This is a genomic window from Kitasatospora xanthocidica (genome assembly GCF_014656195.1).
Lineage (GTDB): Bacteria > Actinomycetota > Actinomycetes > Streptomycetales > Streptomycetaceae > Kitasatospora > Kitasatospora xanthocidica.
The window spans coordinates 1-91,669 of the sequence record NZ_BNBY01000030.1 but is presented as its reverse complement, the minus strand read 5'-3'; the positions used below and the strand labels follow the sequence as shown (position 1 = coordinate 91,669).

Annotated in this window: 77 protein-coding genes and 1 pseudogene; 40 read left to right on the top strand and 38 right to left on the bottom strand. The window is 74.1% G+C overall.

Going from position 1 to position 91,669, the window contains the following annotated elements; genetic code table 11:
- Positions 1-465 precede the first annotated feature (465 nt).
- Both IE332_RS33970 and ptsP read left to right on the top strand, forming a co-directional pair.
- Positions 466-915 (top strand): PTS sugar transporter subunit IIA, encoded by a 450-nt coding sequence (locus IE332_RS33970; RefSeq protein ID WP_189924093.1) that lies wholly within the window; start codon positions 466-468, stop codon positions 913-915.
- 43 nt (positions 916-958) lie between these two features.
- Positions 959-2,629, top strand: a complete 1,671-nt coding sequence (ptsP, locus tag IE332_RS33965; RefSeq protein WP_189924091.1) for a phosphoenolpyruvate--protein phosphotransferase — start codon at positions 959-961, stop codon at positions 2,627-2,629.
- Between the two features lie 90 nt (positions 2,630-2,719).
- On the opposite strand, the gene IE332_RS33960 is transcribed toward ptsP, so the two are convergent.
- The 3 genes from IE332_RS33960 to IE332_RS33950 are packed head-to-tail and all read right to left on the bottom strand — an operon-like array spanning position 2,720 to position 6,416.
- Complete coding sequence (locus IE332_RS33960; protein WP_189924089.1) at positions 2,720-4,822, bottom strand: acetoacetate--CoA ligase; 2,103 nt, start codon at positions 4,820-4,822, stop codon at positions 2,720-2,722.
- Positions 4,823-4,867: 45 nt separating this feature from the next.
- Complete coding sequence (locus tag IE332_RS33955; protein ID WP_189924087.1) at positions 4,868-5,416, bottom strand: NUDIX domain-containing protein; 549 nt, start codon at positions 5,414-5,416, stop codon at positions 4,868-4,870.
- 49 nt (positions 5,417-5,465) lie between these two features.
- Positions 5,466-6,416 (bottom strand): NUDIX hydrolase, encoded by a 951-nt coding sequence (locus IE332_RS33950; RefSeq protein ID WP_189924085.1) that lies wholly within the window; start codon positions 6,414-6,416, stop codon positions 5,466-5,468.
- Positions 6,417-6,630: 214 nt separating this feature from the next.
- Here IE332_RS33950 and mmuM point away from each other — a divergent pair, with 214 nt between their 5' ends.
- The 5 genes from mmuM (at position 6,631) to IE332_RS33925 (ending at position 12,904) form a co-directional block, all read left to right on the top strand.
- The gene (gene mmuM / locus IE332_RS33945; RefSeq protein WP_189924083.1) at positions 6,631-7,575 is read left to right on the top strand and encodes a homocysteine S-methyltransferase; all 945 of its coding nucleotides are present in this window, start codon (positions 6,631-6,633) and stop codon (positions 7,573-7,575) included.
- 148 nt (positions 7,576-7,723) lie between these two features.
- Positions 7,724-8,488, top strand: a complete 765-nt coding sequence (locus tag IE332_RS33940; protein ID WP_189924081.1) for an IclR family transcriptional regulator — start codon at positions 7,724-7,726, stop codon at positions 8,486-8,488.
- A 304-nt stretch (positions 8,489-8,792) separates the two neighbouring features.
- A complete protein-coding gene (locus tag IE332_RS33935; RefSeq protein WP_229929127.1) occupies positions 8,793-9,512 on the top strand; it encodes an MIP/aquaporin family protein in 720 nt (239 codons plus the stop codon).
- Between the two features lie 102 nt (positions 9,513-9,614).
- On the top strand, positions 9,615-11,135 hold the full coding sequence (glpK, locus tag IE332_RS33930; protein WP_189924077.1) for a glycerol kinase GlpK: 1,521 nt from the start codon (positions 9,615-9,617) through the stop codon (positions 11,133-11,135).
- A gap of 173 nt (positions 11,136-11,308) precedes the next feature.
- Positions 11,309-12,904 carry a glycerol-3-phosphate dehydrogenase/oxidase gene (locus IE332_RS33925; protein ID WP_189924075.1) on the top strand — a complete coding sequence of 532 codons (1,596 nt, stop codon included), beginning with the start codon at positions 11,309-11,311 and terminating at the stop codon, positions 12,902-12,904.
- Between the two features lie 94 nt (positions 12,905-12,998).
- On the opposite strand, the gene IE332_RS33920 is transcribed toward IE332_RS33925, so the two are convergent.
- Entirely contained in the window at positions 12,999-14,219 is a 1,221-nt protein-coding gene (locus IE332_RS33920) for a metal-dependent hydrolase family protein (protein ID WP_189924073.1), read from the bottom strand.
- A 137-nt stretch (positions 14,220-14,356) separates the two neighbouring features.
- Here IE332_RS33920 and IE332_RS33915 point away from each other — a divergent pair, with 137 nt between their 5' ends.
- On the top strand, positions 14,357-14,986 hold the full coding sequence (locus IE332_RS33915) for a TetR/AcrR family transcriptional regulator (RefSeq protein WP_189924071.1): 630 nt from the start codon (positions 14,357-14,359) through the stop codon (positions 14,984-14,986).
- 106 nt (positions 14,987-15,092) lie between these two features.
- On the opposite strand, the gene IE332_RS33910 is transcribed toward IE332_RS33915, so the two are convergent.
- Together IE332_RS33910 and IE332_RS33905 are read right to left on the bottom strand one after the other, a co-directional pair.
- On the bottom strand, positions 15,093-16,487 hold the full coding sequence (locus IE332_RS33910; RefSeq protein WP_229929126.1) for a GntT/GntP/DsdX family permease: 1,395 nt from the start codon (positions 16,485-16,487) through the stop codon (positions 15,093-15,095).
- Complete coding sequence (locus IE332_RS33905) at positions 16,484-17,038, bottom strand: gluconokinase (protein ID WP_189924069.1); 555 nt, start codon at positions 17,036-17,038, stop codon at positions 16,484-16,486. The genes IE332_RS33910 and IE332_RS33905 overlap by 4 nt, the downstream gene beginning before the upstream one ends.
- 266 nt (positions 17,039-17,304) lie before the next feature.
- On the opposite strand from IE332_RS33905, the gene IE332_RS33900 reads away from it, so the two are divergent.
- The 3 genes from IE332_RS33900 (at position 17,305) to IE332_RS33890 (ending at position 19,634) form a co-directional block, all read left to right on the top strand.
- The gene (locus IE332_RS33900) at positions 17,305-18,000 is read left to right on the top strand and encodes a FadR/GntR family transcriptional regulator (protein ID WP_189924067.1); all 696 of its coding nucleotides are present in this window, start codon (positions 17,305-17,307) and stop codon (positions 17,998-18,000) included.
- A 158-nt stretch (positions 18,001-18,158) separates the two neighbouring features.
- The gene (locus tag IE332_RS33895; RefSeq protein WP_189924065.1) at positions 18,159-18,659 is read left to right on the top strand and encodes a hypothetical protein; all 501 of its coding nucleotides are present in this window, start codon (positions 18,159-18,161) and stop codon (positions 18,657-18,659) included.
- A gap of 63 nt (positions 18,660-18,722) precedes the next feature.
- Positions 18,723-19,634 carry a hypothetical protein gene (locus IE332_RS33890; protein WP_189924063.1) on the top strand — a complete coding sequence of 304 codons (912 nt, stop codon included), beginning with the start codon at positions 18,723-18,725 and terminating at the stop codon, positions 19,632-19,634.
- A gap of 8 nt (positions 19,635-19,642) precedes the next feature.
- Here the strand turns inward: IE332_RS33890 and IE332_RS33885 are convergent, their stop codons facing one another.
- From IE332_RS33885 to IE332_RS33870, 4 genes are all read right to left on the bottom strand, one after another.
- Positions 19,643-20,407, bottom strand: coding sequence for a metallophosphoesterase (locus tag IE332_RS33885; RefSeq protein WP_189924061.1), 765 nt, complete (start codon positions 20,405-20,407; stop codon positions 19,643-19,645).
- 19 nt (positions 20,408-20,426) lie between these two features.
- Positions 20,427-24,989, bottom strand: coding sequence for a hypothetical protein (locus IE332_RS33880; protein WP_189924059.1), 4,563 nt, complete (start codon positions 24,987-24,989; stop codon positions 20,427-20,429).
- Between the two features lie 31 nt (positions 24,990-25,020).
- Positions 25,021-25,896, bottom strand: a complete 876-nt coding sequence (locus IE332_RS33875) for a hypothetical protein (protein ID WP_189924057.1) — start codon at positions 25,894-25,896, stop codon at positions 25,021-25,023.
- Between the two features lie 142 nt (positions 25,897-26,038).
- Entirely contained in the window at positions 26,039-27,514 is a 1,476-nt protein-coding gene (locus IE332_RS33870) for a hypothetical protein (RefSeq protein ID WP_189924121.1), read from the bottom strand.
- 272 nt (positions 27,515-27,786) lie between these two features.
- Between IE332_RS33870 and IE332_RS33865 the strand changes: the two genes are divergently transcribed.
- The 5 genes from IE332_RS33865 to IE332_RS33845 all read left to right on the top strand — a co-directional run bounded on the left by IE332_RS33865 (position 27,787) and on the right by IE332_RS33845 (position 31,968).
- Positions 27,787-28,926 carry an IPT/TIG domain-containing protein gene (locus IE332_RS33865; protein ID WP_189924055.1) on the top strand — a complete coding sequence of 380 codons (1,140 nt, stop codon included), beginning with the start codon at positions 27,787-27,789 and terminating at the stop codon, positions 28,924-28,926.
- Between the two features lie 252 nt (positions 28,927-29,178).
- Complete coding sequence (locus IE332_RS33860; RefSeq protein ID WP_189924118.1) at positions 29,179-29,703, top strand: hypothetical protein; 525 nt, start codon at positions 29,179-29,181, stop codon at positions 29,701-29,703.
- 166 nt (positions 29,704-29,869) lie between these two features.
- On the top strand, positions 29,870-30,634 hold the full coding sequence (locus IE332_RS33855) for a LamB/YcsF family protein (protein ID WP_189924053.1): 765 nt from the start codon (positions 29,870-29,872) through the stop codon (positions 30,632-30,634).
- 56 nt (positions 30,635-30,690) lie between these two features.
- Complete coding sequence (gene pxpB / locus IE332_RS33850) at positions 30,691-31,341, top strand: 5-oxoprolinase subunit PxpB (protein WP_229929125.1); 651 nt, start codon at positions 30,691-30,693, stop codon at positions 31,339-31,341.
- A gap of 96 nt (positions 31,342-31,437) precedes the next feature.
- Positions 31,438-31,968, top strand: coding sequence for a hypothetical protein (locus IE332_RS33845; RefSeq protein WP_189924051.1), 531 nt, complete (start codon positions 31,438-31,440; stop codon positions 31,966-31,968).
- A gap of 196 nt (positions 31,969-32,164) precedes the next feature.
- Here the strand turns inward: IE332_RS33845 and IE332_RS33840 are convergent, their stop codons facing one another.
- Together IE332_RS33840 and IE332_RS33835 are read right to left on the bottom strand one after the other, a co-directional pair.
- Entirely contained in the window at positions 32,165-33,088 is a 924-nt protein-coding gene (locus tag IE332_RS33840) for an aminoglycoside phosphotransferase family protein (protein WP_189924049.1), read from the bottom strand.
- Positions 33,089-33,172: 84 nt separating this feature from the next.
- Positions 33,173-33,943 (bottom strand): alpha/beta fold hydrolase, encoded by a 771-nt coding sequence (locus IE332_RS33835; RefSeq protein ID WP_189924047.1) that lies wholly within the window; start codon positions 33,941-33,943, stop codon positions 33,173-33,175.
- Between the two features lie 136 nt (positions 33,944-34,079).
- On the opposite strand from IE332_RS33835, the gene IE332_RS33830 reads away from it, so the two are divergent.
- Complete coding sequence (locus IE332_RS33830; RefSeq protein WP_189924045.1) at positions 34,080-34,613, top strand: PadR family transcriptional regulator; 534 nt, start codon at positions 34,080-34,082, stop codon at positions 34,611-34,613.
- Positions 34,614-34,709: 96 nt separating this feature from the next.
- Here IE332_RS33830 and IE332_RS33825 read toward each other — a convergent pair whose 3' ends face one another.
- Entirely contained in the window at positions 34,710-35,294 is a 585-nt protein-coding gene (locus IE332_RS33825; protein ID WP_189924043.1) for a DUF4396 domain-containing protein, read from the bottom strand.
- Between the two features lie 144 nt (positions 35,295-35,438).
- On the opposite strand from IE332_RS33825, the gene IE332_RS33820 reads away from it, so the two are divergent.
- Complete coding sequence (locus IE332_RS33820) at positions 35,439-36,134, top strand: class I SAM-dependent methyltransferase (RefSeq protein WP_189924041.1); 696 nt, start codon at positions 35,439-35,441, stop codon at positions 36,132-36,134.
- 252 nt (positions 36,135-36,386) lie between these two features.
- Entirely contained in the window at positions 36,387-37,229 is an 843-nt protein-coding gene (locus IE332_RS33815; protein ID WP_189924106.1) for an undecaprenyl-diphosphate phosphatase, read from the top strand.
- Between the two features lie 110 nt (positions 37,230-37,339).
- Here IE332_RS33815 and IE332_RS33810 read toward each other — a convergent pair whose 3' ends face one another.
- On the bottom strand, positions 37,340-38,851 hold the full coding sequence (locus tag IE332_RS33810; RefSeq protein WP_189924039.1) for a HEAT repeat domain-containing protein: 1,512 nt from the start codon (positions 38,849-38,851) through the stop codon (positions 37,340-37,342).
- Positions 38,852-39,138: 287 nt separating this feature from the next.
- Between IE332_RS33810 and IE332_RS33805 the strand changes: the two genes are divergently transcribed.
- Positions 39,139-39,762 carry a hypothetical protein gene (locus IE332_RS33805; protein ID WP_189924036.1) on the top strand — a complete coding sequence of 208 codons (624 nt, stop codon included), beginning with the start codon at positions 39,139-39,141 and terminating at the stop codon, positions 39,760-39,762.
- A 132-nt stretch (positions 39,763-39,894) separates the two neighbouring features.
- Here the strand turns inward: IE332_RS33805 and IE332_RS33800 are convergent, their stop codons facing one another.
- Positions 39,895-41,376: a DNA-binding protein NsdB gene (locus IE332_RS33800; RefSeq protein WP_189924035.1), complete on the bottom strand. Its 1,482-nt coding sequence runs from the start codon at positions 41,374-41,376 to the stop codon at positions 39,895-39,897.
- Positions 41,377-42,126: 750 nt separating this feature from the next.
- Here IE332_RS33800 and IE332_RS33795 point away from each other — a divergent pair.
- Positions 42,127-43,216 (top strand): annotated as a pseudogene (locus IE332_RS33795) (aminoglycoside phosphotransferase family protein); the annotation flags it as partial.
- Between the two features lie 40 nt (positions 43,217-43,256).
- Here IE332_RS33795 and IE332_RS33790 read toward each other — a convergent pair.
- The 4 genes from IE332_RS33790 to IE332_RS33780 all read right to left on the bottom strand — a co-directional run bounded on the left by IE332_RS33790 (position 43,257) and on the right by IE332_RS33780 (position 46,618).
- The gene (locus tag IE332_RS33790) at positions 43,257-44,387 is read right to left on the bottom strand and encodes an acyl-CoA dehydrogenase family protein (RefSeq protein ID WP_229929123.1); all 1,131 of its coding nucleotides are present in this window, start codon (positions 44,385-44,387) and stop codon (positions 43,257-43,259) included.
- A gap of 538 nt (positions 44,388-44,925) precedes the next feature.
- A complete protein-coding gene (locus tag IE332_RS42505; protein WP_373313917.1) occupies positions 44,926-45,009 on the bottom strand; it encodes a putative leader peptide in 84 nt (27 codons plus the stop codon).
- A gap of 111 nt (positions 45,010-45,120) precedes the next feature.
- Positions 45,121-45,615 (bottom strand): hypothetical protein, encoded by a 495-nt coding sequence (locus tag IE332_RS33785; protein ID WP_189924029.1) that lies wholly within the window; start codon positions 45,613-45,615, stop codon positions 45,121-45,123.
- A gap of 790 nt (positions 45,616-46,405) precedes the next feature.
- A complete protein-coding gene (locus tag IE332_RS33780) occupies positions 46,406-46,618 on the bottom strand; it encodes a DUF397 domain-containing protein (RefSeq protein ID WP_097239819.1) in 213 nt (70 codons plus the stop codon).
- A 390-nt stretch (positions 46,619-47,008) separates the two neighbouring features.
- Here IE332_RS33780 and IE332_RS33775 point away from each other — a divergent pair, with 390 nt between their 5' ends.
- Positions 47,009-47,548 (top strand): PTS-dependent dihydroxyacetone kinase phosphotransferase subunit DhaM, encoded by a 540-nt coding sequence (locus tag IE332_RS33775; RefSeq protein WP_189924026.1) that lies wholly within the window; start codon positions 47,009-47,011, stop codon positions 47,546-47,548.
- Between the two features lie 34 nt (positions 47,549-47,582).
- On the opposite strand, the gene IE332_RS33770 is transcribed toward IE332_RS33775, so the two are convergent.
- The 3 genes from IE332_RS33770 to IE332_RS33760 form a co-directional block, all read right to left on the bottom strand.
- Entirely contained in the window at positions 47,583-48,071 is a 489-nt protein-coding gene (locus IE332_RS33770) for an NUDIX hydrolase (RefSeq protein WP_189924024.1), read from the bottom strand.
- 77 nt (positions 48,072-48,148) lie between these two features.
- On the bottom strand, positions 48,149-48,658 hold the full coding sequence (locus IE332_RS33765) for a sugar transferase (RefSeq protein ID WP_189924022.1): 510 nt from the start codon (positions 48,656-48,658) through the stop codon (positions 48,149-48,151).
- Between the two features lie 309 nt (positions 48,659-48,967).
- Positions 48,968-49,210 carry a hypothetical protein gene (locus IE332_RS33760; RefSeq protein ID WP_189924021.1) on the bottom strand — a complete coding sequence of 81 codons (243 nt, stop codon included), beginning with the start codon at positions 49,208-49,210 and terminating at the stop codon, positions 48,968-48,970.
- A gap of 483 nt (positions 49,211-49,693) precedes the next feature.
- Between IE332_RS33760 and IE332_RS33755 the strand changes: the two genes are divergently transcribed.
- Positions 49,694-50,764, top strand: a complete 1,071-nt coding sequence (locus IE332_RS33755) for a polysaccharide deacetylase family protein (protein ID WP_229929122.1) — start codon at positions 49,694-49,696, stop codon at positions 50,762-50,764.
- Positions 50,765-51,895: 1,131 nt separating this feature from the next.
- Here IE332_RS33755 and IE332_RS33750 read toward each other — a convergent pair.
- Positions 51,896-52,666, bottom strand: a complete 771-nt coding sequence (locus tag IE332_RS33750; protein WP_189924020.1) for a glutamate racemase — start codon at positions 52,664-52,666, stop codon at positions 51,896-51,898.
- A 57-nt stretch (positions 52,667-52,723) separates the two neighbouring features.
- On the opposite strand from IE332_RS33750, the gene IE332_RS33745 reads away from it, so the two are divergent.
- Together IE332_RS33745 and IE332_RS33740 are read left to right on the top strand one after the other, a co-directional pair.
- A complete protein-coding gene (locus IE332_RS33745) occupies positions 52,724-53,872 on the top strand; it encodes a glycosyltransferase (protein ID WP_189924018.1) in 1,149 nt (382 codons plus the stop codon).
- A gap of 89 nt (positions 53,873-53,961) precedes the next feature.
- Positions 53,962-54,708: an SAM-dependent methyltransferase gene (locus tag IE332_RS33740; protein ID WP_189924016.1), complete on the top strand. Its 747-nt coding sequence runs from the start codon at positions 53,962-53,964 to the stop codon at positions 54,706-54,708.
- Positions 54,709-54,766: 58 nt separating this feature from the next.
- Here the strand turns inward: IE332_RS33740 and IE332_RS33735 are convergent, their stop codons facing one another.
- The 3 genes from IE332_RS33735 to IE332_RS33725 all read right to left on the bottom strand — a co-directional run bounded on the left by IE332_RS33735 (position 54,767) and on the right by IE332_RS33725 (position 57,721).
- Positions 54,767-55,642, bottom strand: coding sequence for an alpha/beta fold hydrolase (locus IE332_RS33735; RefSeq protein WP_229929121.1), 876 nt, complete (start codon positions 55,640-55,642; stop codon positions 54,767-54,769).
- A gap of 128 nt (positions 55,643-55,770) precedes the next feature.
- Entirely contained in the window at positions 55,771-56,445 is a 675-nt protein-coding gene (locus IE332_RS33730; protein WP_189924012.1) for a thiol:disulfide interchange protein DsbA/DsbL, read from the bottom strand.
- 94 nt (positions 56,446-56,539) lie between these two features.
- Positions 56,540-57,721 carry a glycosyltransferase family 4 protein gene (locus IE332_RS33725; protein ID WP_189924010.1) on the bottom strand — a complete coding sequence of 394 codons (1,182 nt, stop codon included), beginning with the start codon at positions 57,719-57,721 and terminating at the stop codon, positions 56,540-56,542.
- Positions 57,722-58,215: 494 nt separating this feature from the next.
- On the opposite strand from IE332_RS33725, the gene mscL reads away from it, so the two are divergent.
- The 5 genes from mscL (at position 58,216) to IE332_RS33700 (ending at position 64,328) form a co-directional block, all read left to right on the top strand.
- Positions 58,216-58,662 carry a large conductance mechanosensitive channel protein MscL gene (gene mscL / locus IE332_RS33720; protein ID WP_189924008.1) on the top strand — a complete coding sequence of 149 codons (447 nt, stop codon included), beginning with the start codon at positions 58,216-58,218 and terminating at the stop codon, positions 58,660-58,662.
- A 512-nt stretch (positions 58,663-59,174) separates the two neighbouring features.
- Positions 59,175-59,954: a DUF6643 family protein gene (locus tag IE332_RS42285; protein WP_189924005.1), complete on the top strand. Its 780-nt coding sequence runs from the start codon at positions 59,175-59,177 to the stop codon at positions 59,952-59,954.
- Between the two features lie 254 nt (positions 59,955-60,208).
- Positions 60,209-61,084: an MOSC domain-containing protein gene (locus tag IE332_RS33710; protein ID WP_189924003.1), complete on the top strand. Its 876-nt coding sequence runs from the start codon at positions 60,209-60,211 to the stop codon at positions 61,082-61,084.
- Between the two features lie 343 nt (positions 61,085-61,427).
- Positions 61,428-63,926 carry a right-handed parallel beta-helix repeat-containing protein gene (locus IE332_RS33705; RefSeq protein ID WP_189924002.1) on the top strand — a complete coding sequence of 833 codons (2,499 nt, stop codon included), beginning with the start codon at positions 61,428-61,430 and terminating at the stop codon, positions 63,924-63,926.
- A gap of 87 nt (positions 63,927-64,013) precedes the next feature.
- Positions 64,014-64,328, top strand: coding sequence for a DUF6191 domain-containing protein (locus IE332_RS33700; RefSeq protein ID WP_189924001.1), 315 nt, complete (start codon positions 64,014-64,016; stop codon positions 64,326-64,328).
- A 109-nt stretch (positions 64,329-64,437) separates the two neighbouring features.
- Here the strand turns inward: IE332_RS33700 and IE332_RS33695 are convergent, their stop codons facing one another.
- Positions 64,438-65,592: a PLP-dependent cysteine synthase family protein gene (locus tag IE332_RS33695; protein WP_189924000.1), complete on the bottom strand. Its 1,155-nt coding sequence runs from the start codon at positions 65,590-65,592 to the stop codon at positions 64,438-64,440.
- A 198-nt stretch (positions 65,593-65,790) separates the two neighbouring features.
- Positions 65,791-67,074 carry an ROK family protein gene (locus IE332_RS33690; RefSeq protein ID WP_189923999.1) on the bottom strand — a complete coding sequence of 428 codons (1,284 nt, stop codon included), beginning with the start codon at positions 67,072-67,074 and terminating at the stop codon, positions 65,791-65,793.
- Between the two features lie 17 nt (positions 67,075-67,091).
- Between IE332_RS33690 and IE332_RS33685 the strand changes: the two genes are divergently transcribed.
- Both IE332_RS33685 and IE332_RS33680 read left to right on the top strand, forming a co-directional pair.
- Entirely contained in the window at positions 67,092-68,405 is a 1,314-nt protein-coding gene (locus tag IE332_RS33685; protein WP_373313916.1) for an MFS transporter, read from the top strand.
- Positions 68,406-68,616: 211 nt separating this feature from the next.
- Positions 68,617-69,198 carry a HutD/Ves family protein gene (locus tag IE332_RS33680; protein WP_189923997.1) on the top strand — a complete coding sequence of 194 codons (582 nt, stop codon included), beginning with the start codon at positions 68,617-68,619 and terminating at the stop codon, positions 69,196-69,198.
- A gap of 137 nt (positions 69,199-69,335) precedes the next feature.
- Here IE332_RS33680 and IE332_RS33675 read toward each other — a convergent pair whose 3' ends face one another.
- A complete protein-coding gene (locus tag IE332_RS33675; protein WP_229929119.1) occupies positions 69,336-70,286 on the bottom strand; it encodes an esterase/lipase family protein in 951 nt (316 codons plus the stop codon).
- Positions 70,287-70,436: 150 nt separating this feature from the next.
- Here IE332_RS33675 and IE332_RS33670 point away from each other — a divergent pair, with 150 nt between their 5' ends.
- On the top strand, positions 70,437-71,768 hold the full coding sequence (locus IE332_RS33670) for a PucR family transcriptional regulator (protein WP_229929118.1): 1,332 nt from the start codon (positions 70,437-70,439) through the stop codon (positions 71,766-71,768).
- An 80-nt stretch (positions 71,769-71,848) separates the two neighbouring features.
- On the opposite strand, the gene IE332_RS33665 is transcribed toward IE332_RS33670, so the two are convergent.
- Positions 71,849-72,604, bottom strand: coding sequence for an acyltransferase (locus tag IE332_RS33665; protein WP_189923996.1), 756 nt, complete (start codon positions 72,602-72,604; stop codon positions 71,849-71,851).
- Between the two features lie 247 nt (positions 72,605-72,851).
- On the opposite strand from IE332_RS33665, the gene IE332_RS33660 reads away from it, so the two are divergent.
- Positions 72,852-73,616 carry a maleylpyruvate isomerase family mycothiol-dependent enzyme gene (locus IE332_RS33660; protein ID WP_189923995.1) on the top strand — a complete coding sequence of 255 codons (765 nt, stop codon included), beginning with the start codon at positions 72,852-72,854 and terminating at the stop codon, positions 73,614-73,616.
- An 83-nt stretch (positions 73,617-73,699) separates the two neighbouring features.
- On the opposite strand, the gene IE332_RS33655 is transcribed toward IE332_RS33660, so the two are convergent.
- Positions 73,700-74,473: an enoyl-CoA hydratase family protein gene (locus tag IE332_RS33655; RefSeq protein ID WP_189923994.1), complete on the bottom strand. Its 774-nt coding sequence runs from the start codon at positions 74,471-74,473 to the stop codon at positions 73,700-73,702.
- A 267-nt stretch (positions 74,474-74,740) separates the two neighbouring features.
- Here IE332_RS33655 and IE332_RS33650 point away from each other — a divergent pair, with 267 nt between their 5' ends.
- Entirely contained in the window at positions 74,741-75,577 is an 837-nt protein-coding gene (locus IE332_RS33650) for an ATP-grasp domain-containing protein (RefSeq protein WP_189923993.1), read from the top strand.
- 63 nt (positions 75,578-75,640) lie between these two features.
- Complete coding sequence (locus IE332_RS33645; RefSeq protein ID WP_189923992.1) at positions 75,641-76,045, top strand: RidA family protein; 405 nt, start codon at positions 75,641-75,643, stop codon at positions 76,043-76,045.
- Between the two features lie 7 nt (positions 76,046-76,052).
- Here the strand turns inward: IE332_RS33645 and IE332_RS33640 are convergent, their stop codons facing one another.
- Complete coding sequence (locus tag IE332_RS33640; protein ID WP_189923991.1) at positions 76,053-77,504, bottom strand: MFS transporter; 1,452 nt, start codon at positions 77,502-77,504, stop codon at positions 76,053-76,055.
- A gap of 153 nt (positions 77,505-77,657) precedes the next feature.
- Between IE332_RS33640 and IE332_RS33635 the strand changes: the two genes are divergently transcribed.
- Complete coding sequence (locus IE332_RS33635) at positions 77,658-78,644, top strand: ArsR/SmtB family transcription factor (RefSeq protein WP_229929117.1); 987 nt, start codon at positions 77,658-77,660, stop codon at positions 78,642-78,644.
- Positions 78,645-78,859: 215 nt separating this feature from the next.
- On the top strand, positions 78,860-81,148 hold the full coding sequence (locus IE332_RS33630; RefSeq protein WP_229929116.1) for a glycosyl hydrolase family 18 protein: 2,289 nt from the start codon (positions 78,860-78,862) through the stop codon (positions 81,146-81,148).
- An 88-nt stretch (positions 81,149-81,236) separates the two neighbouring features.
- Here IE332_RS33630 and IE332_RS33625 read toward each other — a convergent pair whose 3' ends face one another.
- Entirely contained in the window at positions 81,237-82,499 is a 1,263-nt protein-coding gene (locus IE332_RS33625) for a geranylgeranyl reductase family protein (protein ID WP_373313912.1), read from the bottom strand.
- 265 nt (positions 82,500-82,764) lie between these two features.
- Between IE332_RS33625 and IE332_RS33620 the strand changes: the two genes are divergently transcribed.
- Positions 82,765-84,129 (top strand): dipeptidase, encoded by a 1,365-nt coding sequence (locus tag IE332_RS33620; RefSeq protein ID WP_189923988.1) that lies wholly within the window; start codon positions 82,765-82,767, stop codon positions 84,127-84,129.
- Here IE332_RS33620 and IE332_RS33615 read toward each other — a convergent pair.
- Entirely contained in the window at positions 84,105-84,998 is an 894-nt protein-coding gene (locus IE332_RS33615) for a DUF4184 family protein (protein ID WP_189923987.1), read from the bottom strand. The genes IE332_RS33620 and IE332_RS33615 overlap by 25 nt on opposite strands.
- Before the next feature lie 132 nt (positions 84,999-85,130).
- Positions 85,131-86,198 (bottom strand): NUDIX hydrolase, encoded by a 1,068-nt coding sequence (locus IE332_RS33610; RefSeq protein WP_189923986.1) that lies wholly within the window; start codon positions 86,196-86,198, stop codon positions 85,131-85,133.
- A gap of 401 nt (positions 86,199-86,599) precedes the next feature.
- Here IE332_RS33610 and IE332_RS33605 point away from each other — a divergent pair, with 401 nt between their 5' ends.
- Positions 86,600-87,514, top strand: a complete 915-nt coding sequence (locus tag IE332_RS33605) for a PfkB family carbohydrate kinase (protein ID WP_189923985.1) — start codon at positions 86,600-86,602, stop codon at positions 87,512-87,514.
- A gap of 139 nt (positions 87,515-87,653) precedes the next feature.
- Here the strand turns inward: IE332_RS33605 and IE332_RS33600 are convergent, their stop codons facing one another.
- The 3 genes from IE332_RS33600 to IE332_RS33590 form a co-directional block, all read right to left on the bottom strand.
- Complete coding sequence (locus IE332_RS33600) at positions 87,654-88,526, bottom strand: C40 family peptidase (protein WP_189923984.1); 873 nt, start codon at positions 88,524-88,526, stop codon at positions 87,654-87,656.
- A 287-nt stretch (positions 88,527-88,813) separates the two neighbouring features.
- The gene (locus IE332_RS33595) at positions 88,814-90,235 is read right to left on the bottom strand and encodes an acyl-CoA synthetase (protein ID WP_189924095.1); all 1,422 of its coding nucleotides are present in this window, start codon (positions 90,233-90,235) and stop codon (positions 88,814-88,816) included.
- Between the two features lie 362 nt (positions 90,236-90,597).
- Positions 90,598-91,560 (bottom strand): electron transfer flavoprotein subunit alpha/FixB family protein, encoded by a 963-nt coding sequence (locus IE332_RS33590; RefSeq protein ID WP_189923982.1) that lies wholly within the window; start codon positions 91,558-91,560, stop codon positions 90,598-90,600.
- Positions 91,561-91,669 lie beyond the last annotated feature (109 nt).

The following is a 91,669-nucleotide window of genomic DNA, read 5'->3' as shown; positions in this document are numbered from 1 at the left end:
GGACGCTTCCTTCGGACTGCCTTCCAGCAGGCCCTCCGGGCTTCGTTCTTTCGTGTTTCCAGCTTACCAGATGTTTTCCGCTCCGTTTACCGGAGCTTTTCGCATCTGAAATCTGGTGTTAACCGCCAAGTTGTGGCGACTCGACCAACCATAGCGGGTCGCCGACCGGAGTGCGAATCGGGGCGCGCCCGGTGTCACCCGGTCGGCGGCATGATTTGTTGCTCTCGCGAGCATATACAGCAATGGTCCCGATTCGCCAAGATGCCTGTAGAGTGCGGCGCATCGGGCCGAGAGGACTAGACCAGTCGCGGGCCGGTGGGGACGCCGGCCGGCAGGGGGGCGCGGGCGGGGGGTTCGCCCGGGAATGTCGACAGATGTCCTTAGTTGACATGATTTAGGCTTCAGCTGATCGTCGTGCCGCTCCTCGCGGCCGCTCGCTGTACTGCGCTCTTGGGAGGCACAACCATGACCACTGTGACGTCGCCGCTGACCGGCAAGGTCGTCGGGCTCGCCGGCGTGCCGGACCCGGTGTTCTCCGGCGCGATGGTGGGCCCCGGCACCGCGATCGACCCGGTCCGTCGGCCCACCGAGGCGGTCGCTCCGGTGGACGGCGTCGTCGTCTCCATGCACCCGCACGCCTTCGTGGTCGTGGACGACGAGGGCCACGGTGTGCTGACCCACCTCGGGATCGACACCGTCCAGCTCAACGGCGAGGGCTTCGAGCTGCTCGTCAACAAGGGCGACACGGTGACCCGCGGCCAGGCCGTCATCAAGTGGGACCCGGCCGCCGTCGCGGCCGCCGGCAAGTCGCCGATCTCGCCGATCGTCGCGCTCGAGGCCGCCCCGGACTCGCTCGGCGCCCTGCGGGAGGACGGCGAGGCCGTCTCCGGCGAGCCGCTGTTCAGCTGGAGCTGACCCCTCTCTATCCCCCACACACAGACTCAGCGGAGACAGGTACATGGAGAAGACACTGCACGGCGTGGGTGTCAGCCACGGGGTCGCGATCGGCCAGGTCCGTCACATGGGGACGGCGGTGCTGGAGCCCCCGGCCACCCAGATCCCGACCGAGGACGCCCCGCGGGAGCAGGCGCGCGCCCAGGCCGCCGTGGAGGCGGTCGCCGCCGACCTGATCGCGCGCGGCAACCTCGCGGGTGGCGAGGCGCAGGCCGTTCTGGAGGCCCAGGCGCTGATGGCGCAGGACCCGGAGCTGATGGCCGACGTGTCCCGCCGGATCGCCGTCGGCAGCAGTGCCGAACGCGGTGTCTACGACGCCTTCGCGGCCTTCCGTGCCCTGCTGGCCTCCGCCGGGGAGTACCTGGCCGGGCGGGTCGCCGACCTGGACGACGTGCGGAACCGCATCGTGGCCCGGCTGCTCGGGGTGCCGATGCCGGGGGTGCCGGACAGCGACGAGCCGTACGTGCTGTTCGCCCGTGACCTGGCGCCGGCCGACACCGCGCTGCTCGACCCGACGCTGGTGCTCGGCTTCGTGACCGAGGAGGGCGGGCCGACCAGCCACAGCGCCATCCTGGCGCGGGCGCTGGGCGTGCCGGCCGTCGTGGCGCTGCCCGGGGCGACCGACGTGGCCGAGGGCACTGTCGTCGCCGTGGACGGCAGTTCGGGCGACGTGCTGCTGGAGCCCTCGCAGGAGAAGCAGGACGAGCTGCGGGCGGTCGCCGCCGAGCGCAAGGCCGCGCTGGCCGCCTCCTCCGGCCCGGGGCAGACCTCTGACGGGCACCGCGTCCCGCTGCTGGCGAATGTGGGCGGCCCGGCGGACGTGCCGGCCGCGCTGGAGAACGGCGCCGAGGGCGTCGGCCTGTTCCGCACCGAGTTCCTGTTCCTGGACGACTCGGCGAAGGCTCCGAGCGAGGAGAAGCAGGTCGAGGCGTACCGCAAGGTGCTGGAGGCGTTCCCGGAGGGCCGGGTCGTCGTCCGGGTGCTCGACGCGGGCGCGGACAAGCCGCTGGACTTCCTGACCCCGGCCGACGAGCCGAACCCGGCGCTGGGCGTGCGCGGTCTGCGCACCCTGCTGGAGCACCCCGAGGTGCTGCGCACCCAGCTGCGGGCGCTGGCCACGGCCGCCGCGGGACTGCCGGTGCACCTCGAGGTGATGGCCCCGATGGTGGCCGACCGCAAGGACGCCAAGGACTTCGCGACCGCCTGCCGGGAGGCCGGGCTGGACGCCAAGTTCGGTGCGATGGTGGAGATCCCCTCGGCCGCGCTGCGGGCCAGGTCGATCCTGCAGGAGGTCGAGTTCCTGTCGCTGGGGACCAACGACCTCGCCCAGTACGCGTTCGCGGCGGACCGCCAGGTCGGTGCGCTGGCGCGGCTGCAGGACCCGTGGCAGCCGGCGCTGCTGGACCTGATCGCCGCGGCGGCCGACGCCGCGCGGGTGGCCGGCAAGAGCTGCGGCGTCTGCGGCGAGGCCGCGTCCGACCCGCTGCTGGCCGTGGTGCTGACCGGTCTGGGCGTCACCAGCCTGTCGATGGGCTCCGCGTCGATCCCGTACGTGCGGTCCACCCTGGCCAAGTACACGCTGGCGCAGTGCCGCCGGGCGGCCGAGGCGGCCCGGGCCGCGGACAGCGCCGAGGAGGCGCGCGTCGCGGCGCAGCAGGTGCTGTCCGGCGAGTAGGGACGGCACGAGTAGGGACAACAGCGGGAACCGGAAGGGGCGCCCCCACCATCGCGGTGGGGGCGCCCCTTCCGTGTCGTACCGGGCCGGTCAGGCCTGGCGGTCGACGCGCAGCTGCTCGAAGAAGCGCAGGTACTCGATGTTGTCGACGGAGCCGGGGTTGACGGCCTGCTCCAGCGGGGTGCCGGAGAGGATGCGCTTGACCGGGACCTCGATCCGCTTGCCGGTGAGGGTGTGCGGCAGGCCGCGGACGACGACGACCTCGTCGGGGACGTGGCGCGGGGAGAGCTCGGTGCGCAGCGAGGTGCGGATGCGGCCGATGAGCCCGTCGTTCAGCTCGGCGCCGGGGGCGAGGACGACGAACAGCGGCATCCAGTAGCCGCCGTCGGGCTCCTCCAGGCCGATGACCAGGGACTCGGCGATCTCGGGGAGGCGCTCGACCACCTCGTAGATGTCCGAGGAGCCCATCCGGACGCCCTGGCGGTTGAGGGTGGAGTCGGAGCGGCCGTGGATGACGACGGTGCCCCGGGAGGTGACGGTGATCCAGTCGCCGTGGCGCCAGATGCCGGGGTACATGTCGAAGTAGCTGTCGTGGTACCGGGTGCCCTCGGGGTCGTTCCAGAAGCCGGTGGGCATGGACGGGATGGGCTTGGTGACGACGAGCTCGCCGACGGCGTCGGTGAGCGGCTTGCCCTGGACGTCCCAGGACTCGACGGCGGCGCCGAGGCAGGGGGCCTGGATCTCGCCCAGGTACACCGGGAGGGTGGGGACGCCGCCGACGAAGCAGGAGCAGACGTCGGTGCCGCCGCTGACGGAGGCGAGCCAGACGTCCGACTTGACCTCGTCGTAGATCCAGCGGAAGCCGTCCGGCGGCAGCGGCGAGCCGGTGGTGCCGATGCAGCGCACGGCGGAGAGGTCGAGGTCCCGGCCGGGGTGGAGCTCGGCCTTGCGGCTGGCGATCACGTAGGCGGCGGAGGTGCCGAGGACGGTGGCGCCGGTGCGGGCGGCGACCGACCAGAGGGCGCCGGTGTCGGGGTGGCCGGGGCTGCCGTCGTAGGTGACGATCGTGGCCCCGACGAGGAGGCCGGCCAGCAGGAAGTTCCACATCATCCAGCCGGTGGAGGTGTACCAGAGGAAGCGGTCCTGCGGGCCGAGGTCGAGGTGGAGGCCGGCCTGCTTCAGGTGTTCGAGCAGGATGCCGCCCTGGCTCTGGACGATGGCCTTGGGCAGACCGGTGGTGCCGGAGGAGTAGAGGACCCAGAGCGGGTGGTCGAAGGGGACCGGCTCGAAGACCGGCTCGACCTCGTCGGCGACCAGGTCGTCCCAGTCGAGGGCGCCTTCCGGGGCCGGGCCACCGAGCAGTGGGACGTGGACGACGGTGCGCAGGCTGGGCAGCTCGCGCCGCAGCTCGGCGACGACCTCGGTGCGGTCGTGGTCCTTGCCGCCGTAGTGGTAGCCGTCGATGGCGAAGAGGACGGCCGGTTCGATCTGTTGGAGGCGGTCGAGGACGCTGCGGGCGCCGAAGTCGGGGGCGCAGCTGGTCCAGACCGCTCCGACGGCGGCGGTGGCGAGGAGGGCGACGGCGGCCTGCGGGACGTTCGGCAGGTAGGCGCTGACCCGGTCGCCGGGGCCGATGCCCCGGGCGCGGAGCGCGGCGGCCAGCGAGCCGACCTGGCGGCGCAGCTCGGCCCAGGTGAGGGCGACGGGCTGCTCGGTGGTCTCGTCCAGGTGGAGGATGGCCGGGCGGTCGGCGTTGGCGGGGTCGTCGGCGGCGCGCAGGGCGTGCTCGGCGTAGTTGAGGCGGGCGCCGGGGAACCAACGGGCGCCGGGCATCGCCGGGTCGGCGAGGACGGCGTCGGGGGCCTCGGTGAAGCGGACGTCGAACCACTGGGTGACGGCGGTCCAGAACCGGTCGAGGTCGTCGGTGGACCAGGCGTGCAGGTCGGCGTAGCGCTGGGCGGCCTGCTCATCGCCTGCGGCCGGGGCGAGCGGGGCGGCCGGGGCGCCGTGGTGCTCGGCGGCCCAGGCCTGGAAGGCCACCAGGCTGGTGGCGGCGGCGCGAGCGGGGTTGGGGCGCCAGAGCGGCTGGTCCTGGGATGGGGTGCTCACGGTGGTGGTCTCCCGGCCGGTGGTGGGGACGGGAGAGCTTGTGGCAGGCCCGTCCGGTTGGGCTGTCGGTGCAGACCATGCCATGTGCGCGGCCGTCGCGCCAGGGTCCGCCGGCGAGTGGTCCGCTGGTCAGCGGGGGGTGAACTCTCCGCCGAACCAGCGGCGCAGGACGCTGTTGTGGAAGTCCCAGACGAGTGCGGTGTCGGTGTCGGCGAGGAACCAGCCGTCGGTCTCGTCGGTGGGGCGCGAGGGCGGGAGCGCGGCGAGCGGGCGGGCGGGCAGCAGGCCGCAGAGGAACACGAACCGGCCGTTGGGGTCGGAGGCGGTGTGGATCAGGGTGACCTCGGCGGCGTCGGCCGTGATGCCGGTCTCCTCGTGCAGTTCGCGGACGCAGGCCTGCTGCCAGCTCTCGCCGTAGTCCATGTAGCCGCCGGGGAAGGCGAGTTCGCCGTATCCGGGCTCGATGGTGCGGCGGATGACGACCAGGGCGGGGTCGGCGTCGGGCCGGGTGACGGGGAGGACGGTGACCGCGACGGGCAGCGGGTTGCGGTAGCTGATCTCGGCGCAGCCGGGGCAGGTGCGGGGCCAGGCCCGGGTGTCGGGCGGGTAGGGCGTGCCGCAGAAGTGGCAGTGCGAGAACGGCCGGTGGGTGGTCTGGGTCGCTTCGTCGGTGGTCATGGCCGGATGGTAGCCCGGTGGGCCGGCGGTGGACCCGGGGGTCCGGCGATCAGTGCTGTTCGCCCTGCGGGCCGTCGACCGGTCGGCCTTCGCCCGGCCGGCCCTCGCCCGGCCGGTCCTCGCCCGGCCGGTCCTCACGGGTGGGGCGGAGCAGGGCGGGGTGCAGGAGGGAGGCGTCGCCGGCGTGGTAGGTGCGGGCGCGGGGGCCGCCGCGGGCTCCGGCGCGCTGGGTGGTGGTGCCGGTGCTCTCGACGAAGCCGGGGACGGAGAGGACCTTGCGGTGGAAGTTGCCCGGGTGGAGCTTCTCGTCCCAGACGGCCTCGTAGACGGCGCGCAGATCGGGGATGGTGAAGTCGTGGGGCAGGAAGGCGGTGGCCAGCGGGCTGTACTCCAGCTTGGCGCGCACCCGGTCGAGCCCGTCGGCGAGGATCCGGGCGTGGTCGAAGGCCAGGGCGAGCGGAGTGGGGCCGGTGCGCCCGTCGACGCCACCCCCGTGGGTGTCGGCGGGCGCACCGGCGGCTCGGGACCGGCCGCGGGGCCGGAGGTCCAGGTCGCGGACGGGGTGCCAGGCGGCGGCCGCGGCGTCCGTCCCGGCCTGGGGGTCGGGGAGGTCCGGTGCGAAGGCGAGGTAGGCGACGGAGACGACGTGCATCCGCGGGTCCCGCTCGGGGGCCCCGTAGGTGCCGAGCTGCTCCAGGTGGAGTCGGCAGAGCGTGGCCTCGGCCGCGCCCTGGAGGCCCGTCTCCTCCGCGAGTTCGCGGGCGGCGGCCTCGTCCAGGCCCTCCTCGCCGGCCCGCAGGAAGCCGCCGGGCAGTGCCCAGCAGCCCTGGTAGGGCGGGGCGCCGCGCTCGACGAGCAGCACGTGCAGGCTGCCCTGGCGCAGGGTCAGGGCGACCACGTCGACCGTGACGGCGATCGGGGCGTAGGCGCGCGGGTCGTACGCGGCGAGCCATTCCCGCTCGGCCGCGGGCCCGGTGCCGGGCTGGTCGTCCGCCGCCATCGCCGGTCCTTCCGCGCTCACTCGTGTCTCGTCTTGTTCTTCTTGATTGTCCGGCTTGCCGTCTCGGGCTGTCAGCTGTTGTCAGGTGCTGTCGTTCTCGTCCTGAGCACAACGTAGGCGATCGCGTTCCTGAGCGGCAAATGCTTTTCCCGGTCGGCGGAGGCCTCCTCCTTCTAGGCTGTGACCAGCACCGACCGCACCAGAGGAGGCCGCCATGCCCACTGCTCCCCCGCCGGACTTCGCCGCGGCGCTGGCCGCCGGTCCGCTGGTGCTGGACGGCGGGATGTCGAACCAGTTGGCGGCGGCGGGGCACGACCTGTCGGACGAGCTGTGGTCGGCCCGGCTGCTGGCCGACGACCCGGAGGCGGTGGTGGCGGTGCACCGGGCGTACTTCGAGGCCGGCGCGGACGTCGCCATCACGGCGAGCTACCAGGCGAGCTTCGAGGGCTTCGCCCGGCGCGGCATCGGCCGGGCGCAGGCCGCGCGGCTGCTGGCGAGCAGCGTGGAGCTGGCCCGGGAGGCGGCGTGGGCCGAGCCGGGCGGGCGGCGGCGCTGGGTGGCCGCGTCGGTGGGCCCGTACGGGGCGGTGCTGGCGGACGGTTCGGAGTACCGGGGCCGGTACGGGCTGAGCGTCGGGGAGCTGGTGGCCTTCCACCGGCCGCGGCTGGAGGTGCTCGCGGCGGCCCGGCCGGACGTGCTGGCGCTGGAGACGGTGCCGGACGCGGACGAGGCGCGGGCGCTGCTGGAGCTGGTGCGCGGGCTGGGGGTGCCGGCCTGGCTGTCGTACAGCGTCGAGGGCGACCGGACCCGGGCCGGGCAGCCGCTGGCGGAGGCGTTCGCGCTCGCCGCGGAGGTGGACGAGGTACTGGCGGTGGGCGTCAACTGCTGCACTCCGCAGGACGCGGACCGGGCGGTGGCGGTGGCCGCCGAGGTGACCGGGAAGCCGGTGGTGGTCTACCCGAACAGCGGGGAGCACTGGGACGCCGAGCGCCGGGGCTGGCGCGGGGAGCCGACCTTCCGCTCGGCCCGGGTGGGCGGCTGGCTCGCGGCCGGGGCCCGGCTGGTGGGCGGCTGCTGCCGGGTCGGGCCGGACGGGATCGCGGCGCTCGCGGCGGAGGTGGCGGTCCGCCGGGTGCCGTCGAACGGCGCGGTGGGTTAGAGCCCGTGCGCCCGGCCGGGGCGGGCTCCGGCGCCCGGCCGGGGGCGGGTAACCGAGGGGGAAGGTGCACGGAGTCTGTGTGGCCTGGCAGACTCGTCCCGTCACCACTGCGGTCGACAATGTCGACCGCCTGTCAGCGGAGGTATCCATGCCCGGCCCGATCCAGTCGCTTTCCCGGGCCGCCGCGATCATGCGCCTGCTGGCCGGCGGCGAGCGCCGCCTCGGCCTGTCCGAGGTCTCGACGGCGCTGGGCCTGGCCAAGGGCACCGCGCACGGCATCCTGCGCACGCTGCAGCAGGAGGGGTTCGTCGAGCAGGATCCGGAGAGCGGCAAGTACCAGCTGGGCGCGGAGCTGCTGCGGCTGGGACAGAGCTACCTGGACGTGCACGAGCTGCGGGCGCGGGCCCTGGTGTGGGCGGACGACCTGGCCCGGGCGGCCGGGGAGACGGTCTACCTGGGGGTGCTGCACCAGCAGGGCGTGCTGATCGTGCACCACGTGTTCCGGCCGGACGACACCCGGCAAGTGCTGGAGGTCGGCTCGATGCAGCCGCTGCACAGCACCGCCCTCGGCAAGGTGCTGGTGGCCTACGACCCGGTCGCGCGCGGGGAGTTGGGCGACGGGCCGTACGAGTCGTACACCGTGCACACGCTCACCGAGGCGGTCGACGTGGACGCCGAGTGCGCGCTGATCCGCGAGCGCGGCTGGTCGGACTCGATCGAGGAGACCTGGGAGGGCGTGGCCTCGATCGGCGCGCTGATCCAGGACCGGCGGCGCAACCCGGTCGGTTCGGTGTGCATCAGCGGGCCGGTGGAGCGGGTCTGCGAGGACGGCTTCGTGAAGCCCTCGCTGGTGGCCTCGGTGCGCAGCGCGGCGCGGGCGATCTCCCGTGACCTGGGCGCCGGGCGGTTCTGAGAACAGCGGTCATTTCGTCACGCTGAGGCGCGGACAGGCGGGGAGCCTGTCCGCGCCTTGGCGTTTTGTCCTGTTTCGGAGCGCTCCGCTCGGTAACTTCGGAGGACCTGCCGAGGCGAGGGTCACAGCTGCGTAACCCTGCCTTGACGCGGGGGCGACCTGGGGAGGAAGCTTCCGCATGACGGTCGACATTGTCGAACGCTGGCCGGGGAGATCAGTCCCCCAGTGCGCTCACCCGCACCGCGATCGACCGGCCGCCCGCCCCCACCCGCACCTCCGGGCCATATGGACAAGGGAGTCTTTTGTGTCCGCGTTCTCCAACGGCGACGTTTTCGTCGGCGAAACCCTCGGCACCGCCGCGCTGATACTCCTCGGCGGTGGCGTCTGCGCCGCCGTGACCCTCAAGAAGTCGAAGGCCGTCAACGCCGGCTGGCTGGCGATCACCTTCGGCTGGGGTTTCGCGGTCCTCATCGCCGCCTACATGTCGGCTCCGAAGTCCGGCGCGCACCTCAACCCGGCAGTCACCCTCGCCCTGGCGGTCAAGAGCGGCGACTGGAGCCAGGTGCCGCTCTACCTCGGCTCGCAGCTGCTCGGCGCGATCATCGGCGCCGTGCTGGTCTGGGCGACCTACCTCGGCCAGTTCAACGCCAACGAGGAGCCCACCCTCGGCATCTTCTCGACCGGGCCCGAGATCCGGAACCCGTTCCAGAACGTCCTCACCGAGGTCATCGGCACCTTCGTGCTCTGCTTCGCGATCCTGACCATCGGCACCAACACCGGCCTCTCGCAGACCGGCACCGGCACCCTGATGGTGGCCTTCACCGTCGTCGGCATCGGCCTCTCGCTGGGCGGCCCGACCGGCTACGCGATCAACCCGGCCCGTGACCTCGGCCCGCGCATCGCGCACGCCCTGCTGCCGATCCCGAACAAGGGCGGCTCCGACTGGTCGTACGCCTGGATCCCGGTCGTCGGCCCGGTCCTCGGCGGCCTCGCGGCCGGCGGCGTCTACAACGCCCTCTTCTAAGCCGGGTTCGAACCCACCGAGCACGGGGACTGACCGGACGTCCGTACGCGAGCGTCAGACCCACCCACCCCGTATCCCCCGAACTGAGCCGAGGACCTCCCCATGACCTCCACCGGTAACTACATCGCCGCGATCGACCAGGGCACCACCTCCAGCCGCTGCATCATCTTCGGCGCCGACGGCCGGATCGTCTCCGTCGACCAGCAGGAGCACCGGCAGATCTTCCCCCAGCCCGGCTACGTCGAGCACGACGCCGCCGAGATCTGGACCCGGGTGCAGTCGGTCGTCCGCGGTGCGCTGGAGAAGGCCGGCCTGACCAAGGACGACATCCGCGCCATCGGCATCACCAACCAGCGCGAGACCACCGTCCTGTGGGACAAGAACACCGGTGAGCCGGTGCACAACGCCCTGGTGTGGCAGGACACCCGCACCGAGGCGCTCTGCCGCGAGCTCGGCCGCAACGTCGGCCAGGACCGCTTCCGCCGCGAGACCGGCCTCCCGCTGGCCAGCTACTTCGCCGGCCCGAAGATCCGCTGGCTGCTGGACAACGTCGAGGGCCTGCGCGAGCGCGCCGAGGCCGGCGACATCCTGTTCGGCACCATGGACACCTGGGTCATCTGGAACCTCACCGGCGGTGTCGACGGCGGCAAGCACGTCACCGACGTGACCAACGCCAGCCGCACCATGCTGATGAACCTCAACACGCTGGCGTGGGACGAGAAGATCGCCGAGTCGATGGGCGTGCCGCTGGCCGTCCTGCCGGAGATCCGCTCCTCCGCCGAGGTCTACGGCGAGGCCGTCGGCGACCTGGCGGGCGTCCCGGTCGCCGCCGCGCTCGGCGACCAGCAGGCCGCGCTGTTCGGCCAGACCTGCTTCAACGAGGGCGAGGCCAAGTCCACCTACGGCACCGGCACCTTCCTGCTGCTCAACACCGGCGAGAAGATCGTCAACTCGTACCACGGCCTGCTGACCACCGTCGGCTACCGGATCGGCGACCAGAAGCCGGTCTACGCGCTGGAAGGCTCGATCGCCGTCACCGGCTCGCTCGTCCAGTGGCTGCGCGACCAGCTCGGCATCATCTCCACCGCCGCCGAGATCGAGACCCTCGCCAACACGGTCGAGGACAACGGCGGTGCCTACTTCGTCCCGGCCTTCTCCGGCCTGTTCGCCCCGTACTGGCGCTCCGACGCCCGCGGTGTGATCGCCGGTCTGACCCGGTACGTCACCAAGGGCCACCTGGCCCGGGCCGTCCTGGAGGCCACCGCCTGGCAGACCCGCGAGGTCGTCGACGCCATGCAGAAGGACTCCGGGGTCGAGCTCACCGCCCTCAAGGTCGACGGCGGCATGACCAGCAACAACCTGCTCATGCAGAACATCGCCGACGTCCTGGACGCCCCGGTCGAGCGCCCGTACGTGGCCGAGACCACCGCCCTCGGCGCCGCCTACGCGGCCGGTCTCGCCGTCGGCTTCTGGAACGACCTCGACACCCTGCGGGCCAACTGGCACCGCGCCGCCGAGTGGACCCCGCGCATGGACGAGGCCACCCGGGAGCGCGAGTACAAGAAGTGGCTCAAGGCCGTGGAGCGCACCATGGGCTGGGTGGAGGAAGAAGAGAACAACTGACCGACAAGCCGGTCGGGGCCCCGTGCCCCGGCCGGCCGCCCGCTGTTCAGGCAGCGGGTGTCACCGCGTTTCACCGGCCCGCCGCACCGGGCCGACCGGCCTCTCCGGAGGGGCCGCACCGCACACGAGAGGAGTAACGGCGCCGCCTGACCCGCGCGCCGTACACAACCACCATGGCAACCATCCCGACCCTGGGCGCCGAGCGCACCGCCGGCCGCACCGCCTCCCGCGCCGAGACCCGCGAGCTGCTCGGCAAGGCCACCTACGACCTGCTGGTGATCGGGGGCGGCATCCTCGGCACGGCCGTCGCCTGGACCGCGTCCCAGGCCGGCCTGAAGGTCGCCATGGTCGACGCCGGCGACTTCGCCGGCGCCACCTCCAGCGCCTCCTCCAAGCTCGTCCACGGCGGTCTGCGCTACCTGCAGACCGGCGCGGTCAAGCTGGTCGCGGAGAACCACAAGGAGCGCCGCGCGCTCTCCACCGACGTGGCCCCGCACCTGGTCAACCCGCTGACCTTCTTCGTCCCGGTCTACAAGGGCGGCCCGCACGGCGCCGCCAAGCTCGGCGCCGGCGTGTTCCTCTACTCGGCGCTGTCCGCCTTCCGCGACGGCATGGGCCGGGTCTCCACCGCCGCCCACGCCGCCCAGCAGGTGCCCGCGCTGCGCACCGAGGGCCTGCGCTCGGTGGCCGTCTACGGCGACCACCAGATGAACGACTCGCGCGTCGCCGTGATGACCGTGCGCGCCGCCGTCGACGCCGGCGCCGTGGTGCTCAACCACGCCGAGGTCACCGGCCTGCGCTTCACCGGCAGCCGGGTCACCGGCGCCGAGCTCCGCGACCGCCTCGACGGCAGCGAGTTCGGCATCGACGCCCGCCTGGTGCTCAACGCCACCGGCCCGTGGGTCGACCACCTGCGCAAGATGGAGGACGCCGGCGCCGCGCCGTCGATCCGCCTCTCCAAGGGCGCCCACGTGGTCGTCAAGCGCCGCTCGCCGTGGCGCGCCGCGCTGACCATCCCGATCGACAAGTACCGCGTCTCCTTCGCCATCCCGTGGGAGGACCACGTCCTCCTCGGCACCACCGACGAGGAGTACACCGGCGACCCGAAGGACGTCCGGGCCACCGACGCGGACATCGACCAGATCATGGGCGAGGCCGCGCACGCGATCCGCGACGAGCACCTCGACCGTGACCTGATCACCTACTCCTTCGCCGGCCTGCGCGTACTGCCGGGCGGCCCGGGCGACACCGCCGCCGCCAAGCGCGAGACGGTCGTCACCGAGGGCAAGGGCGGCATGCTGTCGGTCTCCGGCGGCAAGTGGACCACCTACCGCCACATCGGCCGCGCCGTGCTGGAGAAGCTGGCCCACGTGCCCGGCACCAGCCTCGGCGAGGACATGTCCCCGATCGCCCCGACCGTCCCGCTGCCGGGCGTCGGCGCGCCGAACGCGGTGGCGCACCGCCTGCTGATCGACCGTGAGCCGGGCTCGCGGATGGAGCCGCTGGTCGCCAAGCACCTGGCCAGCCACTACGGCACCCTCTCCTTCGAGATCGCCCGCATGATCGACGAGAACCCGGAGCTCGGCCGGCCGATCCACGCCGACGGCCCGGACGTCTGGGCGCAGGTCGCCTACGCGGCCGACAACGAGTGGGCGTACACGACGGACGACGTGCTGCGCCGCCGCACCACCATGACGGTGCGCGGGCTCGACACGCCGGAGATCCGGGACGAGGTCGAGGCCTTCCTCGCGAAGCGTGGAACCAAGTAGGCACAGCCTCGCGAAGCGTGGAACCAAGTAGGCAACAACGGCTGTACGGCGGGCGGGCGTTCGGGATTCTCCCGGGCGCCCGCCCGCTGCTTTGTCAGACCGGTAGCCCGGCCTTCACCACGTGGCGCAGGTGCCGCTCCGGGCGGGTGAGGACGGTGAGGTCGGCCAGCGGGTCGCAGTCGACGACGAGCAGGTCGGCGTGGGCGCCCGGGGCGAGGGTGCCGATCTCCCCCGCCATGCCGAGCAGCCGGGCCGCCGTGGTGGTCGCCGAGCGGAGCACGTCCGCGGCCGGCTGGACCTGGGCGCGCAGCGTGAACTCCTCCAGCTGGGCCGGGTGCAGCGGGCCGAGCAGGTCGCTGCCGTAGACCAGGTTGACGCCCGCGCGGTGGGCGCGCTCCAGGGCGTCCAGGCCGCGGTCGCGGACCTCGGCGAGCTTGCCGACGGACGCGGGCGGCAGGCCCGAGGCGGCGCCGAGCTTCGCGGTCTGCTCGTACGCGACGAGGGTGGGGACCAGGAAGGCGTCCTTCTCCAGCAGCAGGGCCACCGTGCCGTCGTCCAGCAGGTTGCCGTGCTCCACGCAGCGGACCCCGGCCCGCAGGGCGCGGTCGATCGCGCGCGGGTGGTAGGCGTGCACGGTGACGTAGCGGTTGTGGTTCTCCGCCTCCTCGACCGCCGCGCGGATCTCCTCCTCGCTGTACTGGACGGCGGCGATCTCGTCGTGCGGGGAGGCGACCCCGCCGGAGAGCAGCACCTTGAGGTGGCGGGCGCCCTTGCGGAACTCGTCCCGGGCGGCGGCCCGTACGGCGTCCACGCCGTCGGCGATCCGGCCGAAGTTCGGCCGGGACTCGCAGCAGGGCAGGGCGTCGTCGCCGAGCGGGCGCAGGTCGCCGTGGCCGCCGGTCTGGGACAGCGCCTTGCCGCCGTGCAGCAGCCGGGGGCCGAGCACCAGGCCCTCGGCGAGGGCGCGGGCCATGCCGTGGTCGGCGCCGCCGACGTCGCGGACGGTGGTGAAGCCGCGGCGCAGCATCCGCTCGGCCTCGGCGAGGGCGCGGACGGTCGCGTACCCGGGGGTCCAGTCGGCGACGTCGTGCAGGTCGAGGGTGGTGACCAGTAGGTGGACGTGGGCGTCGATCAGCCCGGGCAGGACGGTGCCGCCCGCCGCGTCGACCACCCGGACGCCGTCGGACCCGGCGGGCGGGCGGCCGGTGCCGGTGGCGGCGATCCGGCCGTCGGCGGCCTCCAGCCAGCCGAGGTCGGTGCGGGTGCCGTCCTCGGGGTGGAGCAGGTGGGCGTTGGTGATCAGCAGTCGGCTCATGGTGGTGGTCCCCCTCGGGTACGGGCACGGCGGTTCGCCACGGCACGTACGGCAGGTTCCGTACGGCTCGCGGGGCCGGTTCAGTACGACTCGTATTGAATACGACTCGTACTGAATACACCATGTACCGTTCTCCTGTGAACCCGCCCCCCGCTGATGCCGCCGCTCCCCGACCGCCCCGACGCCGCGTCCACACCCGGGCCCGGCTGCTGGCCGCGGCGAGCGAACTGTTCCTCACCGTCGGCTTCGCGCGGACCAGCATCGAGGACGTCTGCGCAGCCGCCGGCTACACCCGCGGCGCCTTCTACTCGAACTTCGGCAGCAAGGAGGACCTGCTGCTGGCGCTCTTCGACGACCAGGCGGCCCGGCGGATGGCCGAGCTGGAGGAACTGGCCTCCGCCTGCGAGGCGCTGGCACCGCGGGAACGGGCCCGGCTGCTGGTCGAGGCGCTGCTGCGGGTCGAGCCCGCGGAGACCGGGTGGATCCTGCTGTTCCTGGAGTTCCGGCTGGTCGCCGCCCGGACGGAGGCGCTGGCCGCGCAGCTCGCCGTGCACGACCGGACCGTCGCGCGGGCGCTGGCCGACGTCCTGGAACGGGTGCTGCCGGAGCTGGTGCCCGCGGGCGCGAGCGCCGGGCAGGCCGCGGCGGTGATCCTCGCGGCGCGGGAGGGCCTGCTGGCCCGTACGGCGGCGGGCGGCGTGGTCGCGGAGGAGCTGCTGGCGTCGACGGCCGCCGTGCTGTCGGGGCTGCTGGGGCGGACGGACTGAGCGGGCGGCCTCGGCGGGCGGAGGGACCGACCGAACGCCGAGGGGCGGCACCCGTACGGTTCACGGGTGCCGCCCCTCGGCGGTGCTGCGGCTTCCGCCGCGGCGCCTAGATGATCAGGCTCAGCGGCAGGATCAGGGCGATCGCGACGACCGAGATCACCGTCTCCATCACCGACCAGGACTTCAGCGTCTGCCCGACGCTCATCCCGAAGTACTCCTTCACCAGCCAGAAGCCGGCGTCGTTGACGTGCGAGAAGAACAGCGAGCCGGCACCGATCGCGAGCACCAGCAGGGCCGCGTGGGTCGAGGACATGGTCGCGGCCAGCGGGGAGACGATGCCCGCCGCGGTGATCGTGGCGACCGTCGCCGAGCCCGTGGCCAGCCGGATCAGCACGGCGATCAGCCAGCCCAGCAGCAGCGCGGAGATGTGCCACTTGCCGGACCACTCGCTCACCGCGCTGCCGACGCCCACGTCGATCAGGGTCTGCTTGAAGCCGCCGCCCGCGCCGACGATGAACACGATGCCCGCGATCGGGCCGAGCGACTTGCCGACGGTGTCGGAGATCCGCGCCCGGTCGAAGCCGGCCGCCCGGCCGAGGGTCACCATCGCGAGCAGGGTCGCGGCGAGCAGGGCGATCAGCGGGGAGCCGACGAAGTCGAAGACCCGCTGGGCGACCGCCTTCGGGTCGTCGATCACCACGTCGGCCAGCGCCTTGCCGAGCATCAGCACGACCGGCAGCAGGATGGTGGCCAGCACCGCGCCGAAGGACGGCGTGCGGTCGTTCCTGACCGTCTCCTCGGGGGCGGTGGTCGCCGGGATCTCCAGCGGGCCGACCCAGCGCTCGGCGACCCGCGCGAACAGCGGACCGGCGATGACCAGGGTCGGGACGGCGATCAGCAGGCCGAGCGCCAGGGTGATGCCGAGGTCGGCCTTCAGGGCGTCGACGGCGACCAGCGGGCCCGGGTGCGGGGGCACCAGGCCGTGCAGCACCGACAGGCCGGCCAGGGCCGGGATGCCCACCCGGATCAGCGGCACGTTGCCACGGCGGGCGACCAGCAGCACGATCGGGATCAGCAGGACGACACCGACCTCGAAGAACAGCGGCAGGCCGAGCACCGCCGCGATCAGCGCCATGGCCCAGGGCAGCGCCTTGTTGCCGGTCCGGGACAGCACGGTGTCCGCGATGATGTTCGCGCCGCCGGAGTCGGCGAGCAGCTTGCCGAGCATCGCGCCGAGGCCGATCAGCAGGCCGACGCTCGCCACGGTGGAGCCGAAGCCGGTGGAGAAGCTGCTCAGCAGCTTGTCGAAGGGGGCGCCCGCGACGGCGGCCAGCAGACCGGAGCCGAGCGTGAGGGCGAGGAACGGGTGCAGCTTCAGCTTGGTGATCAGTACGACGATCGCGCCGATGCTGAGCAGCACCGCGACCAGCAGCTGGGAGTTGCTACCGGTGTGCGGCAGGACCGGTGGGGCGGCCGCCAGCAGGGTGGGGGCAGTGCTCACGCGAGGTCTCCATTGACGGGCCGCAGCAGCGCCACGGCCATCTCGACGAGTTGTTCGGGGGACGGGCCCACGTCCAGGACGGCGCCGCGCTCGTCCACCGCCAGGGGTTCCAGGGCGGCGTACTGCGAGTCGAGCAGCGACGACGGCATGAAGTGGCCGGTGCGGTGGCTGAGCCGGTCCTCGACCAGCTCGTGGCCACCGCTGAGGTGCAGGAAGAAGGCGCCCGGGCAGGCCGCGCGCAGGGTGTCGCGGTAGCGGCGCTTCAGCGCCGAGCAGGTGACCACACCGCCGCTGCCGTCCTCGGTCCGCTCGCCCAGCCAGGCGCCGATGGCGCGCAGCCAGGGGGCGCGGTCCTCGTCGTCCAGCGGGACGCCGGCCGACATCTTGGCGATGTTGGCCGCCGGGTGGAAGTCGTCCGCCTCGGCGAAGGGGAGGCCGAGGCGGTCCGCCAGCAGGCGGGCCAGGGTGGTCTTGCCGACGCCCGAGACGCCCATCACCACGATCGTGGGAGGGGTCTGCGGGAGGTCGTGGTTCTCGACGCTGAGAGCCATGGGTCGTGCTCCTTCGTTGCCTGGCCGCCACTATCGCTTCAAAGATATGACGTATTCAAGTGGCGGAAACCAAATCGTCATACTTTTACTTCCCCGGGGGCGAGGGGCTGACGGCGGGGTGGGGGTTGGGGGCGGAGGTGCCCTGCGGGGCCGGGCGGCGGGGCGGGCAGCACGGCGGGGCCGGGACGAGCGGGGCGAGGGTCGGAGGCGGGCCCGGATGGAGGGTGGCGCCGGGGGTCGGGGGCGGGGACGTCTAGGCTGGGCGGATGGAGATCCAGGGGCTGACCGGGCGACTGCTTGACGAGCTCGGGCCGGCGATCGCGTCCGGGGAGCTTCCCGAGGGTTCGGTGCTGCGCGGGGAGGAGCTGGAGGAGCGGTTCGGGGTGTCCCGGACGGTGGTCCGGGAGGCGGTGCGGATCCTGGAGGGGATGCGCATGGTGGCGTCCCGGCGGCGGGTCGGGATCACCGTGCTGCCGAAGTCGCTCTGGGACGTCTTCGACCCGATGGTGATCCGCTGGCGCCTGGCCGGGGCCGACCGGCCCGCCCAGCTGCGCTCGCTCGGCTCGCTGCGGGTGGCCGTCGAGCCGGCCGCGGCGGCGCTCGCCGCGGTCCACGCCACCGACGACGACCGGCGCGAACTCAGCGCACTGGCCGTGGAGTTGACGGTCGCGGCGCGCGAGGCCGACCTGAACACCTTCCTCGGGCACGACATCGCCTTCCACGCCCTGGTGCTGCGCGCCTCCGGCAACGAGATGTTCGCCCACCTCGGCGACACCGTGGGCGCGGTGCTCACCGGCCGGACCGAGTACCATCTGATGCCCCATCAGCCCGAGCCCTACGCGATCCGGCTGCACCGCGAGGTCGCCGACGCGATCTGCTCGGGGCACGGCGAGGAGGCCGAGCGCGCGATGCGGACGATCGTCACGGGCGCGCTGGCGGAGCTCAACCAGCAGCTGGGCTGACCGCCGGGCCCACCGGCTGCCCGGATGGCACGTTTTGACGGCAGTTCGGTGGATTCGGACGCATACTCCTGATTCGGTGGGGCAGAGTGTGCGAAGGGGGCGCGCACCGCGAGCGCCCGTCCCGCGTCCGTCGCCGAATCCGCGCCTGGGGGTCGCCCGTGTCCGCGCCACGCCGCCGTCGCCGCCTGCCCGACGAGGTGCGCGCCGCCGCAGTCCGGGCGGTGCTCTCGCTCGCCTTCACCCTGGTGGGCGTGGTCGTCGCGACGCTGGCCTCGTACGCGGGCAGTTGGATGCTGACGCCCGCGCTGATGGCCATGGGGCTGGGGGTGTTCGCCACCATGTGGTGCCTGCTGGAGATCCTGATCTCCCGCCAGGTCGCCGCCCAGCGGATGCGGGCGCCGGGCTCCGCCACCCACCCGATGGCGGGCAGCCGGGCGCCCGCCGAGCCGCTGGCGGCCCGGCCGTTCCCCCGCCCGGGCTCCTCGGTGTACCAGCAGCCGTACCCGCAGCAGTCGGTGTACCAGCAGCCCCGCCAACAGCCCCACCCACAGGCGCACCCGCAGCCGTACCCACAGTCGTATCCGCAGCCGCACCCGCCGTCCCAGCAGCGGCCGCAGCAGCCGCCGCCGCAGCCGCGGGTGTCCACGCCGCGCCCCTGACCTCCCATGACGTGACCCGACGGCGCGGACGGGGTGTCAGCGCGCACCCGTAGAGTCGGGTGCATGAAGCTCTTCCGTTCCAAGTCCGCACCCCAGTACGACCCCGACCTCACCGCCCTGACGACCGACCAGGCGGAGCACCTGCGCGAGCTGGTGCGCCGCTACCACGCGGGCATCGGCGTGCGGGTGACGGTCTCGGGCCGGACGGTGCAGCGGGCCGAGGGCAGCAGCAACCTGTACAACCTGGCCGAGTTCTGCCGCCGCGCCGACCGGGGCGAGTGGCCCGCGCTGGTGGAGCGCCACTACGCCGCCCTCGCCGGCGCGGCCGACAGCACCCCCGGGCAGGACGCCGAGGTCCTGCGCTGCGCCTACCTGCGGCTGATCGCCGACGACGCGATCCCGGCCGAACTGGCCCCGGAGTTCGGCTACCTCCGTCCGGTGGCGACCGGGCTGCAGGAGGCGCTCTGCCTGGACCTGCCCGACACCGTACGGACCCTGGACGACCGCTTCGTCGCCGAGGTGGGCCTGGAGCGGCTGCGGGCCGCCGGGCGCGCCAACCTGATCGCCGATCCGGTCGAGTACGACGTCCTCCAGGGCCCGACCGAGGGCTCGACCCTGTACGCGGTGCACGGCGAGTCGATGTTCGTCGCCAGCAAGGCGCTGGTGCTGGACGAGCTGGCCCGCGCGGTGACCGGGCGCGAACTCCCGCAGGATGGCGCCCTGTTCACTGCTCCCAGCCGGGACTACCTGTTCTTCCACCCGCTGGTGGAGCCGCAGGTCGCCGGTGCGGTCAACGACCTGGCCGACATCGCCCTGCGCGTCCACTCGGAGAACCCGGGCCCGCTGTCGCCCCGGCTCTACTGGTGGCACCGCGGCACGGTGACCAACCTGACCCACATCGACGAGGCCGAGCGCTCGTTCTCGATCCAGCCGCCCGCCGAACTCATGGCGATCCTGCGCCGGTTGAGCGGCTGAGTGGCCACCTAGTCGACCGGGACGACCCGGTAGTGGGTGGTCACCCGGCCGTCCCCGTCCAGGACGTGGAAGGCCAGCATCGGCGGGTGGTCGAAGGAGATGCCGCGCCCGCCCTCGCAGGGCAGGGTGACGGTGGAGACCACGCCGGGCGCGACCAGCACCGGCAGGCCCGCGAAGGTGGTCGCGGCGGGTGTGTGGGAGTGGCCGCAGAGCAGGGCGGCGACCCGGGGGTGGCCGCTCAGCACCCGCGCGAGCCGCTCCTCGCCGAACTGGCGGATCGGGTCGACCGTCGGCAGGTGCAGCTCGACCGGCGGGTGGTGGAAGGCCACCAGGGCGGGCAACTCGGTACGGCCGGAGGCGAGTTGCCCGTCCAGCCAGTCCAGCGTCCGGTCGTCCAGCAGGCCGTCGTGCTGCCCGGGTATGGACGAGTCGAGCATCAGCACGTCGGCGCCGGGGAGCCGGTGCGCCCGGTTGACCGGCTCCTCCCCCGGCGCCTCGCCGAGCAGCACCTCCCGGTACGGCGCCCGGGAGTCGTGGTTGCCGGGGCAGGTGAGCACCGGGTGCCGGGAGGCCAGCACCCCGGCGACCTGCCGGTACTCCTCGGCCAGGCCGTGGTCGGCGAGGTCGCCGGTGACCAGCACCCCGTCCAGCGGTCCCGGCAGGGCCTCCAGGTACGCCATCACCCGCTCGGCCCGCCGCCGGGCGCGCTTGCCGCCGTCCCGACGGTGGACCTGGCCGAGGTGGATGTCACTGAGGTGCGCGATCGTCAGCATGCCGATCACGCTAACCAGTTCACGGCTGCGCGGGAACCTCCGCGGGGCGCTTGAACATCCGGGTGGCGGTGATCTCGCCGTGGATGGCCGGGCCGTCCGGGTCCTGCGCGGCCGGCAGGCCGGGGCGCAGGTGCTCCTCGACCGAGATGTACTTGAGGCCGGCCCGCAGGTCGGCGTCGTTGCGCAGCCGGATCACCAGCGGGAACTCGGCGAGCGCGGTGGTGTCGAACAGGCCGGTGGTGTAGATCAGCTGGACGCCGAGCGCGTCGGCGACGGCGCGCTGGAGCTCCAGCAGGTAGGTGGCGTTGGCCCGGCCGATCGGGTTGTCCAGGAACAGCGTGCCGGCGTGCCGCAGCTGGGACTGGCCGCGGTCGTTGGCGCGCAGCGCGGCCATCGTGCAGTAGAGGGCGATGGCCGCGGTGAGCAGCTGGCCGCCGGAGAACACGTCCGACATCTGGCCGACGCTGACCCGCTCGGCGCGCAGCACCGCGTCCGGCTTGAGGATCTCGACGCTGACGCCCTTCGGGCCGATCGCGGCCGCGACGCCGCGCAGCAGCAGGGACATGCCGTCGCGACGCAGGTCGCTGTTCTTCTTGACGGCCGCGCGGGTGGCCTCGTCGATGACCTCGCCGAGGCGCTCGACCAGGGTGGCGTGGTCCGGGTCCTCGAAGCGGATCCGGAGGAACTCCTGGCCGGACCACTCCCCCAGGCCCTCGGGCAGCCGGGACAGCCGCTGGGCGGCGCGCAGGGTGGTGAGCGAGGACTCCACCAGGCCGCGCAGGCGGTCCACGATCGAGCCGCGGTTCTTCTCCAGCTGGACGAGCTCGTCGGTGAGCACCCGCAGCCGGGGCGCGAAGGCGGCGGCCCAGCTCGCGGCGTGCTCGGGCAGCGCCGAGGCCGGCAGCTCCCGGATCTGCTGGCGGGCGGGGGTGCGGACGGCCTCGTAGCGGGCGGCGTTGGCGTGCCGGACGAGGGCGTCGGCGGTGTCGCGGACGGCGAGTTCGGCGCTGGACAGCTCGCCGGCGGCGGTGCGCAGGCCGCGGCGGGCGTCGGTGGCGCCGGTGCGGGCCTCGGCGAGCGAGCCGAGGTACGGCTCGACCGGGTCGTCCGGGTCCTCCTGGTGGTCGCGCAGGCCGTCGCGCAGCTGGCCGGCCAGCTCGTCGAAGTCGGCGGCGGCGGCCTGGGCGCTGTCGAAGGTGCGCTGCAGGTCGGCGTGCGCGGTGCGGGCGTCGTCCAGGGCCTCGCGGCGTTCGGCGAGGCGGCTGGTGGCGGTGCGCAGCAGGGTCTGGGCGTGCTCCGGGTCGGTGGGGACGAGGTCCTCGGGCAGCTCGGTGTGCGCCTCGCCGTCGGTGGGGGCGGAGCGCTCGGCGTCGCCGCGCAGGCGGCCGAGCTGCTCGCTGGCGGCGGCGGAGCGGGCCTCGATGGTGGCGACCAGCTCCTCGGCGCGGGCGGCGGCGGCCTGGCGGGCCGGGCCGTCGGCGCCGTCGGGGCTGCCGAGCAGCTCCTCGGCGCGGGTGCGCACCTTGTTGGTGAGCCGGTCGAGTTCGGTCGCGGCGGCGGCCTCGTCGCCCTCGGCGCGGGCCTGTTCGGCGCGCAGGTCGGCGCCGACGCCGACCTTCTCGTACAGCTGGGAGGCGGCGCGGTAGGCCTCGCGCAGGGTGGGCAGCGCGACGGGGGCGGTGTCGGCGGGCTCGTCGGTCTGCTCGGCGGCGGGGATCTCGGCGCGTTCGGCGCGCAGCGCGCGGGCGGTGCGGCGGGCGTCGTCGGCGGCGCGCTGGGCGGCGCGGCGGTCCTCGTCGCAGGTGCGGGCGCGGTCGGCGCACAGGGCCTGGCGGCGGTCGCACTCGGCGGCGTCCTCGGCGAGTTCGCGCTGGCGGCGGGCCCAGGTGGCGCGCTCGCGCAGGCGGAAGGCGAGGCCGGAGAGGGCGTCGGCGCGGCGGCGGGCGCGCTGGGCGGCCTCGCGGTGCTCCTCGTGGGCGGAGGCCGCGGCGGCGTGGTCGGTCTCGGCCTCGTCGTGGTCGGCGCGCAGGGTGGCGAGGGCGGCGGCGGACTGCTCGGCGTGTTCGCGGGCGGCTTCGGCGGCGGCGGCGAGTTCGGCGAGGGTGCCGGGCGGGCAGCTGGCGTGCCAGGAGGCGAGGCGAGCGGCGAGGGCGCGGTCGGCGCCGAGGCGGCCGGCGAGTTCGCGGATGTGCTCCTCGCGGGCGCTCGCCCGGGCGCGCAGGTCGCGGCGCTCGTCGTCGGCGGCGGACTCGTCGTGCATGGCCGGGTTCGGCGGCACGAGGAAGAAGGCGGGCTCGTCGGTGATCGGGGCGATCAGCGAGGCGGCGGCGCCGACGGCCACGGTGGAGCGCGGCAGCAGGGCGGCGGACTGCAGGGCCTCGCGGGCGCGCTCCAGCGAGGACGGGTCGGTGACGACGACGCCGTCGACCAGTTCGGGGCGGGCGGCGAGGATCGCGTCGTGGTCGGCCGGGTCGACGGACTGGGCGAGGTAGCGCCAGCCGGGCAGGGCGGGGATGCCGTGCTCGGCGAGGTACTCGACGGTGGCGAGGACGTCCGGTCCGGGCGGCAGCAGGCCGCCGTCGCCGAGGGCGGCGAGGATCCGGGAGTCGTCGGCGGCGGCCGTGCGCAGGTCGAACAGGGTGCGCTCGGCGGTGGCGATGGCCTCGTCGAGGAGTTCGCGCAGGTACTCGGCGTTGCGGTCGAGGACGGCGGGGGTGAGGAAGCCGGCGTCCTCCTCGGCGTCTTCCTGGTACGGGGTGAGGGAGAGCAGGTCGGCGAGGCGCTGCTCGGTGGCGAGCAGGGCGGCGGTGCGCTGTTCGCCGGCCAGGGACCGGGCGGCGGCCTTGCGGGCGTCGCCGGCGCGTTCGGCGGCGAGTTCGGCGCGCGAGGTCGCGGCGGCGGCCTCGCGCAGCCGGGCGGCGGAGGCCTCGGCGGCGGCGCGGGCCTGGGCGAGCCCGGCGGCGGCGGCCTTCTCGACGTCGGCGGCGTGCAGCGCGGCGCGGGCCGGGTCCACGTCGCCGTCGGCGTCGATGAAGCCGGCTTCGACGGCGGCCTCGGTCTCCTGCTCGACCTCGGCGAGGCGCTGGCGCAGGTGCTCGGCCTCGCTGCGGGCCTTCTGGGCGGCGGTGGCGGCCTCGGTGGCGCCGGTCTGCGCCGTGGCACCGTCCTCCTGGAGCTCGCCGGCGCGCTGCTCCTCGGTGTCGGCGCGGGACTCGGCGGCCGCGGCGGCGGCCTCCAGGGCGCGGGCGAGGGCGGTCGCGGCGCGGGCCCGGGCGGCGAGCGCGGGGGCGGCGTCCAGCTCGGCCTCGCGGATGGCGGCGGCGACCCGGGTGACCCGGTCGGCGGCGGCGCGCTGGCGCAGCACCGCCTCGGCGGCCTGCCAGGCGGAGTGCAGGGTGCGGGCGTCGATGAGTTCGCGGCGCAGCGCGGCGGCTTCGGTGGTGGCGGCGGCGAGGCTCAGGGTGGCGTGCCGGTGGGTGAGTTCGTCGGCGATCAGGCTGTGCCGGGTGCGGTCGGCCTCGGCGGCGGTGACGGCGCTCGCGGCGGCGGAGACCTCGATGGCGAGGTCCTGGGCGCGGTCGCGTTCGGCGGTGGCCCGGGAGGCGAGGGCGTGGGCGAGCCGGCGGGTGCGGCGCTCGGCGGTGCGGTGGGCCTCGCGGACGGTCTCGCGGGCGGTGGTGGCCTCGGCGATGCGCTCCAGGAGGTCCAGCGAGCCGGCGGTGAAGTCGCGTTCGGCGGTGAGTTCGGCGCGGCGGCCGAGCTTGGCGGCGAAGCCGTGGACGAGGTCGGCGAGGCCGTCGGTGTCCCGGGTGTCGGTGACGGCGCGCAGCAGGAGGTCGGTGAAGTCGCTGTCGTGCTTGACCGCGAAGAGGCCGGCCGCCTCGCCCTCGTCGGCGTTCATCTCGCGCTGGTAGCGGAAGAGTTCGGGGTCGAGGCCGAGCTCGCCGAGGTGTTCGGTCCAGCGGTCGTGGCCGTCCTCGAAGACCAGGTCGAGGTGCGGGTGGGCCTTGCCGGCCTCGGTGAGGGCGTCGCGGAAGCCCTTCATGGTGCGGCGGCGGCCGCGGGCCTTCTGGTCGCCGGCCAGGCTGATCCGCTCGGCGACCGGCAGGGAGTCGAGGGTGAGGCCGGGGCCGGGGCGGAAGGAGTACCAGGTCTCCGCGAACTTGCGGGGGTCGGAGGAGACCTGGCGGCCGCGCCACTCGCTGACCTTGCCGACGACGATCGGCTCGCCGGTGACGGTGTGCTGCCACTCCAGGGCGACGTGGCCGCAGTCGTCGGCGAGCAGGAACTTGCGGAGCACGCCGGAGCTGGCGCCGCCGAGGGTGTTGCGGTGGCCGGGGAGCATGACCGAGAAGATCAGCTTGAGCAGGACGGACTTGCCGCCGCCGTTCTCCAGGAAGAGCACGCCGGCCGGGGCGGGGCGGCGGACCGGGCCCTCGGTGTCCTCGCCGAACAGGCCGATCTGCTGCGGGGCCGGATCGGAGACGGGCTCGCCGACGCCGCGCAGGTCGAGCACCGTGTCGGCGTAGCGGGCGCCGGCCGGTCCGATCGAGTAGAGGCGGACCCGGTTGAGCTCGTACATGTGCGGCGGTTCTCCGTGGCTGAGGGTGTGGTCAGAGCGAGTGGAACGGCAGGCCGGCGTCGGCGACCAGCTCGTCCGAGGTGTCCGGCGGCAGCAGGCTGGCGGTGCCGTCGGAGACCGGGACGACGCCCAGGTCGAGCAGTTCGGCCATGGCCGCGCTGCCGGCCAGGTCGCGGACCTGGAGCTGGTAGCGGGCGGTGGTGCGGTAGGTGCCGCCGGAGTCGTCGGAGACCTTCTGCAGGAAGCCGGAGTCGACCAGGAACAGCACGGCCTTGGCGACGATGCCGATGGTGGAGCCGGAGAGCCGGCGGGCGTCCTTGGTGGCGCCGGTGGCGGTGCGCCGGGCCCAGACCCGCCAGGCGGCCTCCAGGCCGGGGGCGTCGGACTGCGGGTCGGTGTTGGCGCCCTCGGCGTCGGCCTGCTCCTCCAGGCGGCGGCAGGCCTGGCGGACGAAGGCGTCGACGCCGTTGACGGTGATCCGGCCGAGGTAGGTGTCGTCGGCCAGGTCCTCGGGGCGGGGGAAGGCCATCGCGGCGACGGCCAGGTGGGCCAGGCCGTGCAGGAAGCGGTCGGTGGACTCGGAGGCGGCGCGGCGCGAGTAGTCGCCCATCCGGACGGCGAACAGCGAGTCCTCGGCGGCGGCCACGGCCATGCCGGCGCGCGGCGAGACCTCCAGGACGACCAGGCCCATGCCGGTGGCGATGGCGTCGGCGAGCCGGGCGAACGGCGGGTCCTCGCGGTGGCGGCGCACGAGCTCGGCGTACTCGACGTCCCGGGCGGGCAGCAGCTTGGCCTGGAGGCCGAAGGAGACCAGCCGGGCGGCGTCGGCGACGTCGGCCGGGGTGATCGGCGCGGGGGCCGCCGGTTCGGTCTCGGTCGCCCAGGACGCGTCGTGGTGGGTCGTCACGGGCGGTGCTCCTCGGGGGTGGCGCGGTGCTTGCGGTCGGTCGGGGTGGTGGTCTGGGTGGTGGTGTGGGTGCTGGGCGGTGTGCTGGTCACGGTGGGTGTCACGGTGGAGGTCTGTCCGGGCCGGTGGCCGGCGCGGCCGGTCAGCCGGCGTCCTTGCGGTCGGCGGCCATGCCGACCGCGTCGAGCAGGGCGCTGCCGACGATCAGGTCGGCGCCGCCGAACTCCCGGTCGCGCAGCGGGGTGCCGTCGTCCACGGCGAACAGCAGCCGCTCCTCGCCCTGGCGGTAGGCGGTGCCGACCGGCGGGCTGGCGGCGTGCACGGCGAGCAGGGCGACCAGGTACGGCAGGTCCGGGTCCTGCTTGCGGGCGTCGGCGAGCAGGCCGGAGAGCCGGCGGGGGGCGTCCGGCGGCAGGTCGAGCAGGACCAGCGCGGCCTCCAGCTGGGCCTCGGAGAACCGGCTGTCGTCCGGGGTGGCGACGAGGTCCGGGTCCGGCAGCTCGGCGCCGAGGTGCTCGCGCTCGACCGGCGGGGTGAGCAGCAGGTCGACCAGGTCGGCGACCCGGACCGAGGCCGGGGTGCGCAGGCCGGCGCCGCGGGCGAAGAAGGCGTCGGTGGGGCGGACGGCCTGCTCCACCGGCAGCCGCAGTACGGGGGCGAGCAGTTGCCCGTACAGGTCGATGCCGCTGCGGGCGCCGGGGGTGGCGAAGGCCTGTCGGTCCTGCTCGGCGCGGAACAGCGGGCCGGCCTCCAGCAGGCGGGTCTGCAGCTGGGTGTGGCGGCGGATGCAGTCCTTGACGATGTCGACCAGCTCGGCGGCGCGGCGCTTGTGCTCGGGGTCCTCGGCCTCGTCGCGGGCCTTGCGGATGTTGGTGAGAATCGCGTTCTCGTGCCGGTAGCGGTCGGCGATGTGGTCCAGCGCCTCTTCGATGAGGTCCGGGATCGCGCGCATCCAGTCGACGGCCCGGACGTTGCGGCGGGTGGCGTCGAGGGCGCGGCGCAGCGTCTCGGCGAACTGGACGGTGCGGTAGCGGGCCTGCTCGGCGGCGAGCTGGGCGTCGGCCAGGCGGCCGCGGCGGATCAGCACCTCCAGCTTGACCTCGGCGGCGATCTGGGCCGAGGTGACGTCGGTGTCGAGCGCGCCGACCAGGACGTTGACCGCCTCGTCGGTGGTGCGCAGGTAGACGCCGCCGTCGGGGCCGGGGACCTCCTCGATCAGCTTGAAGTCGTAGTCGCGGCGGACGTACTCGCCGTCCGCGCCGAAGGTGCCGTAGACGGCGCGGAAGCCGCGGTCCACGCTGCCGACGTTGATCAGCGACTCCAGCACCCAGCGGGCGACCCGCTCGTGCTCGGCCGCGGGGCGGCCCGCGGCCTGGGCGGCGACCCGGGGCAGCAGCCGGGCGAGGACTATCTCGCGGTCGGCCCCGGTGTCGAAGTCCATGTTCAGGGTGACCAGGTCGATCGCGGCGAGGCCGACCTCGGCCATCGCGTAGCCGCCGTACTCGCCGGCCAGGTTGACCTTGCGGTTGTCCAGGTCGTGCAGCGGGGCGGTGCAGGCCAGCGCCTTGAGCCGGCGGGCCAGGCCCTCGTCGGCGGCGGGGCCGGGCGCGGGGCGCACGACGGCCGGGCCGGCGGACGGGACGGCGGCCGGACCGACGGACGGCCGGAGGCCGGGCTCGGTGGGCGGGTCTGCGATGGCGGTCACGGAGGACAAGATTAGAGGTTCGCACCGACATCGACCGAAACGGACCTTGCGGACCGGCACAACGGCAGGTGAGCGGCCCTCCGGAGATCATTTTCGGAACGTGGTTTCGACGGAATCCCGCCATTCTCGAACCAGCATTCGAAAAACCGGTGAGGGCGGCGCAATGGTTCGGTGATGATCGACCTATGATCACCCGACTGGCCAAAGCGGGCGTTGCCGCCGCGCTGTCCGTGACCACCCTCACCACCGGTGCCGTCCTCACCGCCGGCACCGCCGCGGCCGCGACCCCCAAGGGCTCGACGCCCAAGGTCTCGGCACCTGCGATCCCGGCCCCCAAGGCCTCGACGCCCAAGGTCCCGACACCCAAGGTCTCGACGCCCGCGGTTTCGACTTCCGCGCAGCACGTGACCGTCTCGCAGAGCGGGAACTACCCCGGCGGCTTCTTCACCACCGGCAACATGTCGGCGAGCTGGGTGTCCGCCGGCAGCGCGGACCTGACCGGCCCGACCCACTTCACCGTCGACCTGCCGCCCGGCGTCACCACCGACGGCGCCATGTTCTACTCCACGCCGTACGACTACACCTTCACCGAGACCCTCTCGCCCGACGGCCGCCACCTGGAGGCCGTCCTCACCGGCACCCGGGTGGTCGGCAAGAGCGAGTTCATGAAGCTCAACCTGCGCACCACGCCCGGCGTGCCGATCACCGGCGTGATCACGGTGACGGCCGCCAACCCGAACGACACCGACCCGACCGGCCACGTCTCCCGCTACGACCTCGGCACCGGCGGCTACCTGCCGGCGACCGTCCAGGCCGCCCCGGCCGTCACCGGCCTCGGCACCACCACCGGCCCCGGCACCGGCGGCACCGCGGTGACCGTCAGCGGCAGCAACCTGGCCCACGGCATGGTGCTGGTCGGCGGCGTCCCCTCGGGCGGCAGCTGCACCGACACCGCCTGCACGGTGACCACGCCGGGCGGCTCGGGCAGCGTCCCGGTCAGCGTGGTGACGCCCGGCGGCACCGCCACCGCGACGGCCACCTTCGACTACACCGGCGCCACTCCCCCGGCCCCGCCCGCGCCCTCGGTCAGCAGCCTGTCCCCGGCGAGCGGCCCGGTCGCCGGCGGGACCCGGGTGAACGTGATCGGCAGCAACCTGACCTACGGGACGGTCGCGTTCGGCGGCGTGCCGGCCACCCACGTCTCCTGCGGCCCGTCCTTCTGCACGGCCACCGCTCCGGCGGGCGCCCAGCCCGGCCCGGTGAACGTCACGGTCACCACGGCGGGCGGCACCAGCGCGTCGGCGACGTACACCTACACGGCGTAACACCAGCACGGTCGGTGCCCGGGTGCTTCGGCACCCGGGCACCTTCGCGTTTCCGGGCGCCTTCGCGTCCCCGGGCGGCGCCAGGGGGTTCCGGGGATCACCTGGAGGCAAGTTGAACATGTTCAAAAGAAGGGTCTAGAGTCGGTTCCGCGCAGGCGGGACAAGGATCCGCCCGCAGTTCGGCACGCCGGTCCGCCCGGGGTGCCCGGCACGGAGGTGTACGCGGTGGACAGAGTGGACGAGGTTCGCGACATGGACGGCGACCCCGCGGTCGTCCTGCGCAGGGTCCGGCGCTGGCTGTGGTTCTTCCTGGTCTGCCTGGTGCTCAGCGGCCTGACCGCCTTCCCCCTGGAGACCGAGACCCGCCTGCTGGTCGACTTCGTCACCGGCCCGGCCGCCCCGCTGACCGACCACTTCCCCGCCGTGACGGCCTGGTTCGAACGGGTCCACACGGGCATCGCCGAGACCGACGAGCGCTACCCCTTCCTGGCCTACGGCACCGACTGGCTGGCCTTCGCCCACCTGGTGATCGCCGCCGCCTTCTGGGGGCCGCTCAAGGACCCGGTCCGCAACATCTGGGTGCTCCGCTGGGCCGTGCTCGCCTGCGGGGCGGTGATCCCGCTGGCGCTGATCTGCGGGCCGCTGCGGGGGATCCCGGTGGTGTGGCGATTCATCGACATGTCGTTCGGCGTCTTCGGTGTCATCCCGCTGCTGATCGTGCTGCGGGCCCTCCGTCCGCTGGAACGTTCCTTCCCGGAACCGGCGCCCACCCGCTGAGCCGGTCCGGCCCGTACGCCCCCTGTGGCGCCGCCCCGGGGCGTACGGGCCGGGTCACACGCCGTGGGGCTCCCCGGGGGCCCGGGCCACGGACAACGGCCTTCATCCGCAGGCCCTACCATCTGGCTCAACAGCTGCTGGGAGGCGGACGGACGTGGCCGATGCGGTGATCGATCTCAATGCGGACCTCGGCGAGGGGTTCGGGCGCTGGACGCTGACCGACGACGAGGCACTGCTGTCCGTGGTGACCAGCGCCAACGTCGCCTGCGGCTTCCACGCCGGGGACCCGTCGACGATGCGCCGGGTCTGCGCACTGGCCGCCGAGCGCGGCGTCCGGATCGGCGCCCAGGTCTCCTACCGCGACCTGGCCGGCTTCGGCCGCCGCGCGATGGACGTCCCGCCGGAGGAACTCGCCGACGAGATCGCGTACCAGATCGGCGCCCTCCAGGTGTTCGCCCGCGCCGCCGGCTCCAAGGTCTCCTACGTCAAACCGCACGGCGCGCTCTACAACCGGGTGGTCACCGACTCCGACCAGGCCGAGGCCGTGGTGGCCGGCGTGCTGCGGGCCGGCGCGGTCTGTGACGGCCCGCTGCCCGTCCTCGGCCTGCCGGGCTCCCGGTTCCTCGAGGTCGCCGAGGGAGTCGGACTGCCGGTGGTCACCGAGGCCTTCGCCGACCGGGCCTACACCCGCACCGGCACCCTCGTCCCGCGCCGGGAGCCCGGGGCGGTGGTGCACGACCCCGAGTCGGTGATCACCCGCGCCGTCGACATCGCCCGGGACGGCTCGGTGGAGTGCGTCACCGGCGAGCGGATCGCCGTCGAGGCCCGCTCGCTCTGCGTTCACGGCGACACCCCCGGCGCCGCCCAGCTCGCCTGGCGGGTGCGCGGCGGCCTGGCCTCGGCCGGGGTCCGGGTGGAGGCGTTCACGTGACGAGTGGAGGCGTTCACGTGACGGCGGGAGGCGGCGTGATGGGGTCGGGAGGCGGCGTGACGGGGTCGGACGAGTCGGTGCGACCGGTCGGCGAGGTGCGGCGGGTCGGCGAGGGAGCGCTGCTGGTCGAGCTGCCCGGGACGGCCGAGGTCGCGGCGCTGTACGGGTGGCTGCGCGAGCAGCGGGAGGCCGGGGTGCTCGGCGAGGTCGAGGAACTGGTGCCGGCCGCCCGCACGGTGCTGCTGGACGGCGTAGCGGACGTCGACGCGGTGGCCCGGCTGCTGCGCACGGCCCGTCCGGCCACCGCCGAGACGGCACGCGGACCGCTGCTGGAGGTCCCGACCGTGTACGACGGCGCCGACCTTGCCGAGGTCGCCGCGCTGTGGGGGGTGTCCGCGGAGGCGGCCGTCCGGATCCACACCGAGCCCGAGTACACGGTCGCCTTCTGCGGCTTCGCCCCCGGCTTCGGCTACCTCACCGGCCTGCCCGCACGCTACGACGTCCCGCGCCGGGCCACCCCGCGCAGCTCCGTCCCGGCCGGCTCGGTCGCCCTGGCCGGCCCGTACACCGGCGTCTACCCGCGCTCCTCCCCCGGCGGCTGGCAGCTCATCGGCCGCACCGCGCTCCCCCTGTGGGACACCGACCGGGAACCGCCCGCCCTGCTGGCCCCGGGCGTCCGGGTCCGGTTCACCGCTCGGCGGGCGTGAGCGGGTGGCGGGCGCGAGCGGATGGCGGGCCGCCGGGTCCGGTGCCGGGTGCAGGGCCGCCGCTGCTCTGTCAGAGGCGCTCACTAGACTTCGAGGGTGATCGAACTCCTCGACAACCTGGACCTGTTGACGCGCCGGGACCTCGACCTGACGACCCTGACGATGGGCGGCGTGGCCTTCGGAGCCCCGGCGGCCGACGTCCCGCGCGGACTGATCGTCGACGCCACGGCTCCCGTCGTCGCCCGGCGCAGGAGCGGGGACGACATCGAGCCCGAGTTCGAGGACCGCGGCGGCCGGGTGCTGACCCTGGCCCAGGTGGTGGACGACGCCGTCCGCTCGAAGGGCTTCCTGTACACCGCGGACGACCTCACCTACCGGATCCGATCCGGGAGGGTCGTCGGCTTCGCGATCTACGGCCCGCGGCTGGCGCACTTCTCCGGGCTGTCCTCGTACCAGGAGTTCCGCGCCGCGTTCGGCACGCCCGACCGCGTCGAGACGGACGAGGAGCCCGGAGGCGGCGAGCACACGGCCTACTGGCACCACTACTCGGACCCGCGCAGGTGCGCACGGTGGGACGCCGGGTCCCACCGGGTGAGCCTGGTCAACCTGGGCGAGTTCGACGACTAGAGGCTGCCTTGCCGGTGCACATAGCCAGGCCGCGCCGACGATCAACAGATGCTCTGTGGCTCCGCGAGCCAGGCGATTCCGTCCGTCATGCAGCTGATCCTGCCGCACCACACCGACACCCCCACCCCGAGCCGCCTGACTGTCCCGGACCGCTGCGGGAGCTGCGGAAGGCCGTGGGAGCGCCGGGGCTTCAGCTTCAGCGCCCCAGGAGCACCTCGGCGACGGCCTGTTGGGCGGGGTCCAGCTCCGTCCGGCCCTCCTCGGCCGTCCAGGCCGCGTTCTGCAGCACCCGGGCGAGCGTCCAGGCCGTCGCGACCCCGCGGTCCAGCTCCAGCGCCTCCGTCAGGAGGTCGAAGCGCCGGTGCACCGCCCGGGCGAGGTCGCCGGTGGCCACCACGTCCTCCCAGCGGTTGCGCAGCGCCGGGAGCAGCTCGAAGCCGGGGTGCCCGGCGAGCGGCTTGGGGTCGATGGCCAGCCAGCCGCCGCGGCCGCTCTCCGGGAGCGGGGCGAGGACGTTGCCGTAGTGCAGGTCCCAGTGGAGCAGCCGGTCGCCGGGGTCGCCGCACACCTCGCGGAGGGCGGCGGTGCAGTCGGCGAGCAGCCTCCGCTCGTCAGGGTCGCCGAACGCCGCGACGGCGGCCGGGGCGCGCTCCAGCAGCCCTCCGGAGATGTCCGCCAACATCCTGATGCCCGAGGGCGCTTGACGCTTCGTCAATTCGGCCAGCAGCTCGGCGATCACGCGCAGTGCCACGAGGTCGTCGGGTACGGCGAGGAGCGAGCGCGCCGAGTCAAGCCGCTCCAACAGCAGGGCGCCCGAGGCGGGTTCGTGGTCCAGCAGCCGGACGGCCCCGCGGCCGCGCCAGGCGCGCAGGGCGAGCGGTTCGCCCGCCGTCTCCTCGTCCACGGGCTGCAGCTTGAGCGCGGCAGGCCTCCCGTCGGCGCGCAGCACGGGCAGCACCAGCCCGACGACGCCGTGTGCGGTCGGGCCGTCCGGGCGCAGCTCCCAGCGGTCGAGCAACTCGTCCGCCAGAGCGGGCAGTCGAGCCGCCCAGGCGAGACCGTCCGCGCCGCGGAACTCCTCCAGGGACGCGGCCAGCGCGGGCGGGACGTCGACGGGCATCGGGCGGGCTCCTCTCGGGCACTCCGCCCAGCCTAGGCCCTCCGGCTCCTGGGGACCGGAGGTGGCCGGGCAGGCGCCCCGGGTTCAGCCCAGGCCGAGCGCCTCCGCCGCGGCGGCCGCGAAACCGTCCGGGTTGTCGAGCATGATGTTGTGCCCGCAGTCCGGGACGGCGACGACCCGGACCCCGGCCGCGCGGAGCCCGTCCGCGCCGGCCAACTCGCCGTCCTCCGCCGGGTGGAGGAAGGTGCGCGGGAGGTCGAGGCCGAGCAGCAGCTCGCGCATGGTCGGCCGGGTGGCCCGGGCGAGGTAGCAGGCGCTGCGGTACAACGCCTCCGGGCCGGCCAGCCGCATGGTGGCCCACCAGAACGGGCCGATCCGCTCGGCGACCTCCGCCCGGCCGCCGGCCAGGAACTCCGCCTCGGTGTAGCCCGCGATGCCGCTGCTGCCGGGGCGTCGCCGGTCGGGGTCGACCGGGTCCAGATTGGCGTCCACCATGACCAGCCGCGACACCAGTCCGGGGTGCCGGTCGGCGAGGACGATCGCGATCGCGCCGCCCATGCTGTGGCCGACCACCTCGACCCGGTCCAGCCCGGCCGCCCGCACCGCGGTGGCGACCGCGTCGGCGTGCTCCTCGACGGTGTACCCGAAGTCCGTCGGCCGGTCGCTGATGCCGAAGCCGAGCAGGTCCATCAGCAGTGAACGGCGGCCGGCGAGCAGCGGATGGGTGGCGGCGGCCGCGAAGTAGACCGGCGAGGTGGCACCCAGTCCGTGCAGGTAGAGCCGGGCGGGCTCGGCGCCGGGCAGTTCGACCCAGCGGATCAGGTCGCCGTTGGGGGTGACGGGGGCGTGACGCATCGCGAGGACTCCTCTGACAGGAACGCAGGAACACGGGGCACTGAGGCCCGGGCACATCGGAACCATACCTCGATGCCGAGGTATCTCACATGCGAGTTACCCTCGCCCCGAGGGATCGCCATGAGAAGGTGGCCCCATGCTCAAGCTCGCCATCCTCGGGTTCCTGTACGACCGGCCGCTGCACGGCTACGAGCTGCGCCGCCACCTCTCCGCACTCGCCGGGCACGTCCAGCCGATCAGCGACGGCACGCTCTACCCCGCGATCAAGCGCCTGGAGACCGCCGGACTGCTGGTCCGCCGGACCGAGCCCGGCAGCGCCGCCGCCCCCCGGCACACCCTGCACCTCACCGAGGCCGGCCGCGCCGCACTGCTCGACCGGCTGCGCGAGCCGGAGGCGCTGGACATCAGCGACGAGAACCGCTGGTTCACCCTGCTCGCCTTCCTCCGCCACCTGGCGGACCCCGCCGCCCAGGCCACCGTGCTCCGCCGCCGCCTGGCCTTCCTCTCCGAGCCGGCGAGCTTCTACTACGACGGCGACCGCCCGATGGGCGCCGAGGAGTTCACGGACCCGTTCCGACGCGGCCAGCTGCTGATCGCCCGCGCCACCACCGAGGCCGAACTCGGCTGGCTGCACGCGACCTTGGCCGAACTGGAGGGCGGCGCGCGGTAGCGGGCGAACGGACGAGCGGGCCGGAACGCGCCGCGGCCCGTACCGACCGTCGAACGGTCGGCACGGGCCGCAGGCGAGAGGTTCCGGCGCCTCGGATCAGTGCTGGTGGTGGGCGTGCACCAAGGCGTGGCCGCGCCCTCGGCCGATCATCCACTTGTTGACCGGGACGGTGAGGGCGAAGGCCAGGGCCAGCGAGCCCGCCAGCGCCACCCAGAACAGCAGGTCGCCGAGGCCCGCGTCCATCGCCCCCGGGACGGTGACCATCACGGTGTTGTCGATCAGCTCCATGACCAGGATCGACACGGTGTCGGCGGCCAGCGCGACCTTCACCGCGGCGCCGACCTCCAGTCCGGCCTTCAGCACGCCGCGCATGGTCAGCGCGTAGCCGAAGACGAAGGCCAGGACGATCGAGATCACCACGGTCGCACCGTTGTGCAGACCGAAGGCGGTGCCGAGCACCATGCCGAGGATCTCGCCGATGGCGCAGCCGGTGAGGCAGTGCAGGGTCGCCTGCGCGGCCGTCCGCCAGCTCGTTCCGCCGCTGTGAGCCTGGTGGTGGCCGTGCGCGCCGTGCTGCTCGTGCCCGTGCTGCCCGTGGTCGTGGTGCTCGTGCCCGTCGTGGCCCTCGTGCCCCTGGTGCCCGTCGTGCTGGTGGTGCTCGTGCTGTGCGGGGTGTGCCATGTCGTCCTCCGCGTGCTCCGACGCCCGTCCGGCGCCGTCTCCCTCACTCCGTCGATGATCGAAGTTATACCCCCATGGGGTATCCGGCAAGCCCTTTCCGACGCCCTCTTTCCCCCCGGGCCCATCCGTGCTCGGATGACGGGCATGGCAGACGACCGACGCAAGGGCTACGACGGAACCGGCGAGGGCGCGATCACCCCGGACGGCTGCGCCGTCGAGGTGTGGAGCCGCCTCCCCGTGGGCGACGCCCCGGACGTCATCGAGGCGGCGGTGCCGCCCGGCGCCCGTATCCTCGAACTGGGCTGCGGCGTCGGCCGGATGACGCACCCACTGACCGACCGCGGCTTCACCGTGACGGCCGTGGACGAGTCCGCCGAGATGCTGGCCCGGGTCCGCGAGGAGGTCCGCACGGTGCGCAGCCCGATCGAGGCGCTGGACCTCGGCGAGCGCTTCGACGTCGTCATGCTCGCCTCCTTCCTGGTGCACGCGGGCGATGTGACGGTCCGTCAGCGACTGCTGGAGACCTGCCGCCGCCACGTCGCCGAGGACGGCTGCGTACTGGTGCAGCGCGAGGGCGAGGACTGGCACCTCAGCCTGCCGCGCGAGACCGCGATCGGCCCCGGCGCGTGGTCCCGCCTGGTCTCCGCCACACCGGTCGGCGACGGTGTGAACTCCGTCCGCTGCGAGTACACGTTCCCGGACGGCGTCTGGACCCAGACCTTCCTGTCCCGCCCGCTCAGCACCGCGGCGTTCGAGCGGGCGCTGTCCGAGGCCGGCCTGACGGTCGAGCAGTACCTGACGGAGGACCGCACCTGGGTCCGGGCCCGGCCCTCGTCCTGACCGGGCTCCGGCCCTGCCCCCGGTGGGGAGGGCGCGCGTCCCGCCCCGGGGAGGGCCCGCGCGCAAAGGCCGAACAAAGGGTGAACAAAGAGCTGTCACTTTCACCCCGTACCATCAGCCGCGCGCCGGTCCCGCGCGCGGCCCGCGGGCCGGGCGGGTCGCGGTCGTCCGCACGCCCGTTCCGACCCGCAAGGACCCGCCCATGCCGCCCCTGCCCTCTGCCCGACGGATACCCCCGGTGGGTGCCCGGTGATCGAATGGTTCCACGGGGCCGTCCTCGGCCTGATCCAGGGGCTCACCGAGTTCCTCCCGGTCTCCTCCAGCGCCCACCTGCGGGTCTTCTCCGCGCTGCTGGGCTGGGACGACCCGGGCGCCGCCTTCACGGCCGTGACCCAGCTCGGCACCGAGACGGCGGTGCTGATCTACTTCCGCCGGGACATCGCCTCGATCGTGAAGACCTGGGCGCGGTCACTGGTCCGTCGTGAGCTGCGCTCGGACCCGGACGCCCGGATGGGCTGGTTCGTGATCATCGGCACCCTGCCGATCGGCATCCTCGGCAAACTGTTCCAGGACACCATCGAGACCCACCTGCGCGACCTGCGGATCATCGGCACCACGCTGATCGTCTTCGGCCTGGTCCTGGCCTTCGCCGACCGCACCCGGGCCGTCCGCAACGCCCGTCCGATCAGTGACCTCACCCTGCCGCACGCGGGCATCTACGGCTTCGCCCAGGCGCTGGCGCTGATCCCGGGCGTCTCCCGCTCCGGCGGCACGATCAGCGCGGGCCTGCTGCTCGGCTACAGCCGGGAGGCGGCGGCCCGCTACTCGTTCCTGCTGGCGATCCCGGCGGTGCTGGCCTCGGGGACGCTGGAGCTGTTCAAGATCGGTGAGGGTCCGGCGCCGGCCTGGGGGCCGACCATCCTGGCGACGCTGATCGCCTTCGCGGTCGGCTACGCGGCGATCGCCTGGTTCCTCAAGTACATCTCGAGCCACAGCTTCATGCCGTTCGTGATCTACCGGGTCCTGCTCGGCGTCCTGATCATCGGACTGGTGGCTGGCGGCGTCCTGCTCCCGGACGCGGGCTCGGTGAAGTAGAACCACGTTTCAGAACCATTTCGGATCCACCCCCCGAACGGCGGCGGAGCCACACAACGCAGTGGGCCGGGACACCGTGTCGGTGTCCCGGCCCACTCAGCGTTGAGGACCTACCTCCCGGGCTCCCGGGCGGCGGTCAGGCGGCCGCGTACGGCGGCGTGGACCTCGGCCTCCTCGGCCGGGTCGGCGGCGAGCCTGCGCAACCGCTCCAGCACACGCGCGTCGCCCGTGGTGGCGACATGGCGCGCGGCGAGCTCACGCGTGGACTCCTCGCAGTCCCAGAGGCACTCGACGGCGGGCCCCTCGGGAAAGTGCACGTCGGTGGCGGCGAGCGCCTTGGCGGCGCGACCGCGCAGCTCGGAGGAGGCGGCCTCCCCGTAGATGTGGCGCAGGACCGGTACGGCGTCGGCGGCGGCCAGCCGCCCCGCACCGTCCACCAGCGACCCGAGCCCGGTACCGCCGACCCCCCGCACGGAGACCCAGCGGCGCAGCCCGGCGACCACCAGCGGCCCGTCCTGCGGCTCGCCGGCGTCGGCGAGCAGCTGGACCGCGGCCTCGCCGAGGGCGCTGTCCGCTCCCCCGCTGGCCGGATCGGCCCAGCGGCGGGCCTGCGCCAGCACCTCGGGGCCGCGCATCCGGCCCAGCAGTTCCAGGGCGGACCGGACGATCCGGTCGTCCACGTCGGCGGCGGCGGCCTCGATCAGCTCGACGGCGGCCGGATCCCGCTGCTCGACGAGGTGGCGCAGGGCCGCGCGGCGGGCGCCGGGCAGGCCGTCGCGGGCGGCTTCCAGCAGCAGCGGACGGTCCTCGGGCCGGACGACGGCGGTGAGGCAGCGGGCGGCCGCGGCGGCGCGGCGGTCCACCGCGTCGGGGCCGCTCGGGGAGTCGGTGTCGCGCGCGGGCTCCGGGCGGGCGTCGGGCCGGCCGAGGAAGGCGCCCACGCCGAGGCCGCCCAGTTCGCCCTGGTCGGCCCAGGCCAGCACGTCCGCGGTGGACCAGCCGGGGGTGACGCCGCTGCGGTTGATCTGGCGTTGCCACAGGTCGAAGGGGGACTGCTCGCTGGCCGCCGCCACTCTCGGGTGGTAGGCCGCCCACAGCCGCCAGGGCCGGGGCTCGTACGCGTTGCGGATGAACTCGCGCAGCTCGGCGTCGCCCTCGGGGCCCGGCGGGAAGTGGTCGAGCACGGCGGTGCCGAGCAGCAGCAGGCCGCGGTCGTCGTCGCGCAGGGCGAGCTCGTCGAGGGCCCAGGACCAGTTGGCGCCGGTGGCGGCGTACTCGCGCAGCATCAGCAGCGCGTCGCGCCGGCCGTACGCGGCGAGGTGGCCCAGGACGGAGAGGGCGAGGCCGGTGCGGGCCTCGTCGTCGCTGACGAGGTCCTCGGCGGAGTGGAGGTGGTCCTCGATGCCGTCGAGGGGGGCCTCGAGCTCCATGTAGAGGCGGGCGTAGTAGAGGGAGCGGCTCTCGACCTGCCAGTCGGCTCGCGGATCCCTGGTGACACATTCCTCCAGCGCGGCGATGGCCTCGGCACGGTCGGCGGCCAGCGCATGGAGCTGCCCGTCACCACGGCCTCGCTGAAGGAGGCCCAGGAGGCTGGCGCTTGGTGCTATCACTGGCTCGAACATGAGGTCAGCATCCGTTGCGGCGGTCGGAGTGGCAACGGGATTTCCGTCGCCGGGGTCTCTGGTCGGTACTGCGGTGGGCGCCCGGGCGCCGGAATCACCGAAGGTTACCGCCTCGCGCACCCGTCCGCACACAGGGCGACGAGGCCCACTGCCACAGTGGCATATGCCAGGGGAATTTTGCCTGCGATCTGTCCAAATCGCCCACAGGGGTGAGGACGCTGTGCGACAGTCTTCTCACAACCCGACGACCCGCACAAAGCGGGCCGAACCCGAGCGATGGACCCGCCATGAACATGCCCTTAGGCGCCGCCCGCCCGCCGGGCACCGCCACGGTGGACGGCGCCCCGGCGGGCGCGACCGGCTCCGGCACGACCGGCTGCGGCACGAACGCCGGCGGAGCCGCCGGTGCCGCGGGCACGGCGGGCCGCGCCGGCGGCGGAACAGGCAGCGGCAGAACGGGCGACGACGGCACCGGCGGCGACGCCGACGGCGGAACGGACGGCAGAGTGGACGGCACGGCGCGGGAGCCGTCCGGCCCCTACCTCGGCGACGGCGGCGAGCACGGCGGTGCCCCCGGCGGCGAGGTCGTCCTCGGCTCCGCCGAGTGGGACCTGCAGACCGACGGCATCAAGTGGAACGCGGAGACCTACGTCCTCCTCGGCTGCGACCCGGAGCGCGGGCCGCTCAGCCTCGACCGGCTGCCCGACCGCCTTCCCGAGGCGGACCGGCCGCTCCTGCGCCGGATGATGACCGACGCCCTGGTGCACGGCCGCGTCGCCGCCGGCACCCTGCGGATCCGCCGGCCCTGCGGACGGCACGACAGCATCGAGTGCGCGGGCGAACCCGTCCTCGGCGCGGACGGCACCGTCACCGCGCTGCGCATGCTGCTCCGGCCGGCACCGCCGGACTGAGCCCTCGCGCCACCGGGCCGAAGCGCGGCACCGACCCACGGCACCGACCCACGGCGCCGAACCGCGCTGCCGGACCGCACCGCGCCACCGGACCGAGGGCCACGCCGGGCGCCCGCGCGCCGGTCCCGCTCCTCAGGTCAGCCGCGGCCGGTTCTTGGCGTCCGCCGCCCGCAGCTCCCGCCCCAGCTCGGCCCGCAGCTCGTCCACCACCGGCAGCCCCCGGTAGGCCGCGGTCAGCCGGTACATCTCGCGCAGCCGGTCCCAGGTCCGGTGCGAGGAGTTCTGGCCGATCAGGTTCATCACCATCTTGGCCTGCAGCTCCGCCGCGTCCGGCTCGCCCGTGATCAGGTGCACCGAGGCGAGGGTGATCCGGTCGAACAGCGCCGAGCGCAGCTGTCCGGTGCCCTCCCGCAGCGTGATCACCCGTTCCGCCTGCTTGCGGGCGTCGGCGGCCGCCCCCGGGTCGTGCTCGGCCAGCGTGCGCAGCACCAGGGCCTGCATGCCGCGCAGTTCGGCCTCGTCGAACACCTGCATCCAGGACGGCGGCGGCTCCGGCGAGTCCTCGGCGAACAGGTCCTCGGCCTCGCCGAGCAGCCGGTAGGTGTCCTGGGAGTGCCCGATCGAGGCGTGCGCCCAGGCCTCGACGGTGTTCAGCATGGCGCGCGTTCTGGGCACCAGCTGCCCGCCGGCCGCCTTGGCCGCCGACATCAGGTCGAGCGCGTCGTCGGCCCGGCCCAGGTGGACCATCTGGCGCGCGGCCCGGGAGATCGCCTCCCCGGCCCGCGGCCGGTCCCCGGCCTCCTTGGCGGCCTCGGCCGCGATCATGAAGTACCGCTGGGCGGTGGGCTCCAGGCCCACGTCGTGCGACATCCAGCCCGCCAGCACCGCCAGGTTGGCCGCGACCAGCCACAGCCGCTGCTCGACGGCGGCCGGGTGGCGGTGCGTCAACAGGCCGCCGACCTCGTTGAGCTGACCGACCACCGCCTTGCGCTGCAGCCCGCCGCCGCGGGCCGCGTCCCAGGCCCGGAAGACCTGCACCGAGTGCTCCAGCGACTCCACCTCGTCGAGCCCGACCGGGCCCGCGTCGTACACGTCCACCACCGGGCGCGCGCCGCTCCCGGCGACCACCTGGCGCGGCCCGGGCGCCGAGGCCGCGTACGCGACCGCGTCCCCGCCCAGCCAGCCCTTCAGCGAGTCGGCGATGACCGCCCCGGCCGTGAGCGCGGCTCCGGCGCCCACCAATCCACGTCGGTTCAGCATGAGGTCCATTCCCGTGAACTCGGTGAGGACCGCGGCTGTTCGATCCGGCGACCATGGCACTGCTGCGGACGGCTCCGCTCCGGACCTGGTGGGCCGGTGTCGTTCCAGACCGAGGTCCTCAGTGGTGACGACACGGCCGAGCCGCTCCGTGAACACGGCCGCCAGCACCCTCGGCACCGGATCGCGCGGGATCTCCCCCTGCTCGATCCAACGCCGTACCCTCGACGTGTCGGTGGACAGGTGCATCTGTCCCATCGCGGCACCCCGGCGGTTGACCAGCCGCGCGAGTTCGCCCTTGGACCATCCGGTCAGGACGAACAGGTCGGCGAGTCGGGTGTTGGGTCCCCTGCTCAATGAAGCCCCCAGGTTCCTCGGCTTCCTCCGAGGCTAGAGGCTCGGGCAAGTGCCAGGCGAGCATTCGCCACCGTTCGCCAGGGCCCGCCAGACTACTAAGCCAGTGCCCGACGGGTGTGTTGTAGGGGTGCGCCACCTCGCCCCCGGGTCGGGCGGCGTCCCACCAGCGTCGGGGCAGTCCCCCGACGGTGTCACGGGACGCTCCCGGTTCTCACCCGAGGGGGTGGCGCGGCCGGGTGGCGCGGGAGCGCCGGGCACGGCCACGGCACGGTCCGGCCGACCGCATTCCCCAGGGTGCGGACGGTCGGAGCACCGCCGAAACAGGGGTTCCTGACCCCGCGTCCGTGCCCGGCGCCCGTGCACCACCCACCGCACCGCACGCGGCACCGCACCCAGAACCACCCGCCGCACCGCGGTGGCGCACGGACCGGCGAAGCGCACGAACCGCACGAACCGCATTCGGGCACCGCGCCACCGCGAGCACCACCGCAAGGCACCACCCGCAGGGCCGCCGTCACGCCAGGAAGCACGGCACCGGCCCTCCCCGCCCCCGCGGGGCCGCACCTGCCGACGGACCGGAAGGGACCACCCTCAGCCCATGTACTCCTCAGCGACGACCCCCACGCCGACCGCGACCCGCACCGCGCTGCGCCCCCCCACCGCAGCCACCGGCCGACCCGGCCCCAGGCAGGTGCCCCCGGCGAGCCGCCCGGCGGCTCCGCGCGGCGTCGAGGGCAGGGCCGCGGACACCCGGGTCGCCCCGGCCGGCCGTACGGCGCTGGGACCCACCGGCCGTACCGCGCTGGGGCTGCGCGGCCCCGAGACGGTCCCGCCGCCCGGCGGCCGGATCCCGCTCGCCCGGCAAGCGGACGGCCAGGTGCTGCGCACCCGGCCGCGGCCCGGACTGCCCGGCGGGCCGGAGCGGATCGATCCGTCCGCGCTGCAGACCCCGTCGGTACGGGCCGCGCTGGCGAGCGTCGCGCGGATATGTCCCGCGTTCACCCCGCGCCAGGTCCTGCGCGAGGGCAGCCGCCACATCCTGGTGGCGGGCACCATCGGGCGGGCGCCGGTGGTCGCCAAGTGCCTGGCGCCGCAGGCGGTGCGGAGTGAGTACTTCGAGCAGCTGGTGGCCGACTTCCACCACGAGGTCGCGGTCTACCGGGCGTTCGTCCGGCACCGCCCGCCGGTGCGGCTGCCCCGGCTGGTCGCGGCCGACCACGACCGCTGCGTGCTGGTCATGGAGCGCGTCCCCGGCCGCCCGGCCGCCCGGGAGCGCCACCCGGTCAACGCGCCCACCCCGGGCGAGGTCCGGGCGCTGCTCAACACCGTCCGGACGCTGAACCTGTGGCGGCCGCCGACCGACGTGTTCCAGCCGCGCATGGACTACCCGCTGGAGATCGCCCGCTACCACTCGGTGGGCCAGCTCACCGACCGGGACGCCGGCGACCTGCGCGGCCTGCTGCACGGCCTCGGCCACACCCCGATGCAGCTCTGCCACGGCGACGCCCTGCTCAGCAACATGCTGCTGGCGCCGTCCGGCCCGGTGCTGGTCGACTGGGAGCAGGCCGGCTGGTACCTGCCCGGCTACGACCTGGCGGTGCTGTGGAGCGTGCTCTCCGGGGACACCGCGGCGCGTCGGCAGATCAGCCAACTCGCCCAGAGCGGCGGCACGCTGGCCCGGGACGCGTTCCTGGTGAACCTGGTGCTGGTGCTGATGCGGGAGATCCGGCTGTACGACGTGCCGGGCGCCGGCGAGGAGCAGCGGATCATGATCCGCCGGCTCTACGACGACGCCGCGCTCGCCCGCCGGGCCGTCCGGGCCGCGGTCGGGACGCGCTGAGACGACCGCGGGCCCGGGTCCGGCCAGGGCGCGCCATGGATCACGGCCGGGCGCCACGCTCCAGGGCGGCCCGGCCGGCGGCCTCCAGGACGGTCTCCTCGGACGCCAGGTGCACCCGGCTGCTGAGGACGTCCCGCAGGTACCGCTCCAGCGGGTGACGCCGGCTCAGGCCGGGATTTCCGGTCAGGGCGACGGCCTGCTGGACCGCGGCCGTCGCCGCCCGGGTGGCCAGCAGGTGCGCCGGACCGGTACGGGCGACGGCATCCGGCTCGCCCCGGTCCACCCGCGGTGCCAGGCCGTGCACCAGTTCCTCGGCGCCGATCAGCTGGGCCTCGATCTCGCCCAGGGCACAGCGGTAGCGGGGCAGGGTGCCGAGCGGCTCGGTCAGGTTGGCCGGGGTGCGCCGGCTCAGGAAACGGACCAGCCAGGCCTCGGCGGCCCGGGCCACCCCGATCGCCACCGCGGAGAGGGCCAGGTCGTGCCAGGCGCGGGCGAGTTCGGCCTCGGTGCCGTCGCCCGCCGACTCGCGGGTGCCGAGGCCGAGCGCCAGGTCCGCCGGCACCCGGACCCGGTCGAGCACCACGTCGTGGCTGGCGCTGGCCCGCAGGCCGAGCTGGTCCCAGGTCGGGTCGATCTCCAGGCCCTCGCTCTCGCCGCGGACCAGGAAGGTCCCGATCCTCGGCTCCTCCTCGTCGGTCCGCGCGGTGACCGCCATCCAGGCCAGCGCCTCGGCGCCGGTGCAGTAGGTCTTCCGGCCGGTCAGCAGCCAGCCGTCGCCGTCCCGTCGGGCCACCGTCTCCGGCAGGCCGCCCGGCTGCGCGCCGGGTTCCGCCCGCAGCGTGTTGACCAGCGCGGGGCCGCGCCGGGACTCGGTGAGCAGCCGCCGGTAGCCGGCCGCCGGCCAGTCCGCGCGGCGGGCCTGCTCGGCGTGCCGGAGCAGGGTGAACGCGGTGACCACGGCCACCGAGGCGTCCCCTCGGCCGAGTTGGGACAGCACCCGGACGGTGTCGGCGAGCGTGCCGCCCGGTCCGCCGTACTTCCGGGAGACGGTGAGGGTGAGCAGCCCGGCCTCGTGGACCGCCTCGATGCCCTGGTACGGGAAGGTCGCGTCCCGGTCGTGCTCCTCGGCGCGGGCGGCGAGCAGGTCCACCACCCGGGGCAGCCCGGCCAACGCGGCCTCGACCGCCGCACGCTCGGAGGCGGGGTGATCGGGCGTCGGCTGACCGGGGGTCGGGTGACCTGACGTCGGCTGAGCAGCCGTCAGACCGTCGGACGCCGCGTCATCGCGCGCCCGGCGACCGGAACCGGTCTGGCCGGAAGTCGACGGTGCCGGAGCGCTTCCCCGGGAGTGCTCGGCACCCGAACGATCACCGGCGGAACGATCGTCGGCCGAACGAGCGCTGGCCGAGCGGGCGCCTGCGGCCCGATCGTCGAGCGGGAGGTCACCGCCGGAGGCGCTCCCCCCGGGCGATCGGTCGACGGACGATCGACCTGCGGACGAACGGTCGACGGACGAACGGTTGGCGGCGCGGGTCGTCATGATGCTGTGCCTCCGGGCGGCAGCGTGGGCTCGGCGAATGCGGGCGGCACGCCGTACGGGCGCGCGGGTACCGAACGGCGGCCCCGGAGGTCAGGAAAACGGCCCGCCCCCGGGTTTTCGGCGTCGACCGGACCCGGCCGAGCTCCCGCCGCCGGGGGACGGATCCCCCTCAGCGACCCGGACACGCCGCGCTGGCGGTGCGCCGCAGATCCAGATGCCTGCGACGGGTCAGCATGGGGAGACGGCACGGCATGTTCGCGACTGTACGAACCGTTGATCGATACCGTCAAGCAGCGTCCGGCCCACGGGCGAACACCGGCCGGCCGGAGCGCATCCGGGCCCGTCGGTTTCGGGCCGACCGGAATCAGCCCTGGTGGAACATGTCCGCCGGGAGCGGCTTCAGCAGCTGATACAGGTCGTCCGAAATCGGTCGGTCCCAGGACGCGATGGTGACCAGGACGCCGTCGCTGCGGCCGAACTGGGCGCAGAACACGCGCTCCTCGCTGACCTTGACCTTCTTCACGATCAGCAGGTCGTCCCCGAGCATGACCGGGAAGTCCTCGGCCGAGACGAAGTCGACCGGCTCGTCGTTCTCCAGCGCCGCGAGCAGCTGCCGCACCTCGAAGGGCACGTCGTCGCCGGTCTCCCGGGCGGGCGAGCCCTCGGGGAGGTTGCCGATGAACATCGCCGGGCCTCTGCCGCCGAACAGGTCGTAGCGCAGGAAAATCCCCTGGCAGGAGCCGTCCGGGCCGGTCATCATGGCCGCACCGAAGTCGCCGGGCCAGTCACCCGGGTCCATCGCGAGCACGTCGAAGTCCGGGCCGGCGGGCTGTCCGGAGCGACGGCGGAGAAAAGACATGGGAACATCGTACGTGTCCGGCACACCGCGCTCGCGGGGTGGGTGGGGCACCGACGGGGGACGGTCGGGAGATCGACGCTCAGAGACCAATGTTGACTCTGAGCAACCGTCCGGGCTACGTTCGGTTCAGCACGACAGCCGTTCTGGGTTTCACCCTCCGGGGGGACGGCATGTCGCAACGCGGCCCTACACGCGTTTCCCTCACTGTGCACTTGTCGTGCCGAACTGCCGAGCACCCAGCTTCGTCATCGTCATCGCACACTGCACAAACACACAAGCCAACAGTTCCATGCATCACAAGCCAGATCCGCGGGGCCCCGGCCCGTCGCTCCCGTGGATCTTGCTCGGGACGCCGCCGCGTGGGGGCGTGCGGGTCCCGAGCATTCGGTGCCGCTGTCCGAGTCGCTCTCGGTCTCGGCGCCAGCCTCCCGGCGACTGCCGGCCCTTCGTGGGCCGGGACCGGCCGACGCACCCCGGTGCGCAGGGGATGACTGGGAGGATGGCCTGGCAACGCTGCCGGGCCGCACAGCAGGCGCCGTGTCTGGCCGCGTGGGGGCGGTGGGCACGGCGTCTGCCTGTGCTCATACTCTGAGCTGCGTTTGTCTAACAGTCAACAGAAATTCTGACGGGGCACGCTCAATAGATCATCAGTTGTGATGTTCCGACCGGAAAACCAGCTGCGGAGCGGGCCCCGGTCGGTGTTCCGGGGCCCGCTCCGCACTGGTTCACCCACGCGTCCCGAACGTGCCGCTCAGGCAAACGACACAGGTGAGCGGCTCAGGCGATCGGCTCAGGTGAGGTCGAACTCGCCGTCCCGGGCGCCGAGCACGAACGCCCGCCACTCCGCCGGCGTGAAGACCAGGACCGGCCCGTCCTCCTGGCGGCCGTCCCGCATCCCGATGTACCCGTCCACGAACGCGATCTGGACGTCTCCGACCCCCTGGCTGCTGCACAGCCACTCCGCACCGGTGAAGTCCACCCTGGGCTTCCCGCTCGGCGCCAGCTCCCGCTGCGCGCCACCGGTCCCCGTGTCCGTCCCACTGTTCACTGCCACTGACCGATCTCCTCCCGACGGCTTTCCCGAGCCAGCCTAGCCACACCTCCCGGCCCCGGTCAGCGGGTTGACGAGGACTCCCCCGACCGGGGCGGACACCCCCGGAGGCCGGCTCGAGGCACGGTCGAGAAGGTCGAGGCGTGTCCCGACCGGCAGGGGGCGCGGGCAGCTGCCAGAGTGCTGCCAGGGCGCCGCCCCGGGCCCGGGAGGGACCCGGCAGGACCCCGCCGGCCGTACGGGGGCCTCCGCGGGCCCCCACGGGGCCGGACCGGACCGCCGGGCGACCCCGCCCACCCCCACCCACCGACCTACCCACCGACCCGCCCAAGGGAGCAGCCGATGAGCCGCCGGGACGGCACCCGCGCCGACGTCATCCCCATCTCCGACGCCCCCTCGGCCCATCCTCCGGCGCCCCGTACGCCCCCCTCGCCCACCACGCTGCCCCGGCCGACGCCGCCCCGGCCCCCCGTGCACGGCCGGGTCGGGATCGTCCTGGTCTCGCACAGCCAGGAACTGGCCACCGCCGTGCGCGACCTCGCGCTCGCATTGACCGGATCCGACTCCCCCGCGCCGGTTTCCGCGACCGGCGGCGACCCGTCGGACGGTCCCGGCATCAGCGCCGTCCTGGTGGCCGCGGCGACCCGGCGGGTCGACCAGGGCCACGGCGTGGTGGTGCTCGCCGACCTGGGCGGCGCCGTCACCACCGTCCGCACCCTGCTGTCCGAGGCCGACGAGCACGGCCTGCCGTTCCCGGTCCGGTTCGCCGACGCCCCGTTCGTCGAGGGCGCGGTGGCCGCCACCGCGACCGCCACCGCGGGCGGCGACCTGGCGGCGGTACTGGACGCGGCGGAGGAGGCCTACCGGCAGCACAAGGGCTGACCGGCGGGCCGTGCGGGGAGAGCGTGGGCTGAGCTCAGGGGCGCTCCTTGCCCTCCCAGGTGAAGACGGCCGGGCCCTCGCACTCCAGCGCGTGGCGCAGCCGCTCGTGCTCGGACTCGACCATCGGCGGCAGCTCGTCCAGCGCGAACCAGCCGACCTCCAGCGACTCGTCGTCGTTCACCCGTGCCTCGCCGCCGATCGCGCGGCAGCGGAAGGTCAGCACCAGGTACTGCGTCACATCGCCGTTCGGGTACGTCACCTGCGGCGAGACGGTGACCGAGGCGAGCAGCTCGGGCACGGCCACCACGCCGGTCTCCTCCTCGCACTCGCGCACCACACCGTCGGCGGGCTGCTCACCGGGGTCGAGGATCCCGCCGATCGGCGCCCAGCGGCCGTCGTCGGCCCGGCGGGCGAGCAGCACCCGGTCGCGGTCGTCCAGTACGACGGCAACCACGGCGCTGAGCCAGAGCGGGCGGTGACCCACGACGGAGCGGAGTTCGGCGAGGAAGGGGGGAATTGCCATGTACCGCAGCCTAGCCGGGCGGTTCCCGGCCGGCCCGGCGCGAGTGTTCGGCGGGAGCCGGCTCGGGCGGGCCGTCGTCAGCCCCGCCGGTCTCCTGCGGGCCGCGGCCGCTCGGTGCTGGGGCGCAGCAGGGCGAGGACGGTGCGGCCGAGGATGTGCAGGTCGAGCCGGAGCGAGCGGTGCTCGACGTACCAGAGGTCGAGTTCGGCGGCGTGTCCGTGCAACTGGGCCCAGCCGGTCAGTCCGGGGCGTACGGCGAGCCGGGCCCACTGGTGGCAGGAGGAGCGGTCGAGCTGGTCGGGCCGGAGCGGTCGGGGACCGATCACCCCCATCTCGCCGCGGACGACGTTCCAGAGCCGCGGCAGCTCCTCCAGGCCGGTGCGGCGCAGCAGGGCGCCGAGCCGGCCGCCCCCGCCCGTTCGGAAGCGCAGGACCTGGAACTCGCGGCCGTGCCGCCCCGTCCGGATCTGCCGCTGGAGCACCGGACCGCCGGTGGTGCAGCGAAGCAGGACGGCGATCGACAGGGCCAGCGGCAGAGCCACGATCGCGGCCAGGGCGGCGACGGCGAGATCGCCACCGCGTTTCATGAGGCGGACATGGCATTAATCGATCTGCCGCTCATCGCTCCCCCTCCACGGCGCTTCGAGCCGGAAGAACGTATTCACAGTATAGGCGCGATGTAGTGATTGTCCGGGAATGGTGAAAGAAGGGGGCCCAAAATTGCCCGGCAGGACGATATCCGGTCGACCTGACCAATTTCGCTCGATCTGTCGTTTTGAAATGCCGAACGCGATCGACCTACGGGGTTCGGCCCCTTGTTGTTCAGCCCCTGGATCCGGTACGGGTCCGCGCCGGGCCGACGTCCACCCCCCGGGCCGAACGCCGTCAGAGCACCGTCAGACCGCGGTGCGCCGCCGGTCGCGGAAGAGGCCGAAGGCGATCCGGCCGAGCAGCAGGACACCCGCCGCCAGGCAGCCGGCCACCGCCATCGCCCAGGCCGGGCCACCGCTGTCCGGGACGATCACCGCCACGACGATGCCCGCCACCAGGCAGGCCAGGCCCACCAGGGCCAACGGGAGCTGGTGGGTGACCAGGGCTCCACCACTGCACGCGCGGGCCATCCGGGAAGCACCGTGCAAGTGGAAAGGGTCACGGTCCGCATCTGCCATGAGCCCAAGGTACCCCCGGCCGGGGCGGCAGGCAGCCCTCAGAGCGTCAACCGACGGACACGCTGCGCGACCGGCGAATCGAGGCCGACGCGGGTGCGACGGGACTAGTGGCAGGGTCCTGCCAAAATCTCTCGGCGGGGTTTAAGGCGGGGGTTGTGACAGCGGTTGTTGCGAGGCCGATCCGGAGCACATGTCAAGGGCCCGGACAAGAACCGGATGCGCATTTCGGCTCCACAATCAGTCCACGAAAAATCCTCGTCCCCCCGGTACAACCATCCCCGCGGTGCAACGGTCTCAATGGCATTGAGTGATCCAGGAGCCGTTCGGGGGATGGGTGTGAACCCCCACCGAGAACAGGAAATCCAGGGGCCGGAGCCGCCGACCCCTGGGGTCGGAGGCCGGGCTCCGTCCTCCGGCGGTACCGCCACGCCGCTCGGCGAACGAGGGGGAACCGTGCCGCAGTCCCAGTCCACAACATCGATCTCCATGGCCCGCGCCAGGCCCTTGCCCGGCGTGCGCGCGCTGCCGCCACCCGCCGGGTGGGCGGCCGACCGGCACGACGGGAACCGGCACGGCGGGGGCCGTCGCCGACTCCCGGCAGACGCGGAACACCAGGACGCACGGGGCGAATGGCTGCGGTTCGCCCCCGTCCAACCGCTGTTCCGGGCCCGGGCCGCCCAGCGCCTCGCCGTACTCGCCTACCACGGGGTGACCGACCACCGGTCGTTCGGTGCCCAGCTCGACCGGCTCCAGCGGCTCGCCACCCCCGTCTCGCTCACCGCCGTCCTCCAGGCCGTGACCGAGCGGCGGCCACTGCCGCCCCGGAGCGTCCTGGTCACCTTCGACGACGCCGACCGGAGCGTCCTCACCCACGCCCTCCCCGCCCTCGACGCCCGCGGCATCCCGGCCACCGCCTTCGTCATCTCGGAGCTCATCGGCACCGAGCGGCCGTTCTGGTGGCACGAGGCCGACTTCCTCGCCCGGCACGGGGGCCGGGCGCGCTCGCTCGACTGCGGGCACCCGTCCCAGCTGCTCCGCCGGCTCAAGGCCATGCCCGACCCGGACCGCCGGCGCAGCCTGCACGAACTGCGGGTCAGCGCCGACCGCCGACCGCCCAGCCAGGAACAGCTCACCCCCGCCGACCTCCTCGCCCTCCGGGACGGCGGCGTCGCGATCGGCAACCACACCCAGGGGCACCCGTGCCTCGGACGCTGCGACGACGACACCGTCCGCACCGAGATCACCGGCGCCCACGAGGCCCTCACCCGCTGGCTCGGCGAACCCCCGACGGCCTTCGCCTACCCGGACGGCGGCCACGACCCCCGTGCTGAAACCGTCCTGCAGGAGCTCGGCTACCGCCTCGGCTTCCTCTCCGACCACCGCCTCGGCCCCCGGCTCCCCTCCCACCCCCTCCAGATCAGCCGCCTCCAGGTCGACTCCACCACCAGTACCCGCCGGTTCGACACGATCCTCTCCGGCCTCGAACCCGCCTACCGCCGCTGGCGCCGCCAAGCCGTCGCCTGACCACCGCCGCGTGGGAAGTCGGCCACACCGACTTCCCACGCGCGAATTGCCCAGCAGGCGCCCGAAATGCCACCGAGGCAAACGGTGAATATCTACGCGGGTAGCGCTTTGCACAGGAAGTCGACATGGCCGACTTCCTGCGCAAAGCGAGGCAGGCAAGTCAATTCGGCCATCTTTCTGCACACCATCGCATCACCCGCACCATCCGCCCCACCATCACCAACCACCCCTGCGCGAGAAGTCGACCAGATCGACTTCCCGCGCACATCAAGCAGCCCTCCCCTGATCTACGCGTGTAGACACCGCGCCCGCAGACGCCCCGCCGGCCAGCGCCACAACCCTCCGCCCAGCACGCGAGAAGTCGAGTCCACCCCACCCGCCGGACGCCGAGACAACCCGCACCCGAGAAGTCGGCCAGTCCGACTTCCCGCGCGCCAACGCGCATCTACGCGAGTAGAACTGCCGGCCCGGGTGCGCCGGCGCCAGAAGTCGGCCAGGTCGACTTCTGGTGCGCTGCGGGCGAGCACTCCCACACTTCTGCGCGAGTAGACGACGCTGCGACCCGCGTCCGCCGCCTCCGCGGCCCGAGAAGTCGCCCTGGCCGACTTCCTGCGCGCCACAGCCGAGCATGCGCGCAGGAATCTACGCGAGTAGACACCGCTCCAACGCCTCCGCGCGCGGGAAGTCGACCGTGCCAACTTCCCGCGCACCCCCTGGCGGCCGCCACAGGATCGGTCCAGCCTTCCTGGCCCGGCTAGCACAGGAAGTCGGCCTGGCCGACTTCCTGTGCGCTGCGGGCGAGCACTCCCTCACCTCTGCGCGGCCCGCGCCCAACGCCACCGTGCGCGAGGCGTCAGGCCGGGCCTGAACGAGAGGTCGGCCGGTCCGACTTCTCGTGTGCTCAGCGCAGGCATAGGACGCCGACCTATTCAGCTGACTCGTGCCGGAAATCCGCAGGTCCGAATTCCTTCCGCACCCGACCCGGGTGGGCGGTGGGATATCGGGGGATCAGCCGGAATTTCCCATGAAAAGCCGACCTGGCCGAGTCCCGGATTCCGCACCGCCCACCGAAAACACCTGGACCTCCCCGGTGGGCGGGGAGGTCCAGGTGGGCGCCGTTGTGCTGGTGGGTCAGCCGATGAGGGTGGCCAGGACGTTGCCCTGCGGGTAGAGGGCGGCGGCCGGGGGGAGGACGGCGGGGGCGCCGGCGTGGAGGACGGTGAGGGTGCCGGTGCCCTTGCGGGTCGGGTCGGCGACGCGGCGGAGGGCCTGGGCGGCGACGGCGTCGGCGGAGCCGAGCAGGGTGAGCGCCGGGGCGGCGGTCGGGGCGACGGCGGCGCGGATGCGTTCGTCGACGAGTTCGTAGTGGGTGCAGCCCAGCACGAGCACCTCGGTGCCGACGGGCGTACGGGCGGCGGCGTCGGCGATGGCGGCGGTGATGGCGTCGTCGTCACCGTGCTCGACGGCGTCGGCGAGGCCCGGGCAGGCGACCTCCGTGATGTCCGCCGTGCCGCCGAAGTCACGGATGAGCCCGCGCTGGTAGGGGCTGCCGGTGGTGGCCGGGGTGGCCCAGATGGCGACCCGGCCGCCCAGCGCGGCGGCGGGCTTGATCGCCGGGACGGTGCCGATCACCGGCAGCCCGGGCTCCAGCTCGGCGCGCAGGGCGGCGAGCGCGTGGACCGAGGCCGTGTTGCAGGCGACCACCAGCGCGTCGGGTGCGAACGCGGCGGCCGCCCGGGAGCAGCCGAGGGCCAGCTCGGTGATCTCTTCGGGCGTGTGCGGCCCCCAGGGCATCGAAGCCGGGTTGGAGGACAGCACCAGGTCCACGTCCGGGCGCAGCTTCCGGAGGGTGGCGGCGGCGGCCAGCAGGCCGATTCCGGAGTCCATCAGTGCGATCTTCACGGGTCAAGACTTTAGTCGATCCACCCGTCGGACCCCGTTCTGCGGCAGACTGCCGGAGTGACCGTCCTGCTGTGGATCGCCGCGTTCTCCCTGCTGGTCTGGCTCTGGCTGGCGTGCTGCCACGGCTCGTTCTGGCGCACCGACGTGCGGCTGCCGCCGCGTCGCCCGCCGCTGCGCTGGCCGGAGGCGGCGGTCGTGGTGCCGGCCCGGGACGAGGCCGCGGTGCTGCCGCTGAGCCTGCCGACGCTGCTGGCGCAGAAGTACCCGGGGCGGGCGCGGGTGATCCTGGTGGACGACCACAGCTCGGACGGCACGGGCGCGCTGGCGGCGGAGCTGCGGACGATCGACGGGCTGGAGCTGACCGTCACCACTCCCCCGCCGCTGCCGCCCGGCTGGACGGGCAAGCTGTGGGCGCTGCGGCACGGCGTGGAGCTGGCCGGCCCGGACGTCGAGTACCTGCTGTTGACGGACGCGGACATCGCGCACGGCCCGGACTCGCTCGCCGAGCTGGTGGCGGCGGCCGAGGGCAACGGCCTGGACCTGGTGTCGCAGATGGCCCGGCTGCGGGTGGAGACCGGCTGGGAGCGTCTGATCGTGCCGGCCTTCGTGTACTTCTTCGCCCAGCTGTACCCGTTCCGCCGGAGCAACCGTCCGGGCGCCCGGACGGCGGCCGCGGCGGGCGGCTGCTCGCTGGTGCGGCGCGAGGCGCTGGAGCGGGCCGGCGGGGTGGCGGCGATCCGGGGCGCGGTGATCGACGACGTGACGCTGGCCCGGGCGGTGAAGTCCACCGGCGGCCGGACGTGGCTGGGCCTCGCCGGGGAGGTGGACAGCGTGCGCCCGTACCCGCGGCTGGAGCAGTTGTGGCGGATGGTGTCGCGCAGCGCGTACGCCCAGCTGCGGCACTCGCCGCTGCTGCTGCTCGGGACGGTGCTGGGGCTGGGGCTGGTCTACCTGGTGCCGCCGGCGGCGACGGTGGCCGGGCTGGTGGCGGGGGCCCCGGCGGTGGCGGTGACGGGCGGGGCGGCGTGGGCGCTGATGGCGGGTACGTACCTGCCGATGGTCCGGTACTACGGGCAGCCGGCCCCGGCCGTACTGTTGCTGCCGTTCACAGCGGGGCTGTACCTCCTGATGACGGTCGACTCCGCGGTGCAGCACTGGCGCGGCCGGGGCGCCGCGTGGAAGGGCCGGACGTACTCGCGGGCGTGACCCCCGTACACGCCCGCGAGCAGCCCGTTTCCCCCTGCGGACCCCGGAATTCCCGGGCGCCGTACGCCGATCGGCCTCATACTGCTCGGATGGACCGTCAGCAGATCTCCCGCCTCGCCCACGCCCACCACCCGATCGCGGCCCCGCTCGCGGACGAGTCGGTGGCCCGCCTGCTGGACCGTGCGACGGCCGGGCGGGAGGAGGGCCGGGCGCTGGACCTCGGCTGCGGCGAGGGCGCCTGGCTGCTCCGGGCGCTGGCCGCGCGCCCGGGCTGGCAGGCCGTGGGGGTGGACCTGGACGCCCGGGCCCTGACCCTGGCGCGGGAGACCGCGACCGCCCTCGGCGTCGAGCGCCGGATCGGTCTGCACCACCAGGACGCGACGGAGTTCACCGCGAAGGAGCCATTCGACCTGGTGCTGTGCGTCGGTTCCACCCATGCCTTCGGCGGACTGCTGCCGACGCTCGCCGCGGCCCGCGAACTCCTGTCCCCGAGCGGCCGGTTGCTGGTCGGCGACGCGTTCTGGCAGCGCGAGCCGTCGCAGGCCGCGCTGGACGGGCTGGGCGCGGCGCGGGAGGACTACGCGGACCTGGCGACCACCACCGACCGGGTCATGGCGGAGGGCTGGACGCCGGTGTCCGGGTACGTCAGCACGGAACACGAGTGGGACGACTACGAGTTCGCCTGGACGGGCACGCTCGCCGAGTGGGTGCTGGACCACCCCGACCACCCGGACGCGGCCGCCGCCCGGGAGGCCGCGGACCGGCACCGCACGGAGTGGTTGCACGGCTACCGGGGGACGCTCGGCTTCGTCACGTACCTGCTGCGCCGCGACTGAGCGGATCTTCGACTCACTCCCCGGTTCGCCGGCCCTGCGTGCCGCCTCTGCCAGACCGCTACTTCTGGGTGCGGGCGAGGAAGTCGTCGATCAGCGGGGCGATTTCGGGCAGCTTCTCCTCCAGCGCGAAATGCCCTGTGTCGAAGACGTGCAGTTCGGCCCCGGGCAGGTCGCGCAGGTAGGCGCGGGCGCCGGCCTCGGTGAAGAACGGGTCGTTGCGGCCCCAGAGGACCAGCGTGGGCGGCTGGGCGGCGCGCAGCCAGGCCTGCCAGGCCGGGTAGAGCTCGACGTTGGAGAAGTAGTCGAGGGCCAGTTCGACCTGGATGTCCTTGCGGCCGGGGAGGTCGAGGAAGTGCTGGTCGAGCGTCCAGCCGTCGGGGGCGACCAGGCTCGGGTCGCCGGTGCCGCCCTCGTACTGGCCGCGGGTGATCTCCGGCGTGAGGATCGAGCGGGCGGCCGCCGCGGCTCCGGGGACGCCGCGCCGGTTGGCGATGAACTCCCTCGCCTGGCCGGAGAGCCCCTCCTCGTAGGCGTTGCCGTTCTGGACCACCAGGCCGGTGATCCACTCCGGGCGGCGGGTGGCCAGGCGCAGGCCGACGGGGGCACCGAAGTCGAAGACGTACAGCGCGAAGCGGTCCAGGCCGAGGGCGAGGCAGAAGCCCTCGATCACGTCGGCCAGGGTGTCGAAGCGGTAGGCGAAGGCGTCGGGTGCGGGGCTGTCGCTGTGGCCGAAGCCGGGGTAGTCGGGGGCTATCAGGCGGTAGCGGGTGCCGAGCGCGTCGAGCAGCCGGGCGTACTGGTGCGAGGCGGAGGGGAAGCCGTGCAGCAGCAGGAGGACGGGGGCGTCGGCCGGGCCGGTTTCGCGGTAGAAGACGCGCAGCCCGTCGACGTCGACGTGGCGGTGGTGGACCTGCGGGATCGTCAGCTCGCTCATGCTAACCATTAAACCGCTTTTGAATGGTTAGGCAAGACCCGGAGGGCCGGCGGGCGACTCCGGCCCTCCGGCTCCGGATGGGCGTTCCGCACGAGCGAGCTGACCCGTCGTCACCGCTCCCGTGGGGATCAGCCCTTCTTCAGCTGCTCCTGCTGCACCAGGTAGTCGAGCACCTCGGGCATCGCCTCGACACCGCCGGCCTTGGTCGGCGAGGTCCGGTACTCGCCCTGGACGATGACCGTCGGCAGCTCGTTGATGCCGTACCGGACGAACGCGGCGGCGGCGTCCTCCACCGACTGCCGGACCTCGGCGGACCGGTAGGTCTGGCCGAAGAGCTGGGCGTCGATGCCGTGGTGGACGGCCCAGTCGGTGGACGCCGCCTCGGTCACGAGGTCGGCACCCTCCTCGTGGACGGAGCGGAAGACGCTCGTCTGCAGGCGCTCGACCAGGCCCAGGCGCTCCAGCGTGTAGTACATCCGCGCATGGCCGCGCTGCGCGTTCTCCTCCGGGCTGCCCTGCCAGATCGCCGGGACGCGGCGCAGCGACACGTCGTCGCGATGCTTCTCCGCCCAGGCCTGCAGGGGCTTCTCGAGTGCCTGGGAGTGGCCGCAGTCGTACCAGAAGAACTCGACCGCCTCCGTCCGGGCGCTCTCGCGCACCGGTTGCGGATGGTCGAGCTTCACGAACTGCTTGCCCTCGGACAGGGGTTGGTGGGTCGCCGCGCCGGCCTGGAGAGGGGATACGGCGATCCCGGCGGCGACGGCGAACAGGACGGTGGACCGCAGCAGCGACTTCGAGTTCACACCGGGCAGTGTGCTGGCGACGCTTCGTTACCGGCGAGTCGGTGCGCGACGCCAGGCCGGGATTCGCCCGAACGGCTTAGCTCGGGCCGCCCCGTCAGCCCTCCCCCGCCGGCCGGTCGGCCGGCGCCTCACCCGCCGTCCAGACCTCGGCCACCAGTTGCTGCCAGGCGTCCACCACCGCGCCCAGTTCGAAGTGCTCCAGCGCGTGCACCCGGGCGGCCGCGCCGAGGCCCGCGCGGTTGACGGCCAGCACCTTGCCCAGCGCCTCGGCCAGCGCGAGCGGGTCCCCGGGAGCGACGAGCGCACCGGTGGCGCCGTCCCGGACGACCTCGCGCACCCAGCCGACGTCGGTGGCGACGGCGGGCACGCCGGCCAGGGCGGCCTCGATCAGCGCTCCGGGCACACCCTCGCTGTCGCTGGTGAGCAGCAGCGCGTCGGCGGCGCGGTAGAGCGGCGCCGGGTCGGGCAGCGGGCCGAGGAAGTGGGCGCGGGCGGCGGCAGGGTGGCGGGCCAGCGACTCGCGCAGCGGCCCGTCCCCCGCGACGGCGAGCCGGACGTCGGGCAGCCGGTCGAGCACGTCGAGGGCCAGGTCGAGCCGCTTCTCGGGCGCTATGGCACCGATCCAGGCGACCAGCAGGACGTCCGCCGGAAGGCCCAGCGCGTGCCGGGCGGCGCGCCGGTCGTCCCGGCCGTCGGCGGGCGGATAGCTCTCCGCGGCACGGGAGTTGGGGATCACGTGCACCTTGCCGTCGGGCAGCGCGAACTGCTCCTGGAGCACCGCCCGCGCCTCGTCGGTGAGGGTGGTGACCGCGGCGGCCCGGTGCATCAGCGCGGCACCGCGGGTCCGGCGGAGCCGGTTGGCCGTCCAGTAGCGCGGGTGGCCGACGGAGACGTAGACGAACGGGGTGCGGGTGCCGGCCAGGGCGAGGGCGCAGGCGGCCAGGGTGTCCGAGCCGTGGGCGAGCACGACGTCGGCGGCGCGCGCGGCGGAGCGCAGGGCCCGCAGTGTGCTCGGGCGCAGGCGGCCGGGGCCGAGGACGGCGGCGGTGCGCAGACCGGAGGCGTCGGGGCAGTCGCCCGGGTCGGACTCCCCCGAACCCGGGTGGACGGCCGGGTGCGGGGCGAGGGCGCACAGCGCGGAGGACTGGCCCCGGCGGCCCAGTTCCCGGTGGAGGTCACGGGCGAAGTTCTGGGCGCCGCCGCGGCGCGAATCACTGATCAGGTGCAGGACGCGCGGACGGGTTCCGGCCGGATCGGCCGACATATGGTCGGGCATGGACCGACCTTGGCACAGTGCTCCGCCCGGGACAGCCCCTTCGCGCAACCTGATGGTGGCCCATCAGCCCGCGCTCGTACACCCGATGTGCGCCAGAAACCCGCCGTCGTGCGCCGGTTGCGACCACCGTGCGCCCCGTCTCACCCCTCGCCGCGCTCCGGTTCGCTCCCGTCGCGCCGTGCCGCACCCGGTCCCGTCGCGCCGCCGCTCCGCCACGGCGGCAGGTCGAGGCAGTCCGGGCCCCTCCCGCCGACGTCAAATGACACGTCAATTTCGGTGTCAAACAGTCGAGTTAACGTCTCCCCCCGCCCGCGATAGGGCGGTACGCGGAGCGCCCGCGCACCGCCCGGCCCGGCACCGCGGGTCGTTGCGGCGGTTACGCGGATCGGGTGAACGCGGTTGGACCTCGACCCGGGACGCTCGGCAGGATGTGCGGCCGGGGCGCCTCCGCGTGCCCCACCTCCCCCTCCCCCGTACGGATTTGGAGTCACCCGGTGCTCAAGGGATTCCGCAGCTTCCTGCTGCGCGGAAACGTGGTGGACCTCGCGGTCGGTATCGTGATCGGCGCGGCCTTCACCGCCGTCGTCACCGGGTTCGTCAGCGCGTTCCTCACCCCGCTGGTCGGCGTCGCGTCCGGCGCGGTCGGCGACTTCACCCAGAAGACCTTCGAGGTGGCCGGCACCCGGTTCCCGTACGGGCTGTTCGTGAACGCCCTGATCGGCTTCGTGCTGACCGCCGCCGTCATCTACTTCGCCGTGGTGCTGCCGGTCGGCAAGCTGCAGTCGCGCTTCGACTCGGCCGAGCCCGCGGCGGTCGCGAAGACGGACTGCCCCGAGTGCCTCAGCTCGATCCCGGCCGCCGCGACCCGCTGCTCCTTCTGCACCTCGGAGATCGGCAAGCCGGGCCTGCCCGCGCAGGCCCAGGCGCTGCAGTCGCACTGACCCGCGGACGCCCCGGCAGCGGCCTTAGCAGCAGCCACCGACAACGCCGGCGGCGCACCGCGCGGCTTCGGCCACCGAGCCCCGCACGACCGCCCGCAGCCACCGGCGACTCCCGACCGCCGTCGGCGCCCGGCCACGAGCGGCCACGACCACCCGACAGGCCTCGGACCAGGCGATCAACGCGCTGACGGGATCTTTATCCCCGAAACATTCACGAGCCCTCGCCGCACCCTCGGCGGGGGCTCGAATGCGCCCGCGCACGCCCCGTCCGCAAAAGTTTCTCCGCAGGGGCCCGGACCGTCCATCCGCCGGTCACCGCAGGCCCACCTGGCCGCGCCGTCCGGTCGCTGTTCGATCACTGACGGAGCGCCGAGGTTGTCCGGAACCGATCTCCGATATGTCCGTTCTTCCTACTTTCGAAACCTTTGTGCGAGCGAAGACTGTGTAAACACTCGAACTGCTCCCCCTCCCGCTCTCCTCAGCAGGCGCATTGTGGGCTTACCGTATGCCCCATGACCTCGCCCCGCTCCTACGACGGAGTCGGCTACCCCTCTCCGTCCTTCTCCTCCGGCACGCCGATTTACGACAGCCTCGTGGCTGAGCGCGGCGTCCCCCAGATCGCACCCATCAACGTGCCGGCCGCCCTGCCGCCGGCGCTGTCGTCCGGATACGGACCAGGCGTCGGCCAGTCCTACGAGAACCGGTACGGCAACGGGTACGAGAGTGCCGGCAGCAACCTCCCCGCGCTGCCGCCCGCCCGCCTCGCCCTGGGCCCCGGCCCGAGCAGCGGTCCCTCCGCCGGCCCCGCCACGGCGTACATCCCCGCGCAGCCCGCGCCGGCGTACGCCTCCCCCCAGCTGCCGGTCCCCGGCTACGGCACCCCCCAGCCGTACCAGCGGCCGCAGCCCGGCACCCCGGCCTTCACCCAGACCGCGAGCGGCGGCTACCAGCCGTCCGGCGGCCAGAGCTTCGGCGGCCAGAACACCTTCATCGGCGGCCAGGCCGGCCAGCAGTCCTTCGGCGCGCAGCAGGCCGGCCCGGGCGGTTTCGGCCAGGGCCAGCCCGGCGGGCCGCAGGGCTTCGGCGGCCCGCAGTCCTTCGGCGGCCAGGCCTCGGGCGGCCCCGGCTTCCAGGGTCAGAGCGGCGACCAGTCCTTCGGCGGCGCCCAGCTGCGCCCGGCCATGTCGCCGGTCGCGCCGGTCCGCCCGATGCAGCCGCAGCGCCCGGGCCCGTACGGCGAGCCCAACCAGTTCCAGGGCGGCGGCTACCAGTCGCAGGGCCAGGGCTACTGAAACCAGGGCCGGTGAGGCGCTGACAACCGAGGCCGTCCCCCACGCGGCCCGCACCCGCACCACCTGAGCACAACCCGGCGACCCCTGAACGCCGGGCGAACGGAGAAACGGGTCATCCACGGACCGCCCGGAACGCCCCCCACGGCGTCCCGGGCGGTCCGTGCGCATCCGGGGGTCGGTGCGCATCCGACTGCCCGCCCGTGCGGGGACGGGGGCCTGTGCAGAGACGGAAAACCTGCTGGCAGGATGGGGGAATGCAGCTCACCGGACTCCACGTCTACCCCGTCAAGTCCATGTACCGCCTGAGCCCGGACACCGCCGTCGTCCAACCGTGGGGTCTGGCCGGAGACCGCCGATGGATGCTCGCCGACCCCACCGGACGCTTCGTCAGCCAGCGCGAGGACGCCGCCCTCGGACAGATCCGGCCCGCGCTGCTGCCCGACGGCTCGCTCGTGCTGACCGCCCCCGACGGCTCCCGGATCGAGGTCCCGGCCCCCGCCGTCGCGTCCGGTGACCCGCTCGCCGAGGTCGAGGTCTGGGGCACCCGCTTCCACGCCGCCGAGGCCGCGAAGGAAGCCCACCAGTGGATCGCCGAACACCTCGGCGACTACCGCCTGGTGCACCTGGACGACCCGCGCGCCCGCCCCGTCGACCCCGACTTCAGCGAGCCCGGCGACACCGTCTCGATGGCCGACGGCTTCCCGCTGCTGCTCACCACCACCGCCTCGCTGGACCGGCTCAACGAGCTGATCGCCGCCGACCACCCGGAGGACCACCGGCCCCTGCCGATGGAGCGCTTCCGCCCCAACGTGGTGATCGCCGGCGCCGAGCCCTGGGCCGAGGACGGCTGGCGCCGGATCCGGATCGGCGGGCTCACCTTCAAGGTGGTCAAGCCCTGCGGCCGCTGCGTCATCACCACCACCGACCAGGAGACCGGCGAACGGCGCGGCAAGGAGCCGCTGCGCACCCTGGCCCGGCACCACCGGCTGCTGCGCAAGGCCTCGTTCGGGCAGAACCTGATCCCCGAGCGGCCGGCCGGCGCCGAGGGCGACGTGCTCGGCACGCTGCACCTGGGCGACGACGTCGAGGTGCTCGAGGACGGGGCGCACTGGTCGGTCGACGAGCGCTGAGCCCGGGCCGTACGCCGGAGAGCCGTCGCGGGGTGCGGGCACGGGGAACGCCGTCGCACCGAGCGTGTTCGCGGGGAACGCCCTCGCACCGATCGTCGTCGCACCGAGCGTCCTCGCGGGGAACGGTGTCGCGCCGGCCGTCGCCGCGCGGAACTACCGCTGTGCGCGCTCGTTGAACAAGTGGTCGGAACCTGTGGCCGCGGTGGGCTCTACCGGTGTCCGAGCGACGACGAGCGGCCGGACCACCCGTGCGAGCGCGCTACGGTGGGCGGACGGCCCGCGCACCGCAGCGCGTTCGGTCCGTTGAACGCCGGCTCGACGAAGGTGGGGACGACAGACCGTCATGGCTGAGCACAGGGTCCGGGTCACCCAGGACAGCGCATCCCGCTGGCGTCGCCGCGCGGGCGAGTACGACACGCTCGCGGAGGCCCTGGCCGCCGCCGAGCCGGGCGACACCGTGACCGTCCGGCCGGGCACCTTCCGGGAGAACGTGCTGCTGGACAAGCCGGTGACGATCGTTCCGGCCCAGGGCCCGGGCACCGTACGGATCGAACCGCCGTCAGGGGTGGCGGTGACGGTCACCGCCGCCGCGACCGTCCGCGACCTGGTCGTCGAGGGCGGCGACAGCTCCACCCCGGCCGTCCTGGTCACCGGTGCGGGGGCGACGCCCTCCTTCAGCGGCTGCCGGATCGAGACCCGCTCGGCCACCGGGATCGAGATCGTCGACGGCGCCCGGCCGACCCTGCGCGGCTGCGTGGTCGCCAACCCGGGCGGGCTCGGGCTGCGACTGCGCGGCGAGGGCACCGCCGCCGCCTTCGAGGACTGCGAGGTCGCCACCGCCGGCCAGGCCGGGCTCGCCGTCCTCGGCGGCGCGACCGCCGCCCTCGACCGCTGCCGCGTCCACCACGCCTCCGGCGCCGGCGTGCTGCTCTCCGACCCCGGCAGCGCGGCCGAGTTGACCGGCTGCGAGATCTACGAGATCCGCGGCAGCGGCGTGCAGGCCGAGGCGCACGCGGGCGGCCGGCTGGTCGACTGCGAGATCCACCGGGTCACCGGCAACGGGCTGACCCTGGACGGCGAGGCCGAACTGGTCCTGACCGGCTGCCGGGTGCACGACCTGCCGGAGAACGGCGCCGACCTGCGCGGACGCTCCCGGCTCAGCCTCGTGAACAGCACCGTCCGCGACTTCGGGCGCGGCGCGCTGTCGGTCTGGGACCAGGGCACCGAGGCCGTCGCCGAGTCCAGCGAGATCCACAGCTCCACCGGCGAGTACCCGGCGCTGTGGGTCAGCGACGGTGCCCGGCTCACCCTCACCGACTGCTCGCTGCACGACCTGCCGGACGCCCTGTTCGTCCTCGACCGGGACTCCGCCGCCACCGCCGAGGGTTGCTCGTTCAGCCGGATCCGCAGCTCGGCGGTCTCGGTCAGCGGCGGCGCCACCGTGTCCCTGGCCGCCTGTCGGGTGCAGGAGGCCGGCACCGGACTCTGGTTCCGCGACCACGGCAGCGGCGGGCTGCTCACCGACTGCGAGATCTCCGACGTGGCGACCGGGGTGATCGTCACCAAGGGCGCCGACCCGGTGCTGCGCGACTGCACCGTACGGGCCAGCAGCGACGCCGGGGTGTACGTCTCGGCACAGGGACGCGGCACCTTCGAGGACTGCCGGGTCTCGCACGGCAAGGGCTTCGGCTTCCACATCATCGACGGCTGCCGGACCCAGCTCACCCGGTGCCGGGCGGAACAGAACGAGCGGGCCGGGTTCGAGTTCTCCGAACCGGGGCCGGTCGCGGAGGGGTGCGTCTCGGACGACGTCGGGGCGGCGGCGCATGCGGCGGCGCCGGGCAGCGGGCTCGGGTCGGGGCTCGGCCTCGGCTCCGGGCGCGGGTCCGGCGTCGGGTCGGGGCTCGGGTCGTCGTTCGGGGGTGCGGATGTGCCGTCGCCGCGGACCGGCCAACTGGCCGCCGCCGCACAGGCGTTGACGCCTTCGGCGGCCGCTTCGGCGGCGATCGCGCCGATCCCGGACTGCCGGCCCGCCGACGAGGCGCTCGCCGAGCTGGACGCGCTGGTCGGGCTGGCCACGGTGAAGCAGGAGGTGCGCACCCTGATCGACCTGATCTCGGTCGGCCGGCGCCGCCGCCAGGCCGGGCTCAAGGCGCCCTCGCTGCGGCGGCACCTGGTCTTCACCGGCGCCCCAGGCACCGGGAAGACCACCGTCGCCCGGCTCTACGGCGAGATCCTCGCCTCGCTCGGGGTGCTCCAGCGCGGACACCTGGTCGAGGTGGCCCGGGTGGACCTGGTCGGCGAACACATCGGCTCCACCGCGATCCGTACGGCGGCCGCCTTCGACCGGGCGCGCGGCGGGGTGCTCTTCATCGACGAGGCGTACGCGCTCGCCCCCGAGGACGGCGCCCGGGACTTCGGACGCGAGGCCATCGACACCCTGGTCAAGCTGATGGAGGACCACCGGGACGAGGTGGTCGTCATCGTGGCCGGCTACACCGCCGAGATGGAACGCTTCCTCTCCGCCAACCCCGGTGTCTCGTCCCGCTTCTCACGCACCATCGGCTTCCCCGACTACACGGCGGACGAGCTGCTGGAGATCGCCCGGGCCCAGTGCGCGGAGCACGAGTACGCGCTCTCCGACGAGACGGAGAAGGCGCTGCTGGACCACTTCGGAGGGCTGGAGCGCGGCCCCAACTTCGGCAACGGGCGCACCGCCCGGCAGATCTTCGAGACCATGGTCGAGCGGCACGCGGTACGGGTCGCCCACCTCGCCGACCCCTCGACCGAGGAGCTCCAGCTCCTCGTCCCGGCCGACCTGCCGACCGCACCGCTGCCGTAGCGCACCCGGGTGGGCCTCGCTCGGCCCGGTGCATCCAGGGGTGAGCGCCGGGGAACTCGGCTGCCGCGCCGGGCCGTTGAGGCGTTCATGAGCATGCTTCTGACGGGCGCCGCGGGCGGGTTGCTGTTACCGGCCGGGCTGGTGGTTCTGTTCTTCCTCGGCGCCGTGGTGCGGCGGCTGCGCGCCCGCCCGGCGGCGGGTACGACCGGCGGACGCGGCGCGGGCGCGACCGCGACGGAGGAACTGCACGCGCTGCTCTACCCGAGCAAGCGGGTGCAACTGGAGCAGCGACGGGTCGAACTCGTACTCCGGGACGACGAGCACGACGGCGCACCGAAACGCACGGGCATCGACCTCGCGAGCGGCCGGGCAGTGATCCGGCGGGTGCCGACTGACCACTGACGACTGACAGGGTTCAGCCGACAGATAACAGAATCTGAAATCTGTCGGCTGAACTCTGTCAGCTGTCAGCTGTTCGCTGAAACCCGCCACCGGGCCGACGGCCGGGGCGTCAGCCCTCCCAGGGGCCGCCCGCGAGGAAGGACTCCAGCACGGCGCGGTAGGGCGCGATGTCGATCCGCTCGCCGGCCAGCCAGTCGTCCGAGTAGTACTTGTCGAGGTAGCGGTCCCCCGGGTCGCAGATCAGGCCGACCACGCTGCCGGTCTGCCCGGCCTCGCGCATCTCGGCGACGATCCGCAACGCGCTCCACAGGCCCGTCCCGGTGGAGGCTCCCGCCTTCTTCCCGAGGACCTGCTCCAGCACCCGCACGGTGGCGATCGACGCGGCGTCCGGAACCCGCATCATCCGGTCGATCGCCCCCGGCACGAAGCTCGGCTCCATCCGGGGCCGCCCGATGCCCTCGATCCGCGAGCCGCTCTCGCAGACGGCGTCCTGGTCGTGGCGCACCCAGCCGTCGAAGAAGCAGGAGTTCTCCGGGTCCGCGACGCATATCCGGGTGTCGTACTGCATGTAGTGCACGAAGCGGGCGATGGTCGCCGAGGTGCCGCCGGTGCCGGCGGTGGCGACGATCCAGGTCGGCTCCGGGTGCGGCTCCAGGCGCAGCTGGGCGAAGACCGACTCGGCGATGTTGTTGTTGCCGCGCCAGTCGGTGGCCCGCTCGGCGTAGGTGAACTGGTCCATGTAGTGCCCGCCGGTCTCCTCGGCGAGCCGGGCGGAGGCCTCGTACACCTCGTCGGAGCGCTCGACCAGGTGGCACTCGCCGCCGTGGAACTGGATCAGGTCGATCTTGGCCTGGCTGGTGCTCTTGGCCATGACGGCGATGAACGGCACGCCGATGAGCTGGGCGAAGTAGGCCTCGGAGACGGCGGTGGAGCCGCTGGAGGCCTCGATCACCGGCTTGCCAGGGCGGATCCAGCCGTTGCAGAGCCCGTAGAGGAAGAGCGAGCGGGCCAGCCGGTGCTTGAGCGAGCCGGTCGGGTGGGTGGACTCGTCCTTGAGGTAGAGGTCGATCCCCCACTCGGTCGGCAGCGGGAAGCGCAGGAGGTGGGTGTCGGCGGAGCGGTTGGCGTCGGCCTGGACCTTGCGCACCGCCTCCTTCAGCCAGGCGCGGTACTCCTGGTCGGAGCGGTCGACGTCGACGGTCGGCTCGATGGCGGACCGCTGGTCGCGCTCGATGCCGCGCTCGGCGCCGGGCTGGGTGCTCATGGTCGCTTCTCCCTCGTGATCGCCCCCCACTGCTCACTACGAGTATATGAGAGTCACGATAAGTAACCATTTTCGAAGACCCAGCTTCCGCTTATCGCCCCTCAGGATGCGACTCGCGGGTCGGGCCGGCCCGGCCGGCCCGACCCTGCCCGACCCGGCCCGACTCGGCCCGTCCGACCCGGCCCGTTCGGCCCCCGTCTAGCCGAGTTCGACCGGCACCGACTGCGGGTCCGCCAGGTACGGGCCCCAGCCCAGCTCGGCCGCGCCCGCGAGCGCGCCGTGCGCCAGCTCCGCGCCGACGATCGGCACCCGTCCGCTGCGCCCCCACAGGCTGCGGTCGGCGACCACCGCGCGCAGTCGCTCGGGCGCGGCCTCCAGCAGGTCGAGGTGGAGACCGCTGAGGACCACCCGGTCGGGGTTGAGGATGTTGGCGACACCGGCCAGCCCGAGCCCGAGCCGGTCGATGACGTGCTCGACCGCCGCGCGCGCCCGGTCGTCCGTGGCGGCCGCCCGGCACAGCTCGCGCGCCTGGTCGAGCAGCGGGCGGCCCGGCTCGGGGGCGAGCCCGGCGGCGGCGAACAGCGCGTCGGGGTCGGTCTCGGAGTTGAGGCAGCCCCGGTTGCCGCACATGCAGGGGCGGCCCTGCGGGTCGACGGTGAGGTGGCCGACCTCCAGGGCGAGGCCCGCGCTGCCGGTGTGCAGGTGGCCGTCGATCACCAGCGCCCCGCCGACGCCGCGGTGGCCGGAGGTGACGAAGAGCAGGTGCCGGGCGCCGCGGCCGGCGCCGTGCCGGTACTCGGCGAGCGCGGCGAGGTTGGCGTCGTTGGCGATCGCGGTGGGCAGCGGGCGCAGGGACCTCGGGCCGTGGTCGGCGCGGCCGACCTCGACGTCGTACAGGTCGGCGACCGGGGTGCCGCTCGGCCAGGCGAAGTGCAGCGCGGCGAGCGCCGCGCCGTCCGGCTCGGTGACCGGGTTGGGCAGCGCGAGCGCGGCGCCCAGGCAGCGGCGGTCGGTCGCCCGGGCGAGTCCGGCGCCCGCCTCGGCGACGGCGCGCAGCATCCGGACCGGGTCGGTGGCGGCCGGCAGCGGCAGGTGGACCGGCTGGTCGAGCAGCCCGCCGAGGCCCGCCAGGGTGACGCTCAGCCCGTCGGCGTGGATCTGCCCGGCGACCACGACCGGACCCCGCGGGTCGATCGCCAGCCGGTGCGAGGGGCGTCCGCGGCCCCCGCCGGCCGGACGCGAGTCGACCGTGATCAGGCCGAGCGCCTCGAGTTCGGCGGTCACCGCGCCGGCCGTGGCCCGGGTCACGTCCAGCGCACGGGTGAGCGCCGAACGGGTCGGCGTCTGGCCGGTGTGGATCAGCGACAGGGCGGGGCCGAGCAGCGTCCGGCCTCGGTCGGGGGCCGCGCGACGGTGGCCGTCGCGCGGCGCGTCGGGGTCGTTCCCGGTGCCGGGACGCGGGCTTGATGGTGAGAGCTGCACGCCCCTATTGTGACTTTGTGCCGCTTCGTAACAAAATCCGTGCCCATCCCCGCCCGGTCCGGCCCTCCTCCCAGTCTTGCAGCACACCCCCGGTGACCGACAGCCCCTGGGGCCCCACGCGCATCGCGCTCACCGCGTTCTTCGCCGTCGACGGCTTCCTCTTCGCCGCCTGGGTCGTCCGCATCCCGGACGTCCGCAGGCAGGTCAGCGCCTCGCACAGCGCCCTCGGGCTCGCTCTGCTCTGCCTGTCGATCGGCGCCGTGCTCACCATGCCCGCGGTCGGCCGGCTCTGCCTGCGGTACGGCTCGCGACCGGTGACCGTCGGCTCGCTCGCCCTGCTCAGCCTCGCCGTCCTGCTGCCCGCGCACACCCACTCGGTGACGGCGCTCGGCGCCGCGCTGGTGCTGTTCGGCGCCGGGTACGGCGGGGCCAACGTCGCGATGAACAGCGCCGCCGTCGACCTGGTCGCACAGCTGCGCAGGCCCGTCATGCCCAGCTTCCACGCCGGGTACAGCTTCGGCGGCCTGCTCGGCACCGGCGTCAGCGGGCTGCTCGCCGGGCCGCTGAGCACCGCCTGGGCGCTCGCGCTCAGCGGGCTGCTGGGCATGGCCGTCACGGTCGGCGCGGGCGTCGTGCTGCTGCGCGGGCCGGCGGCGCCGGCGGTCGTGCCCGGCCGGGGCGGCGGCGCGGAGCCCGGTACGGACGGTGCGTCCGAAGCCGCGGGCCACCCGGGCGGGGAGGGGGAAACGGGCGGGGACGCGGGCGGGGACGCGGGCGCGGCGCGTCGGTCCGCTCGGCTGCTGGTGCTGCTGCTCGGCGTCACCGCGCTGTGCACCGCGTACGGCGAGGGCGCGGTCGCCGACTGGACCACTCTCCACCTGACCGACGACGTCCACGCGAGCTCCGCGGTCGCGGCGGCCGGGTACGGCGCGTACGCCTTCGCGATGGCGGGCGGTCGGGTCGGCGGCACCTGGCTGTCCATCCGGCTCGGGCAGACCCGGCTGATGATGCTCGGCGGGCTGACGGCCGCGGCCGGGATGCTGGTCGCCGCCCTCGCGCCCGTGGCACCCCTGGCGATCGGCGGGTTCGTCCTGGTCGGTCTCGGCCTGGCCAACCTCTTCCCGCTCGCCATCGCCCGGGCCGGGGAGGCGGGCGGCCCGCAGGGGGTCGCGCTCGCCTCGTCCCTCGGGTACGGCGGGATGCTGATCGGCCCGGTGGTGATCGGCTTCCTGGCCGACGCGGCCGGACTGCCGCTGGCCCTCACCACGGTCGCGGTCGCGGCGACGGCGGCGGCGCTGCTCCCGCTCTCGGTCGGTCGGCGGTTCCGGTGACGGCTGGCGACGAGCGGCTGACGGCTGACGGCTGACGGCTGACGGCTGACGGCTGACGGCTGACGGCTGACGGCAAACAGATGACAGATGACAGCTTTCAGATTTCAACATCTGTCAGCTGTCATCTGTTCGCTGTTCGTTGTTCGCCTCCCTCCCCCGCCCCACCCCCGCCGCTGACGGGCCCGCCCGAGCAGTGGCAGGATGCGGGGCCATGACGACCAGCGAACGCTTCCAGGTACTGCGGGCGAGCGAGCGCCCGGCAACGGCGTGGCTCAACGGGGGCGGGGTGACCAGGGAGGTCGCCGGCTTCCCGGCCGGGTCCGGGCTGGACCGCTTCGACTGGCGGGTCAGCCTGGCCGACGTGGCCTCGGCCGGACCGTTCTCCCCGTTCCCCGGCATCGACCGGGTGATCACCCTGGTCGAGGGTGCCGGAATGGCGCTCACCGTCGACGGCGTCGAGCAGCGGGTCGACACGCCCTACCGGCCGTTCCCGTTCTCCGGCGACGCCACCACCGACTGCCGCCTGCTGGCCGGCCCGGTGGTGGACTTCAACGTGATGACGCGACGCGGGCGGGTCGAGGCCACCGTCGACCTGGCCACCGCGCCAATCACGGTCGAGGTCCCGGCCGAGGGCACCGTCCTCCTGGTCTGCCTGGCCGGCTCGGCCGTCCTCGGCGGCACCGACGCCGTCGAACTCGCCCGCTACGACGCCGCGCTGTCGGCCGTACCGGGCACCCACGGGCTGCGCCCGGACGGCGTCACCGCCGTCATCACCTTCCGTACGACCCGCTGACACACGAACGCCGACGGACGCACGCTGACGCACGAACGCTGACGCACGAACGCTGACGCACGAACGCCGACGCCACGAACGCCGACGGCGCTCCCGCCCCCGGCCACAGGAGCGGGGGGCGGGAGCGCCGTCGCGGTTCAGCCGCAGAGCGCCGGCGTGGCGTGCGCCGGGTCCAGGGCGTTGGTCACCAGGTGCAGCGCCGTCGGCGAGAACGCGATCGCGACGTGCTCCGCGAGCGAGATCGGGCAGTGGTTCTGCAGCACCACGTTGTCGACGTCCGGACCGTTCAGGAACTGGGTCCGCCACGGGGTGACGACCTCGTCGTACACGGTCGAGATCACCGTGTAGCGCACGCCCGGCACGGTGTCCGGCCGGGAGGCCATCGTCTTGTTGAAGTCGGAGCCGACGGCCTGGTCCCGGCAGGCCTGGCAGACGGTGTAGATCAGGTCCCTGACGCCCGGGAAGTACGGTGCGAGGTTGACGATCCCGTCGAGCGTGGTGCCGTGGTTGGACGGTGCCAGCCCGACCAGTCTGCCGACCTTGGACGCGCCGCCGAGGAACTTCAGGTAGTAGTTCGGCAGCATGCCGCCCTGGGAGTGCCCGACGATGTCGACCTTGGCCGCGCCGGTCGCGTTGCGCACCAGGTCCACGAAGCGGGCGAGTTGGGCGGCCGATTCCGGAACCGGGCCGAGGCCCCCGATCGGGAGCAGCAGGCCGCTGCCGCTGGAGGTGACGCCGGGGATCATCCCGTAGTCGAGGGCGAAGACGCAGTACCCGAGGCTCTTGAGCAGCGGGGAGAGCGCCAGCCAGTTCTCGTAGCGGTTGGCGAAGGTGCCGTGCACCAGGACGACCGGGTCGGGGTGCGCGGCGCTCGGCCGGCAGGTCCAGTCGTTGGCGCCGGGCGGCGAGGCCACCGTGTCGCCGTCGGGCGGGAGTGCGGTACCGGAAGCACCGGCGGCGTCGGTACCGGCAGCCTCGACACCGGCGGCCACGGCCGGGGCCGCGCCCGCCGGGACGGCCGTCGCGCCCGCCAGCAGCGCACCCGCGAGCAGGGCCGCGCCGAACGTGCCGCCGAGCCTACGGCGCAAGGGACTTGCGGAGAAGCGGAGAAGTGGGGTTCTCAACTGTTGCCTCCACAGCTGAATTTTGTTACCAACAGGTAACCCGAGTGGCTCCATCATGCGGTCGCCCCTCCGGCCCGGCCCTTGGGCGTTCCCCAGACCTGGACGGTGTTCTCTGTGACCGACCACAACGCACCCCACTGCCCGACCCCGAGCACCTCCGCGCAGACGCCCGGCTGGTGCGCCCCGGTGATCGGCGGCCTCCCGGCCGACCAGCGGCTCATCGGCGGCGTCCGCGAGTTGGCCGAGGCCGTGGTCGCGGCCCTGCTGGACCGGGTGCCGGTCTACCGCCGCCTGCCCCGCGAACAGCTCACCGGCGAACTCACCCGGGACACCGAGCGCCGGATCCGCGCCCTCGCCCACGCCGTGCGCACCGGACTCCCCGCCCCCGCCGAGGAGTTCACCGCCGTCCGGGAGGCCGCCGCCCGGCGCGCCGAGGAGGGCCTGCCGCTGGACGCCGTCCTGCTCGCCCACCACCTCGGCCTGGAGGTCTGCTGGGAGTTCGTCACCCGGCACGCCCGGGACGGCGACGCCGCCGAACTGCTGGTCCTCAACCGGCTGCTGCTCGACCAGCTCCGCGAGGTCACCACCGCCGCCGGCGCGGGCTACCTGGACGGGCGCCGGCCGGCCACCGACCGGCGGTGCGCGGCCCGGCAGTCCCTGCTCACCGCACTGCTCGCGGGCTCCCCCGCCGAGGAAGCCGCGGACCGGGCCGGTCTCCGGCTGCCCGCCCGCTACGCCGTGCTCTGCCTGTCCATCGCCGACCACCCGGACGAGCACTCGCCCGGCGTCGACCCGGGCATCGCCGCCCGCCGCAAGCTCCGCCGGCTCACCGCCGAACTCGACCACCGCACCCGCCAGTCGGCGCTCAGCACGCTCACCGCCTCGGGCGGACTGGTGCTCGTCCCGCTCCACGCACCCGCGGAGCCACCGGACTCACCGCAGTGGCCCGACAGCGCCACCGCCGACGCGCCCTGGGCGCAGCTCGCCACCACCGTCGCCGCCGTCGCCCGCGCCGCCGGTGCGGCCGTCCTGGCGGGGGCGGCCGCGGCTGCCCCCGCCGAAGTCCCCGAAGCGGCCGCGCTCGCGTACGAAGTCCTGGCCGTCGCCCGGGCGTTCGGCCGTCCACCCGGGCTGCACCGGCTGGACGACGTCCTGCTGGAGTACCAGCTGACCCGGCCCAGCCGGGCCCGCGCCAGGCTCGCCGCACTGATCGAACCCCTGGCCGACGGCGGGGAGTTGCTCACCACCCTGCGCACCCACCTGGCCGGGGGCCTCAACCGCCGGCACACCGCGAGTGCCTTGCACCTGCACCCCAACACCGTGGACTACCGGCTGCGCCGGATCGCCGCCCTGACCGGCCTCGACCCGGCACGCCCCGCCGACATCCCGCGGATCACCGCCGCCCTCGCCGCCCGGGACGCCGAACAGGCCTCGCCCGTACGGTAGTTCCGGACCGATCCGGGACCGTCGGGCGCCTGCTCCCGCTGTTCCTTCCGGGGTTCCGGCAGGAGTAGCGGCGCGGGCCGTCAGCCCTGCTCCCCCGGCAGCCGCAGGTCCCAGCCGACCAGGGCCCGCAACTGCTCCGCCGTCACGCCGTCCGGCACCGGCTGGGGCGCGTCGTGGCGCAGCGGCGGCTGCCAGCCGTCCTCCGCGGTCCAGCGGCGGACGACCTTGGCCGGCGCCCCGGCGACCACGCTGTGGTCCGGCACGTCGCCGCGCACCACCGCGCCCGCCGCGACCACCACGTTGCGGCCGATCCGCGCCCCCGGCAGGATCACCGCGCCGGTGCCGATCCAGCTGCCGGCGCCGACCTCCACCGGCTCGTTGCGCGGCCACTGCTTGCCGATCGGCAGGTCGGTGGCCCGGTACTCGTGCGCCTGGTCGGAGATGTAGACGCCGGGCCCGGTCCACACGTCGTCGCCGAGCACGATCGACTGGTGGCCGACGATGTGGCTGTCGCGGCCGATCACGCAGCCGCCGCCGATCCGCACGATCGGCTCCGGCCCGAGGTCGAGGCCGGGCAGGAAGCCCGCGCTGATGGTGACCCGCTCGCCGATGATCGAGAACGGCCCGATCGTGATCCACTGCTCGTTGAACACCGCCCCGAGCGGAAAGGCGAGGGTCGTCCCGTCCCCCAGCTCGCCGAACCGGTACGGGCCCGGGCTCCGGTTGGTGACCGCACCGGTCCGCTGCATCCAGCGCCAGCCCCGGTGGACGAGGCGCCCGGCGGCACGGCGGCCACCCGCCCGGACGGCGGAGACGAGGGAACGGGTTATCGGCATGCGCTCACGTTACCGGTCCGTAGCCCACGCCCGGCCGCCGGGCGGCCAACATCACACCGACCCCGTCGGCCCCACCGGCCCCACCCGCGAAGGCCCCGCCGAGGACCCCGCCAGGGACCCGCCGACGGCCCCGACGGCGGTCCCGACACCGCTCCGACGACGGCCTCGACCACAGGCTCGACGGCGGCCCCGAAGGAATGTCCGAAACCCGCGACCGGTGACACCCCCCGGTGGAAGACTCCGTGCCATGGAGATCACCGAGCACATCGACGCGCTGCGCCACGAGGGCACCCTGCTCGCCGACGCCGCCGCCCGTACCGACCTGTCCGCCCCCGTCCCCACCTGCCCGGACTGGCAGCTGCGCGATCTGCTGCGGCACACCGGCCACGTCCACCGCTGGGCCGCCGCCTTCCCCGCCCGGGGCCTGCGGGCGCCGCTGGACGAGGCCGACGAGGAGGCCGTCGTCGGGCCGATGCCCTCGGACGCCGCGCTGGTCGACTGGTTCCGGGAGGGCCACGCCGCCCTGGTGCGCACGCTCGCCGAGGCCTCGGCCGACGTCGAGTGCTGGACCTTCCTGCCCGCGCCCAGCCCGCTGGCGTTCTGGGCCCGGCGCCAGGCGCACGAGACCGCCGTCCACCGCCACGACGCCGACTCGGCCGCCGGCGAGCCCGGACCGGTCGTCGACACCGCGCTCGCCCTGGACGGCATCGACGAGCTGCTGCGCGGCTTCATGACCCGCGGCCGGGCCACGCTGCACAGCGACCGGCCGCGCACCCTCCGGGTCCGGGCCAACGACGGCCCCGGCTCCTGGCACCTGGCGATCACCCAGGAACCGCTGACCGTCACCACCGGCGAGAGCCCCGAACCGGCCGATCTGACCCTCACCGGCCCCGCCGACGAGCTCTACCTGCTGCTGTGGAACCGGCTGTCGGCCGACCGGGCCCGGAAGGTCGAACCGACCGGTGACCTGGACCTGCTCGACCTCTGGCGCGCCACGGCGATGGTCCGCTGATCCTCACGTACGAGCGGTCCTGACCGTCAACCGGTCCGGGCCCCAACCTCAAGGGTCAATAGAGCCGGGGAGCGGCCCCGCGGTCAGCGCACCCAGCGCGCGGGCCGCTTCTCCAGGAACGACCGCATGCCCTCCTGCGCCTCCTCCGAGCCGAACAGCCGCGCTGACAGTCCCACCAGCTCGTCGGCGTCCCGCTCGAAGGAGCGCACCACGTCCGCGTTGGCCAGCCGCTTCGACTCCGCCAGCCCCTGCGGGGAGCCCTGGCGCAGCGCGTCCAGCAGGCCCTTCAGCACGACGCCGGTGTCCTCGGCGGACCCGGTGGCACTGGTGATCAGGCCGATCCGGGCGGCCTCGGCGGCGTCGAAGACCTCGCCGGTGAGGTAGTAGCGGGAGGCGGCGCGGGGCTCCAGCTTGGGGCGCAGCGGCAGCGAGATGACGGCGGGCGCGAGGCCGAGCCGGACCTCGGTGAAGGCGAAGGTCGAGGCCGGTCCGGCGACCGCGAGGTCCGCCGCGCCGACCAGGCCGAGGCCGCCCGCGCGGACGTGCCCGTCGATGACGGCGATCACCGGCTTCGCGCAGTCGACGATCGCCCGCTGCAGCTCGACCAGGCCGCGCGGGCCGACCGTCGGGTCCGCGCCGGTCGCCTCGGAGAGGTCGGCGCCCGCGCAGAACACCTTGCCGGTGTGCCCGAGCACGACGACGCGGACCTCCGGGTCGGCCGCGGCGGCCGCCAGTCCGGCGTGCAGCTCGGCCATCAGGCGGGTGGAGAGCGCGTTGCGGTTGTGCGGCGAGTCGAGGGTGAGCGTGGTGACGGCGTCGGCGGTGCTGACGCGGACGAGGGGCTCGGCGCTGGTCATCGGTGGGCCTGCCTTCCGGCTGAGGGTGGGTCGGACTGCGGGCGCGGTCCGGGGTCCCCGGAGCGCGCCCGGACGACTCTGGCACGCCCACCCGCCCCTCGGCCAGAGCCAACCCGGCCCGCTCACCGATCCGCCGACCGAACCGACACCCGGACCGACCGAACCACCTGCCGCACCACCGACCGGACCACCGACGGATCCGAGGCAGCGGGCGCCCGGACCGTAATCCACTGGTCACGGCCACCCGCCCAGGGCAGCATCATCGCCATGACCACCGACACCCCGGCCCTGCTCCTCGCCCCGCGCATCAACGAGACGGGCCTGCAGCTTCGTACCGCCGCCGGACGGCGCGGTCTGCGGGCGTTCGTGGCGACGTCCTGGCAGGCCCCGCGCGAGCTGCTCGGCGCGGCGGTGCACGTGTACGGCGGGCCGCTGTTCGGCGACGCCGTCGGCCGGGAGCTCGGCCTCGGCCTGCTGGAGCCGGCGGCCGACTGGCTGACCCGGCTGCCGCTCGCCCTGACCGGACGCCGGGTCGCCTTCACCACCCTGGCCGAGGCGCGCCGGCTGCGGCGCCCGGCCTTCGTCAAGCCGCCGGTGGACAAGCTGTTCGCCGCCCGGGTCTACCCCGACGGCGGCGCGCTGCCGGGGCCCGGGCTGCTGGACGACGACACCCCGGTGCTGGTGAGCGACGTGGTGCGGTTCGCCACGGAGTACCGGCTGTTCGTGCTGGACGGCGCGGTGCGGGCCGGCTCTCGCTACGCGGTGGACGGCGACCTGTCCGTCGCCCCGCTCGGGACCATCAGTGCGCCCGGAGGCACCCAGGTGCCCGACGGCGAGTGCGCCGAGGTGCTCGCGTTCACCCGCGACGTCCTGGCCGCCGCCACGTCCGACGCGCCGCTGCCGAGCGCCTCCGTGGTGGACGTCGGCCGTACCGAGGACGGCCGTTGGGCCGTGGTGGAGGCCAACGCGGCCTGGGCCAGCGGCGGTTACGCGGCCGACCCGGACGCCGTCCTCGACGTGGTGCTGCGCTCGGGCGGGCCGGCCGCCCAACTCCCCGCCACCGACCGTCCGTTCCTGCGCGAGCTGCCCGAGGTGGTGCGCTGAGCGGGTCGGCCGTACGGGGCCGGGTCTTGCGGTGCCGGCGGATCATGGCCGAGGATCCGCGCCATGACCACCTCTCACCTCACCCACATCACCGAGCCGCCCGGCGTCGCGCCCGGCACCGGCTACACCCAGGTCGTCACCGGCACCGGCCGGCTGGTCCAGGTGTCCGGTCAGGTCGCCTTCGACGAGCAGCGGAACCTGGTCGGCGTGGACGACCCGAAGGCTCAGGCGCGGCAGGTGTTCGAGAACCTGCGCCGGTGCCTGGCCGCCGCCGGGGCCGGCTTCGAGCACGTCGTGAAGTTCACCTTCTTCATGACCGACATCGCCTACCTCCCGGCCGTCCGGGAGGCCCGCGACGAGTACCTGGGCTCCCTGCCGCTGCCGGCCGCCTCCGCGATGCAGGTGGTGGCGCTGTTCCGGCCGGAGGTGCTGATCGAGATCGAGGCCCTGGCGGTGGTCCCCGAGTAGCCGGGGTTCACGCCGCCCCGAGGCTCGCGTCCCGTCGCCCGGCCCACCGGACGACGGGGCGCATCCCCAGGCCCGCTGCCGCCAGCAGCGCGCCCAGGACGACCCAGCCGGCCGTGCCGTACCCGATCACCGCGGTGCTGACCAGCGCCGGGCCGGCCATCAGCGCCGCCGCCGTGCCCGCGTTGAACACGCCCTGGTAGGCGCCGTGGTCACGCTCGCCCGCGAGGTCGTAGCTGAGCGACCAGCCGCCCGCCTGGGCGGTGACCTCGCCGAGCGACTGCAGCATGACGCCGCCGAGCACCACCGCGGCCGCGAGGACCGAGGGCAGACCGGGTGCCACCGAGATCACCAGGCAGGAGGCGGCGAGCACCAGACCGGCACGTCCGCAGGCCCGGGCTGCCCCCGCGCGCTCCTCGGTGCCCCGGGTGGCCCGCATCTGCAGGGTGATCACCAGCAGGGTGTTGACGACCAGGGTGCCCGCGACGGTGATCCGCGGCGCCTCGGTCTCCTGCACGATCCAGAGCGGCACGCCGACCTCGAGGACGGCGAACTGGAGGCACAGCACGGCGTTCAGCACCGTCACGGCCAGGAACGGACCGTCCCGCAGCGCCGGGTTCCGCCGCCGTCCCTGCTTGACGCCCTTGCCCGCGGGGTCCGACGGGTCGGCCACGCCGGTCTTCGCCGTCGGTCCGCCCGCGGCCGAGGACCGGACCGAAGTCGAGGACCGGACCGCGGTCGAGGGGCGCGGCGGGACGGAGAGGCGGTGGAACAGCACGGCGACGGCCGCGAAGGAGACGGCGTCGGCCAGGATCGCCGTCAGGTAGACCGGCCTGGTGTCCAGTTGGAGCGCGATCGCGCCCAGCGCCGTACCCAGGCAGATCCCGATGTTGGTGACCACCCGCAGGTGGGCCCGGCCCGCCACCCGCCGGTCGGCGGGCAGCACCTCGGCGTAGAGCGCGTTGCGGACGGCGGCGGAGCCCCGGTCCACGGCGGAGACCAGGCAGGCCAGCGCGACGAACGCCGGGTAGCTGTGCACCAGCACGTACCCGGCCGTGGCAACCGCCTGCACCGACACCAGCACCACCAGGACCCGCCGGGCGCCCCAGCGGTCCGCGGCCCGGCCGGCCGGCACGCTCGCGATGACCCCGCACAGTCCGGCGGCGGTCAGCCCGAGGCCCAGCTGGGCGGCGCTCAGGCCGAGGACCCGGGTGAAGAACAGCACCGCGACGGAGAGGGACAGGCCGTTGCCCACCGTGTTGACCAGGGTGATCCCGGCCAGCCGGCGGACCGTCGGGTCGGGGTGGAGCCGGCGCCGCAGGGCGGCGGCGGCGCCGGTACCGGACGGGTCGACGGGCGCCGCCGGGCCCTCGGGAACAGCCGGGCCCTCGGGCGCCGCCGGACCCTCGGAGGCAGTCCGGCTCTCGGGCGCAGCCGGCTTCTCGGATCCGCTTTCGGGCATGGCAGGGGAAGGTGCGGAGGACTCCGCCGTCGAGGTGGTCATACGAAGATCCCACCGCCCGGCGGAGCGGTGCGGGTATTCCTTTAGGCTCTGGCTAAATCCTGAGCCCAAAGGACTCCCCTCCTCCGGCCGGATCCCAGCAGAAGGACGCCCGTGCACCGGTACACGCTCCGCCTGGCCGACCTCGCCAGCACCTGGTTCGCCGTCTCCCCGATCCACGAGGCCGTGCTCAGCCTGCGGATGTGGACCCACCCCGGCGTCTACCACCTGCAGAGCGGGGCCTTCGAGCGGCTCCGGCCCGCCTTCGAGCGGCTGGACTCCCGCCTGCTGCTCTCCCTCGTCGCCCAGAACCGCTGGGTCCCCGACTTCCTGACCCCCCGACCGGTCTCCCCCTCCCCCGAGTTCCGCTCCGAGCTCGCCGCCGTCCGCGCACTGCCGCCGGAGCAACTGCGCCCCGAACTGGAGCTGACCTTCCTCCCGCACGGCCAGCCGCTGCCCGCCACGCTGCAGGCAGGTCTCGCCGATCCGGAACAGCTGCTGGCGCGGATCGCCGACGCACTGGAGGAGTACTGGGAGGCGTGCCTCGCGCCCACCTGGTGGCCGCAGGCCCGCGCCACCCTGGAGGCCGACCTGGTCTACCGCGCCCGGCTGCTCGCCCACCACGGCGCGGCGGCCCTGTTCGCCGACCTGGACCACCGGCTCCGCTGGGAGAACGGCGCGCTGTCGATCAACCGGCACTGGACGGGCGGGGACGTCGAGACGGCGGTGGACGGGCGCGGCCTGGTGCTGTGTCCGACCTTCTTCGTCCGCGGCGCGATCACGATGATCAGCAACGAGCGCGCACCGCAGATCAGTTACCCGGCACGCGGGCAGGCGGGGATGGCCGGCCGGGGCGCCCCGGTGCCGGCGCGGGCGGTGGAGGCCCTGGTCGGCGCGCCGAAGGCCCGGCTGCTGGCGCTGCTGGCGGAGCCCGCCTCCACCACCGACCTCGCCTACCGGCTGGGCGTCACCCCGGGCGCGGTCAGCCAGCACCTGTCCGTCCTCGCCGCCACCGGCCTGGTCACCCGGGCCCGGCACGGCCGCTCGGTGCTGTACCTGCGCAGCCCGCTCGGGGACGAGCTGACGGGCGCGAACGGATAGCGGGCGGGCCGACCGAACACCCGACCCGCCCAACTCTCCAGTGGTACAGACCTGTTGACGCATTGGTCCAGTCCTCCTACAGTGCCCATGCCCCCGCCCCCCACGGCGCGGGCACCGGTCGTGCACGGATCAACCCCGGTTCTACGTCCCCCTGTTCCACCCCCACAGCCACAGGGAGAACCATGTCCGCTCGATCCCGGGCCGGACGCCCACGCATGCGCAGCAGACTGCTCGCACTGCTCAGCGTCCTGCTCCTCCCTCTCGCCGCGCTCACCGCGCTGGCCACCCCGGCGAACGCCGCCGGGAAGCTCACCGCCGCCTTCACCACCGCCGACAACGGCTCCTGGTGGCAAGGCACCTACATCGTCCACAACGACACCGCGGCCGCAGTCTCCGGCTGGACCCTGGAGTTCGACCTCCCGGCCGGCGTCACCATCGGAAACAGCTACAACGGCACCGCCACCATCAGCGGCCGGCACGTCAGCGTGGTCGCCGCGTTCTACAACTCCACCGTCAACGCCCATGGCACCACCGAGCCGTACAGCTTCTGGTTCGTCGGCAGCGGCCCGGCCGCCACCCCGCTCAACTGCCGGATCAACGGCGACAAGTGCGACGGCACCCCCGACGTCCCGCCGTCCGCGCCGGGCGCCCCGACGGTCACCGAGTCCACCGCGCACACCCTCGCCCTGAGCTGGCCGGCCGCCACCGGCGGCGACTTCCCGGTCACCTCCTACGACGTCCTGGACGGCGGCAACGGCGGCAGCGGCGGCACCGTCCTCGCGTCCGGCCCGGCCACCAGCGCCCTGGTCACCGGCCTCACCCCGGCCACCTCGTACACCCTGACCGTCCGGGCCAGGGACAGCCGTGGCAACACCGGTCCGCTCAGCGCGCCCGTCACCGCCGCCACCTTCGACCCGGCCACGGACACCGTCCCGCCCACCGCGCCGGCCAACCTCCGTACCACCGCGGTCGGTTCGACGGACGTCTCGCTCGCCTGGAACGCCGCGACCGACAACGTCCGGGTCGCCGCGTACGACGTCTACCAGGGCGGTGCCCTGGTGACGACGGTCACCGGCAAGGCCCTGGCCGCGACCGTCGGCAGCCTCTCGCCGTCCACCGCCTACACGTTCACCGTGAAGGCCCGCGACGCCGCCGACAACGCCTCGCCCGCCTCGGCGCCGCTCACCGTGACCACCTCGGACCTGGTCGGCGCCGGGAAGTACGCCCGGGTCGGGTACTTCGTCCAGTGGGGCATCTACGGCCGCCAGTACTTCGTCAAGAACCTGGAGACCTCGGGCAGCGCCGCCAAGCTCGACATCGTCAACTACGCCTTCGAGAACATCGATCCGGTCAACCTGACCTGCCTCGCGGGCGTCACCAAGGGCACCACCGCCAACCCGCAGGACCCGGACCAGGGCACCGGAGCCGGTGACGCCGACGCCGACTACGCCCGCCCGATGAGCGCCGACCAGTCGGTGGACGGCGTGGCCGACGACGGCTGGGGCAAACTCCGCGGCAACCTCAACCAGTTGAAGAAGCTCAAGGCCAAGCACCCGAACCTGAAGGTGGTCGTCTCACTCGGCGGCTGGACGTACTCCAAGTACTTCTCCGACGTCGCCGCCACCGACGCCTCCCGCCGGAAGTTCGTCAAGTCCTGCGTGGACACCTGGATCAAGGGCAACCTGCCGGTCTACAACGGCGCCGGCGGCGACGGCGTGGCCGCCGGGATCTTCGACGGCATCGACCTCGACTGGGAGTGGCCCGGCTCCGCCGACGGTCACGCCGGCAACCACTGGAGCGCCGGCGACAAGGACAACCTGACCCTGCTGCTGACCGAATTCCGCAAGCAGCTCGACGCGTTGGGCGGCTCGCACAAGCTGCTCACCGCCTTCACCCCGGCCGATCCGGCGAAGGTCGCCGCCGGCTGGGACGTGGGCAGGATCTTCGGCTCGCTGGACATCGCCAACGTCCAGGGCTACGACTTCCACGGTTCGGGCAGCGACAACTCCTGGGAACCGAACCGCACCGGCCACGCCGGCAACCTGTACCAGGACCCGAACGACCCGTACGGCTTCCACTTCAGCGTGGACGCGGCCGTCCAGGCCTACCTCGGCGCCGGGGTCAACCCGCGCAAGCTGACCATCGGCTTCCCGTTCTACGGGCGCGGCTGGCAGGGCGTGGCGGACGGCGGCGCGAAGGGCGTCTGGCAGTCCGCGACCGGTGCCGCGCCGGGCCAGTTCGCCGAGGAGGCCGGCACCCGCGGGTACCAGAACCTGATCACCGGCGTCCCCGGCCTCACCGTCTACCACGACCCCAAGTCCGTTGCGACGTACGGCTACACGGGGGCCGGCGGGCAGTGGTGGACCTTCGACGACGCCTGGTCGATCGCCCAGAAGACGGCCTACCTCAAGTCGAAGAACCTGCTCGGCGGCATGATCTGGGAGATGTCCGGCGACACCCCGTCCGGCACGCTCATGTCCGCGCTCGACACCGGCCTCAAGTAGCCGCTCCCGCCGTCTGGTTGCGGAAGCGCGCGGGGCCGGCGGCCCTCCCGAACCGGAGGGTCACCGGCCCCGCGCGGGTACGACCGCCCTACCGCGCCGCCATCGACGTCAGCTTCCGCGCCGCCCGGTTCTGCCGCAGCACCTGGGAGAAGGTGGTGTGCCCCTGGGTGTTCCGCGCGAAGGCCCGCCAGGCGGCCGGCACCAGGCAGACCGCGGCGTGGAACAGGTACGGCCGCCGCTCGAAGGCGTTCAGCAGCTGCTTGCCCGCGCGCATCTCCACGCCCAGCCCGGCCTTCACCGCGAACGCGTAGTTCAGCGCCTCGCGTCGCACCGCCGCCGCGTTGCCCGCCTCGGCGACCTGCACCGCCCACTCACCGGCCAGCCGGCCCGAGCGCAGCGCGTACGAGATGCCCTCGCGGGTCCACGGCTCCAGCAGTCCGGCCGCGTCGCCGGCGACCAGCACCCGGCCGCGGGAGAGCGGCGAGTCCTCGGCCCGGCAGCGGGTCAGGTGTCCGGACTCGACGCTGGGGGTGAAGCCGGACAGGCCCAGCCGCCGGATGTAGTCGGCGAGGTACTGCTTGGTCCGCTCGCCGTCGCCGCGCGCCGAGATGACGCCGACGGTCAGGCTGCTGGTCTCGGTCTTCGGGAACACCCAGCCGTAACTGCCGGGCAGCGGGCCCCAGTCGAGGTGGATCCGGCCGGCCCAGTCGGCCGCGACCTGCGGCGGCACCGGGATCTCCGCCTCCAGCCCGAGGTCGATCTGGTCGAAGGTGACGCCGACGTGCCGGGCGATCCGGCTCGCGCTGCCGTCCGCGCCGACCACCGCGCGGGCCTCGAAGGTGCGCCCGTCGGCGGCCGTCACCAGCGCGGTCCGGTGCTCGCCGCCGCGCTGCTCGACGCCGGTGACGGTCACTCCGGTGACCAGCACCGCCCCGGCCGCCTTGGCCGCCTGCACCAGGCGCAGGTCGAACTCGTCCCGGTTGACCAGGCCGAACAGCATCCGCTGAGAACGCCTCGTACGGGTGTACCGCCCGTCGTACGCGAAGGTGACGGCGTGCACCCGGTCCTGCAGCGGCAGCCGGAAGTCCGGCGGCAGGCTGTCCCGGGACGGGCCGATGATGCCGCCGCCGCAGGTCTTGTAGCGGGGGTGCTCGGCCTTGTCGAGCAGCAGCACCCGGCGGCCCTGGACGGCGGCGGCGTGAGCGGCCGAGGAGCCGGCCGGTCCGGCGCCGACCACCACGACGTCCCAGACGCCGTCCGGCGGCGAGGCCGCGTCGTCGAGCGGCGAGGCCGTCCCGTCGAGCGGGCTGTCGAGCGGGCTGCGGGAATCGGAGCTTCCGGAGTCATTCACGTCGAGCAATCCTATGCGTCCGCCCGCCCCACCGGACGCCGCACCACCCGACGCCGCGCGCCCTGAACATCCGGCGCCCACCCGAACACCGCGCGCCTGCCCCCGGCGCCACCCGGCCCGACCCCGGCCCCCGGCCCGCCCGGCCGGCTCGGAGCGCCCGGCCCTCGGAGCTCCCGGTTCCGCTCCCGCCTATGATCGGCGGTACCCCAACCGACTCCGTCCGCCCGCGGCACCCCACGGGCGGCCCCACCCCCTCGGAGCCCCGATGTCACAGCCCCTGGCCGACGCCGTCCGGTCCCTGATGGACCGTGCCCGCACCGACCTCGCCGAGCTGGTCGCCTTCCCGTCGGTCGCCGACCCGCGCCAGTTCCCGGTCGAGGAGTGCGAGAAGGCCGCGCGCTGGGTCGCCGACGCGTTCGCCGCCGAGGGCCTGACCAACGTCCAGCTGCTCGACACCCCGGACGGCACCCAGTCCGTCTACGCCGAGCTGCCCGGCCCGGCGGGCGCGCCGACCGTCCTGCTCTACTCGCACTACGACGTCCAGCCCCCGCTCGACGAGGCCGGCTGGTCCAGCCCCGCCTTCGAGCTGACCGAGCGTGACGGCCGCTGGTACGGGCGCGGCGCCGCGGACTGCAAGGGCAACATCCTGATGCACCTGACCGCCCTGCGGGCGCTGCGCCAGGTGTACGGGGACGCCTACCCGGTCGGCCTGAAGATCATCGTGGAGGGCTCGGAGGAGCAGGGCACCGGCGGCCTGGAGCGGTACGCCGAGGCGCACCCCGAGCTGCTCACCGCCGACGCGATCATCATCGGCGACACCGGCAACTTCGCCCCCGGCCTGCCCACGGTGACCGCCTCGCTGCGCGGCATGACGGTGGTCGAGGCCTCGGTCACCACCCTGGCCGGGAACCTGCACTCCGGCGCGTTCGGCGGCGCCGCCCCGGACGCGCTGCAGTCCCTGGTCCGGATGCTGGCCTCGCTGCACGACGAGAACGGCGACGTCACGGTCGCCAGGCTGAGCGCCGACCAGACCTGGGAGGGCGTGCAGTACCCGGAGGAGCAGTTCCGCGCCGACGCGAAGGTGCTCGACGGCGTCGCGCTGACCGGCACCGGCACCATCGCCGACCGCCTCTGGGCCCGCCCGTCGGTGACCGTCCTCGGCATCGACGCCCCGCCGGTGATCGGCGCCACCTCCTCCGTCCAGGCCGCCGCCAAGGCGCTGATCAGCCTGCGCGTCCCGCCGGGCATGGACTCCGCCGCCGCCCAGGACGCGCTGATCGCCCACCTGGAGGCGCGGGTCCCGCTCGGTGCCAAGCTCACCGTCGAGCGCCAGGGCTGCGGTTCCGCGTTCCGCGCCGACACCACCGGCCCCGCGTACGAGGCGATGGGCGCGGCCATGGCGGAGGCCTTCGGCACCGAGATGGTCGCGTCCGGCGAGGGCGGGTCGATCCCGCTCTGCAACACGCTGCGCTCGCTCTACCCGCAGGCCGAGATCGTGCTGATCGGTGTCGAGGAGCCGACCACCCAGATCCACGCGGTCAACGAGAGCGTCGACCCGCGGGAGCTGGAGCTGATGGCCCTCTCCGAGGCGCTGTTCCTCCGCCGCTACGCCGAGCTGCGCTCCGTCTGACGGACGCCGGCCTGACCGGCCCCGGGCCGGGGGCCACCGCTCCCGGCCCCCGGTCCCGGCCGTCCGCCGCGCCACCGGCGGGCGGCCGCCACCACGGCCGCGTACCCGACGGCGCCCACCGCGAGCCCGGCCCCGGCGCCGAAGCACACCTCCGGCACCAGGTTCCGCTTCAGCGGACTGAGCCGGTGCAGCACCCCGGCGGCCGTCGCCGCGCCCAGCACCACGACGGCCGCCCGCCGCGTCCGGGGGGCGAGCCGGACGGCCGGCCGCACCGGCTCGACCGCCCCCACCGCGCGCGACGCCCAACCGCCCATCGCCGCCAGTGCGAGGGCCGAACTGCCGTACTGCAGCGCCTCGTACAGCGGGACTCCGGCCACCGAGCGGTCCAGCACGGGCAGCAGCCGGACACCGAGCCGACCTCCGTGCGTGAACGCGTCCCAGCCGACGTGGGTGGCCGCGCCGATCGCCGCCGAGGCCGCGAACCACGCCACACCCTCGGCCGTACCCGCGCCCGCGCCGACGCCCGTACCCGTACTCGCGCCCGTACCGCCCCCGGCCCGCCGGACCGTCAGCGCCTCGGCGCCGCCCGCCCACCGCTCGGGCAGCAGCGCCACCAGCGGCCCCCGCAGCATTCCGTGCCAGCCGGCCACCAGCGCGCCGGCGAGCGCCACGTCCAGCGTCGGCACCGCCCACCAGCGGTGCGTCAGCCCGCCGTGGCCGTACACCCCCGGCAGCAGGGACTCGGCGAAGAACGGCAGGTCGGGCGCCATCGACCCGGCGACCAGCGCCGACGCCACCAGGGGCCCGCGCTCCCCGGCACGGCGCAGCAGCGGGAGGACGGCGGCGGGGTGGCTCAGCGTGAACGGCATGACCCCATCCTCCCGTACCGCCGCCCGCCACCCCTGTGAGCTCGTCCGGCCCCGGCCGAGCCCGATCCAACCGAGCCGCGCTGAGCCGACCGAGGCCGAACCGGGCTGAGCCAGGCCACCCCGCCGGAACAGCTACGCCGCGTCCGCCGTGCTCGCCAGCCCGACGGCCACCCGGCACCCCGCCTCCAGGTACCGCAGCTCCCCGATCCGCCGGGCCTCCAACGCGGCCGCGAGCCGCCGGTACCGGCTCGGGGGCAGCAGATCGGCGGCCTCGTCCAGGGTGACGAAGCGCCAGCTGCGCAACTCCTCGGGCTGCAGCAGGACGTTCTGGCGGCCGGCCGCGTCCAGCAGGCCGCCGTCGTACATCAGCCGCAGACCGCCGCGGCGCGGGCCGGTGCGCGGCTCCCAGTCGACGGCGAGCAGGCGCAGCCCGGCCGGGTCGAGGCGCAGGCCCAGCTCCTCGGCGGTCTCGCGCAGCGCGGCGTCGGTGGGGGCCTCGCCGCGCTCGACCACGCCGCCGGGGAAGTCCCAGTCGGGTTTGTAGACGGGGTCGACGAGCAGGACGCGGTCCTGCTCGTCGAAGAACAGGACGGCGGAGGCGACGGTGTCCCCGGTCGGGTCGGGGCTCTGGACGATCGGGCAGCGGGCCGCGCCGACCCGGACCAGCTCGGCGATCCGCAGGGCGGTCTCCCGGGGCGTGAGGTCGCTGGTGTCGATCATGCGGGCGTCCCCGACCAGCCAGCGGCGGGCTGCGCGGTAGCGGGGCAGGTGCTCGAAGCACCAGGTACGGACCCGTTCGCTGGCCTCCGGATCGCCCGGGCACTCCTCGCGGTGGGTTATGCGCTCACGCAGGATCGTTTCTTCGGGGTCCAGCACGAAGTGGTGCACCGTGACCCCGTGTGAGGCGAGGTCACCGAAGATCTCGTCCCGGTAGTCCTCTCTGAGCAGCGTCATCGGGACCACCAGCGGGCCCTCGACCTCGTTGAGCAGCGCGGCGGCCGTCTCCGGGACGAGCCGGCGCCAGGCCGCCAGGTCCTGGAAGTCTGACACCGCCGCCAGCCGGTCGGCCGGGAGCATCCGGCGCAGACCGAAGCCCACCTGCTCGGGATCGAAGAGCACGCTCCCGGGCAGCAGTTCCACCAGCTCGCGGCAGGCACTCGTCTTGCCCGCCCCGAATGTGCCATTGACCCAGACGATCACAACGTCCCCTGCCCCTCGACTTCCCCCGATGCCGTTCACACCGGGCAGCGCCCCCGTCGGCTGAACCAGCGCCACCCGTGGTGGTACCCGCGCCGAGCGGCTCCCCATGCCTCCCCGACGCACCCGCCCGCGCGTCCCGGTCTGCCCCGTGACAGCGGCATGTGCCCAGGCCAGGCGCCCGCGTACAGAAATATGCAGACCGGTCTACATCAAAATTGCACCCCTCCACCATTGCCCCCGCACAGGATGTCGGGTGGGCCGACTTCCCGCGCACGCCCACCCGCGCGCCGCTCACGCCCCCGCACTGACACCCGGTCCACGCTCTCACTGACACGCATTCCACGGCCCGCCGGTTGCCCACCCGCTTGCGCCGCCCGGACCCCGGCGCGTACAGAGGGACGATGAAGCTGCTGCCCGTCGGCCGGGTCGTCGTCATCGGATCGGTCACCACCGACCGGATCCTCCGGTGTCCCGCGCTCCCGTCCCCCGGCGGGACCGTCCTCGCCGACGCCGCCGCCCAGGGGTTCGGCGGCAAGGGCGCCAACCAGGCGGTGGCGGCGGGCCAGATGGGCGCGGCCACCCACCTGGTCGCCAAGATCGGGCGCGACGCCGAGGGCGAGGCGGCGCTCGCGGACCTGCGCGGCGCGGAGGTCGAGACGGGCGCCGTGCACACGCACCCCGACGCGCCCACCGGTCAGACGATCGTCCTGGTCGACCCGGCCGGCGAGAACATCGTCGTCGTCGTCCCCGGCGCCAACGCGTATCTGACCCCCGAGGAGGTCACCGCCGCCCTCGCCCGACTCCACCTGCTCCCCGTCGACGTGGTCCTCACCAGCAACGAGGTCCCCGCCGAGTGCATCCGGGCGACCGCCGCCGCCCTGCCCGCCCAGGGACCGTCCGGCGGCACCCGCTGGCTGCACGACACCGCCCCCGCCGGAGCCCTGCCCGGCCCCGGACCGACCGGGCGCCGCCCGCTGGTCGTCGCCAACGCCGCCGAGGCCCATCGGCTCACCGGGGTCGCCGACGTCACCGCGGCCGCCCTGGCCCTCGCGGACCGGGCCGAGGGCGTGGTGATCACCCTCGGCGGCGAGGGCGCGCTGGTCGCCGCCGACGGCCGGTCGCACCGCCTCCCCGCGCCCGCCGTCCGGGTGGTCGACACCGCCGGAGCGGGCGACGTCTTCCGCGGCGCCCTCGCCGCCGAACTCGCGCGCGGCGCCGAGCTCCCCGCCGCGGCCGCCACCGCCGTCGCCGCCGGGGCCTTCGCCGTCACCGCCCCCGGCGCCCGCGGCGCGCTCCCCCGCCCGACGGACCTCTGACCGGCCGTCGCTCGAACAGCCCGAAAAGCCCGAACAGCACGCACGGCACGCACAGCATGCACGGCACGCACAGCACGCGTCGGGGGCGCCGACCCGACCGGACGCCCCCGACGTGCGGATCCACGGACCCGCGGACGCGCTACGGCCGCCCCATGTACGCCGGGTAGTAGCCGCTGCTGATCCCCGAGATCCGGATGTCGGTCCCGGGCCGCGCGGCCTCGACGTACTGGTTGTTGCCGAGGTAGATCGCCACGTGCTGGATGCCCCGCGCGGTCCCGTCCGGCGACCAGAAGAGCAGGTCACCGCGGCGCAGCTGGCTCGCCGTGATCGGCGTGGTGGCGGCGTACTGGTCGTTGGCGACCCGCGGCAGGCTGATGCCGCCGCGCTTGAACGACTGCTGCACCAGGCCCGAGCAGTCGTACCCGTCCGGCCCGTTGCCCGCCGTCATGAACGGCTTGCCCAGCTGGGCCAGCGCGTACTGCACGGCGGTCTCGACGTCCGGGTCCACGGCGACCGAGCCGCCGGAGGAGGACGAGCCGGAGGAGGACGAGGACGAGGAACCGCCCCCGGTCCGCGCCAGGTAGATGTCGTAGTGGGTGGTCCAGCGCCACTCGCCCTTGCTGTTGCGGAACCAGTAGCGCGAGCCGTCCCAGCCCTGCTTGATCCCGCCGCTCGACGTGGTGGTCGAGGAGGACTTGGTCGAGGAGCCGCCCCCGGTCCGCGCCACGTACACGCTGTAGTGCGAGGTCCAGCGCCACTGCCCCTGGCTGTTCTTGAACCAGTACCGCGAGCCGTCCCACCCGGCGTGCGCCGGCGCGGTCTCGGCGACCGCGGGGCTCACGCCGGTGCCGAGGCCGAGCACGCCCGCTCCGGTCGCGATCACGGCCACCATGCCTATCCCCCGACGGATCCGGGCGGCCCGGGACGGACGGGAGGAGCGGGCGGTGGCAGCGGTCTGCTGCGCGGTCGGTTCGTCGGCGGCATCCGGCGCGCCGGTGTTGACGGTGGTCATCCTGCTGACTTCCTTCACTGCTGCGACGTTGCGGATCGCGGCGGATCGGTGTCGACCGCTGCGAACTGCCGCCGGACGGCGGCCGCGGAACTGCTTCGAACCCGCCGTACGTCCGGAAGGACCGGTTCGCACGGCTCGGCAGATCAGTCCTGCCTGCGTGTCACGTTAGGCACGCGTCCGCTCACGGCGCGCAGTGGAGTGCGCCAATGGATGGGTCACGGGCGGTGAGCACCGACGGCGCATCAGGGTGAACACCCGTCACCGGGAGGGCGTCCGACGCCCCCTCATCACCGGCCGCCGGCCTCCGCCAGCAGCTGCTTCTTCAGCACCTTCCCCAGTGCGTTCCTTGGCAGTTCGGGTACCAGCACGACCCGGCGCGGCCGCTTGTGCACCGAGAGCCGCTCCGCCACAAAGGCCGTCAGCTGGTCCCCCGTCACGGCACCGTCCGGGATGACGTACGCGACGATCGCCTGGCCGAGGTCCTCGTCCGGCACGCCGACCACCGCCGCGTCGGCGACCGACGGGTGATCGCGCAGCGCGGCCTCCACCTCGCCCGCGCCGATCCGGTAGCCGCCGCTCTTGATCAGGTCCACCGAGGCCCGGCCGACGATCCGGTGGAAGCCGTCCGCCCCGATCACCGCGACGTCACCGGTCCGGAACCAGCCGTCCGCCGTCCACGCCTCGGCGTCGGCGTCCGGCCGGTTGAGGTAGCCGCTGAACAGCGTCGGACCGGAAACCTGCAGCTCACCGACGGTCTCCCCGTCGTACGCCACCGGCGCGCCGTCCTCGCCGACCAGCCGGGTGCGCACCCCCTCCAGCGGCAGGCCGACGCTGCCGGGCCGCCGCTCGCCGTCCGCCCGGGTGCTGACGGTGATCAGCGACTCGGTCATCCCGTACCGCTCGATCGGGGCGTGCCCGGTGAGCGCGGCCAGCTTCTCGAACACCGGTACGGGCAGCGGCGCGCTGCCGGAGACCAGCAGCCGGGCCGGGGCCAGCCGGGCGGCCGCCTCCGGGTCCGCCGCCAGCCGGGACCAGACGGTGGGCACACCGAAGTACAGACTGCCGCCGGCCTCCGCGTACCCCGCCGGGGTGGGGCGCCCGGTGTGCACCAGCCGGCTGCCGGTGCGCAGGGCGCCGAGCACGCCGAGCAGCAGCCCGTGCACGTGGAACAGCGGCAGACCGTGGGCGAGGGTGTCCTCGGCGGTCCACTGCCAGGCCGCGGCCAGGGCGTCCAGGTCGGCGGCGATCGCCGCGCGCCGGATCACCGCGCCCTTCGGCGCGCCGGTGGTGCCCGAGGTATAGAGCACGAAGCCGGTCGACTCCGCGGCCGGCTCGGCGTGGGTGGTGGCGGAGCGCTGCTGGGGGTCGACCGGCAGGCCCTCCACCCGGCCTCCCTCCGGCAACGCCTCCCCGACGGCGTGCGCGAGCAGGGCCGCGCCCGAGTCCCGCAGGATGTGCTCGCGCTCCTTGGGCCCCGAGTCCGGCGGCAGCGGCACCACCGGGACACCGGCCAGCAGACCGCCGACCACGGCGATGACGGTCTCGACGGTGGGCCGGGCGAGCACCGCCAGCGCGGGGGCCCCGGCCACCCGGTCCGCGACGGCGGTCGCCGCGCCGAGCAGCTCCTCCCGGGAGAGCGCCCGGCCGTCGACCCGCAGCGCGTCCGCCGCGTCGCCGAAACCGCCCTGAAGTGCCGTCAGCAGTGCCATGCCACCGTCCTCGTCCTCGTCCCACGCCATCGCGTCACGCCCCTCGCGTCACACGTTCAGGTCATGCGCCCGGCTCATGAGCTCGGCTCATGTGCCCGGGTCGTGCCCCGCGCGTCACCCGTCCGGGTCATGAGCTCGACTCATGGGCGCGCCATGAGTCCGCCTCATGTCCCCGGGCATGAGCTTGTCTCATACCCCTCGCCATGAGTCCGCCTCATGCCCGTACGTCACCCACTCGCGCCGACTCTACGGGCCGCCTCTCCACGCACCGCGCACCGCCCGCCACCACCGCCCGCCGGGCACGACGGAGGGCGTGGCACCGAGCACCCGGCGCCACGCCCTCCGAAACCCTTCCCGCGGGATCAGCCCTTGCGGGCCGTCACCTCGGCGGTGAGCTGCGGCAGCACCTGGAAGAGGTCGCCGACCACTCCGTAGTCGACCAGCTCGAAGATCGGGGCCTCGGGGTCCTTGTTGACGGCCACGATGGTCTTCGAGGTCTGCATGCCGGCCCGGTGCTGGATGGCGCCCGAGATGCCCGCCGCGATGTACAGCTGCGGGGAGACCTGCTTGCCGGTCTGGCCGACCTGGTTGCTGTGCGGGTACCAGCCGGCGTCGACGGCGGCACGGGAGGCGCCGACGGCCGCGCCGAGCGCGTCCGCGAGCTCCTCGACCACGCCGAAGCCCTCGGCGGCACCGACACCACGGCCGCCGGAGACCACGATCGCGGCCTCGGTCAGCTCCGGGCGGCCGGTGGACACCCGCGGGGTGCGCGCGGTGACCTTGGCGGCGTTGCCGGTGAACTCCACCGACACGGACTCCACCGCGCCGGCGGCCGGAGCGGCCTCCGGGGCGACGGCGTTCGGCTTGACGGTGATGACCGGCGCGCCCTTGGTGACCGTGGACTTCACCTGGAACGAGGCGGCGAACACCGACTGGGTGGCGACCGGACCGCCGTCGCCGACCTCCAGGTCGACGGCGTCGGTGATGATGCCGGAGCCGATCCGCAGCGCGACGCGGGCGGCGACCTCCTTGCCCTCGCCGGAGGAGGTCACCAGGACGGCGGCCACGTCGTTGGCCTTGGCGATCTGGGCCAGGGCGTCCACCTTGGGGACGACCAGCTGGTCGGCGAACTCGGCGCCGTCGGCGACGTACACCTTCGCGGCGCCGAACTCGGCGGCCTTGGCGGCGATGTCGCCGGCCGCGGCACCGGCGCCCAGGACGACGGCGGACGGCTCGCCGATACGGCGGGCCAGGGTCAGCAGCTCCAGGGCCGGCTTGCGGACCACACCGTCGGCGTGGTCCACCAGAACCAGGATCTCAGCCATGATTCGTTGCTCCTGATCGATCGTTGGATGCGCGAACGGGTGGGGTTAGATGAACTTCTGGTCGGCGAGGAAGCCCGCGAGCGCCTTGCCGCCCTCGCCCTCGTCCTTG

Bases quoted from the DNA above. Each gene is read 5' to 3' on its own strand.
- IE332_RS33700 (WP_189924001.1), top strand. From the start codon at position 64,014: ATGAGCATGCTTCTGACGGGCGCCGCGGGCGGGTTGCTGTTACCGGCC.
- IE332_RS33785 (WP_189924029.1), bottom strand. From the start codon at position 45,615: ATGTCTTTTCTCCGCCGTCGCTCCGGACAGCCCGCCGGCCCGGACTTC.
- IE332_RS33810 (WP_189924039.1), bottom strand. From the start codon at position 38,851: ATGTTCGAGCCAGTGATAGCACCAAGCGCCAGCCTCCTGGGCCTCCTT.
- IE332_RS33840 (WP_189924049.1), bottom strand. From the start codon at position 33,088: ATGCCCGTCGACGTCCCGCCCGCGCTGGCCGCGTCCCTGGAGGAGTTC.
- IE332_RS33950 (WP_189924085.1), bottom strand. From the start codon at position 6,416: ATGGCGGCGGACGACCAGCCCGGCACCGGGCCCGCGGCCGAGCGGGAA.
- IE332_RS33725 (WP_189924010.1), bottom strand. From the start codon at position 57,721: ATGCCCGACCATATGTCGGCCGATCCGGCCGGAACCCGTCCGCGCGTC.
- IE332_RS33735 (WP_229929121.1), bottom strand. From the start codon at position 55,642: ATGAGCGAGCTGACGATCCCGCAGGTCCACCACCGCCACGTCGACGTC.
- IE332_RS33955 (WP_189924087.1), bottom strand. From the start codon at position 5,416: ATGACCACCGACGAAGCGACCCAGACCACCCACCGGCCGTTCTCGCAC.
- glpK (WP_189924077.1), top strand. From the start codon at position 9,615: ATGACCTCCACCGGTAACTACATCGCCGCGATCGACCAGGGCACCACC.
- IE332_RS33865 (WP_189924055.1), top strand. From the start codon at position 27,787: ATGATCACCCGACTGGCCAAAGCGGGCGTTGCCGCCGCGCTGTCCGTG.
- IE332_RS33960 (WP_189924089.1), bottom strand. From the start codon at position 4,822: ATGGCATGGTCTGCACCGACAGCCCAACCGGACGGGCCTGCCACAAGC.
- IE332_RS33830 (WP_189924045.1), top strand. From the start codon at position 34,080: ATGCTCAAGCTCGCCATCCTCGGGTTCCTGTACGACCGGCCGCTGCAC.
- IE332_RS33825 (WP_189924043.1), bottom strand. From the start codon at position 35,294: ATGGCACACCCCGCACAGCACGAGCACCACCAGCACGACGGGCACCAG.
- IE332_RS33640 (WP_189923991.1), bottom strand. From the start codon at position 77,504: ATGCCCGAAAGCGGATCCGAGAAGCCGGCTGCGCCCGAGAGCCGGACT.
- IE332_RS33820 (WP_189924041.1), top strand. From the start codon at position 35,439: ATGGCAGACGACCGACGCAAGGGCTACGACGGAACCGGCGAGGGCGCG.
- IE332_RS33695 (WP_189924000.1), bottom strand. From the start codon at position 65,592: ATGAGCACCCAGCCCGGCGCCGAGCGCGGCATCGAGCGCGACCAGCGG.
- ptsP (WP_189924091.1), top strand. From the start codon at position 959: ATGGAGAAGACACTGCACGGCGTGGGTGTCAGCCACGGGGTCGCGATC.
- IE332_RS33595 (WP_189924095.1), bottom strand. From the start codon at position 90,235: ATGGCACTGCTGACGGCACTTCAGGGCGGTTTCGGCGACGCGGCGGAC.
- IE332_RS33770 (WP_189924024.1), bottom strand. From the start codon at position 48,071: ATGGCAATTCCCCCCTTCCTCGCCGAACTCCGCTCCGTCGTGGGTCAC.
- IE332_RS33765 (WP_189924022.1), bottom strand. From the start codon at position 48,658: ATGAAACGCGGTGGCGATCTCGCCGTCGCCGCCCTGGCCGCGATCGTG.
- IE332_RS33970 (WP_189924093.1), top strand. From the start codon at position 466: ATGACCACTGTGACGTCGCCGCTGACCGGCAAGGTCGTCGGGCTCGCC.
- IE332_RS33645 (WP_189923992.1), top strand. From the start codon at position 75,641: ATGACCACCTCTCACCTCACCCACATCACCGAGCCGCCCGGCGTCGCG.
- mmuM (WP_189924083.1), top strand. From the start codon at position 6,631: ATGCCCACTGCTCCCCCGCCGGACTTCGCCGCGGCGCTGGCCGCCGGT.
- IE332_RS33600 (WP_189923984.1), bottom strand. From the start codon at position 88,526: ATGACCACCGTCAACACCGGCGCGCCGGATGCCGCCGACGAACCGACC.
- IE332_RS33660 (WP_189923995.1), top strand. From the start codon at position 72,852: ATGGAGATCACCGAGCACATCGACGCGCTGCGCCACGAGGGCACCCTG.
- IE332_RS33705 (WP_189924002.1), top strand. From the start codon at position 61,428: ATGGCTGAGCACAGGGTCCGGGTCACCCAGGACAGCGCATCCCGCTGG.
- IE332_RS33620 (WP_189923988.1), top strand. From the start codon at position 82,765: ATGTCACAGCCCCTGGCCGACGCCGTCCGGTCCCTGATGGACCGTGCC.
- IE332_RS33665 (WP_189923996.1), bottom strand. From the start codon at position 72,604: ATGCCGATAACCCGTTCCCTCGTCTCCGCCGTCCGGGCGGGTGGCCGC.
- IE332_RS33615 (WP_189923987.1), bottom strand. From the start codon at position 84,998: ATGCCGTTCACGCTGAGCCACCCCGCCGCCGTCCTCCCGCTGCTGCGC.
- IE332_RS42285 (WP_189924005.1), top strand. From the start codon at position 59,175: ATGACCTCGCCCCGCTCCTACGACGGAGTCGGCTACCCCTCTCCGTCC.
- IE332_RS33605 (WP_189923985.1), top strand. From the start codon at position 86,600: ATGAAGCTGCTGCCCGTCGGCCGGGTCGTCGTCATCGGATCGGTCACC.
- IE332_RS33835 (WP_189924047.1), bottom strand. From the start codon at position 33,943: ATGCGTCACGCCCCCGTCACCCCCAACGGCGACCTGATCCGCTGGGTC.
- IE332_RS33860 (WP_189924118.1), top strand. From the start codon at position 29,179: ATGGACGGCGACCCCGCGGTCGTCCTGCGCAGGGTCCGGCGCTGGCTG.
- IE332_RS33650 (WP_189923993.1), top strand. From the start codon at position 74,741: ATGACCACCGACACCCCGGCCCTGCTCCTCGCCCCGCGCATCAACGAG.
- IE332_RS33630 (WP_229929116.1), top strand. From the start codon at position 78,860: ATGCGCAGCAGACTGCTCGCACTGCTCAGCGTCCTGCTCCTCCCTCTC.
- IE332_RS33885 (WP_189924061.1), bottom strand. From the start codon at position 20,407: ATGCTGACGATCGCGCACCTCAGTGACATCCACCTCGGCCAGGTCCAC.
- IE332_RS33940 (WP_189924081.1), top strand. From the start codon at position 7,724: ATGCCCGGCCCGATCCAGTCGCTTTCCCGGGCCGCCGCGATCATGCGC.
- IE332_RS33920 (WP_189924073.1), bottom strand. From the start codon at position 14,219: ATGAGCCGACTGCTGATCACCAACGCCCACCTGCTCCACCCCGAGGAC.
- IE332_RS33805 (WP_189924036.1), top strand. From the start codon at position 39,139: ATGAACATGCCCTTAGGCGCCGCCCGCCCGCCGGGCACCGCCACGGTG.
- IE332_RS33775 (WP_189924026.1), top strand. From the start codon at position 47,009: ATGAGCCGCCGGGACGGCACCCGCGCCGACGTCATCCCCATCTCCGAC.
- IE332_RS33890 (WP_189924063.1), top strand. From the start codon at position 18,723: ATGAAGCTCTTCCGTTCCAAGTCCGCACCCCAGTACGACCCCGACCTC.
- IE332_RS33590 (WP_189923982.1), bottom strand. From the start codon at position 91,560: ATGGCTGAGATCCTGGTTCTGGTGGACCACGCCGACGGTGTGGTCCGC.
- IE332_RS33905 (WP_189924069.1), bottom strand. From the start codon at position 17,038: ATGGCTCTCAGCGTCGAGAACCACGACCTCCCGCAGACCCCTCCCACG.
- IE332_RS33925 (WP_189924075.1), top strand. From the start codon at position 11,309: ATGGCAACCATCCCGACCCTGGGCGCCGAGCGCACCGCCGGCCGCACC.
- IE332_RS42505 (WP_373313917.1), bottom strand. From the start codon at position 45,009: ATGCCGTGCCGTCTCCCCATGCTGACCCGTCGCAGGCATCTGGATCTG.
- IE332_RS33680 (WP_189923997.1), top strand. From the start codon at position 68,617: ATGACGACCAGCGAACGCTTCCAGGTACTGCGGGCGAGCGAGCGCCCG.
- IE332_RS33740 (WP_189924016.1), top strand. From the start codon at position 53,962: ATGGACCGTCAGCAGATCTCCCGCCTCGCCCACGCCCACCACCCGATC.
- IE332_RS33710 (WP_189924003.1), top strand. From the start codon at position 60,209: ATGCAGCTCACCGGACTCCACGTCTACCCCGTCAAGTCCATGTACCGC.
- IE332_RS33655 (WP_189923994.1), bottom strand. From the start codon at position 74,473: ATGACCAGCGCCGAGCCCCTCGTCCGCGTCAGCACCGCCGACGCCGTC.
- IE332_RS33880 (WP_189924059.1), bottom strand. From the start codon at position 24,989: ATGTACGAGCTCAACCGGGTCCGCCTCTACTCGATCGGACCGGCCGGC.
- IE332_RS33900 (WP_189924067.1), top strand. From the start codon at position 17,305: ATGGAGATCCAGGGGCTGACCGGGCGACTGCTTGACGAGCTCGGGCCG.